Origin of the sequence: Cellulomonas humilata, from assembly GCF_030814415.1 — a bacterium.
Classification (GTDB): Bacteria; Actinomycetota; Actinomycetes; order Actinomycetales; family Cellulomonadaceae; genus Cellulomonas; species Cellulomonas humilata_A.
Map to the genome: position 1 here is coordinate 57,117 of NZ_JAUSVB010000004.1, position 112,833 is coordinate 169,949.

113 protein-coding genes and 1 tRNA gene (1 of these 114 cut by a window edge) are annotated in these 112,833 nt (G+C 72.0%); 50 read left to right on the top strand and 64 right to left on the bottom strand.

The annotated features are described in order from the left end of the window. Positions 1-234: 234 nt before the first annotated feature. The 5 genes from J2X26_RS14265 to J2X26_RS14285 form a co-directional block, all read right to left on the bottom strand. Complete coding sequence (locus tag J2X26_RS14265; RefSeq protein WP_307493275.1) at positions 235-1,236, bottom strand: tyrosine-type recombinase/integrase; 1,002 nt, start codon at positions 1,234-1,236, stop codon at positions 235-237. A 306-nt stretch (positions 1,237-1,542) separates the two neighbouring features. Continuing rightward, complete coding sequence (locus J2X26_RS14270; protein ID WP_307493277.1) at positions 1,543-2,106, bottom strand: GNAT family N-acetyltransferase; 564 nt, start codon at positions 2,104-2,106, stop codon at positions 1,543-1,545. A gap of 109 nt (positions 2,107-2,215) precedes the next feature. Next, positions 2,216-2,716 (bottom strand): GNAT family N-acetyltransferase, encoded by a 501-nt coding sequence (locus J2X26_RS14275; protein WP_307493279.1) that lies wholly within the window; start codon positions 2,714-2,716, stop codon positions 2,216-2,218. Between the two features lie 35 nt (positions 2,717-2,751). Beyond that, positions 2,752-2,916, bottom strand: coding sequence for a hypothetical protein (locus J2X26_RS14280; RefSeq protein WP_307493280.1), 165 nt, complete (start codon positions 2,914-2,916; stop codon positions 2,752-2,754). Positions 2,917-2,980: 64 nt separating this feature from the next. After that, positions 2,981-3,628: an MBL fold metallo-hydrolase gene (locus tag J2X26_RS14285; protein WP_307493281.1), complete on the bottom strand. Its 648-nt coding sequence runs from the start codon at positions 3,626-3,628 to the stop codon at positions 2,981-2,983. Positions 3,629-3,705: 77 nt separating this feature from the next. Here J2X26_RS14285 and J2X26_RS14290 point away from each other — a divergent pair, with 77 nt between their 5' ends. After that, positions 3,706-4,470, top strand: a complete 765-nt coding sequence (locus J2X26_RS14290) for a ParA family protein (protein WP_307493282.1) — start codon at positions 3,706-3,708, stop codon at positions 4,468-4,470. Positions 4,471-4,536: 66 nt separating this feature from the next. Here J2X26_RS14290 and J2X26_RS14295 read toward each other — a convergent pair whose 3' ends face one another. From J2X26_RS14295 to J2X26_RS14330, 8 genes are all read right to left on the bottom strand, one after another. Beyond that, the gene (locus J2X26_RS14295) at positions 4,537-5,130 is read right to left on the bottom strand and encodes a MerR family transcriptional regulator (RefSeq protein WP_055914562.1); all 594 of its coding nucleotides are present in this window, start codon (positions 5,128-5,130) and stop codon (positions 4,537-4,539) included. A 180-nt stretch (positions 5,131-5,310) separates the two neighbouring features. After that, positions 5,311-5,835 carry a bifunctional nuclease family protein gene (locus tag J2X26_RS14300; protein WP_307493284.1) on the bottom strand — a complete coding sequence of 175 codons (525 nt, stop codon included), beginning with the start codon at positions 5,833-5,835 and terminating at the stop codon, positions 5,311-5,313. A 69-nt stretch (positions 5,836-5,904) separates the two neighbouring features. Next, positions 5,905-6,675, bottom strand: coding sequence for a transcriptional regulator FtsR (ftsR, locus tag J2X26_RS14305; RefSeq protein WP_307493286.1), 771 nt, complete (start codon positions 6,673-6,675; stop codon positions 5,905-5,907). Between the two features lie 40 nt (positions 6,676-6,715). Beyond that, complete coding sequence (locus tag J2X26_RS14310; RefSeq protein WP_307493287.1) at positions 6,716-7,180, bottom strand: FHA domain-containing protein; 465 nt, start codon at positions 7,178-7,180, stop codon at positions 6,716-6,718. Between the two features lie 141 nt (positions 7,181-7,321). Next, the gene (locus J2X26_RS14315) at positions 7,322-8,491 is read right to left on the bottom strand and encodes a DUF881 domain-containing protein (RefSeq protein WP_307493289.1); all 1,170 of its coding nucleotides are present in this window, start codon (positions 8,489-8,491) and stop codon (positions 7,322-7,324) included. A gap of 2 nt (positions 8,492-8,493) precedes the next feature. Beyond that, positions 8,494-8,826 (bottom strand): small basic family protein, encoded by a 333-nt coding sequence (locus J2X26_RS14320; protein WP_307493290.1) that lies wholly within the window; start codon positions 8,824-8,826, stop codon positions 8,494-8,496. Further along, positions 8,823-9,776 (bottom strand): DUF881 domain-containing protein, encoded by a 954-nt coding sequence (locus J2X26_RS14325; protein ID WP_307493292.1) that lies wholly within the window; start codon positions 9,774-9,776, stop codon positions 8,823-8,825. The genes J2X26_RS14320 and J2X26_RS14325 overlap by 4 nt, the downstream gene beginning before the upstream one ends. Further along, positions 9,773-10,372 carry a CDP-alcohol phosphatidyltransferase family protein gene (locus tag J2X26_RS14330; RefSeq protein WP_307493293.1) on the bottom strand — a complete coding sequence of 200 codons (600 nt, stop codon included), beginning with the start codon at positions 10,370-10,372 and terminating at the stop codon, positions 9,773-9,775. The genes J2X26_RS14325 and J2X26_RS14330 overlap by 4 nt, the downstream gene beginning before the upstream one ends. Positions 10,373-10,475: 103 nt before the next feature. Here J2X26_RS14330 and J2X26_RS14335 point away from each other — a divergent pair, with 103 nt between their 5' ends. Together J2X26_RS14335 and J2X26_RS14340 are read left to right on the top strand one after the other, a co-directional pair. Continuing rightward, positions 10,476-10,889: a CoA-binding protein gene (locus J2X26_RS14335; RefSeq protein WP_307493294.1), complete on the top strand. Its 414-nt coding sequence runs from the start codon at positions 10,476-10,478 to the stop codon at positions 10,887-10,889. Between the two features lie 259 nt (positions 10,890-11,148). Next, positions 11,149-12,927 carry a DEAD/DEAH box helicase gene (locus J2X26_RS14340; protein ID WP_307493296.1) on the top strand — a complete coding sequence of 593 codons (1,779 nt, stop codon included), beginning with the start codon at positions 11,149-11,151 and terminating at the stop codon, positions 12,925-12,927. A gap of 56 nt (positions 12,928-12,983) precedes the next feature. Here the strand turns inward: J2X26_RS14340 and J2X26_RS14345 are convergent, their stop codons facing one another. Then, a complete protein-coding gene (locus tag J2X26_RS14345; protein WP_307493298.1) occupies positions 12,984-15,674 on the bottom strand; it encodes a substrate-binding domain-containing protein in 2,691 nt (896 codons plus the stop codon). A gap of 212 nt (positions 15,675-15,886) precedes the next feature. On the opposite strand from J2X26_RS14345, the gene J2X26_RS14350 reads away from it, so the two are divergent. From J2X26_RS14350 to J2X26_RS14360, 3 genes are all read left to right on the top strand, one after another. Continuing rightward, complete coding sequence (locus J2X26_RS14350; protein WP_307493299.1) at positions 15,887-16,876, top strand: LacI family DNA-binding transcriptional regulator; 990 nt, start codon at positions 15,887-15,889, stop codon at positions 16,874-16,876. 174 nt (positions 16,877-17,050) lie between these two features. Next, positions 17,051-19,648, top strand: a complete 2,598-nt coding sequence (locus J2X26_RS14355) for a glycoside hydrolase family 6 protein (protein WP_307493300.1) — start codon at positions 17,051-17,053, stop codon at positions 19,646-19,648. 90 nt (positions 19,649-19,738) lie between these two features. Continuing rightward, positions 19,739-21,961, top strand: a complete 2,223-nt coding sequence (locus tag J2X26_RS14360; protein WP_307493301.1) for a cellulase family glycosylhydrolase — start codon at positions 19,739-19,741, stop codon at positions 21,959-21,961. Positions 21,962-22,001: 40 nt separating this feature from the next. On the opposite strand, the gene J2X26_RS14365 is transcribed toward J2X26_RS14360, so the two are convergent. Further along, positions 22,002-23,105 carry a threonine aldolase family protein gene (locus J2X26_RS14365; protein ID WP_439897860.1) on the bottom strand — a complete coding sequence of 368 codons (1,104 nt, stop codon included), beginning with the start codon at positions 23,103-23,105 and terminating at the stop codon, positions 22,002-22,004. Between the two features lie 29 nt (positions 23,106-23,134). On the opposite strand from J2X26_RS14365, the gene J2X26_RS14370 reads away from it, so the two are divergent. Beyond that, positions 23,135-23,623: a DUF6328 family protein gene (locus J2X26_RS14370; RefSeq protein ID WP_307493305.1), complete on the top strand. Its 489-nt coding sequence runs from the start codon at positions 23,135-23,137 to the stop codon at positions 23,621-23,623. A gap of 7 nt (positions 23,624-23,630) precedes the next feature. Here J2X26_RS14370 and J2X26_RS14375 read toward each other — a convergent pair whose 3' ends face one another. The 4 genes from J2X26_RS14375 to J2X26_RS14390 form a co-directional block, all read right to left on the bottom strand. Continuing rightward, complete coding sequence (locus J2X26_RS14375) at positions 23,631-24,035, bottom strand: Fur family transcriptional regulator (protein ID WP_307493306.1); 405 nt, start codon at positions 24,033-24,035, stop codon at positions 23,631-23,633. Between the two features lie 93 nt (positions 24,036-24,128). Next, complete coding sequence (locus tag J2X26_RS14380; protein WP_055914607.1) at positions 24,129-24,410, bottom strand: HU family DNA-binding protein; 282 nt, start codon at positions 24,408-24,410, stop codon at positions 24,129-24,131. A 145-nt stretch (positions 24,411-24,555) separates the two neighbouring features. Beyond that, on the bottom strand, positions 24,556-25,590 hold the full coding sequence (locus J2X26_RS14385; RefSeq protein WP_307493309.1) for a PHP domain-containing protein: 1,035 nt from the start codon (positions 25,588-25,590) through the stop codon (positions 24,556-24,558). After that, a complete protein-coding gene (locus J2X26_RS14390; protein ID WP_307493310.1) occupies positions 25,587-26,495 on the bottom strand; it encodes a non-homologous end joining protein Ku in 909 nt (302 codons plus the stop codon). Before J2X26_RS14390 ends, J2X26_RS14385 begins: the two co-directional genes overlap by 4 nt. A gap of 90 nt (positions 26,496-26,585) precedes the next feature. Between J2X26_RS14390 and ligD (J2X26_RS14395) the strand changes: the two genes are divergently transcribed. The 4 genes from ligD (J2X26_RS14395) to J2X26_RS14410 all read left to right on the top strand — a co-directional run bounded on the left by ligD (J2X26_RS14395) (position 26,586) and on the right by J2X26_RS14410 (position 30,215). Further along, positions 26,586-27,506 carry a non-homologous end-joining DNA ligase gene (gene ligD, locus J2X26_RS14395; protein ID WP_307493750.1) on the top strand — a complete coding sequence of 307 codons (921 nt, stop codon included), beginning with the start codon at positions 26,586-26,588 and terminating at the stop codon, positions 27,504-27,506. After that, positions 27,503-28,381 (top strand): non-homologous end-joining DNA ligase, encoded by an 879-nt coding sequence (ligD, locus tag J2X26_RS14400; RefSeq protein WP_307493311.1) that lies wholly within the window; start codon positions 27,503-27,505, stop codon positions 28,379-28,381. Before ligD (J2X26_RS14395) ends, ligD (J2X26_RS14400) begins: the two co-directional genes overlap by 4 nt. A gap of 86 nt (positions 28,382-28,467) precedes the next feature. Next, a complete protein-coding gene (locus J2X26_RS14405; RefSeq protein WP_307493313.1) occupies positions 28,468-29,028 on the top strand; it encodes a Dps family protein in 561 nt (186 codons plus the stop codon). After that, a complete protein-coding gene (locus tag J2X26_RS14410) occupies positions 29,025-30,215 on the top strand; it encodes an App1 family protein (protein ID WP_307493315.1) in 1,191 nt (396 codons plus the stop codon). Before J2X26_RS14405 ends, J2X26_RS14410 begins: the two co-directional genes overlap by 4 nt. Here J2X26_RS14410 and J2X26_RS14415 read toward each other — a convergent pair. After that, positions 30,212-30,418: a hypothetical protein gene (locus tag J2X26_RS14415; RefSeq protein WP_055914627.1), complete on the bottom strand. Its 207-nt coding sequence runs from the start codon at positions 30,416-30,418 to the stop codon at positions 30,212-30,214. The genes J2X26_RS14410 and J2X26_RS14415 overlap by 4 nt on opposite strands. 232 nt (positions 30,419-30,650) lie before the next feature. Between J2X26_RS14415 and J2X26_RS14420 the strand changes: the two genes are divergently transcribed. The 3 genes from J2X26_RS14420 (at position 30,651) to J2X26_RS14430 (ending at position 35,368) form a co-directional block, all read left to right on the top strand. Next, positions 30,651-33,419 carry a cellulose binding domain-containing protein gene (locus tag J2X26_RS14420; protein WP_307493318.1) on the top strand — a complete coding sequence of 923 codons (2,769 nt, stop codon included), beginning with the start codon at positions 30,651-30,653 and terminating at the stop codon, positions 33,417-33,419. A gap of 177 nt (positions 33,420-33,596) precedes the next feature. Beyond that, complete coding sequence (mqo, locus tag J2X26_RS14425) at positions 33,597-35,081, top strand: malate dehydrogenase (quinone) (protein WP_307493320.1); 1,485 nt, start codon at positions 33,597-33,599, stop codon at positions 35,079-35,081. Positions 35,082-35,104: 23 nt separating this feature from the next. Next, positions 35,105-35,368, top strand: coding sequence for a hypothetical protein (locus J2X26_RS14430; protein ID WP_307493322.1), 264 nt, complete (start codon positions 35,105-35,107; stop codon positions 35,366-35,368). On the opposite strand, the gene J2X26_RS14435 is transcribed toward J2X26_RS14430, so the two are convergent. The 3 genes from J2X26_RS14435 to J2X26_RS14445 are packed head-to-tail and all read right to left on the bottom strand — an operon-like array spanning position 35,365 to position 36,796. Next, positions 35,365-35,715, bottom strand: coding sequence for a DUF2277 domain-containing protein (locus tag J2X26_RS14435; RefSeq protein ID WP_307493324.1), 351 nt, complete (start codon positions 35,713-35,715; stop codon positions 35,365-35,367). The two genes, J2X26_RS14430 and J2X26_RS14435, sit on opposite strands and share 4 nt — an antisense overlap. 11 nt (positions 35,716-35,726) lie before the next feature. After that, complete coding sequence (locus J2X26_RS14440; protein ID WP_307493326.1) at positions 35,727-36,323, bottom strand: methylated-DNA--[protein]-cysteine S-methyltransferase; 597 nt, start codon at positions 36,321-36,323, stop codon at positions 35,727-35,729. Continuing rightward, positions 36,320-36,796, bottom strand: a complete 477-nt coding sequence (locus J2X26_RS14445) for an RNA polymerase sigma factor (protein WP_307493328.1) — start codon at positions 36,794-36,796, stop codon at positions 36,320-36,322. The genes J2X26_RS14440 and J2X26_RS14445 overlap by 4 nt, the downstream gene beginning before the upstream one ends. Before the next feature lie 62 nt (positions 36,797-36,858). On the opposite strand from J2X26_RS14445, the gene J2X26_RS14450 reads away from it, so the two are divergent. The 7 genes from J2X26_RS14450 to J2X26_RS14480 all read left to right on the top strand — a co-directional run bounded on the left by J2X26_RS14450 (position 36,859) and on the right by J2X26_RS14480 (position 44,901). Then, positions 36,859-37,839 carry a pirin family protein gene (locus tag J2X26_RS14450; RefSeq protein ID WP_307493330.1) on the top strand — a complete coding sequence of 327 codons (981 nt, stop codon included), beginning with the start codon at positions 36,859-36,861 and terminating at the stop codon, positions 37,837-37,839. A gap of 5 nt (positions 37,840-37,844) precedes the next feature. Continuing rightward, entirely contained in the window at positions 37,845-38,321 is a 477-nt protein-coding gene (locus J2X26_RS14455) for a YbaK/EbsC family protein (RefSeq protein WP_307493751.1), read from the top strand. 11 nt (positions 38,322-38,332) lie between these two features. Continuing rightward, on the top strand, positions 38,333-40,012 hold the full coding sequence (locus tag J2X26_RS14460) for an FAD-dependent oxidoreductase (RefSeq protein ID WP_307493332.1): 1,680 nt from the start codon (positions 38,333-38,335) through the stop codon (positions 40,010-40,012). Beyond that, positions 40,009-41,484 carry an ATP-binding protein gene (locus J2X26_RS14465; RefSeq protein WP_307493334.1) on the top strand — a complete coding sequence of 492 codons (1,476 nt, stop codon included), beginning with the start codon at positions 40,009-40,011 and terminating at the stop codon, positions 41,482-41,484. The genes J2X26_RS14460 and J2X26_RS14465 overlap by 4 nt, the downstream gene beginning before the upstream one ends. Next, positions 41,481-41,825: a UBP-type zinc finger domain-containing protein gene (locus J2X26_RS14470; protein ID WP_307493336.1), complete on the top strand. Its 345-nt coding sequence runs from the start codon at positions 41,481-41,483 to the stop codon at positions 41,823-41,825. The genes J2X26_RS14465 and J2X26_RS14470 overlap by 4 nt, the downstream gene beginning before the upstream one ends. A 141-nt stretch (positions 41,826-41,966) precedes the next feature. After that, positions 41,967-42,971, top strand: a complete 1,005-nt coding sequence (locus tag J2X26_RS14475; protein WP_307493337.1) for an ANTAR domain-containing protein — start codon at positions 41,967-41,969, stop codon at positions 42,969-42,971. A gap of 13 nt (positions 42,972-42,984) precedes the next feature. Next, positions 42,985-44,901, top strand: a complete 1,917-nt coding sequence (locus J2X26_RS14480; RefSeq protein ID WP_307493339.1) for a SpoIIE family protein phosphatase — start codon at positions 42,985-42,987, stop codon at positions 44,899-44,901. Between the two features lie 16 nt (positions 44,902-44,917). On the opposite strand, the gene J2X26_RS14485 is transcribed toward J2X26_RS14480, so the two are convergent. Together J2X26_RS14485 and J2X26_RS14490 are read right to left on the bottom strand one after the other, a co-directional pair. Further along, complete coding sequence (locus J2X26_RS14485; RefSeq protein WP_307493340.1) at positions 44,918-45,640, bottom strand: anti-sigma factor family protein; 723 nt, start codon at positions 45,638-45,640, stop codon at positions 44,918-44,920. Continuing rightward, positions 45,637-46,143, bottom strand: a complete 507-nt coding sequence (locus J2X26_RS14490) for a sigma-70 family RNA polymerase sigma factor (protein ID WP_307493342.1) — start codon at positions 46,141-46,143, stop codon at positions 45,637-45,639. The genes J2X26_RS14485 and J2X26_RS14490 overlap by 4 nt, the downstream gene beginning before the upstream one ends. Positions 46,144-46,296: 153 nt before the next feature. Between J2X26_RS14490 and J2X26_RS14495 the strand changes: the two genes are divergently transcribed. Beyond that, complete coding sequence (locus J2X26_RS14495) at positions 46,297-46,803, top strand: COG4315 family predicted lipoprotein (protein WP_307493344.1); 507 nt, start codon at positions 46,297-46,299, stop codon at positions 46,801-46,803. 55 nt (positions 46,804-46,858) lie between these two features. Here J2X26_RS14495 and J2X26_RS14500 read toward each other — a convergent pair whose 3' ends face one another. Continuing rightward, entirely contained in the window at positions 46,859-47,257 is a 399-nt protein-coding gene (locus J2X26_RS14500; protein ID WP_307493346.1) for a VOC family protein, read from the bottom strand. Between the two features lie 150 nt (positions 47,258-47,407). Here J2X26_RS14500 and J2X26_RS14505 point away from each other — a divergent pair, with 150 nt between their 5' ends. The 4 genes from J2X26_RS14505 (at position 47,408) to J2X26_RS14520 (ending at position 49,460) form a co-directional block, all read left to right on the top strand. Then, a complete protein-coding gene (locus J2X26_RS14505) occupies positions 47,408-47,974 on the top strand; it encodes a DUF6529 family protein (RefSeq protein ID WP_307493348.1) in 567 nt (188 codons plus the stop codon). Continuing rightward, entirely contained in the window at positions 47,974-48,432 is a 459-nt protein-coding gene (locus J2X26_RS14510; protein ID WP_307493350.1) for a Rieske (2Fe-2S) protein, read from the top strand. The genes J2X26_RS14505 and J2X26_RS14510 overlap by 1 nt, the downstream gene beginning before the upstream one ends. 238 nt (positions 48,433-48,670) lie before the next feature. Beyond that, positions 48,671-49,120, top strand: coding sequence for a DUF6325 family protein (locus J2X26_RS14515; RefSeq protein WP_307493351.1), 450 nt, complete (start codon positions 48,671-48,673; stop codon positions 49,118-49,120). A gap of 22 nt (positions 49,121-49,142) precedes the next feature. Continuing rightward, positions 49,143-49,460, top strand: coding sequence for an SHOCT domain-containing protein (locus tag J2X26_RS14520; RefSeq protein WP_307493353.1), 318 nt, complete (start codon positions 49,143-49,145; stop codon positions 49,458-49,460). 72 nt (positions 49,461-49,532) lie between these two features. Here J2X26_RS14520 and J2X26_RS14525 read toward each other — a convergent pair whose 3' ends face one another. From J2X26_RS14525 to J2X26_RS14540, 4 genes are all read right to left on the bottom strand, one after another. Then, a complete protein-coding gene (locus J2X26_RS14525) occupies positions 49,533-49,913 on the bottom strand; it encodes an SHOCT domain-containing protein (RefSeq protein WP_307493355.1) in 381 nt (126 codons plus the stop codon). 109 nt (positions 49,914-50,022) lie between these two features. Continuing rightward, positions 50,023-50,784 carry a deoxyribonuclease IV gene (locus tag J2X26_RS14530; protein ID WP_307493752.1) on the bottom strand — a complete coding sequence of 254 codons (762 nt, stop codon included), beginning with the start codon at positions 50,782-50,784 and terminating at the stop codon, positions 50,023-50,025. 66 nt (positions 50,785-50,850) lie between these two features. Continuing rightward, positions 50,851-53,133, bottom strand: a complete 2,283-nt coding sequence (locus tag J2X26_RS14535) for a beta-L-arabinofuranosidase domain-containing protein (protein WP_307493357.1) — start codon at positions 53,131-53,133, stop codon at positions 50,851-50,853. Continuing rightward, positions 53,130-53,708 carry a CGNR zinc finger domain-containing protein gene (locus tag J2X26_RS14540; protein WP_307493359.1) on the bottom strand — a complete coding sequence of 193 codons (579 nt, stop codon included), beginning with the start codon at positions 53,706-53,708 and terminating at the stop codon, positions 53,130-53,132. Before J2X26_RS14540 ends, J2X26_RS14535 begins: the two co-directional genes overlap by 4 nt. An 84-nt stretch (positions 53,709-53,792) precedes the next feature. On the opposite strand from J2X26_RS14540, the gene J2X26_RS14545 reads away from it, so the two are divergent. Further along, positions 53,793-54,761: an EamA family transporter gene (locus J2X26_RS14545; protein WP_307493361.1), complete on the top strand. Its 969-nt coding sequence runs from the start codon at positions 53,793-53,795 to the stop codon at positions 54,759-54,761. An 8-nt stretch (positions 54,762-54,769) separates the two neighbouring features. Here the strand turns inward: J2X26_RS14545 and J2X26_RS14550 are convergent, their stop codons facing one another. The 3 genes from J2X26_RS14550 to J2X26_RS14560 all read right to left on the bottom strand — a co-directional run bounded on the left by J2X26_RS14550 (position 54,770) and on the right by J2X26_RS14560 (position 57,705). Continuing rightward, positions 54,770-55,168, bottom strand: a complete 399-nt coding sequence (locus tag J2X26_RS14550) for a VOC family protein (RefSeq protein ID WP_307493363.1) — start codon at positions 55,166-55,168, stop codon at positions 54,770-54,772. A 102-nt stretch (positions 55,169-55,270) separates the two neighbouring features. Continuing rightward, positions 55,271-55,912 carry an anaerobic ribonucleoside-triphosphate reductase activating protein gene (locus J2X26_RS14555; protein ID WP_307493364.1) on the bottom strand — a complete coding sequence of 214 codons (642 nt, stop codon included), beginning with the start codon at positions 55,910-55,912 and terminating at the stop codon, positions 55,271-55,273. Then, positions 55,909-57,705 (bottom strand): ribonucleoside triphosphate reductase, encoded by a 1,797-nt coding sequence (locus J2X26_RS14560; protein ID WP_307493366.1) that lies wholly within the window; start codon positions 57,703-57,705, stop codon positions 55,909-55,911. The genes J2X26_RS14555 and J2X26_RS14560 overlap by 4 nt, the downstream gene beginning before the upstream one ends. A 206-nt stretch (positions 57,706-57,911) precedes the next feature. Here J2X26_RS14560 and J2X26_RS14565 point away from each other — a divergent pair, with 206 nt between their 5' ends. Continuing rightward, positions 57,912-58,595, top strand: a complete 684-nt coding sequence (locus J2X26_RS14565) for a DNA alkylation repair protein (RefSeq protein WP_307493368.1) — start codon at positions 57,912-57,914, stop codon at positions 58,593-58,595. 4 nt (positions 58,596-58,599) lie between these two features. On the opposite strand, the gene J2X26_RS14570 is transcribed toward J2X26_RS14565, so the two are convergent. Continuing rightward, entirely contained in the window at positions 58,600-59,454 is an 855-nt protein-coding gene (locus J2X26_RS14570) for a class I SAM-dependent methyltransferase (RefSeq protein ID WP_307493371.1), read from the bottom strand. Between the two features lie 156 nt (positions 59,455-59,610). Between J2X26_RS14570 and J2X26_RS14575 the strand changes: the two genes are divergently transcribed. From J2X26_RS14575 to J2X26_RS14595, 5 genes are all read left to right on the top strand, one after another. Next, complete coding sequence (locus J2X26_RS14575; protein WP_307493373.1) at positions 59,611-60,474, top strand: universal stress protein; 864 nt, start codon at positions 59,611-59,613, stop codon at positions 60,472-60,474. After that, entirely contained in the window at positions 60,471-60,821 is a 351-nt protein-coding gene (locus tag J2X26_RS14580; RefSeq protein ID WP_307493374.1) for a hypothetical protein, read from the top strand. The genes J2X26_RS14575 and J2X26_RS14580 overlap by 4 nt, the downstream gene beginning before the upstream one ends. A 162-nt stretch (positions 60,822-60,983) precedes the next feature. Next, positions 60,984-61,859: a universal stress protein gene (locus tag J2X26_RS14585; RefSeq protein ID WP_307493376.1), complete on the top strand. Its 876-nt coding sequence runs from the start codon at positions 60,984-60,986 to the stop codon at positions 61,857-61,859. A 235-nt stretch (positions 61,860-62,094) separates the two neighbouring features. Continuing rightward, positions 62,095-62,625, top strand: a complete 531-nt coding sequence (locus J2X26_RS14590) for a hypothetical protein (protein ID WP_307493378.1) — start codon at positions 62,095-62,097, stop codon at positions 62,623-62,625. Positions 62,626-62,652: 27 nt separating this feature from the next. Beyond that, complete coding sequence (locus J2X26_RS14595) at positions 62,653-64,788, top strand: bifunctional polysaccharide deacetylase/glycosyltransferase family 2 protein (protein ID WP_307493753.1); 2,136 nt, start codon at positions 62,653-62,655, stop codon at positions 64,786-64,788. Positions 64,789-64,797: 9 nt separating this feature from the next. Here J2X26_RS14595 and J2X26_RS14600 read toward each other — a convergent pair whose 3' ends face one another. The 5 genes from J2X26_RS14600 to J2X26_RS14620 form a co-directional block, all read right to left on the bottom strand. Then, on the bottom strand, positions 64,798-65,529 hold the full coding sequence (locus J2X26_RS14600; protein ID WP_307493379.1) for a ZIP family metal transporter: 732 nt from the start codon (positions 65,527-65,529) through the stop codon (positions 64,798-64,800). A gap of 71 nt (positions 65,530-65,600) precedes the next feature. Next, a complete protein-coding gene (locus J2X26_RS14605; RefSeq protein WP_307493381.1) occupies positions 65,601-66,029 on the bottom strand; it encodes an SRPBCC family protein in 429 nt (142 codons plus the stop codon). Positions 66,030-66,091: 62 nt separating this feature from the next. Continuing rightward, positions 66,092-66,700, bottom strand: coding sequence for a GNAT family N-acetyltransferase (locus J2X26_RS14610; RefSeq protein ID WP_307493383.1), 609 nt, complete (start codon positions 66,698-66,700; stop codon positions 66,092-66,094). Positions 66,701-66,759: 59 nt separating this feature from the next. Further along, positions 66,760-68,367 (bottom strand): S8/S53 family peptidase, encoded by a 1,608-nt coding sequence (locus J2X26_RS14615; protein ID WP_307493385.1) that lies wholly within the window; start codon positions 68,365-68,367, stop codon positions 66,760-66,762. A 208-nt stretch (positions 68,368-68,575) separates the two neighbouring features. Then, entirely contained in the window at positions 68,576-72,646 is a 4,071-nt protein-coding gene (locus J2X26_RS14620; protein WP_307493386.1) for an eCIS core domain-containing protein, read from the bottom strand. On the opposite strand from J2X26_RS14620, the gene J2X26_RS14625 reads away from it, so the two are divergent. The 5 genes from J2X26_RS14625 (at position 72,647) to J2X26_RS14645 (ending at position 77,999) form a co-directional block, all read left to right on the top strand. Next, positions 72,647-73,099, top strand: coding sequence for an ABC transporter permease (locus tag J2X26_RS14625; protein WP_307493388.1), 453 nt, complete (start codon positions 72,647-72,649; stop codon positions 73,097-73,099). Positions 73,100-73,357: 258 nt separating this feature from the next. Next, positions 73,358-74,557 carry a complex I 51 kDa subunit family protein gene (locus J2X26_RS14630; protein ID WP_307493390.1) on the top strand — a complete coding sequence of 400 codons (1,200 nt, stop codon included), beginning with the start codon at positions 73,358-73,360 and terminating at the stop codon, positions 74,555-74,557. Position 74,558: 1 nt separating this feature from the next. Continuing rightward, complete coding sequence (locus J2X26_RS14635) at positions 74,559-76,481, top strand: [FeFe] hydrogenase, group A (RefSeq protein WP_307493392.1); 1,923 nt, start codon at positions 74,559-74,561, stop codon at positions 76,479-76,481. Beyond that, entirely contained in the window at positions 76,462-77,010 is a 549-nt protein-coding gene (locus J2X26_RS14640) for an NADH-quinone oxidoreductase subunit NuoE family protein (RefSeq protein WP_307493394.1), read from the top strand. The genes J2X26_RS14635 and J2X26_RS14640 overlap by 20 nt, the downstream gene beginning before the upstream one ends. Next, a complete protein-coding gene (locus J2X26_RS14645; RefSeq protein WP_307493396.1) occupies positions 77,007-77,999 on the top strand; it encodes a solute carrier family 35 transporter in 993 nt (330 codons plus the stop codon). Before J2X26_RS14640 ends, J2X26_RS14645 begins: the two co-directional genes overlap by 4 nt. A gap of 7 nt (positions 78,000-78,006) precedes the next feature. Here J2X26_RS14645 and J2X26_RS14650 read toward each other — a convergent pair whose 3' ends face one another. The 6 genes from J2X26_RS14650 to J2X26_RS14675 form a co-directional block, all read right to left on the bottom strand. Then, a complete protein-coding gene (locus J2X26_RS14650; RefSeq protein WP_307493398.1) occupies positions 78,007-79,629 on the bottom strand; it encodes an NAD(P)-binding protein in 1,623 nt (540 codons plus the stop codon). Further along, positions 79,626-80,627 (bottom strand): thiamine pyrophosphate-dependent enzyme, encoded by a 1,002-nt coding sequence (locus J2X26_RS14655; RefSeq protein WP_307493400.1) that lies wholly within the window; start codon positions 80,625-80,627, stop codon positions 79,626-79,628. The genes J2X26_RS14650 and J2X26_RS14655 overlap by 4 nt, the downstream gene beginning before the upstream one ends. Beyond that, positions 80,624-81,829, bottom strand: coding sequence for a hypothetical protein (locus J2X26_RS14660; protein WP_307493402.1), 1,206 nt, complete (start codon positions 81,827-81,829; stop codon positions 80,624-80,626). The genes J2X26_RS14655 and J2X26_RS14660 overlap by 4 nt, the downstream gene beginning before the upstream one ends. Continuing rightward, positions 81,813-82,394 (bottom strand): 2-oxoacid:acceptor oxidoreductase family protein, encoded by a 582-nt coding sequence (locus J2X26_RS14665; protein ID WP_307493754.1) that lies wholly within the window; start codon positions 82,392-82,394, stop codon positions 81,813-81,815. Before J2X26_RS14665 ends, J2X26_RS14660 begins: the two co-directional genes overlap by 17 nt. Positions 82,395-82,475: 81 nt before the next feature. Further along, positions 82,476-83,852: a wax ester/triacylglycerol synthase domain-containing protein gene (locus J2X26_RS14670; protein WP_307493404.1), complete on the bottom strand. Its 1,377-nt coding sequence runs from the start codon at positions 83,850-83,852 to the stop codon at positions 82,476-82,478. 168 nt (positions 83,853-84,020) lie between these two features. After that, entirely contained in the window at positions 84,021-84,830 is an 810-nt protein-coding gene (locus tag J2X26_RS14675; RefSeq protein WP_307493406.1) for an S-methyl-5'-thioadenosine phosphorylase, read from the bottom strand. Between the two features lie 101 nt (positions 84,831-84,931). Here J2X26_RS14675 and J2X26_RS14680 point away from each other — a divergent pair, with 101 nt between their 5' ends. Next, positions 84,932-85,954, top strand: coding sequence for an NAD-dependent epimerase/dehydratase family protein (locus tag J2X26_RS14680; RefSeq protein ID WP_307493408.1), 1,023 nt, complete (start codon positions 84,932-84,934; stop codon positions 85,952-85,954). Between the two features lie 10 nt (positions 85,955-85,964). On the opposite strand, the gene J2X26_RS14685 is transcribed toward J2X26_RS14680, so the two are convergent. Together J2X26_RS14685 and J2X26_RS14690 are read right to left on the bottom strand one after the other, a co-directional pair. Beyond that, a complete protein-coding gene (locus tag J2X26_RS14685) occupies positions 85,965-87,113 on the bottom strand; it encodes a sensor histidine kinase (protein ID WP_307493410.1) in 1,149 nt (382 codons plus the stop codon). Further along, on the bottom strand, positions 87,110-87,829 hold the full coding sequence (locus tag J2X26_RS14690) for a response regulator transcription factor (protein ID WP_307493412.1): 720 nt from the start codon (positions 87,827-87,829) through the stop codon (positions 87,110-87,112). The genes J2X26_RS14685 and J2X26_RS14690 overlap by 4 nt, the downstream gene beginning before the upstream one ends. Before the next feature lie 134 nt (positions 87,830-87,963). Here J2X26_RS14690 and J2X26_RS14695 point away from each other — a divergent pair, with 134 nt between their 5' ends. From J2X26_RS14695 to J2X26_RS14705, 3 genes are read left to right on the top strand one after another with little or no spacing between them, the layout of a single operon-like run. Beyond that, the gene (locus tag J2X26_RS14695; RefSeq protein ID WP_307493414.1) at positions 87,964-88,626 is read left to right on the top strand and encodes a glycosyltransferase family 2 protein; all 663 of its coding nucleotides are present in this window, start codon (positions 87,964-87,966) and stop codon (positions 88,624-88,626) included. Beyond that, positions 88,623-89,279 (top strand): TIGR04282 family arsenosugar biosynthesis glycosyltransferase, encoded by a 657-nt coding sequence (locus tag J2X26_RS14700; protein WP_307493416.1) that lies wholly within the window; start codon positions 88,623-88,625, stop codon positions 89,277-89,279. Before J2X26_RS14695 ends, J2X26_RS14700 begins: the two co-directional genes overlap by 4 nt. Then, entirely contained in the window at positions 89,279-89,908 is a 630-nt protein-coding gene (locus J2X26_RS14705) for a class I SAM-dependent methyltransferase (RefSeq protein ID WP_307493417.1), read from the top strand. Before J2X26_RS14700 ends, J2X26_RS14705 begins: the two co-directional genes overlap by 1 nt. A gap of 8 nt (positions 89,909-89,916) precedes the next feature. On the opposite strand, the gene J2X26_RS14710 is transcribed toward J2X26_RS14705, so the two are convergent. From J2X26_RS14710 to J2X26_RS14735, 6 genes are all read right to left on the bottom strand, one after another. Beyond that, a complete protein-coding gene (locus tag J2X26_RS14710; RefSeq protein WP_307493419.1) occupies positions 89,917-90,387 on the bottom strand; it encodes a hypothetical protein in 471 nt (156 codons plus the stop codon). Continuing rightward, positions 90,384-91,547: a molybdopterin-dependent oxidoreductase gene (locus tag J2X26_RS14715; protein WP_307493421.1), complete on the bottom strand. Its 1,164-nt coding sequence runs from the start codon at positions 91,545-91,547 to the stop codon at positions 90,384-90,386. The genes J2X26_RS14710 and J2X26_RS14715 overlap by 4 nt, the downstream gene beginning before the upstream one ends. A 69-nt stretch (positions 91,548-91,616) precedes the next feature. Beyond that, positions 91,617-92,951: a hypothetical protein gene (locus tag J2X26_RS14720; RefSeq protein ID WP_307493423.1), complete on the bottom strand. Its 1,335-nt coding sequence runs from the start codon at positions 92,949-92,951 to the stop codon at positions 91,617-91,619. A 126-nt stretch (positions 92,952-93,077) separates the two neighbouring features. Further along, positions 93,078-94,751, bottom strand: coding sequence for an ABC transporter permease (locus tag J2X26_RS14725; RefSeq protein WP_307493425.1), 1,674 nt, complete (start codon positions 94,749-94,751; stop codon positions 93,078-93,080). Then, positions 94,751-95,719 (bottom strand): ABC transporter ATP-binding protein, encoded by a 969-nt coding sequence (locus tag J2X26_RS14730; protein ID WP_307493428.1) that lies wholly within the window; start codon positions 95,717-95,719, stop codon positions 94,751-94,753. The genes J2X26_RS14725 and J2X26_RS14730 overlap by 1 nt, the downstream gene beginning before the upstream one ends. A gap of 48 nt (positions 95,720-95,767) precedes the next feature. Then, on the bottom strand, positions 95,768-95,941 hold the full coding sequence (locus tag J2X26_RS14735; RefSeq protein ID WP_307493430.1) for a hypothetical protein: 174 nt from the start codon (positions 95,939-95,941) through the stop codon (positions 95,768-95,770). 275 nt (positions 95,942-96,216) lie between these two features. Between J2X26_RS14735 and J2X26_RS14740 the strand changes: the two genes are divergently transcribed. The 3 genes from J2X26_RS14740 to J2X26_RS14750 are packed head-to-tail and all read left to right on the top strand — an operon-like array spanning position 96,217 to position 98,332. Beyond that, a complete protein-coding gene (locus J2X26_RS14740) occupies positions 96,217-96,807 on the top strand; it encodes a TetR/AcrR family transcriptional regulator (protein ID WP_307493432.1) in 591 nt (196 codons plus the stop codon). Continuing rightward, entirely contained in the window at positions 96,804-97,562 is a 759-nt protein-coding gene (locus J2X26_RS14745) for an ABC transporter ATP-binding protein (RefSeq protein WP_307493434.1), read from the top strand. The genes J2X26_RS14740 and J2X26_RS14745 overlap by 4 nt, the downstream gene beginning before the upstream one ends. Continuing rightward, complete coding sequence (locus tag J2X26_RS14750) at positions 97,559-98,332, top strand: ABC transporter permease (RefSeq protein WP_307493436.1); 774 nt, start codon at positions 97,559-97,561, stop codon at positions 98,330-98,332. Before J2X26_RS14745 ends, J2X26_RS14750 begins: the two co-directional genes overlap by 4 nt. A gap of 93 nt (positions 98,333-98,425) precedes the next feature. Here the strand turns inward: J2X26_RS14750 and nhaA are convergent, their stop codons facing one another. Together nhaA and J2X26_RS14760 are read right to left on the bottom strand one after the other, a co-directional pair. Beyond that, positions 98,426-99,736, bottom strand: a complete 1,311-nt coding sequence (gene nhaA, locus J2X26_RS14755) for a Na+/H+ antiporter NhaA (protein WP_307493438.1) — start codon at positions 99,734-99,736, stop codon at positions 98,426-98,428. A gap of 233 nt (positions 99,737-99,969) precedes the next feature. Then, entirely contained in the window at positions 99,970-100,839 is an 870-nt protein-coding gene (locus J2X26_RS14760) for an alpha/beta fold hydrolase (protein WP_307493440.1), read from the bottom strand. Between the two features lie 211 nt (positions 100,840-101,050). Here J2X26_RS14760 and J2X26_RS14765 point away from each other — a divergent pair, with 211 nt between their 5' ends. From J2X26_RS14765 to J2X26_RS14785, 5 genes are all read left to right on the top strand, one after another. After that, positions 101,051-102,760, top strand: coding sequence for an FAD-dependent oxidoreductase (locus J2X26_RS14765; RefSeq protein ID WP_307493442.1), 1,710 nt, complete (start codon positions 101,051-101,053; stop codon positions 102,758-102,760). A gap of 17 nt (positions 102,761-102,777) precedes the next feature. Continuing rightward, entirely contained in the window at positions 102,778-103,140 is a 363-nt protein-coding gene (locus tag J2X26_RS14770) for a rhodanese-like domain-containing protein (protein WP_307493444.1), read from the top strand. 169 nt (positions 103,141-103,309) lie between these two features. Continuing rightward, positions 103,310-103,690, top strand: coding sequence for a thioredoxin (gene trxA, locus J2X26_RS14775; protein WP_307493446.1), 381 nt, complete (start codon positions 103,310-103,312; stop codon positions 103,688-103,690). Further along, positions 103,687-104,082 carry a DUF302 domain-containing protein gene (locus J2X26_RS14780; RefSeq protein WP_307493448.1) on the top strand — a complete coding sequence of 132 codons (396 nt, stop codon included), beginning with the start codon at positions 103,687-103,689 and terminating at the stop codon, positions 104,080-104,082. The genes trxA and J2X26_RS14780 overlap by 4 nt, the downstream gene beginning before the upstream one ends. Before the next feature lie 68 nt (positions 104,083-104,150). Further along, on the top strand, positions 104,151-104,423 hold the full coding sequence (locus J2X26_RS14785; RefSeq protein ID WP_307493450.1) for a metal-sensitive transcriptional regulator: 273 nt from the start codon (positions 104,151-104,153) through the stop codon (positions 104,421-104,423). Between the two features lie 64 nt (positions 104,424-104,487). Here J2X26_RS14785 and J2X26_RS14790 read toward each other — a convergent pair whose 3' ends face one another. The 9 genes from J2X26_RS14790 to J2X26_RS14830 all read right to left on the bottom strand — a co-directional run. After that, positions 104,488-105,288, bottom strand: coding sequence for an isocitrate lyase/PEP mutase family protein (locus J2X26_RS14790; protein ID WP_307493451.1), 801 nt, complete (start codon positions 105,286-105,288; stop codon positions 104,488-104,490). 453 nt (positions 105,289-105,741) lie between these two features. Continuing rightward, positions 105,742-105,815 (bottom strand) — tRNA-Pro (locus J2X26_RS14795). Between the two features lie 27 nt (positions 105,816-105,842). Further along, positions 105,843-106,886: a hypothetical protein gene (locus J2X26_RS14800; protein WP_307493452.1), complete on the bottom strand. Its 1,044-nt coding sequence runs from the start codon at positions 106,884-106,886 to the stop codon at positions 105,843-105,845. Continuing rightward, entirely contained in the window at positions 106,883-108,358 is a 1,476-nt protein-coding gene (der, locus tag J2X26_RS14805) for a ribosome biogenesis GTPase Der (protein ID WP_055914772.1), read from the bottom strand. Before der ends, J2X26_RS14800 begins: the two co-directional genes overlap by 4 nt. Before the next feature lie 56 nt (positions 108,359-108,414). Next, entirely contained in the window at positions 108,415-109,230 is an 816-nt protein-coding gene (locus J2X26_RS14810; RefSeq protein WP_307493455.1) for a class I SAM-dependent methyltransferase, read from the bottom strand. Then, entirely contained in the window at positions 109,230-109,916 is a 687-nt protein-coding gene (locus tag J2X26_RS14815) for a lysophospholipid acyltransferase family protein (protein ID WP_307493457.1), read from the bottom strand. The genes J2X26_RS14810 and J2X26_RS14815 overlap by 1 nt, the downstream gene beginning before the upstream one ends. Continuing rightward, positions 109,913-110,623: a (d)CMP kinase gene (gene cmk, locus J2X26_RS14820; protein WP_307493459.1), complete on the bottom strand. Its 711-nt coding sequence runs from the start codon at positions 110,621-110,623 to the stop codon at positions 109,913-109,915. Before cmk ends, J2X26_RS14815 begins: the two co-directional genes overlap by 4 nt. Then, on the bottom strand, positions 110,605-111,714 hold the full coding sequence (locus J2X26_RS14825) for a prephenate dehydrogenase (RefSeq protein WP_307493461.1): 1,110 nt from the start codon (positions 111,712-111,714) through the stop codon (positions 110,605-110,607). Before J2X26_RS14825 ends, cmk begins: the two co-directional genes overlap by 19 nt. After that, positions 111,711-112,833: the 3' portion of a pseudouridine synthase gene (locus J2X26_RS14830; RefSeq protein WP_307493463.1), read on the bottom strand. It continues 335 nt past the right edge of the window; 1,123 of the gene's 1,458 nt are visible here — the last part of the coding sequence; the start codon falls outside the window, past its right edge; the stop codon is at positions 111,711-111,713. Before J2X26_RS14830 ends, J2X26_RS14825 begins: the two co-directional genes overlap by 4 nt.

Here is a 112,833-nt window from a genome sequence, read left to right on the forward strand (position 1 = left end):
CTCAGCGAGGGTCGACAGCGGTGCCAGCTCGTCGTCGAGCGGGTAGTCCGGGTGCCAGAGATCAGTGCAGGCGGGTGACCGGGCGACGATCCGTCGCGCCTCGCTCGGCGTGAGCAGGTGCAGCACCAACCGAGCGCTGTCGACGTCCACGCTCCGACGGTTCCATGCGTCGCGAGCCACGGGCGAGCAGATACTGCTGTCGCACGTCGCGGGGTGGACGAGCAGCACAGACGCCTACTGGCTACGAGCTCGCAGAACCTGCCGGGCGGGGGAGAGGAGGGCTGCGTCGCGGACGTCGGCCGCTGTGGCCTTCACGTAGATGCCGGTGGTCTTGAGGTCCTCGTGGCCCAGCAGCGCCTGCACCGCGGGCGCCGGCACGCCGGAGCGGATCAGTCCTTTGGCGTAGGTGTGCCGAAAGCCGTGCGCGGATTCACCTTCCTGCTTCGGAACCCCGGAGCGTGCGATCCAGCCGTCGACCAGGTGCCGCAGGGCGCCACGCGTGAGCGGCACGCCGTCGGCGCGACGGAGCAAGGGCGAGGTGGCGGGCATCGTGCCGAACCGTGCCGTGCGCTCCTGGAGATACGCCTCGACGAACGTGATCGCCTCCGGTGGCACGGGGACGATGCGCTGCCGGTTGCCCTTCCCGATGACCGACATGACGACCTCGCCGCCGGAGTCGCGCCGGAGGGACTGCTCGGTGATGGCGCACAGCTCGGCCGCGCGGACGCCGGTGGTGGACAGGAGGGCGAACGTCGCGTGCTCCAGCGCCGGCCAGCGGCGGGCGTGAGCCTTGCGCTCCTCCCACACCGACTCGGCGAGCCGCTCGAGCTCGTCGTCGTTCCAGCCGGCGGGCAACCGCACGGGCCGCTCGGGCGCCTCGATGCGCAGCGTCGGGTCGACGCCCAGGTGCCCTTCGAGCTGGAGCCAGTGGCACAGCAGGCGCAGGGTGCCGACCCGGCGCTGCGTGGTGCTGACGGCTTCCTGGAGACGGATGACGCGGTACGCGTTCTTGATCTGCGTCTCGGTCAGGTCGTCGACCAGCACGACGGTCAGCGGGGCAGGGTCGTCCGGAGTGGGCTTGTCGCCGAGCCGTCCGGTCTGGCGGGCGATGACGGTGGCCCACACGACGATGTCGCGGCGGTAGTTCTCCCGCGAGCTCTCGGTCAGGCCGCGGCGCGTGAGGGTCGCGCGGTCGATGAGGAACTGGTCGACGACCTCGCTCAGCGGAACACCCATGCAGCGCACGGTAGGTCGGCTCAGCCGGGGCCTGGCGGAGCCGCGCCGCAGTTCTCGCACATAGTCGCGGCCGCCTGACCGTCATCGTGCTGGCAGCTGCGACAGGAGCCGACGACCTGGGCCGGGACGACGACGCCTGCAACCTCTCGTCGCCACCGCCCGCTGGACGCCGACAACCACAACGTCGCTGGTGGACCAGCGGGACGAGGGTGGTGCAGCGCCGGGGCGGCGCCAGAGGCGTGAACGCGAGGGTTCCATGTTTCTCGCATAGTGCCGCCTATGTGCGCAAAGCCAGGGTTTCCGCGCTCAGAAGGGGTCACCGTCCACGGACGGGCGCCACGGGTCGCCGTACTCCACCGGAGCATCCGCCCGGAGCAGCAGGCCGACACCGCCGCGAAACCGGACGGTGTGGAACTTCTCGGCCCGGACGACCTCGACGAAGCCCCAGGCCCGGTGCAGGTCGATCGACGCGAGGTTCTGAGCGTTCACCACGTACCAGGCGCACGGCGCGCGACGGAAGATCCAGCTCATCCGGACGCCCGTCAGCGTCGACGCGATCCCGCGGCGACGCCACCGTGGGTCGACGGTGAGACCGCCGAGGTACTGACCGGCCTCGGCGGGCCCGAAGCTCCAGTCCCACCAGTGGGTCTTGGCCCAGCCGACCACCTCGTCGCCGGCGACGGCCACGACGACGAGGCGTTGCGGATCGGCGATCGCGGCGGCCATCGCGTCCGGCGAGCTCGTGGTGTGCCGCACCGTCGACTCCAGGTCGGCGAGCGTCGCAGCATCGTCGTCGGACGCCGCCCGGATCACGACCTGGGCATCGGCCCGTCCGTGGTCGTGCGGTCGGTACGGGGCGAAGTCGGCCACAACCCATTGTGGAGCAGTCCCTCGCGCCCCAGGCCGGCCGCTGCGCTGGTCGCACGTTATGACAGTGGCGCTGCCGTGGTGCCGTGCCCGTGCGAGATGGCTCAGCCGATCAGGCTGACGCGGCGTCGCGCAGGGTGAGCACGTACCGCTCCTCGGTCTGCGACTGGTCGCGCGGGACCACCTGCCGCTCGCCGGTCCGCGTGAAGCCGGCCCGGACGAACAGGTCGCCCGCGGCGTTGTTGCCGTCCAGGAGCCACAACGACACCGTCCGGGCGTCCTGCGCGACGGCAGCCTGACGCACGGCGTCCAGCAGCGCCCAGCCCACACCGTGGCGCCGCGACTCGGGCGCCACCCAGAGGGCGACGATGTGCCGGTCGTCCACCGGCGAACCGGGCTCCTGCATCATCGTGACGAGACCCCGGCCGACGCCGTCGTCGTCCAACGCGACCCAGGTCGTCGACGTCCGCAGGCGCATCCGCCAGTGCGACTCGACGAACCGTTCCTCGCGGCTCAGCGACGCACCGAAGACGTTCGGGTCCTCGCGCAGGGCGCGCAGCCGGACATCCTGGACAAGTCGCCAGTCGTTCTCCACCACCTGTTGGACAAGCACGGTCACAGGATGCCTCACGTCGGACGAAAGGGCGCTCAGGGCACGTCGCGTGCCGTCGACTCGCCCGCCGCCGGTGCGCCGCCGTGACCGGCGGGATCAGGCACGGCGCGGGCGGCGTCGGCGATCTCCTCCTCCGGTCGGGGCGGCACGGTCTCGTCGTACTCGAGCTCGGGCACCTCGTGCCCCACGGACTCCGTCACAGCGGTCTCCTTCCGACGCCAACAACCGTACGGGCGGTGCGAGTGGTGCGACAGCCCAGCGGCCTCAGAGGTCGATGCCCTCGCCCGGGTCGAGCGCGACGGGCTCCCCCGCGCCGCCCAGCCGGCCGAGCAGTGCGATCGCCATCCCCTGGCCGATCGCACTGAGCAGGGCGTCGTGGACGACCACGATCCGGCCCGGTCCCACGCTGCGCACGTAGTCGACGACCTCGCCCAGCTTCAGCCACGGTGCTCCGAGCGGCGTGCACAGCACGTCGACCTGGGAGCCTGCGGGATCGATGAAGGCGTCTCCCGGATGGAGCACGCCCTCGACGAGGTAGCCGACGTTGTGGATGCGCGGCACGTCCTGGTGGACAAGGGCGTGCCACTCCCCCAGCGCCGCCACGTCGAACCCCCCTGCGGAGAACGTCTCTCCCGCGCTGACCGGGTGCACGCGGTCCGCGGGCGCACCGGCCTCGACGAGCGCATCGACGACCGACTGCGGCGCCCACACCTGCACCCCGCCGCCCTGCGCGGCCTCCGCGAGTGGCTCCGTCGCGACGTGGTCGGGGTGCTCGTGGGTGACGAGGACCGCCTGTACCCCGTCGAGCGCAGCGGGAAGGTCGGAGAAGACCCCGGGATCGATGACCAGGCGATCACCGCCACGGTCGAGTCGGATGCAGGCGTGTCCCCAGCGCGTCAGGCGGATGCTCATCCGATCAGTCTGTCCTGACCAGCGCGAACGCGCGCGGCGTTTCGCTCCCGACGCGTCGCCCGGATACGGTTGCGCACGTGCTGGTGCTCGGGGTGTGCAGTCTCAAGGGTGGCGTGGGCAAGACGTCGATCACCCTCGGTCTGGCGTCGGCGGCCCTCGAGCGCGGGCTGCGCACGCTGGTCATCGACCTCGACCCGCAGGGCGACAGCACCATGGCGCTCGGGGCGCGGCCGCTGGACGGCGACGTCGCGTCGCTCCTCGACCAGCCGGGTGAGTCGACGATGTCGGCGGCGACCGTCCTGTCCTCGTGGGCCGACGACGGCCTCGACGTCCTCGCCGGCTCGGAGCGGTCGGCCGTGCACGACCGGATGGACGGCACCGACGTCGACCGCCTGCGCTACGCGTTGTCCTGGGTGCACGGCTACGACCTCGTGATCATCGACTGCCCGCCATCCCTGGGCGGACTCACCCGCACGGGTCTGGCGGCCTGCGACCGGGCACTCGTCGTCACCGAACCGGGTCTGTTCGCCGTCATGGCGGTCGGCCGAGCGATGCGCACCATCGACGAGCTCCGTCGCGGTCCCGCGCCCGCGCTCCAGCCGCTCGGCATCGTCGTGAACCGGGTCCGCTCCCGCTCGATCGAGCAGGCGTTCCGGCTCGAGGAGCTGCAGACCCTCTACGGGCCGCTGGTCCTCACTCCCCCGGTCCCGGAGCGCGCGGCGCTCCAGCAGGCCCAGGGCGCTGCCCAGCCCGTGCACGCGTGGCCCGGAGCCGCGGCCGCCGAGCTGGCGCGCACGTTCGACGCCCTGCTGGACCGTGCGCTGCGCGCGCCCCGACACTGAGCCGAAACGCCCCGGAGATGACGAGAGCGGCCGCCCGACGGGCGGCCGCTCTCCGAGGTGTGCAGGTCAGCCGGCGGTCCGAGCCTGACGACGCAGCGCGAGCTCGTCGTGCGCCGACGGCTGGATGACGAGCTCGTCCTCCTCGTCCGCACGCTCGGTCGGCAGGGCAGCGAGGGTGCCCTCGACCTCTCGCCAGACCCGGCCGACCGCGATGCCGAAGACACCCTGGCCGCCCTGCACGAGGTCGATGACCTCGTCCGCGGACGTGCACTCGTAGACGCTGGCACCGTCGGACATCAGGGTGATCTGGGCGAGGTCGTCGACCCCGCGCTCACGCAGGTGGCTGACCGCGGTGCGGATCTGCTGCAGCGAGACGCCCGTGTCGAGCAGCCGCTTGACCACCTTCAGGACGAGGATGTCCCGGAAGCTGTACAGGCGCTGCGTGCCTGAGCCGGTGGCCGGTCGGATCGACGGCTCCACCAGTCCGGTGCGTGCCCAGTAGTCGAGCTGGCGGTAGGTGATCCCAGCGGCCCGGCACGCCGTCGGTCCGCGGTAGCCGGTCGCAGTGTCGAGGTCAGGGAGGTCGTCGTCGAACAGCATGCCCTGAGCGCGCTGAGGCACTGCCCCGCTGACGCTCTCGGCGCTCTCGTTGCTGGTCACGAATCCTCCACTCGTCGCACGCCGGTCGGCGGACATCTCCCCCGGCTGCTTGTCAGACTAGGCCCGTGGGGGTGCAGACGCCATGACGCCCATGGGCGTGTCGCGACGGGCGAGTCTCACCTTCGACCTGAACGCGAAGGTTCACCCCTCAGTACCCGCGAGCAACCGTCGGTCGACGCCTCAACGACCCTCTCCGCCCCCCTGGTCGTCCGGTTCCACCCCCGTCGTGAAGTCCTCGGGCGTGACGACGTCCAAGAACCGTCGGAACCGCTCCAGATCCTGCTCCGACGTCGTGGTCCGCACCTCCACGCCCGCCACCGCGACGACCTCGGCGGAGCACAGCACAGGACACCCGAACCGCAGCGCCATCGCGATGGCGTCCGACGCGCGCGAGTCCACGCGTGGCCCGGTGCGCAGCACAAGCTCGGCGTGGAACACCCCGTCCTCGAGCCGGGTGATCTCGACCCTGGTCAGCCCGGAACCCGTGGCGATGAGCACGTCACGCAGGAGGTCGTGCGTCATGGGCCGTGGCGGCACGATCCCCGCCTGGGCGGACGCGATGGCACTCGCCTCGGTGGGCCCGATGAGGATCGGGACGAGGAGCTCGGAGTCGGGATCGAGCAGCAGCACGACGATCTCCTCGTCGGCAAGGTGCTGGCGCACGCCGACGACCTCGACCGGAACAAGCTCGGCGTCCTCTCCCATGCAGCCCACGCTACGACGCGGACGCCGATCCGGCTCCCCCCGCGGGCAGACGAACTGTGACGGGCTCCGCTACGGGGTCAGGTCGGCGACCGCGGCGCGCACGAGTGCGGTGTGCATCTGCGTGCACAGCTCGCCCACCTCGGCCGCCAGCGTGCTCGCACGCGCACGCGACGAGGCGCTGCGCTGACCACGCCACGGAGTGACGACCTGCTCGACCAGATCCGCCTGCCGGTCCGCTGACGTGCGGAACTGCCGCAGGTGACGCGCGTCGATGCCGTGCTCGGCGAGGGCCGCGGCGGCGACCACGATCTCCCTGGCCCACAGGTCGAACGACCCTGAGCGGTCCACCCGGAGCACGCCCGCGGTGACGAGCTCGTCGACGAAGCCCACCTCGACGCCGGACTCGCGGGCGAGGGCGTCGATCGTCCAACGCGTCCCAGGGACCTCCCGGACTCCGTCACGCGTCGCGAGGCGTGCGCGGGGGGCCGGCTCGTCCTCCTCGCCGGCGTCGAGAGCCGCCAGGCGGTCACCGATGACCTTCAACGGCATGTACCGGTCCCGCTGCTGACGCAGCACGAAGCGCAGACGCTCGATGTCGGCGGGTGAGTACTGCCGATAGCCGGCCGCGGTCCGCACCGGCTCGACGAGCCCCTGCTCCTCGAGGAAGCGGAGCTTGGACGTGGTGACAGCCGGGAACTCGATCTGCAGCGACGCCAGCACGTCGGAGATCCGCATCGATGCGCGACGGGAGATGCCACGGGGCCACGGCTCGTGCTCGCCGGCGAGCGCGACGACGTCCTGCGCCTCGGCCTGGACGCGCTGCGCGCGAGCGCTCGTCACGAGGCAGCTCCCCTCGGGCCGAGCGTCTGGGACCGGGCGGTCACGCGCCGGCCGCGTCGCGGTGCGGGCTGGGGTGGAACGTCATGCGGTACTTGCCGATCTGCACCTCGTCGCCGGACCGCAGCACCGACTGGTCGATGCGTGACCGGTTGACGTAGGTGCCGTTGAGCGACCCGATGTCGCGCACCGCGAACGTCGTGCCCTCACGGACGAACTCCGCGTGCTTGCGCGACACCGTGACGTCGTCGAGGAAGATGTCGGCCCCCGTGGACCGACCCGCGACGGTCCGCTCGGCATCGAGGAGGAACCGTGCGCCGGCGCTCGGTCCGCGCTGCATGACCAGGAGGGCCGACGTCGGCGGGAGCGCGTGCACGGCTGCGACCTCGTCCGGAGTCAGTCCGACAGGCGCCGACGCCTCGATCTCGACCGGTTCGATCGCTCCGAAGCTCATCGTCGTGTCGGGTCCGTGGGCTGGACGCCCGACCTGCGGGTCCTCGCCGCTCATGCCACCTCCCGGGCCCGTTCATCACGTCGACCACCGGTGTCTCTCGGGGTCACGCACACCCTATGCGGAGCGAGCGGGTCGGCGCAGCACGTCCGGCGCTCGTTGCGACGCGATCGCGCTGGTCGGCGGCGCAGATCCGGACTAATCGGCCTGCGGCGGGACAGGGGTCGCGTACACCGGGTCGGGCACCGCGCGCACCGCGTCGACCTCGACCAGGTCCAGCCGGTCCACGGTTCCCTTGCCGCCGTCGTTGCGCACCTGCGCCATCGCGCCGCCGGGGATCTGCAGCGCTGGCGCGATGATGTCCGGGTCCCCGATGGCGAGCCACCGGTACGGCGCGCTCAGCTCGACGCCGTCGAGCACCACCGCGCCACGGGCGCCGGTGAACGCGCTGCTCGCCGTGACACGCTGGTCGTTGAGCTGGATCGCCTCCGCCCCGGCGTTGCGCATCTCCTCGAGCATGTTGAGCATCGTGATCGGCTTGATGAACCGGTCGGTCTCCGTGAGCGTGACGATCACCCCCGGCCCTTCGGCCGGCAGCCGTCCCGCGAGGATCCCCTGCGTCTCGGCGCTGCGCCGCAGGGCGTCGAGCGCCGCTTGGCGGCGGTCCGAGCCCGAGAGCAGGTCATCACGCTCTCGGGCGAGGTCGGCCGCCTCCCGGGCGAGCGCGTCCCCCCGGTTCGTGGTCTCGTCGAGGATGCGGACCAGGTCACCCTGCCGCATCCCGGCGAGGTCCGTCTCGCCCGACTGCCGGACCTGCGCGACCAGGGCGAAGCCGAGGACAGCACACAGGACGCCGGCGAGGAGCTGCGCACGGTTGGCCCGCGGCTTCAGCGCCTGGCCGAGCACCGCCCAGCTGCTCGGCGCCGGAGGAGCGGTCTCGACGACGGTCTCGTCGCTCTCCGTCGCGCCGGGCAGAGCCTCGGGTGCCTCGGGTGCGTCTGGTTCGGCCGGCGTGAAGTCCGGCGCGACGAACACCCGGACATCGTGCGGAACGGGCTCAGTCTGGGGTTCCCGCACGTCGGACGGCGAGCTGATGTCGTCGGGCTCGTCCTCCGGCACGACGGGGGGCAACGAGTTCGCGTCGTCGGGCTCGTCCTCGGGCACCACGGGGGGCAACGAGTTCACGTCATCAGGCTCGTCCTCCGGCACGACCGGCGGCAGCGAGTTCACCTCGTCGGGCTCGTCGTCCGGCACGACCGGGGGCAGCGAGTTGGGCTCGTCCTCCGGCACGACGGGGGGCAGCGAGTTGGGCTCGTCGGCAGGCAGCCGATCGTCCTGCTGCTGCGGGCCGTCCAGGGGCTCGTTCACCGTCACGCCTTGAACAGGTGTCGACGGATCGACGCGGCGTTGGAGAAGATCCGGATCCCGAGCACGACCACGACGGCGGTCGACAGCTGGGTGCCGACGCCGAGCTGGTCGCCGAGGAACACGATCAACGCGGCGACCACGACGTTGGACAGGAAGGAGATGAGGAAGACCCGGTCGTCGAAGATCCCGTCGAGCATCGCGCGGAACCCGCCGAACAGGGCGTCGAGGGCTGCCACGACCGCGATCGGGAGGTAGGGCTGGAGCTCCAGAGGCACGGTGGGCTGCAGGAGCAGGCCTCCGACGACCCCGATGATCAGGCCGATGACTGCGATCACGTGTCGTCCTTCCCTGTCGGACCAGCAGACCCTGCCATACCGTCCTCGTCCGGCGCATCCTCGACTGCCCCCGGCGACGGCACAGGAGCGGCAGTCGACTCGGGCACGCGCGCCGAGTACATCGTGACCAGACCGGTGCCGGGCAGCTCGAGCTTGCTCTGCGAGGACAGCTGGACGCCGATGCCGTAGGTCGTGCGCAGCGTCGCCAGGTGCTGTCCGGCGCTGGCGCGGGCGAGCTCGGTCTGCATGTGGACGGCGTCGCCGACAGCCTCGACGGTGTACGGGCTGCTGAGGGCGACGAGGTCGACCAGCACCGCGTCCCCCGCGCTCCGGATCGCGGTCATGGCGGAGATCCGCTGCCCGTTCACCGCGATGGCCTCGGCACCGGCGGCCCACAGCCCGTTCACGACGACCTGCAGGTCGACGTCCTGCACCCGCAGGGACTGGTCGACGACGTCCGGGTCGTCGGAGGGCGCATCGGTGAGGACGAGACGCAGGCCGGGCCCCGTGACCGGCATGACGCCGGCCTGGACCGCGTCGGCCTCGATCTGGTCACGGACGGGCTGGGCCTCGTCGCCCAGGACCTCCTCCTGCAAGGTCGCGATCTCCTCCGTCATCGTGGTGATGTCGGCCTGGATCGCGTCCGCCTCCGTGCTGCGCTGCTCGATCTGCGACTCGAGCAGGTCACGTGCTTCCTGCACCGAGCTGGTGGGCTGCCGCAGCGCGACCGTGGCCGCCGTCGCACCGAGACCCAGTGCGATCGCCAGCGCCACGAGGCCGGCGGTCGACCGTCGCGTCCGTCGCGGCTCCGACCCCGCGGCCCGGCGGGCTGCGGCGTCGGCGTAGCCGGGGTCGAGCGGGCGTCGGTAGACCTCGGTCAGGAGCGTCATCGAGGCGTCCGGGCTGCGCTGGGTCTCCTCGGTCGCCTCGGACCCGTGCCGCGGGCTCATCCGGCGTCCGCCGACTCGCGCAGGAGGTGGCGCGCCTGGGTGAGGTAGACGGCGGCCGAGAACCAGTACAGCGCGACGCCCCAGAGGGCGCAGGCCCATCCCACGACGCCGGCGGCCGTGCCGATCCACGAGTCCCACTGCGCGAGCAGGAGCAGCGGGAACGCGTAGAGCAGCGCGAACGTCCCGGCCTTGCCCGCCAGGTGCACCTGGAGCGGGGCGTACCCCGCCCTGGCCAGCACGACGAGCATCACCGCAAGGACCACGTCACGCAGGACCAGGACCCCGAGCAGCCACCACGGCACGACACCGCTCCATGCGAGGGCGACGAGCGTCACGATGATGAAGAGCCGGTCCGCTGCCGGGTCCAGCAGCTGGCCCAGCCGGGAGACCTGACCGAGCCGGCGCGCCAGCACGCCGTCCAACCAGTCGCTCGCCCCGGAGAGCGCGAGCACGGCGACCGCCCACCCGTCCTGGCCGCGCACGATCAGCAGCGCGAACACGGGGACGAGAAGGAGTCGCACGAGGCTGATGATGTTCGGGACGGTCAGCACGCGTGTGGAGACGACGTCGTTGCTCGCCACTGCCTCCCCCGTCACCGTCTCGTCCTGGCGGCGTCGATCCTATGCGGCCTCGGGACCGGCTCCGGACGACTGCACGCCTTCGGCTGCAGCACCCGGTGGGTGGTGCGACAGTTCTGAGATGGTCCACCGCAACGATCCCGATGTCATCACCCGACTCCTGACCGTCCCCGGACGGTGGGCGGTCGTCGGCCTGTCGACCAACACGTCGCGCGCGGCGTACGGCGTCGCCTCGTACGTCCAGTCGCTCGGCCACGAGATCGTGCCCGTCCACCCGCAGGCACCGACCGTGCACGGCGCCGCCGGCGTGCGCTCGCTCGCCGACCTGGACGGACCGGTGGACGTGGTGGACGTCTTCGTGAACAGCTCGCTGTGCGGCGACGTCGTCGACCAGGCCGTCTCCGTGGGTGCCCGCGCCGTCTGGCTGCAGCTCGGGGTCGTCGACGAGGCAGCGGCCGAGCGCGCCCGCGCCGCCGGGCTCGACGTCGTGATGGACGCGTGCCCTGCGATCGAGGGTTCGCGCCGCGGTCTGTGACGTTGTGCGCGACGTCACCTGCGGCAACACTGCCGAGACGGACGCGCGACCGGTAGACTCCTCCACGAATCTGGAGTTCGTCGCGTCCCCCTTCGAGGCGTCGCCACCGCCGCTGAGCCGGTCGGGGCCCGCCTCGCGTCGTGTGGTCTAGGCATCGCGTGAGCGGTTGCCACTGGGTGGTCCGGGGCTGCGACCCGCTGTTCGCCGACCCGGTGCACGGTTCAGGGCTCCGCCCCGCGATGATCGGTTCCCCCACTTCATGAGCTCTGCCCTGTCCTCTGCGCCCTCTGACTCTGCTCAGATCCCCGCTGACGCCACCTTCTCCGACCTCGGCCTGCCGCCGGCCCTCGAGGCCGCGATCTCCGACCTCGGCTTCACCGTCCCGTCCGCCATCCAGTCCCAGGCGGTCCCCGCGCTGCTGAGCGGCCGCGACATCGTCGGCGTCGCCCAGACCGGCACCGGCAAGACCGCCGCGTTCGGCCTGCCGCTGCTCGCCGCCATCGACTACGACCTGCCGGCCGTCCAGGCCGTCGTCCTGACCCCGACGCGTGAGCTGGCGATGCAGGTGGCGGACGCCATCCAGTCGTTCGCGACGCACCTTCCCGGCCTGAACGTCCTCGCCGTGTACGGCGGTTCGCCGTTCCTGCCGCAGCAGCGCGCGCTGGCCCGCGGCGCTCAGGTCGTCGTCGGCACCCCCGGCCGCGTCCTGGACCACCTCGACCGCCGCACGCTGAAGATGGACAACGTCCGCTTCCTGGTGCTGGACGAGGCCGACGAGATGCTGCGCATGGGCTTCGCCGAGGACGTCGACAAGGTCCTCTCCGCCGCCCCCCGCGAGCGACAGGTCGCCCTGTTCTCCGCCACGATGCCGCCGCAGATCCGCCGCGTCGCCGAGCAGCACCTGAACCGCCCCGTCGAGATCACGGTCTCGCGCCAGGCGTCGACGGTGACCAGCGTCCGGCAGACCTACGCCGTCGTCCCGCACCGTCACAAGACCGGTGCGCTCGCCCGCGTCCTGGCCGTGTCGCCTGCGGACGCGGCGATCGTGTTCGTCCGCACCCGTGGTGCGGCCGAGGAGGTCGGCAGCGCGCTGATCGAGCGCGGCATCTCCGCGGCGTACATCTCCGGTGACGTCGCCCAGACCGAGCGGGAGAAGATCGTCGACCGGCTGCGCACCGGGGCGCTCGACGTCCTCGTCGCCACCGACGTGGCCGCGCGCGGTCTCGACGTCGACCGCATCGGGCTCGTCGTCAACTTCGACGTGCCGCGCGAGCCGGAGACGTACGTGCACCGCATCGGCCGCACCGGTCGCGCGGGACGCGAGGGCGAAGCCCTGTCGTTCGTCACGCCGTCCGAGCAGTCGCGCCTGCGCCAGATCGAGCGCACGACGCGCCAGTCGCTCCAGCAGGTCGAGATCCCCTCGCCCGCCGAGGTCTCCGCCCACCGGGTGCAGACCCTGCTGGCCCGTACGGCTGCCCGTGCCGAGCTGGACCGCCTGGACCTCTACCGCGAGGCCATCGCGGTGCACCTCGCCCAGAACCCGGACGTCGACCCGTTCGAGCTGCTCGCCGTGGTCACCGCGCTCGCCGTCGGCGACGAGGGCCCCGTGGCGGTCCAGCACGGCGACGACCTCGACGACGCCCTCTCGCGCGCCCACCTCACCGGTGGCAGCGACCGTGGCAACGACCGCTCCGACCGGCCCGAGCGCGGCGAGCGTCGCCGTTCCGACACGCACGTCGCCGGTGGCTCGCCGCGGTGGCGCGTCGCCGTCGGCCACCGTGACGGCCTCCAGCCGGGTGCCCTCGTGGGTGCGCTCACCGGCGAGGGCGGCCTGACCGGCAAGGACGTCGGCAAGATCGACATCTTCGGCAGCTTCGCGCTCGTCGACATCCCGGCCGGCCTCTCCGCCGACGTGATCGACCGCCTCGCCCGCACGCGGGTCGCCGGTCGGCCGCTGCGCATCCGCCTCGACCAGGGTCCCCGCCCGGGTCACGGCGCCTCGCGCCCGACGCACGGCCCGGCTCGCGGCCGCAGCTGACAAGCACGACGACGCCCTGTCTCCCGGTACCGGGAGGCAGGGGCGTCGTGCTGTCGCTATCGCAGGACCGACCCCGACCGGCCCTGTCGGGACGCGCCGCGCAGCAGGGTGATGTCCGCCTCGCGGAGCACCTCGCCCACGTCCCGGAACCCGCGGATGCTTCCGAGGACGCCGATGGCCAGGCGCGAGCCGAGCTCCTGACGCAGCTGGTCGAGCAGGAGCGAGAGCCGGGCGGGCACGCCTCCGGGGCCGACGTCGTCCAGCAGCACCACGAAGTCGTCCTCCGCGATGCGCGCGGGAGTGTCCCCCTCACGCAGGGGGCGCCGCAAGCGCCGGACCAGCTCGCGATGCAGGTCCAGGCGTGCGTCCCCGTCGGACTCGAGCCGTCCCTGCGTGGGGATCGGGGGGACGTCGAGCACCCGGACGAGGGCCAGCGCGCAGTCGTAGCCGGGTGACCGTCGGGTGCGCAGCACGGCGGCACCGAGCCGGTCGAGGAACAGCAGCCGGTTGACCAGGCCCGTCTCGGGGTCGCGCAGGGCGTCGCGCTGGAGGGCGATCTCCTGCTCCTTGCGCTCCGTGACGTCCACCAGCGCACCGACCAGGCGAGCCGGACAGCCCGCGTCGTCCAGCACCGTGACGGCGCGGCACAGCATCCAGCGGTAGTCGCCCGACGACGTACGGACGCGGTGCTCGAGCTCGAGCGGCGAACCGGCACCCGCGAGCTGGGAGGCGATCGACGCCGAGAGCTCGTCGCGGTCGGCCGGGTGCACGCGTTCGAGCCACTCGCCCGGCGAGTCGCCGATGACGTCGTCGTCGTAGCCCAACGTCTGCTTCCAGCGCGGCGAGTAGTAGACCGTGCCCGCCGAGACGTCCCAGTCCCACGTGCCGTCGTGCGCGGCCATGGACGCCAGCGCGTAGCGCTCCTCGCTCGCCCGCACCGTGTCCGCCAGGGACCGCTCACGAGCGGCTGCCTGTTCGAGCGCCCGGCGCTGCTCCCGCAGGTTGGCCAGCAGACGCTCCTGGTCGAGCGCCACCGCGAGCAGCGCAGCCCAGTGGTTGAACCGGTCCCGGGCGCTCGTCGCCCGCGTCTCCACGGTGCCGTCGATGGCGAGCAGGCCCCAGTCGCTGCCGCCGAAGGTCACGGGGACCACGAAGGTCAGCTCGTTGGACCCGACCGTGCCCGCGCGCGTCAGAGCGGCCGGCGGGAACTGGCTGGCCGTCGTCCGCACGCCGACCAGGCGCGACAGGGTGCCCGACGTGTCGTGCACGCCGACGATCTCCATCTCGCGGTCCCCCGGGCCTCGGTCCGCCCCGAGCCACAGCCCGAGACAGGCGTGGCCGCGGACGCCCCGCGGAAGCCATCCCAGGGCGCGCGGGCTCGCGCCGTCGCCCCGCAGGAGATCCATGTCGACCTCGTACTGGTCGACGATCGTGCGCTCGAGCTGACCGCTGCGCGCCAGCATGGCGCGCGTGCAGCCCTTCGTCAGCGCGAGGAGCACCTCCGTGACGGCGCGTCGGACAGCCGTCTCGTGCTCCGGACGCGAGAGCGCTTCCACCACGTCTGCCTCCACGCCGCGCAGGCAGATGACCAACTGCTCGAGCGCTTCGGGGTGCGGTTGCATCGCCGAGGTGACATCCGCGAGCCGGGCCAGCGTCGCGGTACCGGGGACCGACCCGCGCTCCGCGGCCGTCTCGATCGGCTCCACGACGGCGTGCCACCACGTCTCGCGTGGCGCCACGCCCGTGCGACGCGCACCGCCCACCCCCGTCGGACCGACGAAGGCCGTTCCTGCGAGGGCCCGCAGGACCTGGTAGCCGCTCCGGCTGCCTGCGCCGGCCCCCGCGGCCGGTGCCGACCGGGCGGACTCGGTGCACCCGCAGGACTCGCGCAGCACGAGGGTGGACGGGGCGCGGTACTCGCCGCCGGGGACCTCCTCGCCGCGCATCCGGGACAGCAGCAGGGACACCGCCGTCTCACCGACGCGGTCGTAGTGCGCGTCGACCGTGGACAACCGGGGCGTCACGCGCGCGCCGGAGTCGGCATGGTCGAACCCGATCACCGCCTGGTCCCGCGGCAGCACCAGGCCGGCGGCCCGCAGCGCGCGCTGGAAGCCGATCGCGTTCCGGTCCGTCGCCGCGATCGCCGCGGTCGTCGGGGATCCGGCCGCCAGCATGCGGGCCGCGGCGTCGGCCCCGCCCTGCTCGTGGTTGTCCGACGACTCGTAGATCCAGCTGTCCGGGGGCTCGATGCCGTGGTCGGCGAGGGTCGCGCGGTAGGCGGCGAACCGCTCGCGCATGTCCCGCTGCGTCAGGCAGCCGACGAAGCCGATCGCCGTGTGGCCGTGCCCGAGCAGGTGCTCGACGGCGGCGCGCACCCCGCCGAGGTTGTCGGGCAGGACGACGGCGTCGTCGCCGGACTGCGGCTCCTCGCTCACGAGCACGAGGGGCAGACCCCACTGCTGCACGGAGGCGAGCCGGTCGCTGCGCAGCGCCTTGCCGACGACGACCAGGCCGTCGACGGCGCCGAGGGCCACGGGCGCGTCGAGGATCGACTCGTCCGGGTACCTCTCCCTGTCGAGCCCTGCCGGGTACGTCTGCACCGCGACCACGCGATGTCCGGCCGCCCGCGCCGCTCGTGCCACCCCAGCGATCAGGGCACCGAAGTAGAACCCGCCGACCACCGGCGAGAGCACACCGATCGTCCGCCTCGCCGTCGGTGAGACCGGTCCGCGCCGCACTGTTCCCATGACCCCACATCCCTCGCCCACGTCGTCGGAGCCGAGATGATGCAATTCACCCGCATCGGGCGACACACTAGGTGATCGTGGTCACACCTGCATATGACTCCGGAGTACCCGGCTCTTCCGCGTCGCCTTCGACGCCGTCGTCCGGGCCGTCCTCCCCCAGCTCCTCCCATGCCCCGGCACCGGCGCCGGCGCGCCGTCCGACGATCACCGACGTGGCACGCGCCGCGGGTGTCTCGATCGCCGTCGTGTCCTACGCGCTCAACGGTCGACCGGGGGTCTCGGCTGCGACCCGCGAACGCGTCCTGCGCGTCGCGGACGAGTTCGGCTGGCGACCCAGCGCGGCCGCGAGGTCGATGCGCACGGGACCGCGCGCGATCGGTCTCGTGTTCGATCGCGGTGCCGCCGGACCGGTGGCACAGGCCACCGGGGTGCTCGAGTTCGTCATCTCGCTGCAGGAGGTGCTGGCGACCCGCAACCTCGCTCTCGTGCTCCAGCTCGTCGACGGCCCGGAGGCCGCCGTCACCCTGTACGGCGAGTGGTGGGCCGAGCGCCGGTTCGACGTCATGGTCGTCACCGACGTGCTCGCCGAGGATCCGCGGATCGACGCGCTCCGACGCCTCCGCGCCCCAGCGGTCATCGTCAGTGCAGGTCAGAGCGATGTCGACCTGGCCGCCGTGACGCTCGACGATGCCGAGGCGTTCGTCCGCGTCGGTCGATACCTGCTTGAGCTGGGGCACCGGCACGTCGCTCTCGTCAGCGGCCCCAAGGAGCTCGTGCGCACCCGGGAACGCTTCGCCGCCCTCACGGGGGTGCTCGACGCGGCCAGCGGCGTGCTCGTCCACGAGGCCACGGGAGGGACCGCCGAGGAGGCCGCGGTGGCGACCCGGCGGCTGCTGACCGGCGGCCGCGCGCCGACCGCGATCGTGTACGACTCGGACCAGATGGCGGTCGCGGCGCTCGACGTCGCGCGCCGTACGGGGCTCGCGGTGCCGTGGGACCTGTCGGTGATCGCGGGCTCGGACTCGGCGCTCTGCCGGCTCGCCACGCCGTCGATCACGACGCTCCCCTCGGCCCAGCGGGAGCTCGGGACGGCCACCGGCGAGGCGGTCCTCGCGGTGCTCGACGGAGACCTGCGCGCGCGACGCGAGCTCCAGATCGGTGGCCTCGCCGTGCGCGGGAGCACCGGTCCCCGATCAAGATGAGAACGCTCTCATGCGTGTTTCATTTTGGTAACGGCGAGAACCTAAACGATTCGCCCCGTGCCGCCCGGAAAGTCCGCATGGTGATCTACGTCCAGTCGCCGTGGACTTTCCCGGCCGACATGCGCCCGGACGGGACGGCCGACCGGGCACGCCGAACGACACCCGGAGGACTACGTGTCCACACACGGCAAGAGAGCGGTGAGGCAGCGCCTGCGCGCGGCCACGACCGCAGCGGCAGCGATGGCGCTGCTCGCAGCCCCCCTGTGCATCACGACCAGCGCGAGCGCGGCCGAGGCGCACGTCGACAATCCCTTCGCCGGCGCGACGCAGTACGTGAATCCCACGTATGCGGCAGCCGTTGAGAGCGCTGCCACACGTGCCGGCGACGCCACGCTGGCTGCGAAGATGCGGACGGTGGCCAAGCAGCCGACCGCCGTCTGGATGGACCGGATCAGTGCGATCACCGGCAACGCCGACGGCAACGGCCTGAAGTTCCACCTGGACAACGCGGTCGCCCAGAAGGGCTCCGGCCCGATCGTCTTCAACCTGGTCATCTACGACCTGCCCGGCCGCGACTGCTTCGCCCTCGCGTCGAACGGTGAGCTCCCCGCCACCGACGCCGGGCTTGCGCGGTACAAGACCGAGTACATCGACGCCATCGCCGCGCTCCTGGCCGACCCGAAGTACCAGGACCTGCGGATCGTGGCGACGATCGAGCCCGACTCGCTGCCGAACCTGGTGACGAACATCTCAGAGGCCGCCTGCCAGCAGGCCGCGCCGTACTACAAGGCCGGCGTGAAGTACGCGCTGGACAAGCTGCACGCCATCCCGAACGTCTACAACTACATCGACATCGGCCACTCGGGCTGGCTCGGGTGGGACAGCAACGCGGGCCCCTCCGCCACGCTGTTCGCCGACGTGGCCAAGACCACGACCGCCGGCTTCGCGTCGATCGACGGATTCGTCAGCGACGTGGCCAACACGACGCCGCTCGTCGAGCCGTACCTGCCGGACTCCACGATCTCGGTCGGTGGCACGCCGATCCGGTCGAGCTCGTTCTACGAGTGGAACTTCGACTTCGACGAGGTCGACTACACGGCGCACATGTACCGCCTGCTCACCGCGGCCGGGTTCCCGTCGTCGATCGGCATGCTCGTCGACACGTCGCGCAACGGCTGGGGCGGCTCCGCTCGTCCGACCGCCACGTCGACCAGCACCAACCACAACACCTACGTCAACGAGTCCAAGGTGGACAAGCGCGTCCACCGTGGCGCGTGGTGCAACCCGCTCGGTGCCGGTATCGGCGAGCTTCCCCAGGCGTCGCCGTCGGGCTACACCGCCTCGCACCTCGACGCGTTCGTCTGGATCAAGCCCCCGGGTGAGTCCGACGGTGCGTCCACCGAGATCGAGAACGACCAGGGCAAGCGGTTCGACCGCATGTGCGACCCGACCTTCGTGTCGCCCAAGCTGAGCAACCAGCTCACCGGCGCCACGCCGGGCGCCCCGCTGGCCGGTCAGTGGTTCGAGGCGCAGTTCAAGACCCTCGTCGCCAACGCCTACCCGGCCATCCCCGGCGGCACCACGCCCACCGACACGACGGCGCCGTCGGTGCCGACGGGTCTGACGGCCGGTACCACCACCCAGACGTCGGTCCCGCTGTCCTGGACCGCGTCGACCGACAACGTGGCCGTCACCGGTTACGACGTCTACCGCGGCACCACCCTGGTGGGCACCTCCACCTCGACGAGCTACACCGTGACCGGCCTGTCGGCCGCGACCGCGTACTCGTTCACGGTCCGCGCCAAGGACGCCGCCGGCAACGTGTCCGCCGCGTCCTCCGCGGTCTCGGCCACCACCCAGACCGGCACGGTCACCGACACGACGGCGCCCTCGGTGCCGACGGGTCTGACCGCAGGCACCACCACCCAGACGTCGGTCCCGCTGTCCTGGACCGCGTCCACGGACAACACCGGTGGTTCTGGTCTGGCCGGCTACGAGGTCTACCGCGGCACCACCCTGGTGGGCACCACGACCTCGACGAGCTACACCGTGACCGGACTGACGGCCGCGACCGCGTACTCGTTCACGGTCAAGGCCAAGGACCTGGCGGGCAACCTCTCCGCTGCGTCCGCCGTGGTCTCGGCCACCACCCAGACCGGCACCATCACCGACACGACGGCGCCCTCGGTGCCGACGGGTCTGACCGCCGGTACCACCACCACGACGTCGGTCCCGCTGTCCTGGACCGCGTCCACCGACAACGTGGCCGTCACCGGCTACGACGTCTACCGCGGCACCACCCTGGTGGGCACCACCACCTCGACGAGCTACACCGTGACCGGCCTGACGGCCGCGACCGCGTACTCGTTCACCGTCAAGGCCAAGGACGCCGCCGGCAACGTGTCCTCCGCCTCCAGCTCGGTCTCGGCCACCACCCAGACCGGGACCTCGACGGGTGCGTGCTCGGTCAAGTACACGGCGAGCAGCTGGAACACCGGCTTCACCGCCTCGGTGAAGGTCACCAACACCGGGACCTCGGCCCTGTCCTCCTGGTCGCTCGGCTTCTCCTTCGCCAACGGCCAGAAGGTCACCCAGGGCTGGAGCGCCGACTGGACCCAGTCCGGCACCGCGGTCACGGCGAAGAACGCCGCCTGGAACGGCACCCTCGGTGCCGGACAGAGCGTCGACATCGGGTTCAACGGCTCCCACACCGGGACCAACAACAACCCGACGGCGTTCACCCTGAACGGCGCCACCTGCACCATCGCGTGATCTAGCGCATGACGAGCGGGGGTCCTCCAGCGGAGGGCCCCCGCTCTGCATGCCGGGCCATCCCGAAACCATTCAGCACCGAGGAGAACCGTGTCCCCCACCCACCGCCTACGCATACTGGCGACGAGCGTCGCCGCGACAGCCGCCCTGGCCGCGCCCCTGGTGATCGGAGCCGTCCCGGCCAACGCCGCTGCGGGTGACGACTGGCTGCACGTGTCCGGCAACAAGATCGTCGACGAGTCCGGGAAGGAGGTCTGGCTGACGGGGACCAACTGGTTCGGGTTCAACGCGAGCGAGCGCGTCTTCCACGGCCTCTGGTCCGCCAACATCACGACGCTGACCAAGAGCATGGCCGACCGCGGCATCAACACCGTCCGCGTGCCGATCTCCACGCAGCTGCTGCTCGAGTGGAAGGCGGGGACGTTCCTGAAGCCGAACGTCAACACGTACGCCAACCCCGAGCTCGAGGGGAAGAACAGCCTCCAGATCTTCGACTACTGGCTGACCCTCTGCGAGAAGTACGGCATCAAGGTCTTCCTCGACGTGCACAGCGCGGAGGCCGACAACGCGGGCCACGTGTACCCCGTGTGGTGGAAAGGCTCCATCACCACGGATGACGTCTACGCCGGCTGGGAGTGGGTGGCCGAGCGGTACAAGAACAACGACACGATCGTCGGCGCGGACGTCAAGAACGAGCCGCACGGGACGCAGGGCTCCACCGAGCGCGCCAAGTGGGACGGGTCGACGGACAAGGACAACTTCAAGCACTTCGCCGAGACGGCCGGCCGCAAGATCCTGGCCATCAACCCGAACTGGCTGATCTTCGTCGAGGGCATCGAGGTCTACCCGAAGCCGGGAGTCCCGTGGACGTCGACCGGCCTGACGGACTACTACGGCACCTGGTGGGGCGGGAACCTGCGAGGCGTGCGGGACTTCCCGATCAACCTGGGGTCGAACCAGGACCAGCTCGTCTACTCCCCGCACGACTACGGACCGCTCGTGTTCGAGCAGAAGTGGTTCCAGGGCACCTGGGACCGGACGACGCTCGAGCGCGACGTGTGGGACCCGAACTGGCTGTACCTGCACAAGGAGAACATCTCGCCGCTGCTCATCGGCGAGTGGGGCGGCTTCATGGACGGCGGCCGCAACGAGAAGTGGATGGTCGCCATCCGCGACCTCATCGTCGACCGCCGCCTGAGCCACACGTTCTGGGTGCTGAACCCGAACTCCGGGGACACCGGCGGCCTGCTCAACTACGACTGGACCACGTGGGACGAGCCCAAGTACGCCCTGCTCAAGCCGTCGCTGTGGCAGGACGGCGGCAAGTTCGTCGGCCTCGACCACCAGGTGCCCCTGGGCGGCACCGGCAGCACCACGGGCAAGTCCGTGTCGGACGTCGGCGGGCAGACCGGTGACACCACAGCCCCGACGACGCCGGCCAACCTCTCCGCCGGGACGCCGTCGACCACGAGCATCCCGCTCAGCTGGTCGGCGTCGACCGACAGCGGTTCCGGCGTCGCCGGCTACCAGGTGTACCAGGGCACGACGCTCGTCGGGAACACGACGTCGACGAGCCTGACCGTGACCGGGCTGTCGCCCGACACCGCGTACTCGTTCTCGGTGCGCGCCAAGGACGTGGCCGGCAACGTGTCGGCAGCATCCACGGCCGTCACCGCTCGGACGGCCGTCGTCACCGGGAGCGACACCGTCGCACCGAGCGTCCCGACAGGACTCGAGGCCGGTACAGGGACGACGACGTCGATCCCGCTGCGCTGGAACGCGTCGACCGACAGCTCGGGCGGCTCGGGCGTGGCCGGCTACGACGTGTACCGCGCCGGCACGCTGGTCGGGAGCAGCACGACGCCCAGCTACACGGCCACGGGTCTGGCCGCAGGGACGTCGTACGTGTTCACGGTCGTCGCCAAGGACGTCGCCGGCAACCGGTCCGCAGCGTCGACGGCGCTGACCGCGTACACCGCTCCGGAGGTGTCCACCGGCTCGTGCGCGGTCACCTACACCGCGAACAGCTGGAGCACGGGCTTCACGGGCTCCGTGAAGATCACCAACACGGGAACCAGCCCGTTAGCGGGATGGACGCTGGCCTTCACGTACGCGAACGGTCAGAAGGTGACGCAGGGCTGGAGCGCCACCTGGTCGCAGACGGGATCCGCAGTCACCGCGACGGGCGTGGCGTGGAACTCGACCCTGGCACCCGGTGCCAGCACCGAGATCGGGTTCAACGGCACGCACATCGGCACCAACACGGCGCCGACCTCGTTCACGATCAACGGCGCGGCCTGCACGGTGAAGTGACGGCGTGGCGCGCGGGGGTCCGCAGCAGGACCCCCGCGCGTCAGCTCACGGCGTCCGTGACCGCGGCGACGAGCTCGTCGATGTCGTCGTCCGTGGTGTCGAACGAGCACATCAGCCGGACCTCACCGGTCTCCACGATCCAGTCGTAGAACCGCCACCGTCGGCGCAGGACGTCCGCGACGCCCGGCGGAAAGATCACGAAGATGCCGTTGGCCTGCGTCGGCCGCGTCACCTGGACGCCCGGCAGGTCCTCGATGCCGGCTCGCAGCCGGGCGGCCATCGCGTTGGCGTGCCGCGCGGACCGCAGCCACAGGTCCCCCTCGTACAGCGCGACGAGCTGCGCGGAGACGAAGCGCATCTTCGAGGCGAGCTGCATGTCCATCTTGCGCAGGTAGGTCAGACCGCCGTCCGCCGTGGGGTCGAGCACGACGACGGCCTCCCCGTACAGCAGGCCGTTCTTGGTGCCGCCGAGCGAGAGGAGGTCGACGCCGGCGTCGGTGGTGAAGTCGCGCAGCGGCACGCCGAGGCTCGCGGCCGCGTTGGAGATCCGCGCGCCGTCGAGGTGGAGCCGGAGGCCGTGCTCGTGCGCCTGGTCGGCCAGCGCGCGCACCTCGTCGGGCGTGTACAGCGTGCCCAGCTCGGTCGACTGGGTGATCGACACGACGCCCGGCTGGGCGCGGTGCTCGTCGCCGAACCCCCACGCCTGCGTCGCGACGAGCTCCGGGGTCAGCTTGCCGTCGGGCGTCGGCACGGTCAGCAGCTTGATGCCGCCCATCCGCTCCGGGGCCCCGTTCTCGTCCGTGTGGATGTGCGCGGTCTCCGCACAGACGACTGCGCCCCACCGCGGCAGGACGGACTGCAGCGACAGCACGTTGGCGCCGGTGCCGTTGAACACCGGGAACACCGTGGCCTGGTCACCGAAGTGCTGGACGACCACCTCGTGCAGCCGGGACGTGTAGACGTCCTCGCCGTACGCGGTCTGGTGGCCACCGTTGGCCTCGGCGATCGCGGCGAGCACCTCGGGGTGCACCCCCGCGTAGTTGTCGGAAGCGAAGTCGCGGCGGTCGGCATCGTGCAGTCGGGTCACAGGACCAGTCTCCCCGACGAGCACCGTCCCTCTGCACACGACGGGCGGGTGCGGCATGATCCGTGCAGACCACGAGGAGGACCACCGTGCACAAGCACGACGCCAACCCGGACGACGGCCGGGACGAGACCCACAACGAGCGCGCCGACCGCAACTGGAACGAGCTGCTGCAGGAGCTGCGCGTCACGCAGACCGGCACCCAGATCCTCACCGGCTTCCTGCTCACCATCCCGTTCCAGCAGCGGTTCGCGGACCTCGACGCCTTCCAGAAGGACCTCTACCTGGTGCTCGTGGTCCTCGCGGTGCTGGCGACCGCGCTGTTCGTCGCGCCCGTGAGCCTGCACCGCATCCTCTTCGGCCAGCGGCTCAAGCCCGAGCTGGTCACCGCCGGTGGCAGGTTCGCGCGCGCTGGTCTCGTGGTGCTCGCCCTCGTCATGGCCGGCAGCGCGATGCTGATCTTCGACGTGGTCCTGTCGCGCGACGCGGGCCGCGCCGTGGGGATCGCGTCGCTGGTGCTGCTGTTCGTGTCGTGGTGGCTGGTCCCCCGGCTCATCGCCCGACGCGCGCGCGACTGACGCTCCGTCAGGACGCGGCGACCGCCCGGCAGGTGGCGCAGGTGCCGACGAGCTCGATGGTGTGGTCGACGTCGTCGAAGCCGTGCGCGGCGCCGACCTGTGCAGCCCACGCCTCGGCCTGGCCGGCCTCGATCTCGACCGTCCGGCCGCACGACCGGCAGACCAGGTGGTGGTGGTGGCTGCGCTGCTCGCAGCGGCGGTACACCGACTCGCCGTCCTCCGTGCGCAGGACGTCGACATCACCGTGCTCGGACAGGCTCTGCACCGCGCGGTACACGGTGGCCAGACCGACGCTCGACCCGCGGGCCCGGAGCATCTCGTGGAGCTGCTGGGCGCTGCGAAACTCGTCGACGTCCTCGAGGAGGTCGAGGATCTCGGCGCGCTGCCGCGTCTGACGTGGGACCACGACCATCGCGCCGACCGTCCTTCCTGAGACTGGTTCCCACTATAACGCGACCGGGCCCCCGATCCCGGAGGATCGAGGGCCCGGTCGAGGGTGCTGAGGTCAGCCCTGGACGGCGCGCTTGAGGGCGCTGCCGGCGGTGAGCTTCACGCGGTAGCCCGCGGGGATCTCCAGCTTCTCGCCCGTCTGGGGGTTGATGCCGGTGCGAGCACCACGCTCGGCGCGGGCCACGGCCAGGAAGCCGGGGATCGTGACGGCCTCGCCGGCGGCGAGGTTCTCGACGAGGACCTCCTGGAAGGCCTTGAGGGCCTTGTCCGCGTCGGTGTTGGTGAGGCCGGTCTTGGCCGCGACGGCCTGGACGAGCTCGGTGCGGTTCACGCTCACTGGATGTGCTCCTCTGTGTTCACTCGGACATGCAGGCCCACTACCGGGCCGTTCCCCGGGGCGCGCAGCAGTACCGCGAGCAACGGGGACGATCGGCTGACACTAACCCGACAACCGCAGGAATCCGTGCATCGGGCGTGTCGCGTCACCTGTGCGTTCGCGCCAGGAGGTCCTCCACCGGCCACGTCGTGATCACGCGCGCGGGGTCCAGGTCGTGCTGCACGGCCCGGGCGCAACCTGCTCCGAGCCAGTCCAGCTGGCCGGGTGCGTGGGCGTCGGTGTCGATGGAGAAGTCGCAGCCGGCGTCGATGGCGATCGCGAGCAGCTCGTGCGGCGGGTCGAGGCGGTCCGGGCGGCAGTTGATCTCCACGGCGACACCGTGCTCCGCGCAGGCGTCGAACACCGCACGCGCGTCGAACTCGCTCTGGGGGCGGCTCTTGCCCTTGATCTGCCGGCCCGTGCAGTGCCCGAGGACGTCCGTGCGGGGATTGCTCACCGCGGCGATCATCCGGCGGGTCATCGGCCCCGACTCCATGCGGAGCTTCGAGTGGACAGACGCGACCACGACGTCGAGCTGGTCCAGCAGGTCGGGGTCCTGGTCGAGCCCACCGTCGTCGAGGATGTCGACCTCGATCCCGGTGAGCACCCGGAACGGGCCGACGGCGCTGTTCAGCGCCCTGACCTGGTCCAGCTGGGCGCGCAGCCGCGACGCGGACAGGCCGTTGGCCACCGTGAGCCGCGGCGAGTGGTCCGTGATCGCGAGGTACTCGTGCCCCAGCTCCAGAGCCGCGAGGACCATCTCCTGGATCGGCGTCTTCCCGTCGGACGCCTCGGTGTGCGAGTGCAGGTCACCGCGGAGCCGCTCCCGCAGCGCGGCGGCCTTCGGGTCGAGCGAGGTCGTGTGCTCGCGCTCAAGCTCGTCGAGGTACTCGACGGGCTTGCCCCGCAGCACGTGGGCGACCACGTCCGCCGTGCGCGCCCCGACTGCCGGCAGGTCGGCCAGCGACCCCGAGGCGGCCAACGCGGCCAGACGGTCCGGAGCCTGCCGCTCGATGCTGCGCGCCGCACCGCGGAACGCCTCGCTCCGGTACGGGCTCGCCTGGGCGCGCTCCAGCAGGAAGGCGATGCGGCGCAGGGCCGCGACAGCCTCGGCCTGCCGGTCGGCGGACGAGCCGCTCACGACGCCTTACGACGCGTCTTGCGCGGGGTCGGCTCGTCCTCGTCGGCCTTCTTCTTCGGCTTCGCCTTGGCCTTCGGCTTCTCCTCCGCGTCGGGCTCGGGTGCCTCACCGCGGGCACCACGCGCCTTCTCGACGCTGCGCTGCAGGGCCGCCAGCAGGTCGACCACGTCTCCCCCGCCGTCGCCGGCACCCTCCTCGCCGACCGGCACCGGGACCGCGCGGGTGCTGCCCGACGACACCTTGGCCTCGATGAGCTGCTCCAGGGCGCCCGCGTACCGGTCCTCGTACTGCGACGGGTCGAAGTCCGCCGCCAGCGAGTCCACCAGCGACGCGGCCATCGCGAGCTCCTGCGGGCGCACCGAGACGTCCTCGTCGAGCACCGGGAAGTCCGCCGCGCGCACCTCGTCGGGCCAGAGCAGCGTCTGCATGACGATGACGTTGTCCCGCACGCGCAGGATCGCCATCGACTCGCGCTGGCGCAGCGCGACCTTCACGACGGCCACCCGGTCCGCCTGCTCGAGCGCCCCCCTCAGCAGCGCATACGGCTTCGCGGCGGTCTTCTCGGGCTCCAGGTAGTACGTCTTCTGCAGCAGGATCGGGTCCACCTGGTCCACCGGCACGAACTCGAGCACCTCGATCTCGCGCTCGGTGGACAGCGGCAGCGACCGGAAGTCCTCGTCGGTGAGCACCACGAGCTCGCCGTCGTCCGTCTCGTAGCCCTTGGCGATGTCCGACATCTCGACCGGCTCGCCGTCGATGCTGCAGAACTTGCGGTACCGGATGCGCCCGCCGTCCTCCTTGTGCACCTGGTGCAGCGTGACCTCGTGCTCCCCGGTCGCCGAGTACAACCGCACCGGGACGTTGACCAGCCCGAAGGCGACCGCGCCCTTCCAGATCGCTCGCATGGCCGTGTCCTCCAGTGATGGCTGCTGGGCGTGTTGATACCAAGCCGCGCCTGCGCGGCCTCCTATGGGCAGGATGGACCCGTGGAGCCCATGCTCGCCACCCCTGCGACCGGTCCGACGGAGCTTCCGCGCGGGCCGGAGTGGGCGTACGAGGTCAAGTGGGACGGTGTGCGCGCGCTCGCGGACACCACCTCGGGCCGGCTGCGACTGTGGAGCCGCAACGAGCGGGAGATCACCGCGGCGTACCCCGAGCTGCGCGGGCTGGAGGCGGTCCAGGGCGCGGTGCTCGACGGGGAGATCGTGCTGATGGCGGACGGGATCCCGTCGTTCACCGCCCTCGCGGAGCGCATGCACGTGCGTGATCCTCGCCGTGCCGAGGCACTCGCGGCCCAGCGCCCGGTGACGTTCCTGGTGTTCGACGTGCTCCGGTTGTACGGCGTCGACCTCATGCGCAGCACCTACGACGAGCGCCGCGACACGCTGAGCCGGCTCGAGCTCCCCGACCGGGTCGAGCTCTCCCCCGTGTACCCGGACGGGCAGGAGCTGTGGGAGGTCACCAAGCAGCTCGGGCTCGAGGGCGTCGTCGCCAAGCGCCGGTCGTCGCCGTACGTCGCCGGCCGACGTTCACCCGACTGGGTCAAGGCCCCGCACCGCCGCACGCGTGCGGCGCTCGTCGGCGGGTGGCGCGAGGAGACGAACGGCTCGGGCCGGATGGGTGCGGTCCTGTTCGGCGCGCGCGACGCCGACGGCGCCCTGCGCTACCTCGGCCGGGCCGGCAGCGGGCTGACCGGACGACGCGCCACCGACCTGCTGAAGCTGCTGGTACCGCGAACCGACTCCCCCTTCGACGACGAGGTCCCGGCCGTCGACGCCCGCGGTACCCGCTGGTGCGAGCCGACCGTCGTCGTCGACACGCTGTACCTCGCCCGCAACCCGACCGGTCGGCTGCGCCAGCCGGTGGTGCGTGCCGTCCGCACCGACACCGACGCCGACCCGTGGGAGCAGCCGTGACACCAGAACGCCAGATGGTCGACGTCGAGGGGCGTCAGGTCCGGGTCAGCCACCTGGAGAAGGTCATGTACCCGTCGACCGGGATGACCAAGGCCGAGGTCATGAACTATCTCGTGCAGGTGGCCCCCGCGCTGCTCCCCCAGCTGCGCGACAGGCCCGTGACCCGGATCCGATGGCCCGACGGCGTGGCAGGCGAGAAGTTCTTCGAGAAGAACACGCCGCGCGGCGCCCCGGACTGGGTCCGGCGGCAGGAGCTGCGCGCGGCGCCCGGCGCGGAGGACGAGGGCGCCGAGCTGGAGCTGCCGTTCCTCGACGACCTCGCCGGGCTCGTGTGGGCGGCGAACCAGGGGGCGCTCGAGCTGCACACCCCGCAGTGGCGCGTCGGTCCGCGCGGCAAGATCCACACGCCCGACCGGCTGGTGGTGGACCTGGACCCGGGCGCACCGGCCGGGCTGAAGGAGTGCGCGGCCGTGGCCCACCTCGTCGCGGACCGGCTGCGCGAGGACGGCCTCGACACCACCGTGCCCGTCACCTCCGGGAGCAAGGGCATGCAGCTGTACGCGCCGCTCCCCGGGAACCAGACGGTGATGGAGATCCGGCAGTACGCCCGGGACGTGGCCTACGAGATCGCCGCGTCGCACCCCGGCCAGGTGGTCGCGATCATGAAGAAGGACCTCCGCGGCGGGAAGGTCCTCATCGACTGGTCGCAGAACCACCCCGCCAAGACGACCATCACGCCGTACTCGCTCCGGGGTCGGGACGTCCCGCACGTCGCCGCACCGCGATGGTGGGACGAGGTCGGGCCGGGGTTGCAGCAGCTGACCCCCGACGAGGTGGCGGCACGCCTGGCGGACCGCGGCGACCCGTTCGCCTGACGCGTTCCGATGGCGGCACCGCCGCTGGTGGGGCAGCGTGGTGACCAGCCGGGATCCACCCGCACGAACACGAGAAGGAGCCTTCCATGGTGCTGCCGAAGTACACCGTCCCGTCCCTCACCCTCCAGCAGGGTGCCGACGTCGCCACCGTGCTCCAGCAGCGGCTGGACGCGCTGAACGACCTGGCGCTGACGCTCAAGCACATCCACTGGAACGTCGTCGGGCCGCACTTCATCGCCGTCCACGAGATGCTCGACCCGCAGGTCGATGCGGTGCGCCTCATGGTCGACGCGATTGCCGAGCGCATCGCGACGCTCGGCGTCGCCCCCGTCGGGACCCCCGGCGAGCTGGTGAAGAACCGCACGTGGGAGGACTACTCCATCGGACGGGACAGCGCGATCGCCCACCTGGGCGCGCTCGACGTCGTCTACATCGGCGTGATCGAGGATCACCGCCAGGCTGCGAAGGACGTCGAGGAGATCGACGACGTCACCAACGACCTGCTGGTCGGGCACCTGCACGAGCTCGAGCTGTTCCACTGGTTCGTCCGCGCTCACCTGGAGTCCGCCGGCGGCGTGCTCACCACCGGCAACGCCCAGACCGAGAAGGCCGCCGCGCGGAAGGCGTCCGCGAAGGACAACGCGTGACGGCATCCCCCAGCGCCCGGCCCGTCGTCGGCTCGTCCGGCGGCGGACCGGTGCTTCGTACGGCCCGCCCCGGCGGGCCGTCGGCTGCGTCCGCCAACCCCGCGTCGTCCGTCCCGCGCACGCATCTCGCTGCGCGCCTCGAGAACGGGTTCGACCGTGCGGTGGCGCACCAGCTGCGTCGCCGTGGGTGGACCGTGCGGATCGAGCCGTACGCCGGGTACGGCGGGACGGGATGGGTCCGGGTGCTCGCCCGGACGCTGCTGGCCGCGCCACAGGTGCGCGACGACGAGCTGCCCGGCGCGGGCAGCAGCGCGCAGGCCGGCGCACGATCGGCGTCCGCCGTCCGTGGCTGGCGCAGCTTCGCGACGGCCCAGGTGTCGGGTGCGGAGCTCGAGGTCCAGGTCGGCGACCGGACGCACACCGTCGTCACCGACCGCGGCGGGTACGTCGACACGATCCTCGAGTCCGACCTGGCACCCGGGTGGCACGACGTCCGGCTCACGACGAGCGACGGGTTCACCGCCACCGCCCCGGTGCACGTGATCGGACCGGACGTCCGGTACGGGATCGTCAGCGACATCGACGACACCGTGATGGTTACCCGCCTGCCCCGCCCGTTCGTCGCCGCGTGGAACGTGTTCATGCGCCACGAGAACGCACGAGAGGCGGTGCCGGGGATGGCGCGGCTGTACGCCGAGCTCCGCTCGCGCGACCAGGACGTGCCGGTGGTCTACCTGTCGACGGGAGCCTGGAACGCCGCTCCGACGATCGCCCGGTTCCTGCGCCGACACCGGTACCCGGCGGGGCCCTTGCTGCTCACGGACTGGGGTCCCACCAACAGCGGCTGGTTCCGCAGCGGTCGGACCCACAAGGTGACGCAGCTGCGCAGGCTCTTCCACGAGCTGCCGGACGTCCAGTGGATCCTCGTCGGCGACGACGGGCAGCGCGACCCGCAGATCTACGCCGGCGCCGCGCAGCGGTTCGGCGACCACGTCCGGGCGATCCTCATCCGGCAGCTGACCTTCGGCGAGCACGTGCTCGCGCACGGCGTGCCCGTACCGACGGTCGACTCGGTGCGGGCCGAGCAGCAGGCCGCCCAGCGGCGGGACGGCATCCCCGTCCTGCAGGGAGCCGACGGCCAGGAGCTGCTGCGCGACGTCCGCGCAGAGGGCCTCAACCTCTCCTAGAGACGCTCGGGGTCGTCCCAGTCGTCGCTGCTGGCGATGGCCTCGTCGTCGGCCTCCAGCTCGACGGCGTGCAGCGAACGCGGGGCGTGGTCGGGGTTGCCCCCGGACCGCGCGTCGGCGGCGTCGAGCTCGGCCTGTGCACGCTCGGGGTCGGCGAGGTGCTCGGCGGACGGGTCGGACGTCAGGTCGCGGTCGCGGCTCATGGTCCGGTTCTACCGCTCGCGGTGCCCCGGTGCACGCGCAGACCACCCCCTGGTCGGTGGCGTCCCGTCCTGGACCTCTGCGGGGTCACTCGGCGGGCTAAACGATTAGTGCCCTGCTGCACCTTCGAAGCGCTTCGATACGGTCGCGGCGGTCGTCGCTGAGCGTCGATCCCTCGGGAATCCCGACATCGCCGCCGGGAGCCCTCACCGCCATCACGAAGGAGTGCCGCGGATGTCCGCCCCCTCGCTCGTTCTCCGCGCACCAGCCCGGCTCGCGGCGCTCGCCGCCGCCGGAGCCCTGGTCGCCGGTGCACTCGTCGCCATCGCCGGCCAGGAGCCCGCCCACGCCGCCGACTCCCCCTACTCGTGGGGCAACGTCGAGATCGTCGGCGGCGGGTTCGTCCCCGGCATCATCTACAACCAGTCGGAGAAGGGCCTTGTCTACGCCCGCACCGACATCGGCGGCGCGTACCGCCTCGACCAGACCACCAAGCGCTGGATCCCTCTTCTCGACCACGTCGGCTGGGACGACTGGAGCCACAGCGGCGTCCTGTCCCTGGCCACCGACCCGGTGAACCCGAACAAGGTGTTCGCCGCCGTCGGCACCTACACGAACAGCTGGGACCCGAACAACGGCGCGATCCTGCGCTCGTCCGACCGCGGTGCCACGTGGTCGAAGACGAACCTGCCGTTCAAGGTCGGCGGCAACATGCCCGGCCGCGGCATGGGTGAACGCCTGCAGGTGGACCCCAACGACAACCGCGTCCTGTACTTCGGCACCGAGGGCGGCAACGGCCTGTGGCGGAGCACCGACTCCGGCGTCACCTGGGGCAAGGTCTCGAGCTTCACCAACGTGGGCAACTACGCGCAGGACCCCAGCGACCCTAACGGGTACCTCACCACCAACCAGGGCGTCGTGTGGGTCACGTTCGACCCGACCAGCGGCACCAAGGGCTCGCCGACCAAGACGATCTACGTCGGCGTGGCCGACAAGGAGAACACGGTCTACAGGTCGACCGACGCGGGCGTCACGTGGACGCGGATCGCCGGTCAGCCCACCGGGTACATCGCCCACAAGGGCGTGTTCGACGCCGTCGGCAAGCAGCTCTACATCGCGACGAGCGACACGGGCGGCCCGTACGACGGCGGTCACGGCGACCTCTGGCGGCTCGACGCGGCGACGGGTGTCTGGACGCAGATCAGTCCCGTCCCGTCGTCCAGCACCGACAACTACTTCGGGTACAGCGGGCTGACCATCGACCGCTCGGACCCCGACACGATCATGGCGGTCACCCAGATCTCCTGGTTCCCGGACATCCAGGTCTTCCGGTCCACCGACCGCGGTGCCACGTGGTCGCGGATCTGGGACTGGAACGGCTACCCCGACCGCACGCTGCGGTACACGCTCGACATCTCCGGCTCCGGCTGGCTGACGTTCGGCAAGCAGCCGGCCCCGCCGGAGCCCAGCCCGAAGCTCGGCTGGATGACGGAGTCCTTCGAGATCGACCCGTTCGACTCCAGCTCCTTCCTGTACGGCACGGGCGCCACGATCTACGGCGGCTCCAACCTCACCGCGTGGGACACCGGCGGCAAGGTGGCCATCGGCGTCAAGGCGCAGGGCCTCGAGGAGACGGCCGTGCTCGACCTGGCCGCTCCCCCGGGATCGGTCCAGCTGGTCTCCGGGCTCGGTGACATCGGCGGCTTCGTGCACACCGACATCACCAAGGCGCCGTCCGCGTACTCGGCCACCGCCCCGTTCATGGGCTCGGTCAACGGCACCGACTTCGCGGAGAAGACCCCGGCCACGATGGTCCGCGTCGGCTCCGGCGACGCCGGCACCTCGCACATCAGCGTCTCCACCTCGAGCGGCAGCTCCTGGTGGGCCGGCCAGGAGCCGTCCGGCGTGACCGGCGGCGGCACCGTGGCCATGAGCGCCGACGGCAGCAGGATCGTCTGGAGCGCGGACGGCGCCGGCGTGCACACGTCGTCGACGCTCGGCTCGAGCTGGACGAAGTCCACCGGAGCGGCCACCGGCGCACGCGTCGAGGCGGACCGGGTCAACCCGCTGAAGTTCTACGCGTTCTCCGGCGGCACGTTCTCCACCTCGACCGATGGCGGCGCCACGTTCACGGCCTCGTCGGCCACGGGTCTGCCCACGACCGGGAACGTGCGGTTCGCCGCGGTGCCCGGCCGTGAGGGCGACATCTGGCTCACCGGAGGGACGACGAACGCGACCTACGGCATGTGGCACTCGACGAACTCGGGCGCGACGTTCACCAAGATCGCCGCGGTCGACCAGGGTGACGCGATCGGCTTCGGCAAGGCGGCACCGGGCGCGACCTACCCGGCCATCTACACGTCGTCGAAGATCAACGGGGTCCGCGGCATCTTCCGGTCGATCGACGCCGGGGCCACCTGGGTCCGGCTCAACGACGACGAGCACCAGTGGGGCTGGACGGGTTCGGTCGTGATCGGCGACCCCGACGTCTACGGACGGGTCTATGTCGGCACCAACGGACGCGGCGTGATCGTCGGCAACCTCACGGGGACCGACCCCACGACCTCGCCGACCCCGACGCCGACGGTCACCACGACGCCGACGCCCACGCCCACCCCGACGGTCACCACCACGCCGACGCCCACACCCACCCCGACCCCGACCCCGACCCCGACGGTCCAGCCGGGGGCGTGCACGGTGAAGTACACGACGTCGGACTGGAACACGGGCTTCACCGCGTGGCTGAAGATCACCAACGGGAGCTCGTCGACGATCAACGGCTGGTCGCTCGGCTTCACGTTCCCCGCGGGCCAGCAGGTGACCAACTTCTGGTCGGGTGCGTTCACGCAGACGGGCTCGGCGGTCACCGTGACCAACGCCGCGTGGAACGGGACCATCGCGGCCGGTGGCAGCGTGGAGCTCGGCTTCAACGGGTCCCACACCGGGACCAACACCAAGCCGACGGCCTTCACGCTGAACGGCACGACCTGCACCAACGGATGAGCTGCGGGGTGGGCGGCGTGTGACACGGACCCGCCGCCCTCCCCGCTCCGGCCCGACCTGCCACACCGACCCCGCGGCAGGTCGGGCCTTTCTACCCTGGTGCGAGACCGGTGAGCGTGCGCAACGTCACACGTCCCAGGACTGGAGGTATCTCGACGTCAACATACGATCGATCTCGTGCCAGAACGCGAAGAGACTGTCGACGTCGTCCTCGTCGGGGGCGGGATCATGAGCGCGACCCTCGCCGCGCTGATCACCACTCTCGAGCCCACGTGGACCGTCGAGATCCACGAGCGCCGCGCCGAGCTGGCGCAGGAGAGCTCGAACGCCTGGAACAACGCAGGCACCGGTCACGCGGCCCTCTGCGAGCTGAACTACACCCCGCAGCGGCCCGACGGCTCGATCGACATCGCCAAGGCCGTCACGATCAACGAGCAGTTCGAGCTGTCGCGCGAGCTCTGGCACCACCTGGCCACGCACGACCGCCTCCCGGGGGGCGACGGCTTCCTGTCGACCACCCCGCACATGACGTTCGTGCGCGGCGCGGAGAACGCCGACTACCTGCGCCGCCGCTACGAGACGCTGCGCAAGCACCCCCTGTTCTCCGACCTGGAGTTCAGCACCGACCCCGCGCAGATCGCGCAGTGGGCTCCCCTGCTCGTCGACGACCGCGACCCCGACGAGGTGGTCGCCGCGACGCGCGCCGCCGCCGGCACGGACGTCGACTTCGGCCGCCTGACCCGCGCGATGATCGGCGACGCCGTCGACCGCGGAGCGCGGCTGCACCTCGAGAGCGAGATCACGAAGCTCCGCCAGAAGAGGGACGGCACCTGGTCGCTGCGGGTGGCCGACCGCCGCTGGAACGGGCACGTGCGCAGCCGCACGGTCCGTGCGCGCTTCGTGTTCGTCGGCGCCGGCGGTGGCGCCCTCCCGCTGCTGCAGAGCTCCGGCATCCCCGAGGCCAAGGGCTTCGGCGGGTTCCCGATCAGCGGCCAGTTCCTCAAGACCACGAACCCGCAGATCGTCGCCCAGCACCAGGCCAAGGTCTACGGGAAGGCCGACATCGGCGCTCCCCCGATGTCCGTGCCGCACCTCGACACCCGCGTCGTCGACGGTGGCACCGCACTGCTGTTCGGCCCGTACGCGGGCTGGAGCATGAAGTTCCTCAAGCACGGCTCCTGGACCGACCTGATCCGGTCGATCCGCCCCGGCAACCTCGTCCCGATGCTCGCCGTCGGCGTGCGGAACCTGGACCTGGTCAAGTACCTCGTCGGGGAGGTCACCGCGACGGACACCGACCGACTGCGCACGCTGCGGGCATTCATGCCCGCCGCGCACCCGCGCGACTGGGAGCTCGTCACCGCCGGCCAGCGCGTCCAGGTGATCAAGAAGGACAAGGCCCAGGGCGGCGTGCTGGAGTTCGGCACCGAGCTGGTGACCGCGGCGGACGGCACCATCGCCGGTCTGCTGGGCGCCTCGCCGGGTGCCTCGACGGCCGTCGCGACGATGCTCGACCTGCTGGAGCGCTGCTTCCCCGACCGCATCGACGGCTGGCAGCCGCGGCTGCGCGCGATGATGCCGAGCCTCGGCGGCGCCGAGTGGGACGAGTCGTTCGAGCTCGAGCACCTGGTGGACGACGAGCAGGTCGGGTCCGAACGCTGATCATGGTGCGGCACGATGGGGGCATGAGCGACCCCGTCGAAGCCGTCAGCGCGGAGATGCGCCACGCCAAGGTCCGCGCGGCGACCGAGCACACGACCGTCGGTCAGGTGACGACGACCGCCGACGGTCGCGTCAGCATCGCGTGCGCGTGCGGCATGGACCTGACGAACGGACCCACGTGGTCCCTCGACGAGCACATCCGGCTGCACCGTGCGGAAGCCCGCTTCCTCGCGCTCGCTGCTGTCGCGCCCGAGGGCATCCCCCGGCTGGTGCGCTGGCCGCTCTAGACCCTCGCGGGCTCATGCTCGTGCTCGTGGTCGTCCTCGTGCTCGTGGGGCAGACCGAGCTCGTGCGCCCGCTCGTGCGCCTCGCGGGCCGCGATCCGGGCCTGGACGTCCGCGCGACGCAGCGGCGGGACGGTCGTCGGCGGCTGCCGGCGCGCGGGGAGGTCGTCGAGGAGGCGCGCGGTGATCTCCGCGATCTGCCGGACGGCGTCCTCGAACGGCTCACGCGTGGCGTCGCTGAGGGACTGCACCCCCGTCACCTTGCGGACGTACTGCCGCGCGGCGGCCTCGATCTCCTCCGAGGTGGCGGGCGGCTCGAGCCCTCGGAGCGTGGTGATGTTCCGGCACATGCTGCCCGACGTTACGCCGCCACCCCGACACGCGTCTCGAGGTCCAGGAGGGTCAGCTTGGCCGACGCGCCGCCCGCGTACTGCCCCGGCGTGCCGTCCGAGCGCACCACGCGGTGGCACGGCAGCACGACGGGCAAGGGGTTGAGCGCGCACGCGGTACCGACCGCCCGGACCGCACGCGGGCTGCCCGCGAGCTCGGCCATCTGTGCGTAGCTGGCCGTGTGCCCGTACGCGATGTCGGGCAGGTGCAGGACGACGTCACGGCGGAAGCCGCGCAGCAGCTGCAGGTCGAGCGGCAGGTCGAAGGTGGTCCGTCGGCCGGTGAAGTACTCGTCGAGCTCGCGGGCGACGTCGTCCAGCTGCCCGGGCGCCTCCAGCACCCGCGGGCTGACCTGCTGGGCGAGCGCGGTCAGCACGGCGTCGTGGTCCTGCACACCGAACGCCACCCGGACCAGACCGGCCGGGGTGCGTGCCAGGAGCAGCGGGCCGACGGGGCTGTCGACCGTCCGGTAGGCGACGTCGAGCAGGTCCTCGGCGGCAGCGCGGACGGCGAGCTGTCGGTGCAGGCGCGCCACGTCATCGTCGGCGATGTCCGGTGCGAACGTCATGACTCCTCCTGGTCGAGCGTGGGATAGGTCCGCCGCAGGGTGGCGACGCCGTCCGAGGCGGCGCGGCGGGCCGCGGCAGCGGTTCCGCCGACGAGGGCGGCGACGTCGTCGTAGGGCAGCCCGCCGAGGTGGTGGTAGGCGACCACCTGCCGCTGCTTGGTGGGCAGCGCGGCGAGCGCCGCCCACAGGTCGAGGTCGCGCCCCTGCGGCGGGAGCACCCGGTCGGGGACGTCGGCGACGGGCACGGCGTGCCGGGCGGCACGGCGCACGACGTCGATCGCCTTGCGGTGCGCGATGGTCACGAGCCACGCCTCGACGTTCGCGTCGGCCGGCAGGTCCGGGTACGCGCGCAGGGCTGCGAGGAACGTCTCCGACCAGGCGTCGTCGGCGTCGACCGGCCCGACCACCGCCCGGCACACGCGCAGGACGGTGGCGCCGTGCTGGACGACCACACGCTCGAAGGGTTCCTTCACCATCACAGTGTGCAGACGCACCAGCCCTGCGGGGTGTGAGGTCCGGCTCTTACAGTGGCCCGATGACGAACCTCGAGGTGCGGCCGGTGCCGGAGCTGTGCGACCTCGTCCCGTCCCACGGCCCCGTGGTCGACCTGCACGAGGCCCGGGACGTGCCGCTGGGCGGTGTGCGGGCGATGCGTGTGCGCCGGACGCTCCCCCAGCGCGCGCTGCCGCTGGTCGGTGCCTGGTGCTTCCTCGACGAGTTCGGACCGCAGCACGTGGACATGCGCGTCCTGCCCCACCCCCACACGGGTCTGCAGACGGTGACCTGGCCGGTCGCCGGCGAGATCCTGCACCGGGACAGCGTCGGCTCCGAGGCGGTCGTGCGTCCCGGGCAGCTCAACCTCATGACCGCCGGGCACGGCGTCTCCCACTCGGAGTTCTCGCTCGGCGCCGAGCCGCTGCTGCACGCGGTCCAGCTGTGGGTGGCGCTGCCGGACGGGGTGGCCGCGAGTGCTCCCGGGTTCGAGCAGGTCAGCGATCTGCCGGTCTGGGAGGCGCCGCGGGCACGGGCGACGGTGTTCATCGGCGACCTCGACGGCACCTGGTCGCCGGCGCACGTGCACACGCCGATGCTCGGCGCGGAGGTCGTGCTGGACGCGCACGCCGACATCGAGATCCCGATGGTCCGCGGCTTCGAGCACGCCGTGCTGCTCCTCGGCGGGACGGCGGAGGTCGCCGGCACGCAGCACACGACGAGCGGGCTGCTCTACCTCGGTGACGGACGTGACTTCGTCCGGGTCCGGTCCCTCGACGGTGCGCGGCTCCTCCTGCTCGGCGGAGCGCCGTTCGCGCACGACCTCGTGATGTGGTGGAACTTCGTCGGCCGCACGCACGCCGACATCGCCCAGGCACGTGCCGACTGGGAGTCCGACGCCCGGGCGGACCGCTTCGGGGTCGTCGCCGGGCACGACGGAGCCCGCATCCCCGCACCCGAGCTGCCCAACATCCGCCTCCAGCCACGCCGCCGCCTCCCCCGCACCCCGAAGGAGCCCTCGTGACCGACCTGTCCCACCTGCCTGCCCGCTCCCGGGTGGTCGCGGCCGCGCTCACGGACGCCGGCGTGCTCGGCGAGGTGGTCGAGCTGCCGGACTTCGCGCGGACGGCGGCGGAGGCCGCGGCCGCGCTCGGCACGGAGGTCGGTGCGATCGCGAACAGCCTGATCTTCTGGGCCGACGACCGACCGCTCCTGGTGCTGACCAGCGGGCGGCACCGCGTGGACACCGTGGCGCTGGCACGGCAGCTGGGGCGGACTCATGTCGGACGCGCGACGCCCGAGCAGGTCAGGGCCGCCACGGGCCAGGCGATCGGCGGCGTGGCACCCCTCGGGCACCCCGAGCGGGTCGAGACCGTGGTGGACGTGGCGCTCGCCGACTATCCGCAGGTCTGGGCGGCCGGCGGGACCCCGCACACGATCTTCCCGACGACGTTCGACGAGCTCGTCCGGGTCACCGGTGGGTCTGCACTCGTCGTGGGCGACTGAGAGGGGACGACGTGGACGACGCCTCCACCCGCAAGCCGGTCCTGCTGACGGTCGACGACGACCCCGCGGTGTCCCGGTCGGTGGCCCGGGACCTGCGCCGACGCTACGGCGACGCGTACCGCGTGGTCCGTGCCGACTCGGGTCCGCTCGCCCTGGACGCGCTGCGTGAGCTCCGGCTGCGCGGCGACCAGGTGGCCGTGCTGCTGGCCGACCACCGGATGCCGGAGATGACCGGCATCGAGTTCCTCGAGCAGGCGATGGACATCTACCCGCAGGCCCGTCGCGTGCTGCTCACCGCGTACGCCGACACGGACGTCGCGATCGACGCCGTGAACGTGGTCGACCTCGACCACTACCTGCTCAAGCCGTGGGACCCCCCGGAGGAGAAGTTCTACCCGGTGCTGGACGCGCAGCTGGAGGCGTGGACGGCGCACCCCCCGAAGGCGGTCCACGAGACGAAGGTCGTCGGCCACCGGTGGTCGGCGCGGTCGTCGGAGGTGCGGGAGTTCCTGGCCCGCAACCAGGTGCCCTATCGCTGGTATGCCAGCGACAGCCCGGAGGGCCGCGTCCTGCTCGACGTCGCCGGTGCCGACGCCGACGACACGACCCTGCCCGTCGTGGTCACCACGCAGGGCGAGGTGCTCGTCGCACCCAGCGACGGTGAGCTGGCGGAGCAGGTCGGCCTGTCGGTGAGCCCGTCGGAACGCTTCTACGACCTGGTCGTCATCGGCGGCGGTCCGGCGGGGCTCAGTGCTGCGCTGTACGGCGCCTCGGAGGGTCTGCGTACGGCGCTGGTCGAGCGGACCGCCACGGGCGGGCAGGCCGGGCAGAGCTCGCGCATCGAGAACTACCTCGGCTTCCCCGACGGGGTCTCCGGCGCGCAGCTGACCGAACGGGCTCGTCGGCAGGCGCTGAAGTTCGGCGCCGAGATCGTCATGACCCGCGACGCCGTGGCGCTGGAGGTGCGCGGCGCCGCGCGGTCGGTGCGGTTCGACGACGGCAGCACGGTCGACGCCCACACCGTGATCGTCGCCAGCGGAGTCGCGTACCGCGAGCTGTCCGGACCGGGGATCGGTGCACTGACCGGACGCGGGGTGTACTACGGCTCCGCGCTCACCGAGGCGAGCGCGTGCGAGGACCAGGACATCTACGTCGTCGGGGGCGCCAACTCCGCCGGGCAGGCCGCGATGTACCTGTCCAGGCACGCCAAGAGCGTGACCCTGGTCGTGCGCGCCGCGTCGCTCGACCAGTCGATGTCTCGATACCTCATCGCGCAGGTCGAGCAGAACGACCGCATCCGCGTCCGTACCCACAGCGAGGTGGTCGAGGCCGTCGGGGACGACCACCTCGAACGGATCGTGCTGCAGGACACCGTCACGGGCGAGCAGGAATCTGTGGACACCGGCTGGTTGTTCGTGTTCATCGGGGCCGCACCCCTGACCACGTGGCTGGACGGCACCGTGACCCGCGACGACCACGGGTTCGTGTGTGCCGGTCACGACCTGCTGGTCGAGGGCAAGGTGCCCGACTCGTGGCCGCTCGACCGACCTCCGTACCACCTGGAGACGAGCGTCCCCGGGGTGTTCGCGGCCGGCGACGTGCGCGCCGAGTCCGCCAAGCGTGTGGCGTCCGCCGTGGGCGAGGGCGCCATGGCCGTGATGCTCGTCCACCGTTACCTGGAGCAGCTGTGACCACCACCGAAGAACCGCTCGCCACCACCCGCACGCACCTCGCGTGCGACATCCACGAGCTGCGGAGCCTGTTCCTGTTCGAGCACCTCAGCGACGAGCAGCTGCTCTGGCTGTGCGGGCACGGGCACGTCGAGCACGTCGAGCCCGGGGTGCTGTACCGCGAGGGCGACCCGGCGACGGACTTCTACGTGATGCTCGCGGGCTCGCTGGCCATGTACCGCCGCGTCGGCGCCGACGACGTCGAGATCGCCCGCACGGGCCAGGTCGGCGTGTACGCCGGCGCCTGGGGCGCCTACCTGGGCGACCGGGTGCCGCAGACGTACGCGCAGACGCTGCGCGTCCTGGAGCCGTCCCGGTACTACGTGCTCGCCGCCGCCGACTTCGCGTCGTTCATGACCGACTGGTTCCCCATGGCCGTGCACCTGCTGGAAGGGCTGTTCTTCGGCCAGCAGAGCTCGCAGGCCGCGACCGGTCAGCGCGAGCGGCTGCTCGCGCTGGGATCGCTGTCGGCCGGCCTCACGCACGAGCTCAACAACCCGGCGGCCGCTGCGACGCGAGCCACGGCGACCCTGCGCGAACGCGTCGCGGGGATGCGGCACAAGCTCGCGATCATCGCCTCCGGGCCGTACGACCGCGAGCAGCTCGCGCAGATCATCCACCTGCAGGAGAAGGCCGTCGCCGCACTCGCACGCACGCGAGCGTCCGACGTGGTCCCGACGGCGCTGGAGGTCTCCGACCTGGAGGACTCTCTCGGTGAGTGGATGGACGACCACGACATCGCCGGCGGCTGGGAGCTCGCACCCAGCTTCGTCGCCGCCGGGCTGGGGACGCAGTGGCTCGACATGGTCGCGTCGTGCGTGGGCCCGGAGATCCTCGAGGGCGCCGTCCGGTGGCTCTCCTACACGCTCGAGACCGAGTCCCTGATGAACGAGGTCGAGGACGCGACCGGCCGGATCTCGGCGCTCGTCGGGGCCGCGAAGCAGTACTCGCAGATCGGGCGAGCACCGGACCAGACCGTCGACATCCACGAGCTCCTGGACAGCACCGTCACGATGCTCGAGCGGCAGCTGGGCGACGGGATCACCGTGGTCAAGGACTACGACCGCACCCTGCCCCCCATCCACGTGTTCGGCGCCGAGCTCAACCAGGTGTGGACCAACCTCATCGACAACGCGGCCCAGGCGATGGACGGCGACGGGATCCTGACTCTCACCACCCGGCGCGTCGACGACTGGCTCGAGGTCGAGGTCGCCGACACCGGCCCCGGTATCCCGGACGGCGTCGTCGACCGGATCTTCGAGCCGTTCTTCACCACCAAGCCCGTCGGCTCCGGGACCGGCCTCGGGCTCGACATCTCGTGGCGGATCGTCGTCGGCAAGCACCACGGCGACCTGACCGTCACCTCCGTGCCGGGCGACACGCGCTTCCTCGTCCGGCTGCCCTACTCCCCGACGGAAGGACCCACCCCATGACGCAGACCACCATCGACCCGACCGTTCCGCCGAGCGGGACCGGGTGTCTCGAGTGCGACGCCACCGACGGCTGGTGGTTCCACCTGCGCCGCTGCGCCACCTGCGGTCACGTGGGCTGCTGCGACACCTCACCGTCGCAGCACGCGACTGCGCACTTCCGGGCGACGGGCCACCCCGTGGTGCGGACGTTCGAGCCCGGCGAGGACTGGTTCTGGGACTACGCGGCCGACGACTACACGCAGGGCCCGGCGCTCGCGGACCCGGAGCACCGGCCCTTCGACCAGACGGTGCCGGGCCCGGCCGGTCGCGTCCCCGACGACTGGCGCCGGCGCCTGCACTGACGCCCTCGACAGGCCCTGAACCGGATCCTGACATACGCTGCGGGTCCCATCAGGCCGGGTATTCACGCCCGGCGGTACCGGGTTCAGCCACGAGCCCACGGAGAGCTCCCGCCCCGACCCCGGGGCGCTGCGGAGGACGTCGTGCCCACCCCCACCACTCCCAGACCCGCCCAGGTCGGCCGCTTCCAGTACACGGCGTCCACGGGCCGCTGGCGATGGTCCGACGGGATGTTCCAGATCCACGGCATGGCCCCGGGCGAGGTCGTGCCGACCCTGGCGATCATGTCGCGGCACATCCACCCCGAGGACCGGGGCCGGGTGCTGGACACCCTCGGGCAGTGCGGCGTCGACGGCCGGCCGTTCGGGTGCCAGTACCGCCTGGTCGACCTGCTCGGCGCGGAACGGTCCGTGACGCTCACCGGCGCGGGCGACGCGGGCGACGACACGCTCCGCACCGTGTCCGGCTTCCTCGTGGACATCACGGCCGCCCAGCGGGACGCCGTCGCGCACCAGGTCAACGAGGAGCTGACGCAGGCGCTGCGCTCGCACGCCGTGATCGACCAGGCCAAGGGTGCCTTCATGCTCGGCTACGGGATCGACGGCGACGCGGCGTTCGAGCTGCTGCGGTGGGGATCGCAGCAGCGCAACGTCCGACTCCTGACCCTCGCAGAGCGGCTCGTCGCCGCGGTCGAGTCCGGCGGCGGGCTCGGCTCGGACACGCGGCAGCGCCTCGACGACTTCTACTTCGCGAGCCTCACGGACGGCGCGCCGGAGCCACCCGCCGGGCGGACGGGCCCGGGTCTCGACGTCACCTTCGACACGACGGGCGACGTGCCCATCGTCCGGGTCGAGGGACCGGTCGACCTCGCGACCGCGCACGACCTCACCGCGGCGGTCACCCAGCTCATGATCAAGGCGCGTGAGGTGGGCGCGATGGTCGTCGACCTGCGGCAGGTGACGCACCTCGGCTCGGTCGGCGTCTCGGCCCTGAGCGCCGCCCACCGGCGGAGCGGGGCTGCAGGTGTGAAGATGCGTATCGTGCTCTCCCCCGGGACCAGCCTCGGGCTGGCCGGAGCGCACGGCCTGGACGTCATCATCGCCCCCGCGGGTGCGTCGGCGCTGGACCAGACCGTCCCGACCAGCTGAGGAGGCGCCCAGGATGGCGAGCGACGGGTTCGTCGACGAGGCCGCCGTCCTGCGGGCGTTCGACGACTCCCCCGGCATCCAGATCGTCGTGCGCGCCCCCGAGCTGCGCATCGTCGCGGCCAACCGGGGCGCCCGCGAGGTCCTGCAACGTGGCCACCTGGTCGGCGTGCAGCTGCAGGACCTACGCGATCCCGGGATCCAGACCATCGTGACGGCCCTGTCCGAGGTGGTCCGCACGGGCACGCGGTTCCACGAGGACGCGATCCCCGTGGTGGCCGACTGGTCCGACCCCTCGTCCGGTCTGTGGGTCGACCTGCAGGTCACCCCGTGGCGGGACGAGTCGGGAGCGCTGCTCGGTGCGATCGCCGCCGGCGTCGACGTCACCGCGCGGGTGCGTGCTGCGAACCTCGAGCGCACAGGCGCAGCCACCGCCGACGAGCGGCTGGCCCGTGCCCGCGAGGTCGTGCTGCGCCTGCAGGGTGCGCTGCTCCCGTCGACCGTCCCCCTGCTGCCGCGCGTGGACGTCGCGGCGTCGTACCTGGTGGCCGGGCTGGAGCAGGCGGCGGGCGGGGACTGGTTCGACTCGGCGACCCTCCCGGACGGGCGTGTGTCCCTGACCGTGGGCGACGTCGTGGGGCACGGCGTCGAGGCGTCCGCGATCATGAGCCAGCTGCGCGCCGTCCTGGCTGCCCGCCTGCTCGAGGGCGCCGGCATCCTGGACGCGCTCGACGCCGTGGAGGCCTTCGCGGGCCGGGTCTCCGGCGCCTTCGCGGCCACCCTCTGCGTCGCGCTCCTCGACCCGCACTCCGGCGACCTCGAGTACGCCACCCGCGGGCACCCGGCGCCCCTCGTCGTCGGTCCGGACGGTGCCCGGATCCTGCCCACCACGGGCGACGGGCCGCTCGGCTCGCGGACCGAGGGCCGCATCTCGACCACCCGCCTGCGGGACGGGGACGCGATCGTCCTGTTCACCGACGGTCTGGTCGAGAACCCGCACCGACCGCTGCGCGAGGGCGTGGCGGTGCTCGAGGCCACCGCCGTCGACGCCTACCGGGGGACGTCGGGCGCGCTGAGCTCCAACCCCTCGGTGGCGAGCCGGATCTGCCAGCACGTGCCTGCGGTCCTCACCGACGGGGGCTTCACCGACGACGTGACCGTCCTGGCCGCCCACCGCCGCGCCGCTCCCGCGCCCCTGAGCCTCGCCGTGCCCGCCCAGCCGGGTCAGCTCGCCGACGTCCGCGGGGCGGTCGACGGCTGGTGCCGCGGTGTCGGCCTCGGTACGCGCGACCGTGCCGCGCTCGTCCTGGGCGTCAGCGAGGTCATGGCCAACGCGGTCGAGCACGCGTACCGGGACGCACCGGAGGGCGAGAGCGGCGTCGTCGAGATCGATGCGAGGATCCGCGACGACGCGATCATCGAGGTCGTCGTCCGGGACCACGGACGCTGGCGGGAGCCGGACGTGGACCCCGGTGAGCGGGGACGCGGCTTCAGCATGATGGCGTCCGCGGGGCTGCAGGTGGGGGTCCAGACGGCGTCCGACGGCACGACCGTGACCTTGGAGTGCCCCGCCCGTCGCCCCGCTCCCGTCGACCAGGCCGATGTCGTCGTCGGCGGCGGCGCCCGCGACAGGGCACCCCTGGCGGTCCGCACCGACCGGACCGACTCCCACGTCGTGCACGTCGGTGGGGCCGTCGACCACCGCGCCGCGGCGGCGCAGGTGCAGGCGGAGATCCTCCGGCTCTCCCGCAACGGGCTGGTGCCTGTCACGATCGACCTGCGCGACGTCGTGCACCTCGGCAGCGCCGGCGTCCGGGTCCTCGAGTCGCTCCTGCTGACGATCGACCGCCTCCAGGTCATCGCGCCCGCCGGCACGCCCGCGGCGCAGACCCTGGAGGTGGCGGGCACGCCATTCGTCTCGTCGAACGGCTGATCCGGCGCGAACCGGGTCAGGTCTGCGCGGCAGCCAGGGCGGCGTCGGAACCCTGCACCCGGATCTCCACACGCCGGATCGTGTCCGTGACGATGCTCGACGACGCACCGAGCCCCCGTGCGCCGGTCGCACCCCCGGTCCAGGTCGCGACGACCGTGCTCGTACCCTCGTCGTCGACGAGCACGAGCTCGTACGTCGGCAGCGTGGCGTAGGGCCCCGACTCCGACGGGTACCGGCACTCCCAGTCGATCCGGGTGCCCCAGCGCTTCTCCTGCAGCGTGAGGTCCGCACTGACCGCGGCAGCGCCGACCGGCTCCAGCTGCAGCTCCGTGACCTGCGAGGACGACGACGGGGCGGCCACCGGGGTCCCGGTCGGACGTCCGAGCAGCACACCGGCGACCCCGCCGAGCACCAGCAGCGCCGCCGCCGCGCTCGCCAGCAGGGCGGTGCGTCGCCGGCGGTCCCGCTGCACGGCGCGGGCCACGGAGGCCAGCTCGACCACCTCGGCGGTCGGGGCGCCACCCAGGGCGGTCGCCTCGTCGGCCGGCACCATCCGCAGCAGCCCGGGCATCCCCGCCAGCTCGGCGACGGCCGCACGGCACGCGGCGCAGGTGCGCATGTGGTCCTCGAACTCGCGGCGGTCCGCGGGATCCAGCGACCCGAGGACGTAGGCCGCGTCCCACTCGCGGAACGGGTCCACGCCCGCCGCCCGCTGGTCGTCCGTGTCGCGGCCGGTCATGCCGAGACTCCTCTCTCCTGGAGCGCGAGCCGCAGCGCGCGCAGCGCGTAGTGCATCCGGGACTTCACGGTCCCCTCCGGTATCTGGTGCTCGCGAGCCAGCTCGGCGACGGACCGTCCGCCGTAGTAGGCGCCGACCACCACCGCCCGGTGCTCGGGCGTCAGCTCCTCCAGCGCGTCCGCGACCAACCAGCTGTCGAGGACCGCCTGGGAGGCGTCGGGCTGCGGCGTGTCGGGAGTCGTGTCCGTGGTGCGCTCACGCGCGTGGCGTGCGCTGCGGCGGTCGTCGATCACGAGGTTGCGGACCACCGTGTACAGCCACGCCCGCGTCGCCCCCTCCTCGCGCGCGAGCACCTCCGGATGCTTCCACGCCCGTACCATCGCCTCCTGCACCACGTCCTCGGCGAGCGCATGGTCACCGGTGAGGCGCACGACGTAGCTCTGCAGGGGACGCGCGTAAGCCTGGTGGAGAGCGCGCAGGAGCGCGTCGGGTTCCTGGGCCACGCCGCCTCCTCGCCCGTCGTCCGTGGGTCCTACCTCGTCAACGATGCACCCCGGCATCAGGTTCACCTCGCGGTGAACCCGGGAGTCGGCGGCCTCGTAGTCCCTCGTAGCAGGTCCCGGGGGCGGGACCGGCACCCACCAGAGGAGATCATCGTGCGACGGACAATCCTGTACTCGATCACCGCGCTCGTGGCTGCGGCCACCCTCACCGCCTGCGGAGGCGGTTCCGACGACGACACGCCGGAAGCCGCGGGCGACGCGACCAGCGCCGAGGAGTCCCCGGCGGAGTCGCCGGCGGAGGAGATGTCGACCGACCTCGCGACGGCCGAGACCTCGCTGGGCACGATCGTGGTCGACGGCAACGGCATGACCGCCTACTACTTCCTCAAGGACGTCAAGGACTCCGGCACCAGCGCCTGCTCGGGCGACTGCCTGACGGCCTGGCCGCCGATCACCTCGGAGTCCGACACCCCGACCGTCGAGGGCGTCACCGGCGAGGTCGGCACGATCACCGGCACCGACGGATCGACGCAGATCACCATCGACGGGCGCCCGATCTACACGTTCGCCCAGGACACGGCGCCCGGAGACGTCAACGGCCAGGGTGTCAACGACGTCTGGTACGTCATCGCGCCCGACGGCACCGAGATCGACGACTGACGCGCCGACCCGGACGGCGGTCGCGTCGGCCGTCGTCCGGGTCGTGCGCCGTCCGTCAGCCGAGGCCGTTGCGCGGGTCCGTCTCCACGTTGAGGACGTTCCCGTCGGGGTCGGCGAACCAGGCTGCGCTCATCGTGCCGTCGGTCAGGACACCGTCGGTCCAGGTCGCGTCGCCCGGCAGGTCGAACGTCTGGAACTGGATGCCGGCCGCTCGCAGCGCGGCAACCTCGGTGTCGAACGCGTCGGCGGACAGCTGGAAGGAGATCCCCGTCGCCTTGTTCGTGCCGGCGTAGGCGGACGGGTACACCAGGAAGCCGCCGTTGGACGTTCGATAGATGACGCCATCGGGGACCTCGGGGCCGCTGGTGAACCCCAGCGTCCCCTCGTAGAACTCCCGCGCCCGGTCCAGGTCGGTGACGGCGAGGACGGGGATGGCGGCGTGGTCGGCGAGCATGGTGCCTCCCGTGCGGGCCAGCCGTCCGTCGGCGGGCCGGCACCTCGACGCTAGAACCGTGGCGGACAACCGTCCAGGGCTGCTGCACATGTGTGCAGCACCTCACCCGCAGGGGTTCCGCGCCCGTCCACCTCACGCCACCATCGACCTGTGAGCACCGACGCGCGTGCGCCCGACCGGCCGTCGCAGTGGGGGCTGGCCGTGCTGGGTGCGGTCGGCCTCGCCGTCGCGGCTGCGCTCGCCGCCTACGCCGAGGCGCACCCCGGCGACGGAGCCGCCCTCACGACCCTGGGTTTCAGCAGCCTGCTCCAGATGAAGGCGTGGCTGACCACCGCCGCCGCGGCCCTCGTCGTCGTCCAGGTGCTGTCGGCCCTGGCGATGTGGGGTCGGCTCCCCGGGGTGCGCGACGCGCCCGCCTGGGTGTCCGGCCTGCACCGCTGGACCGGCACGGTCGCGTTCCTGCTGACGCTGCCGGTCGCCTTCCACTGCGTCTGGTCGCTCGGCTTCGAGGACTCGTCCACGCGGGTGCTGGTGCACTCGGTCGCCGGCTGCGTGCTGTACGGCGTGTTCGCCGCGAAGATGCTGGCCCTGCGCCTGCGCGGCCTGCCGTCCGGGACCGTGCCGGTGCTCGGCGGCCTCCTCGCCGGGGTCATCGTGGTCCTGTGGTTCAGCTCGGCGCTGTGGTTCTTCGGCCAGTCCGGGACGGTGAGCTACTGATGGGCATGTCGGAGGTCGACCGCCGCGCGGTGCTCGAGGGTGCGGGCGTCGCGCTCGCGGCCGGGACGCTCGGGTTCGTCGGCTTCGTGGCGCTCGGCCCGGCACCCGAGACGGACGACGACGGCGACGACGACTCCTCGGGGACGGGATCCGGCGGCGACGGTGAGGACTCGCACCTGCTCGCGGCGGTCGACGACATCCCCGACGGCGGCGGGATCGTGCTGACCGACGACAAGCTGGTGCTCACGCGCGACGGAGACGACGTCCGGTGCTTCACGGCGGTGTGCACCCACCAGGGATGTCTGGTCGCCGCCGTGCAGGACGGCGAGATCCGGTGCCCCTGCCACGGCAGCGCGTTCGACGCCGCGACGGGCGCCGTGGTGCACGGTCCGGCGACGGAGCCGCTGGAGGCGGAGGAGATCGAGGTCACCGACCAGGGCGAGGTGCTGCGCGCATGAGGTCCTTCCGAGAGCGCCTGCCCACGCTCCTCTGGGTCGCCGGAGCGGCCGCGACCGTCGGCGCGATGCTGGCCGCACTACGCGTCTGAGACGTCGCCGCCCGTTCGCCTGGACACGCCTGACCTGGGTGGTACGTTCCAGACGAAGGGCACGAAAGCCGACGTCGGGGAAGCCCTAGGTCCCCCTCGTCAGTGATGTCGAAGTGATGTCGACCGGCAACAGCGAGAGGACGGCCCGCATGACGCAGGACCTGGAGGGGCTCGAAGAGACGGGCCCCATCGACTACCTGGTAGTCGCCTTCCCGAAAGCGCACTTCACCGGTGAGGCGTTCCCTCTCCTGGTCGACCTGGTAGAGCGCGGCATCATCCGCATCCTCGACCTGACCTTCGTCCAGAAGGCCGAGGACGGCTCCGTCTCCGGGCTGGAGCTGAGCGAGCTGGCCGACGGTGGCGTCGATCTCACGATCTTCGAGGGCGCCTCGTCCGGCCTGCTGGGCGACGACGACATCTCGGAGGCGGCGAACGCACTGACCCCGGGCGACGCGGCCGCGGTGCTCGTGTACGAGAACGTGTGGGCAGCCCCGTTCGCCGTCGCCCTGCGGCGTGCCGGTGGCCAGCTCGTCGCCAGCGGACGCATCCCGGTGCAGGCGGTCATCGCTGCGCTGGACGCCATCGAACCCGTCGCCTGAAACCCCTGAGGAGGAGCTACCGATGCCAGGACTGATCCGCGGGGTCGCCAGGACCGCCGTCATCGCCGGAACCGCCACGAGTGTCTCGAACCGGGTCTCCCGGCGACAGGCCGGACGCTGGGCCTCGCAGGACCAGCAGCAGCAGGCCGCCGCCGCACCGCCGCCGCCCCCGCAGTACGCCGCTCCGGAGCCGGTCTACGCGCCGCCGCCGCCCGCGGCCGCCGCGCCGGACATGGACGCCAAGCTCGCCCAGCTCGCCCAGCTCGGCGCGCTGCGCGACGCCGGCGTGCTCAGCGACATCGAGTTCGAGGTGCAGAAGAACCGCATCCTCACCAGCTGACGCAGCTCGGACGCACACGACGACCCCGGCCCGGCACGAGACTCGTGCCGGGCCGGGGTCGTCATTGCTGCGTCAGGCGAGCGCCTTCGCCTTGAGCGTCGCGAACTCGCCCGCGTCGATGGCCCCGGAGTCGAGCAGGGCCTTCGCGTCGGCGATCTGGTCCGCCGGGGACTTGCCCGCCGCGACCGAACGGATGTACTGGTCCTGAGCCGTCTTGGCCTCCACGAACGCACCCTGCTGCCGCTCGGCCATGCCCTTGCCCCGCGCGATGAGGTAGATCAGCGCAACGAGGTACGGCATGAAGACGAGACCGATGACCCAGACGGCCTTCCACCAGCCGCTGAGGGCGTGGTCCCGGAAGAGGTCACCGATGATCTGGAACAGGATGACGAGGTAGACGAAGAACAAGAAGAACCAGACCAACATCCAGATCCACTGCCCGAGCGTGTTCATGGAACCGTCCTTGGTGCTGACCCCGCCTCTGCTGGGGGGCTCGTGGTCCGAGGCTAACCACTGCGGCGCGCGAAACACCCCGAATCGGTCGCGACACGACCGCCCGTCCTCAGCCGGCCAGGGCCGCCCGCAGGAACGCGATGTCCTGCGCCTGGCTCTCCGCCGGCGTCTCGACGACCGCGTCGGAGCCGGCTTCCCGGACCACGTGCGCGATCAGCTCGGGCGGGATGGTGCCCGACGCGAAGCCCGCGTGCCGGTCGCGTGCGGAGCCCTGCGCGTCGCGCGAGCTGTTGGCGTGCACCAGGTCGACCCGCCCCGTGATGGCGCGCACGCGCTCGACGACCGTCTCGAGGTCCTCCCCGGCCGCCCACGCGTGGCACGTGTCGAGGCACAGCCCGACGTCGTAGCCGCCGATCGCGTCCCAGAGCATCGCGAGACCGTCGAGGGTCCGCGCGCACGCGTTCTCACCGCCGGCCGTGTTCTCCACGAGGATCTTCACCGGGAACGTCGCGCGCTCGAACGTCTTGCGCCAGTTCTCGATGCCGACCGCGATGTCGTCACCGTCGCCGACGTGCCCTCCGTGCACGATGAGCGCCCGCGCGCCGAGGCCCGCTGCGGCGGCCGCGTGCTGGGCGATCATGTTCCGGCTCGGGATCCGGATGCGGTTGTTGGTCGACGCGACGTTGACCAGGTACGGCGCGTGCGCGTAGATGCCGAGGCCCGAGGCCACCAGGGCGTCGGCGTCGGCGCGCGGCACCGGCTTCTTCCAGCCCTGCGGGTCCGCCAGGAACAGCTGGACACATCCCGCGTCGAGCTCGGCGGCGGTTGCCACCGGGTCGTCGTCACGCACATGGGCGCCGATGAGCACCACGTCGGTCTCCCTCCGGTCGGGCACGCGCCAGGCTAGACCGGACCGGTGACAGGCGCACAGGCGTGGTCAGTCCCCCGCGGCAGCCAGGAGCCGCATCCCGAGCAGACGAGGGGTCGGCAGGCCGGAGCCGGCGTGGATCTCGACCGGGATCTCGACGTCGCGCAGCCCCGGCGGAAGGCCGACCTCGCGGACGCTCCGGTGCGTGGGGTCCGCCGGCGCGAGCTCGTCGTCGAGGACGACCTGTCCCGCGACCAGCACCCGGACCGCCGTCGGGCCTGTGTCCCCGAGCCACTCGAGCTGGATCGACGACGCGGTGCTGCGCCAGTTGAACAGGGTCAGGCGGAGGTCCTGGGTGGTCGAGCGCCACCGTGCGTCGCCTGCTCGCCCTGTCGTCGAGCCGACGCCGGTCACGCCGTGGTCGACCTCGGGCTGCTGCTCGCCGAACGCGACCTCGTCGAGGGTGCGGGCCGCGAGGCTGAGCGACGCCTCGTCGACGGCGGCCAGACCAGCGCGGAGCGCGGGGCCATCCCCGTCCCACGCGTACGGCCACGCGGCGACGTACCGGGCGTCGTGGAGCGTCGCGAACGGTTCGAGGGCGACCGGTATGCCGTCGACGTCCTGCACGGTGAACCCGGAGGAGGTCCGGGCGACCGAGCCGGCGGACTGCGGACCCAGGACGGGAGCACCGAGCAGCGGTCGCAGGGGTCCGCCGGCGATGTGGCCCATCCGGGTAGGCGCTGCCACGTAGTCGACGGAGTCGTCCGGCACGCGGTGCGCGAGGACGAGCGGACCCCACAGGACCTGCGCCCACGGCCCGCCGTCCGGGCTCGGCTCCAGCCACGTGTGCGCGGGCAGCTCCAGGTCGATCGTCGTGACGCCCACCCACTGACGGTCGAGGCGCAGCCGTCCCCCGGCCGGCACCGAGGTCTGCTGCTCGCCATCCACGGTCGCGCTCGCCGCGCCGTCCACCCACGTGGGGATGCGGACGGCGAGCGTGAACCGGGCCGGTGCGGTGGTCTCGACCTCGATCGTGGCGCGCTCGCTGAGCGGATAGCCGGAGCTGACGCGGACAGTGGTGCCGCGGTCGCGCCACCGCGCGGTGGCGTCGATCAGCAGGTTCACGCCGAGCTCGTCGTCCGCCGTCGAGAACGCCAGCGCGCCGTGCCGGGTGTGCGTCTCGAGGCCGGTGCCGACGCAGCACCAGAACCCCTCCTCGCGGGCCGAGTAGGTCCGGTAGTGGCCGGGTCGCATGGAGGTGAAGTAGACGACGCCGCCGTGCTCGGGGTGCTGCGTCGAGAGCAGGTGGTTGGCCAGCGCGCGCTCGGCGTACGCCAGGTAGGCGTCGTCGCCCGTGGTGCGGAACAGCTCGGCCGACAGCTTGACCATGTTGTAGGTGAGGCAGCTCTCCGGGCCTTCGCGGCTGGTGAACATGGTCGCGAAGTCGTCGGCACGGTGGAAGTTCTCGCGCACGCTGGCTGCCCCGATCGCGACGGATCGGCGCAGCGCGACCGAGGTCCAGAACGTCTGGGCTGCGGACCGGCAGCGGTGGTCACCCGACTCGGCGGCCAGGGCGCGCTCCACGCGGTCGACGGCGGCGAGTCCCACGGCGATGGGTGCCTGCGTGTTGGCGTGCAGGCCGTCGAGGACGTCCCGGCCGTCGGCCAGCGGCTCGACCAGATCCCTGGGCAGGAGCCGGCGGGCCGTCACCAGGTGTCGAGGGTCGCCCGTCAGCTCGGCGACCTGCGCGAACGTCTCGCTCAGGCCGCCCGACTCGGTGACGAGGATGCGGGCGACGTCCTCGTCATCGAGGTCAGCGAACATCTCGTCCCACCACCGGACGAGGTCGTCGAGCACGTCCCGAGCACCGACGACCCGTGCGCGCGACGCATCGACGAGGCCGGCGAACGTCTTGTGCAGGTTGTAGAGCGGGACCCAGCGGCCGTTGAGGTGGAACGTCGCCTCCCGGATGTCGCCGCGTCGGAGCTCGTCCCACAGGCTCGCCCCGGCGGGGATCCCGCCGACGTACCCGGTCCCGCCCGCCACCTGGCACGCGCGCAGGCCCGCCACGAGCTGCTCGGCGCGAGCCCCCACCTGCGCGTCGCCGGTCGACTCCGCCAGCGTGGCCAGCGCGGACAGGACGTGCCCGGCCGTGTGCCCGTCGAGCCCGGTCGACTCCCAGCCGCCGTACGGCTCCGCCCTCGGCGGTAGCCCGGCCTCGCGTCGGAACGGAGCCAGCAGCCGGTCCGCGGACAGTCCGAGCAGGGTCTCGCGGACCCGGTCCTGCGCGGTCAGGAACGCGCCCGGCCGCAGGTCGACGTCGCGCAGCGGGAGGAAGTCGATGCTCGTCACGAGACGACGTCGCCGTGCCGGACGGTCCGCCCACCTGCCTGACGGGCCCGGTAGGCGGCCACGTGCGCGCGGTTCGCGCAGCCGTTGACGTCGCAGAACCGGCGCGAGCGGTTCCGGGACAGGTCGACGAGGACCGCGTCGCAGTCGTCGGCCTCGCACCGCTGGAGCCGGTCGTACTCGGCGCTGCGCACCACGTCGGACATGGCCATCGCCGTCTCGACGAGCAGCACGGTCGCCAGCGGGGCGTCCGGCGCGGTGCCGTGCAGGTGCCAGTCCAGGTCGTCGTGCCGGGTCAGGTAGGGCACCGCTCCCCCGCGCGCCAGCATCTCGTTGAGCACCCCGGCCGCCGTGTCGCGGTCGACGTCCCACAGCGCGGCGATCTGGTCCCGGGCGTCGCGGACCGCGGCCAGCTCGGCGTCGTCGCCGTCGTGCCGCGCCGTGTAGCCCCAGCGCGTGTAGAACTCGGCGACGTCGTCGACGGTCGCCATCGCGTCGTGGCCGTCGCGGCGACGGGCGGTGTTCACCATCTCCACGGCCGCGGCGATGCTCATCTCGGTGTCAGGTGCGAAAACCACTTTGACTCCTGTCGACATCCTGAGTAGCGTCATGAGTGTAAACGGCATTCACTCATTACAGACTTTTCTGACGGGAGCACGGCGATGTCCCAGACCGCCACGTCGAACCGCTCCGTCGGCATCGTCGCAGGTCTCGTCGCCGCCGTAGCCTTCGCCACCAGCGGCCCGGTGGTCAAGCCGCTCCTCGTCGCCGGGTGGTCCCCCGGTGCCGCGATCCTCGTGCGCCTCTCGGTTGCCGCCGTGCTGCTCGCCGGACCTGCGGCATGGGCCGTGCGCGGACGCTGGCACGTGGTGCGCGACGAGTGGCGGACCGTCCTCGGCTTCGGCGTCCTCGGCGTGGCCACCGCCTCGACCATGTACTACCTCGCCGTCGACCGGCTCCCGGTCGCCGTCGCCCTGCTCATCGAGTACACCGGACCGCTCCTCCTGGTCGCCTGGCGGTGGGCCCGTGACCGGCAGGCACCGACCCGCGCCACGCTCGTCGGGGCCGCGCTCGCGACCGGCGGGCTCGTCTTCGTGCTCGACCTCACCGGCTCGCTGGAGCTCGACCCGGTCGGTCTCGCCTTCGCGCTCGTCTCGGCCATCGGGAACGCCGGCTACTTCGCGTTCACCGGCCGACCGTCCGCGCTCCCCCCAATCAGCCTGGCCGGCGCCGGGATGGCGGTCGGCGCGCTCACGGTCGCCGTCGTCGCCGCCGTCGGGGTGCTGCCGTTGGCGGCCCCGGACGTGCGCGTGGACCTGCTCGGGGCGCAGGTGCACTGGATCGTGCCGCTGCTGATCGTCGCCACCGTCCCGACCGCCTTCGCGTACGGCGTCAGCGCACTGTCCGTGCGGCTGCTCGGGGAACGCCTCGCGTCGTTCCTGGCCCTGTCCGAGGTGCTCGTCGCCGTCCTGCTCGCGTGGGCGCTCGTCGGCGAGGCTCCCCTGCCCGTGCAGGCGGTCGGGATGGTGCTCGTGGTCGCCGGCATCGCCCTGGTGCGCCGCGGGACCGACACGGTCGAGGTCGTCGAGGTGCTCGAACCGGCCCGCGCGGTCGCCGACGCTCGCGTGTAGGGCGGTCCTCAGCCGACGAAGATGCAGAACGGGTGCCCGGCCGGGTCGGCGTACACGCGGAGCGGCTCCTCGAGGTCGTCGGAGCGGTCGTGCAGCAGACGAGCCCCCAGCGCGAGCGCCCGCTCGTGCTGGACGTCCAGCTCCGCGACGTCCGGCACGGTCGTGTCCAGGTGCAGCTGCTGCGGGACCGGACCTTCGGGCCACGTCGCCGACGGCAGAGCGTCGACCTGCTGGAACGCGAGCGGGACGCCGCCGGGCGACCGCAGCACCAACCAGTCCCGCTCACCGTTCGCCGGCTCGTCGCCGGGCCGGTACTCGAGACCGAACAGCTCGCGGTAGAACTCCGCGAGCGCCCGGACGTCCGTCGCGTCGAGCACGACCTGGACGATCGTGGGGTACGTCGTCATCAGCCAGCACCTCGCAGTCCCGCATCGTCGTCGGCGTCCGCCATGATCTCGCCAGGGGACGCCGACCGCATCCGGGCGCGGGGGCACCCGGATGCGGTCCGGTCAGCAGGCGGCCAGCGCCGCCCGGTACTCGTCCGTCGTCCCGTCCGGTCGGGCCCGCTGGAGCACGTGCCGCCGGACGCCGAGGCCGGCGAGCACGTCGGTCAGCTCCGCCACGTCGTCGGGACCCATCACGGTCGGGTCGACGGTGGTCCGCACCTCGACGTCGACGCCGGAGTCGAGCACCAGCCGCAGCGACGCGAAGGTCGCGTCGGCGCTCGTCGTCGGGCCGCCCACGCGCGTGACCGCACGGTAGAGCCGCACCGGTGCCTTCACGTCGAACCCCACCCAGTCGACCAGCGGGAGCAACGCCGGCAACCGGCTCGGGTACGCGCCGGACGTGTGCAGACCGACCCCGAACCCGGCCGCGCGCACCTCCCGAGCCGCCGCCACCAGCGCACCCTGCCGGGTGGGCTCCCCTCCCGAGAACACGAGCCCGTCCAGCAGCCCGTGCCGGCGAGCGAGGAGGGCCAGCACGTCCCGCCACGGGACCTGGCCCGGTGCGCGCGGGTCGAGGATCGCCGCGTTGTGGCAGTACGTGCACCGCCACGGGCAGCCTTGCAGGAAGGCCGTCGCGACGAGCTTCCCCGGCCAGTCGCACGACGACAGCGGGGTCAGACCTGCGATGGCGAGCTCGGCCGTCACGCGAGCGCCACCGCCGCCTCACGGAACGGCGTGCGCTCCATGTGCTCGCCCTTCTTGCCGATGTTGAACGAGCTGACCGGGCGGTGGTAGCCCATCACGCGCGTCCACACCTCGCACTCGTCGTTGCACTCGGGACAGGTGGCGTGCTCCCCCGCCAGGTACCCGTGCCGGGGACAGATGGAGAACGTCGGCGTGACGGTCAGGTAGGGCAGCCGGAACGTCGACAGCGCACGTCGGACCAGCTCGCGGGCGGCGTCGGGCGTCGACAGCCGCTCGGCCATGTACAGGTGCAGCACCGTGCCGCCCGTGTACCTGGTCTGCAGCTCGTCCTGGCGCTCGAGGGCCTCGAACGGGTCGTCGGTGAAGCCCACCGGCAGCTGCGAGGAGTTGGTGTAGTACGGGTTGTCGTCGGTCCCGGCCTGCAGGATCCCCGGGAACCGGCGGCGGTCCTCCTTCGCGAAGCGGTACGTCGTCCCCTCCGCAGGCGTGGCCTCGAGGTTGTACAGGTGCCCGGTCTCCTCCTGGAACTCCACCATCCGCGCGCGCACGTGGTCGAGCAGCCGGATGACCATGGCGTGCCCCTCCGGGTCGGTCAGGTCCTGGCGGTCACCCGTGAAGTTGCGCACCATCTCGTTCAGGCCGTTCACACCGATCGTCGAGAAGTGGTTGTCGAGCGTGCCCAGGTAGCGCCGGGTGTACGGGAACAGCCCTTCGTCCAGGTACCGCGCGATGACGGTCCGCTTGAGCTCGAGCGACGTCCGCGCCAGGTCCAGCAGCCGGTCGAGCGCGTGGATCAAGCCGGCCTCGTCCCCGGCGTGCAGGAACCCGAGCCGGCCGCAGTTGACCGTGACCACGCCGAGCGACCCGGTCTGCTCGGCCGACCCGAACAGGCCGTTGCCCCGCTTGAGCAGCTCGCGCAGGTCCAGCTGCAGGCGGCAGCACATCGAGCGCACGTCGCCGGGGTTCATCTCGGAGTTGAGGAAGTTCTGGAAGTACGGCAGCCCGTACCGGGCCGTCATCGCGAAGAGGCGGTCGGCGTTCTCGCTGTGCCAGTCGAAGTCGTGCGTGATGTTGTACGTCGGGATCGGGAACGTGAAGACCCGGCCCGACGCGTCTCCGTCGGTCATGACCTCGATGTACGCGCGGTTGATCAGGTCCATCTCGGCCTGCAGGTCGCCGTAGGTGAAGTCGCAGGGCTCCCCCGCGACGAACGGCACCTCCTCGCGCAGGTCGTCGGGGCAGGTCCAGTCGAACGTGAGGTTGGTGAACGGCGTCTGCGTTCCCCACCGGGACGGCACGTTGAGGTTGTAGACGAGCTCCTGGATCCCCTGGCGGACCTCCTCGTAGGACAGGCCGTCGCGACGCACGAACGGCGCCATGTACGTGTCGAACGAGCTGAACGCCTGCGCGCCCGCCCACTCGTTCTGCATCGTCCCGAGGAAGTTCACGATCTGCCCCACGGCCGAGCCGAAGTGCCGCGGCGGGCGGGCGTCCACCTTCCCCGGAACCCCGTTGAGGCCCTCCGCCAGGAACGACCGCAACGACCAGCCCGCGCAGTAGCCGGACAGCATGTCGAGGTCGTGGATGTGGAGGTCGCCCTCCCGGTGGGCAGCGCCCACGTCCGCCGGATAGACGTGGCTCAGCCAGTAGTTGGCCACGACCTTGCCTGCCGTCTGCAGGATCAGGCCGCCCAGCGAGTACCCCTGGTTCGCGTTGGCGTTCACCCGCCAGTCCGTGCGCTCCAGGTACTCGTCGATCGACGAACCGACCTCCACGACAACGTTGTCCGACATGTCCCACCCCGGCTTCTGCTTCACGTGCCTCAGGCGCCGACCACAACATGCTGTGGTCGATCGGTCCCTGAGGGACTAGATGTAGACGTTAGGCGTGGAGCGTCGCTCGCCGGACGGGCCTTTGGTCCCTAGTCCGCGCACCCCGCGACCGAGGGTGGCGACGTACGATCCAGAGCGAGGACGAACGACGACGCGAAGGAGGTCGTGTGGCCACCGGTGTGCTCCCGCAGGCGACCGTCGAGGACGTGCTGGCGCAGCTGGCGGCGTTGGAGGACCCGAGGATCCGGGCGGTCAACGAACGCCACGGCGACGACCACGCCGTCAACCTCACCCAGCTCCGGGCGGTGGCCAAGAGCCTCAAGACCGACCACGAGCTCGCCGGCCGGCTCTGGGCGACCGGCGACACCGCCGCGCGGCTCGTCGCGATCCTGATCTGCCGGCCCAAGGCGTACTCAGCGGCGGAGCTGGACGCCATGCTCCACGACACGCGTGTCCCCAAGGTGCAGGACTGGGTGGTCAGCTACGTCGTCAAGAAGAGCCCCCACGTCGAGGAGCTCCGCGTCGCGTGGTTCGCGGACCCCGACCCCGTCGTCGCCAGCGCCGGCTGGGCGCTGACCAGCGACCGAGTCGCGAAGGCCCCCGACGGGCTCGACCTGGAGGGGCTGCTCGACCTCGTCGAGGCCCAGATGAAGGACGCACCGGACCGCCTGCAGTGGGCCATGAACGAGTGCCTCGCCACCGTCGGCATCCATCATCCCGAGCTCCGTGCGCGCGCGATCGAGATCGGTGAGCGGCTCGAGGTCCTCAAGGACTACCCGACCCCGCCGGGCTGCACGTCCCCGTTCGCGCCGATCTGGATCACCGAGCTCGTCCGACGACAGCTCGGGTAGCTGGTCAGGGGTGGGCGCCGGCGGTGCCGGACGTCCACCAGCTCCGCAGCACACCCTCACCCCGACGCGCGCTGACGATCCACGCACGTGAGCCGAACCAGACGCCGTCGTCGCGCAGGTGTGCCGACAGCGTCTCCCGCAGTCGAGCGAGCCCCTGTTCCGCGCCGTCCGGATCGAGCCGCTCCAGCAGCTCGCCGGTGCTGGTGAAGCTGCGGACCCACGCCTCGGCTGCCACGACGTCGGGTCCGTAGTAGACGGGCTCCTCGACGTCGGTGAAGGAGATGTCGACGAACCCCGCAGCCTCGAGGATCTCGGTCGTCCGAGCCGGGTCGGCGAGCGAGAACGCCCGTGATGGGGCGATCGGCTGCGCTCCCTCTGCGAGAGCCCGGTGGATGGCGACGTCCCACTCGTTGCGGTCGCCAGCCTGCCAGACCAGCATCACGAGGCGCCCGGCCGGGCGCAGCGCCCGCGCGAGGTTGGTGAACGCCGCGCCGGCGTCGTGGAAGAACATCGTCCCGAACCGGCTGATCGCCAGGTCGAAGGTCTCACCCGGGAAGGGATGGACCTGCGCGTCACCGCGCTCGAACGCGATGTTGCCGAGGCCCGCCGCGTCTGCGAGCCCGCGCGCGCGCTCGACGGCCGGTGCGGAGGAGTCGACGCCCAGGGCACTGCCGTCGTGGGCTGCGAGGGCGGCCGCACGGGTGGACTGACCCGTGCCGCAGCCGACGTCGAGGACCCGGTCGCGCGTCTGCACGTCGCAGGCCTGCCGGAACACGACGTCGAGCCGCTGCAGCTCGGAGTCATAGCCCGACGCGTGCTGAGGATGACCCGCGTCCACCGCCCCGTCGCTCCGGCTCACCAGGCCAGTTGACTCGTCGAGCACCCGGTCCGCAAACGCGCACACCGCCGGGATCGCCCCTTTCAGGACTTCGGACTCTACGTCGGGCGCGCGCTGCGCCGGACGATCGACGTACGGAAGGAACGGGTTCGACGACGAGCTCGCCGGAGGTGTGAGATGAACCGAGAGATCGTGGTGGGCTACGACGGCTCCACCCACGCGGACGAGGCACTGGCCTGGGCTGCGCGAGCGGCCCGACGGGAGCACGCTCCCCTGCGGATCGTGCACGTCGCACGAACGTTCATCGACGGCTACGTCATCGCCGACCGACCGTCGGACCTGACCGTCCAGCTCGGTGGCCAGGTGCTCGCAGAGGGCGTCGAACGGCTGCGAGCCATGTTCCCCGACATCGAGGTGACGACGCAGCTCAAGCCCCTGGACAGCGTGGCAGCCGTCCTCACCGAGGCGTCGACGGACGCCCGGCTGCTCGTGGTGGGATCGCGCGGGCGCGGAGGGTTCGCAGGTCTGCTCCTGGGCTCGGTCAGCATCACCGTCGCGGCGCACGCCCACTGCCCTGTCGTCGTCGTCCGGGCACAGCCGGCCGCCGCCGGACCGGCCGTCCGACCGGTCGTGGTGGGCGTCGACGGCTCCCCGACCAGCACCAGCGCCGTCGACTACGCCTTCGACCAGGCGTCGCGGCTGGGCCTCCCGCTCCTCGCAGTGCACGCCTGGGAGCTCCCGACGTTGTTCGGACCCGTGCCGCCGTGGCTGCCGGAGGAGGTCGAGGAGATCCGCATGGCGGAGAAGGCCGTGCTGTCCGAGAGCCTCGCGGGACACATGGAGCGCTATCCCGACGTGCACGTCACCTCCATGGTCCACCGCGGCGGGCCCGCCCACGTCATCCTGGCCGCGGCGGAGGACGCAGCGCTCCTGGTGGTCGGTTCGCGTGGCCTGGGGGGCTTCCGCGGACTCCTGCTGGGGTCGGTGAGCCAGGCGGTCCTGCACCATGCGACCTGTCCGGTCGCGGTCGTGCACCCGTGATCGGCGTCGCGTTCGAGAGGCTGCGCTCCACGTCGGAGCTGCGCGCCGGAGACGCCACGGTGGAGACACGGTGCGACGACGACTCCGTGTGCCGTGTCGAGGTGCGCACCGACGACGGGATGGTCGCCGCCCTCTCCGCCGCACACCTCGTCCGCCAGGCGGTCCTCCACGCCGTCAGGAGAGGCCGGCGGGCCGTCGCGATGACGCTCGACGTCTCGTCACCTGCCTGCGGAGCTGTTCTCGCGGAGCTGCGGGACCTCGCCGGCCACGGGATCGGCACGCTCCAGGTACGACGCGCGGGCGAGACCGTGCTGGTGGACGTGGACCTGCGCGCTGCGTCTGCGTGACGCGCGCATGCCGTGACGCCCCCGACGGCAACCGACGCGCGTCTCACATCAGGGACTCAGGTCCCGGGACGCCACCCGTCACGGAGGCGGAGGCTGGAGGGAGCGCGGCGGTGTGGCCGGCAGACGGCCGGCGACGTCCGACGCGGACTCAGGAGGCTGCTCATGCGCGTCGACGGACCGGTGGTCGTCGCTCTCGACGGGACACCGCACAGTGCACTGACGCTCCGATGGGGAGTCGACGAGGCCGTCCGGCGGCGGGCTCCCCTCCTGCTGGTCCGAGCGGTCGACGACTCGTGGCAGGTGACGGCGTGGAGCTGGTACCCGATCGTCGGGACCGGCGACCTCGACACCGAGGCGAAGGAGTACCTGGCCGACCAGGTGCGCCTGCTCGAGGAGCACCACCCCGGGGTGCGCGTCGACACCCGGGTGCTGCACGGACAGGTGGTGCCGTGCCTGCGTGAGCTGAGCGTCGGCGCCCAGCTGCTCGTGCTCGGCGCGCACGCCCGCACCGGGCGCGCACGCACGGGCTCGACCGGCGTGCACGTCGCGGCGCACGCCCGCTGTCCCGTGGCAGTCGTCCGCTCGGACCCGGATCATCCCCCGGCTGCGGACGCCGCCGTCCTCGTCGGCGTCGACGGCTCGTCGGCGTCCTTGTGGGCAGCCCATGTGGCGGCCCGGGAGGCGTGGATGCGGGGTCGGCCCCTGCGCGTCGTGCACGCCCGACCGACGATCCCCGACCCCTACGGGCCGGGTGGCGTCCCCCCGCTGGAGACCACCGACGAGAACGATCCGACGCACCGGGCAGCGCACAGCGTGGCCGAGAGGCTGCGCGCGGAGAACGAGGGACTCACCGTCGAGCTCGCGCTCGTCGACGACGATCCCGCCGACGCCCTCGCCGGCCTCGCTGTCGGTGCCGCGCTGCTCGTGGTGGGCTCGCGAGGACTGGGCAGCTTCCGCGGCATGCTGCTCGGCTCGGTCAGCCACGCCGTCCTGCGCGAGGCGACCGTCCCGGTGATCGTCGTGCACGACAACGGCTGACCCACGGTTTGGGGGCAGGGCGCCACCGGTGCGATGCAGGTGGACATCCCGCCCCGCGCGGCGATCACGGACCCGGAGCGATCGGCAGGGTCGGCGGTCGCCGGCGCTGGAGGGCCCGGCTCCCCCACGGAGCCGGGCCCTTCCTTCGCGCGTCACCTGGACGCCTGACCTGCACGTTTCCTCCCATCGAGCGTGTCGATGGCAGAATTGCGCACTTTCCCACGAGAGGCGGAGCGTGAGCAGTCAGCCGGGCGCGTCCAGCGCGGTCTTCGTCGACCCGTCCGGACGCCGTGGACGGACCGTCCGGCGGATCACCTGGGCGCTCGGGGCGCTCGTCGCGACGTACGCCGTGCTGGTCGTCGTCGCGCTCGTGATCCCCGTCGGGATGAACCGCCTCGCCATCCCCGGCCTGGGTCCGCTGCTGCCGGGTCCGATGGCGCCCGCACTCGCCGACCCGGCGGGCGACGCCGCCCCGCTCGCGCCGGCGCCACCGTCGCCGACGGCCACGGCGACCCCGTCGCCCTCCGCGTCGTCGGCCGGAGCGACCAGGGCCGCCGCCGCGACCTCGACTCCCGCTCCCACCGCGGTCCCGGCTGCCGACCCGGCGCCGGCTGCCACCGCCATACCGACCCAGGCCGCAGCACCGGGCTCGTCGGGCACCGCGCCGGGGCAGACCGACGAGCAGCCCGGCAACGCACCGACCGCGAAGCCCGAGCCCGCGTCGACCCACGCCGCGACGCCGACCCCTCGACCGAACAAGGGCTGACCGCGCGTGCTGGACCAGAGCGTGAGCATGTCCTCGACGCCCGCACGCCCTCGCCGGCGCCGGGCCCACGTCCAGTACGTGACCCGCCGCCCGGCCCTCGCGCACTGGGTGCTGCTGGTGGCGGTGCTCGCCGCGCTGCTGCTCGCGCTCGGCCTTCAGACGATCTCCTCGAGCGTGTGGCGGGCGGGCACGGCGACGCCCGGAGAGCGTGTCGCCGTCGCGACGCCGTCCGGCGGGCCGGTCCTCGTCGCCGACGACGGCGGTCTCGCCGGGGTGTCGCTCCCGGAACGGACCGTCGCGCTGACGTTCGACGACGGCCCGGACCCGCGCTGGACCCCGCAGATCCTCGACATCCTCGCCCGCGAGAACGTCCCGGCCACGTTCTTCGTCGTCGGCTCGCACGCGGTCGAGGAGCCCGAGCTGCTCCGCGAGGTGGTCGCCGCCGGACACGAGCTGGGCGAGCACACGTGGTCGCACGCCGACCTGTCGACGGTGCCCGCGTGGCGGGCCAACCTCGAGCTCTCCCTCGGGCAGCTGGGCCTCGCGGGCGGAGCGGGGATCAGCACCTCGCTCCTGCGGCCGCCGTACTCGTCGTCACCCCAGGACCTCGACGCCGCCGAGCTGACGGCCGTCCAGCGCGCGGCCGACGCCGGCTACCTCGTCGTCCTCGCCGACCGGGACACCAAGGACTGGAGCCGGCCCGGCGTCGAGCAGATCGTCGCCGCCGGCTCCCCTACCGGGACCGAGGGTCAGGTCGTCCTGCTGCACGACGGCGGCGGCGACCGGTCCGAGACGATCGCGGCACTCCCCGCCCTGATCGAGCGGTACCGCGACGCCGGCTACCGCTTCACGACGATCTCGGAGGGGATCGGCCTGACGGCCGGGGCGACCCGTCCCGCCGAGGCGATCCCTGCCCTGCAGGGGCAGGTGCTCGACGTGGCGGTGCGCGCGTCCGGCTGGCTGGTGACGGCGGTGAGCTGGGCGGTGCTCGGGTTCGGCATCCTGTCCCTCCTGCGGACCGTCCTGGTCGTCGGCCTCGCGCCGCGGCACGTCCGGGTGTCCGCCCGTCGGGTCGCGGGCGAGCAGTGGCTGCCGCCCGTGACGGTGCTGGTCCCCGCCTACAACGAGGCCGTCGGGATCGAGCGGGCGGTGCGCTCGCTGGTCGCGTCCGACTATCCCGAGCTCGAGGTCGTGGTCATCGACGACGGGTCCACCGACGGCACCGGCGACGTCGTCGAGCGGCTCGGGCTCCCGGGCGTCCGACTGGTCCGGCAGCCGAACGCCGGCAAGGCCGCCGCCCTGCGGACCGGCACCCGAGAGGCGTCGCACGACGTCCTGGTCATGCTGGACGGCGACACCGTGTTCGAGCCGGACACCATCCGCCTGCTGGTCCAGCCGTTGCGCGACCCCGCGGTCGGTGCGGTGAGCGGCAACACCAAGGTGGGCAACCGGACCGGTCTGCTCGGACGCTGGCAGCACCTCGAGTACGTCAGCGGCTTCAACCTCGACCGCCGCCTGCAGGACCTGCTCGGCTGCATCACCACCGTGCCCGGCGCGGCGGGTGCGTTCCGTCGTCAGGCCGTCGAGTCGGCGGGCGGGCTCAGCTCCGAGACCCTCGCCGAGGACACCGACATCACGATGGGCATCCTGCGGGCCGGCTACCGCGTGGTCCACGAGGAGCGCGCCCGTGCCTGGACCGAGGCGCCGAGCAGCGTGAACGACCTGTGGCGCCAGCGGTACCGCTGGAGCTACGGGACCATGCAGTGCATCTGGAAGCACCGCCACGCCGTGCGCGACTCGACCAGCGGCGGGCGCCGGCTCGGCCTGGTCGGGATCCCCTACATGCTGCTCTTCCAGGTGCTCCTGCCGTTGCTGGCCCCCGCGATCGACCTGTTCGCCCTCTACGGGCTCCTCACCGGCAACGCCCGGTCGGTGCTGACGGTGTGGGTGGTCTTCGCCCTGCTCCAGCTGGCCACCACCGCGTACGCGCTCCGGCTCGACCGCGAGAGCCTCAAGCCACTGTGGAGCCTGCCGCTCCAGCAGGTGTTCTACCGCCAGCTGATCTACCTGGTCGTCATCCAGTCCATCGCCAGCGCCGTCGCCGGGGCGCGTCTGCCCTGGCACAAGCTGCACCGTTCCGGCGACGTGGTCGTGCCCGCCTGACCCTGCGTCTCACTCGAGAAGGTGGACGGTGTAGGCGACCGCGAAGCCCAGCGTGGTGGCGACCCCGACCCACCGACCGCCCTCCTCGAACGCCTCGGGCATCATCGTGTCGGCCAGCATCGTCAGGATCGCTCCGGCGGCGAAGGTGAGCACGAACGCGACCGCTCCGGGCGACGACGTCTGGAAGATGGAGTACCCCGCCGCCGACGCGAGCCCGGACACGACGGCGATCGCGACCCACATCCATACGATGCGCGACCGGCGCCAACCCGCCGACACCAGGCCGGTCGTCGAGCCGATCGCCTCGGGCAGGTTCGAGATGAACACCGCGATCAGGTAGGCCAGACCCACCTCGCCGCCGTGGAAGATCGTCAGGCCGATGACCATGGACTCCGGGATCCCGTCCAGCACCGTCCCGAGCACGATCGCCAGCGGCGAGCCGCTCTGCTGGGCTCCGCCGGCGTCCTTGCGGGCTCCTCCGCCGAACCTGTCGATCAGCAGGTCGCCGCCGAAGAAGACGAGGCAGCCGGCGAACAGTCCACCGATGAGCGCAGCCTGGCCGCCTCCCTGGTTGCTCGCCTCTTCGACGAGATCGAATGCCACCGCGCTGATCAGGACACCGGCACCGAACCCCATGACGAGGCCGATGAGGCGCCGGCTGGTGCGGAACACCAGCGCGAGGACGCCGCCGATCACCAGCGAGCTCGCCGCCAGAAGCCCCCACGCGAATGCACCGGCCACCCTGAGACCACCTCCCGAGACGGTCAGCGTGGCACGGTCGGCTCAGCAGCTCCTGGCCGACCCGCCGCGAGCTACGTGGTCGGGGTCTCCGCTGCGCGCTTGATCGAGGCGGCCTCGGTCTCGACGTACCGCCTGGTCAGTGACCGCGTCATCAGCCAGCCGATCCCCGACATCGGACCGGAGACCGTCAGTGCAAGGGTCAGCCGGCTCCCGTCGGGATGCGGCTCGACGACGTGCGAGGCGGTGACCGTGACGCCGGGCGAGCTCGACTCCCAGGTGTACGACGACCCGTCACTCAGCTCGGTCACCGTCCACACCGCTGGGGACAGCCGCGGCTGCTGCAACCGGGTTCGGGAGCCCACAGCCAGCGGTCCGGCGTCCAGACGCTCCACGGTGTCGACCGTCGGGATGCGCTCGGGCCAGCGCTCGACGTCGACGACCACCGCCCAGACACGCTCGGGCGGCGCCGCGATGGTGACGGCGTGCTGCAGGCCGGGCATGGAGGGAGTCTAGTGACCGCGCTGATCTGCTCGAGCTGCCCCGCGAAGCAGGGTCCGACCGGTCAGGGCTGGCGGGCGGGCACCTCGGTGGTCATGACGCAGTTGCCCTGGCCCTTGGGCCGCTGGTAGTCGAACCCGAGCTGCTCGTACATGGTCCGCGTCGCGTTGTAGAGGAAGGACGCGGAGGTCTTCTTGCCGGGCGGCAGGTCGTGCGGGTACGACTCCACCAGACCACCCCCCGCGTCGGCGATCAGCGCGAGCGCGCCCCGCACAGCGACCGACGCCATCCCCTGACGACGGTAGCGACGGTCCACGAACAGGCAGGTGATCCGGAAGTCCGGCCGGCGCTGGACACACTTCTCCCACTCCTTGCGGTGCTGGATGTTCGGCAGCTCCTCGACCGGACCGAACTGCGCCCAGGCGACTGCGACGTCGTCGTCGAACACGACCGCCGCGTGGGTGCGACCGGCCAGGACGAGCTGCCGCTTGAACTCGCGGTTGCCGATCTCCCGGCGCTCGTCGACGGGGTCGGGGTAGAGGTGGAAGTGGGTGCACCAGCACCCGCCCCAGACACCGTTGTGCCGCTCCGCCAGATCCGCATACGCGTCCCAGGTCTGCGGACCGAGCGGTTCGATCCGGTAACCGTCGACCGTGAGCCCTGCGTCGCCCATCCTCGTGACAGTAGTCGTCGGGTCACGGCGGTGCAGCCGTCCGCTGACGGGCTGTCCCGCTACGCGAGAGAGCGTTGAAGACTCGCGGACCCCTTCGCGTCGAGGATCGGCTTGAGCGACTCCGCCAAGAAGCCGGCGAGCTCGCTGCGACCGCCTCCCCCTCCGCTGGCGTGTGCCCGCGCCCCGTCGATGTGCAGCTGGGTCGCGTCCCGTCGGATGGCGCTCAGCGTGTCCGCGGGGAGGCTGAACAGGATGTCGACGGTCTCGGCTGCGCTGACAGGACGCTGGGCGTGCGGCAGGGTCGTCGCCTGGTCGAGCGTCAGCGCGGCGACCTCCGGACTCACCCCGAGCGTGTGCCCGAGCGCGGCGAGATCGTGTTGCTGCGGGGAGATCGGCGGGGCCGGGCGTCGAGGAACAGGAGCGGGCAGCGGTGCACTGAGGAGCGCCGCCATGTCGACGATGCCCGCGCCGTACCGATCCGTGCGCCACGACGTGGGTGCGACCAAAGGGTCGGCGTCGCCGTGCGTGGTTGCTCTCAGCTCCTCAGGAGCGCGCGCGGTCTTCTGGAGGAGCTCCCTGAACACGAGCTGCAACGGCTGCGCATCCCGGTACCTGTCGAGGAGCGTCGAACGACCCCACCTGGCGATCCACAGCGCGGCGGCCGCCGCGACAGCCGGCGCAGCGTACGACGTCCCCGACCCGGCTTTCGTGATCTCGGTGATCCCGGGGGGCGCAAAATCGGCCACGGCCACCAGGTGGCCCGGAGCGCTGATGTCGATGGAGCGAGACGCCGTGGTCGGCCCCCACGGGCGATCATCGGGCGCCGATGCGGCGACCGCGATGCATTCGGTGTAGGCCGCCGGGTAGGGCACGACGGGGAACCTCTGCCCGCCAGCGGCGACGACGACGACGTTGCGCTCCACCGCCCGACGCAGTGCGGCATGCAGAGCCGGCGACGGGAGCCCGCCCAGGCTGATGGAGATGACGTCGACGCCGAGGGACGTCAGGTAGTTGATGGACCACACAAGCGCGACCGTGGAGAACTGGACCACGTTGGTCGCGCACCTCACCGGCACCACGGAGTCGGAGCCGCCGTACCCGAGGACGGGATCCCGTGTCCGCGGGCGAATCAGGTCGTGGTCGTCCGGGCTGCTGACCAGGAGCGATGCCGTGCCCGTGCCGTGACCGTCGAAAGGGTCGATCGACTCCACCGGGTCTTCCGCGTCGATCCCACCGGTGAAGGCGTTCCGAGCGCGCGCCAGGTCCAGCGAACCCGTGGGGAGCTGGCGATGCCGCGCCCATCCCGTATCCGGATGCCCGATGACGACCCGATCGGGCCGGGCTGGAAGAAGTGTGAGCGCCTCCGGCTGCCGCATGCGCTCGCGCGCCCACGCCGGGTCCCGCGGGGACGGAGTCACGCCGACGGCCTGCTCGGCAAGAGGGTGCCCCGGTGACACGATTCCCTCGACGCCGGCCCACGACACCTGGTCCTGGCTGATCAGCTCGTACGCGGCGTCCCATGCTTCTCGACGGCTTGCACCGTCCACGTCCGCGGCGAGGTAGGACGTGTCGGAGGGGCCGCTCACCGCGATCTCGTCCCACCCGCCGCTCGCACCGAGCTGAGGCGACGGCGTGTCACCGAGCGCGCACGCTGCCAGCAGCTTCATGGCCGGCCCCTCAGGCGTTCGCACGATCGCGTCGGACCAGGCATCTGTTCGGCGCCCATGCGACCGTCCCCGTCTGCCGTGTGGAAGACCGTTGCAGGGAGTGCCAAGGACTCAGCCTGCGTTCGTCGAATCTACTCCCGCCGAGCCACAGCCCCGCGGACGAACCCAGACCGGGAACCTGCGGCTCGTGAGCGTCGCCCGATCGACGTCAGGGCGCGGTTCCTGGCGGCGCGGCCTGCTGTGCATGCCAGGCGCTGTTCACACCGGCCAACGCGCGGTCGAGGTCGCCGACGATCTCGCGCAGCACCGGCCAGACCCTGTTCGGGTCGTTCATCTGCTCTGTGGTGCCCTCGAAGCCGGCCATCTGGTCGTACAGCGATTCCCAGATGCTTCCCGTGATCGACTGCCGAAGCCGAGCAGCGGACCACCCGATCTTCTGCATCGCCTTGTCGACGACGAGGTCCTGGATCAGGTGCGTGGTCGCGCCGTGCTCCGAGGCCCCTGGCACGTTGACGATCGCCACATCCAGGAACGGCCATCCATGGGTCGCCACCTCCTGGAAGAACTCCTTGGTGTTGAAGTTGATGATCCGCTTGCCCTTCTTCCGGGTGAGGAGCACCTTGACCAAGGCCTTCTCGTTCCCGGTATCGCGGCGCTCACGGTCTTGGTTCATCCTCAGCAGCGCGGCCAGGAACCGCTCTTCCGGGCTGCCACCAAGGGCGAGCTTGATCGTCCCGTTCGGACCCGGCCCGGTACCCGGCACGACGATCTCCAGCTCGATCGGTTCCAGCGGCGAACCGTCGGGAGCAGCGGACTCCTGCTCGATCTCGACCAGCACGTCGGCGATGGCTACCGGGTTGGTGATCGCGTCGTAGGCGACACGCACCGCATCGACCAGGCCCGTCGTGCCGGCAGCCTCCATCTGGGCGAGGGTGTCTCGCAGTACCGGCTCGACGATCGTGGCGTGCAGGTCGGTCAGCAGCGCCATCGCCTTGGCAAAGAGCGCTTCGCCGGACAGCGGGGCGACGAGCGCCTGACGTGCGGCGATGCCCTTGATCTCTTCCTTCGCCGCGGCAACGGTTGCAGCGTGCTGCTGCAGCTGGGTGGCCTGCTCGGACGAAGGCGGTGAACCGGCGAGCGCCTGGAGGATCGTCCGGTGCGCGAGATAGGCGGTCTTCAGACGTTGACCCGCGGCACGCAGAGCCTGCTCCTGCACGTGCACCTCGTCCAGCGGAGTGATCGGGTCGCTGTGCACCATCAGGTCGCCGGAGCTCTCGTCGTCCACCGTGAGGCGATGTCCCGCTGTGGCGCCGGTCAGTGTCTCGTTGACGACGAGCGGATCGACGGCGGCACCTTGGCCGCCCTCTCCGACCAGGGCGTCGAGCGCCGCCTGGCCCAGCGCCATCGCCTGGTCGAACAGCCACTCCAGCGCCTGGTCGATGAGCTCCCGCAGGCCGACGATGATCTCGCGGATCTTGTCCGGCACGTCGTCCAGGTGCAGCAGGTTCGCGATGAACCCCAGCGCCACGGGAATCGCTGAGGCCAGACCACTCTCGATCATCGCGGCACCGGGGCCGATGTTGCCCTTGGCGACCGCGGCGATGGTGGCGACGTAGCGGTCGACGATGGCCAGGATCTCGTTGATGTACTCCATCACCGTCCGGATGGTGTCGAACAGCACGACCGCGGAGTTCACCGCGGCCATCACTCCCGTCGGGTCGAGCATCGTCGCCAGCCGGGTGGTGGCCTTCGTGACGACCTCCTTCACGATCCAGTCCTTGGCGGTGTTCAGGATCGTGTCCCAGAGGTTCGACAGCTGCCCCTGGATGAACTCCCATACCGCCTCGATCCCACGTCCCTGGACGTCCTTGATGAATGCCCATGCCTGTCCGAGCATCTCGATCGCCCGGCGGATCTTGTCGACCTTCTCCTGGCCGATCCGCTTGGCCAGCTTCGCCCAGAGCGCCTCCTCGGTGACGCCGGCCACCTGGATGACGAGGGTGATGATCGACTTCAGCGAGACGTCCTGCGGTGGTTCGATCCCCAGCTCGCGGATGCCGCGGAACAGCCAGTTCGTCAGGCCCTGCAGCAGGTAGGTGCCGATGTTGTCGAAGAACCCGATGAAGCCCTGCTTCAGCGCGAGCACGACGTTCTGCAGGAACTGGATCGGATCGCGTTTGATGTCGTCGATGGCCGCCATGGCATTGGCGACGATGTTCCCGATCAGCTCGCTCGGGAAGTTCATCAGCTTGAGGATCAGCTCCACGACGACCTGGAGGACGGTCGTCGCGAACTCGATGATCCGGCCCAGCGGTTCGCCGAACTGCGCCACGATCCGGTCGAACGCGGTGGTCGGCGCGACCAGGTCCTCGAGCTTCAGCCCGTCCCAGATCGCTCTGAACGTGCCGGTGATCAGGTCCCAGGTGATGTTCAGCCGGCCCATCGCGCCCTCGATCTTGCCGGCCGCGCTCGCGATGGTGCCCGACTCGGCGAGCTGGTCGAAGACCGTCTCGCCGTTCGGGAGCAGAGTGATGAAGCCCTTGATCAGGTTGGTGGCGTTGCGGTCGACCTTCTCGTCGGTGAACGGGTTACGCTCCAGCATCACGGTGAGCAGATGGAAGCCGGGCAGCTTGTGCGCGTGCTCGGACAGCCAGCCGAGCAACGCCTTCTTGACCAGCTCGAGGATCTTGCCGATGACCGTCTCGGCGAAGGCCTTGAACTCCAGCAGCAGGTTGTAGGCGCGGTCGGCCAACGACGTCAGGTTGTCGATCAGACTGCCGATGTTGTCCGGCGAGATCGCGTCGATGACATCGCGAATCAGCTGCTCGGCCTGGCTCTGCAGACCGCGGAACGTGGCGAACTGCTCGTCGAGCCACTTGGCGGTCTCCGCCAGGGTGCCGCGCTCGTCCATCTGCTGCATGACCTGCTCCTTGCCGAGCAGGCGCAGCAGGTCGCGCAGGATGTCCACCGTCGGCGCGTTGACGCTCTCACCGGTGAGCGGGTTGTAGTGGAAGACCTTGACGCCGAGGTCCCAGTACGGCTGGATCGGCGGCTTCTCGACCAGCGGCTGGGCGAACTTCTTCGCCGCGGCCTTGACCGCCTCGATGACGTCGTTCACGATCGCCGCGACGAACGCCGTGACGTCGGACAGCAACCGGGCGATGTAGCGCTCGGCGATCGCGACGTTGGTGCTGGGCAGGCTGGTGAAGTCCATCTCCGCCCAGGCGGCCGCCATGTCGCCGAGGATCCGGTCCAGCGACAGGTTGTGCTCGGCGAGCCGGCTGCTGATCAGGTCGAAGATCTGGTCGAGCGCATCCAGCGACTTCAGGATCGGTCCGACGGCGCCGGCGAACGGCCCGTTCGACAGCAACGCGCCGACGAACTCCGCGCGGCTGGTCTGCACCGCGCGCCCGGTGATCAGATCCTGACCGGCAACCTGGGAGAGCAGGTCGTACCCGGGGATCTCCTGGGCCAGGTCGGCTACCGCCTCCTTGGCGGCGTCGCCGACGAAGTCGAACAGGCGGTACACCTCGACCGCGCCCTGCTGCACCACATGCGTCGACTCGTGCGCCATCAACGCGAGGTCGGCCGGCGACTCCCCCGGCCCCACGAAGATGTCCTTGCCGTAGGTGAACGCGCGCGCGTGGATCTGGGCCGCGGCAGCTGCCGAGGCGTCGTCCGTGTGCACCCGGACGTTCGACAGGTCGGCGCCGAGCACCGGCTCGATCCGCTCCCGCAGCGCCTCGGCAAGCGGTTCACCTCCGCTGATCCCGGTGATGAACGACTCGAGCGACGCGGACATCTCCGGGCCGGCACCGACCGACTCGAGCCCCGGGCCGGCGCCACCAGCCGACTCGGGGCCGCCCGGCCTGTCCTCCCGCGCAACAGGCCGCGTCGCGGTGGCGACCGGATGCGCCGACCGGGCGGGGGCGACGTTCGCCCGTCGCGCCGCCCCCCGCGTGCCCTCGGCGGTGGCCGCCGCTGATCGAACAAACCCGCCCAGCGCTGCGCCACGGGAGATCGCCCCGCCGGCGACGACTCTCGCGGCGAACCTCTCCGCTTCGCGTTCCTGCGGGTCGTCGACGTGGCTGACGGCGAGGCGTGCCTGCACCTCGGTGGTCGCGAGTGCGCGGGCCATCGCGGCGTTGCTGATCGGGGCCCGGACCTGAGCGCTCTCACGTTGCGGCGGGACGGTGTGCAGGGCGCGGGCCATCCGGGCGGCGACCGGCGGACCGGTTGCGGGGTCGCCGGCCTCGCGCAGACGGGCATGCTGCCCCATGTGGCCACGCTTCCGGCGCGCGCCGCCACAGACAACGACCTGCCCCCAGATCGGCGCGATGAGGCAGCCGCCAGGGTCCCGGAGGGGCGGCGGCTCGTCGTGCTGCTCCCGCTGGCGTTCTTCTCCGACGTCTTCGTCGGCGACGTGCCGGCGTGGATGGAGCGCGTGGGTGACCTGTTCCCGCTCAAGCACCTGCAGAACAGCCTCGCCGAGGCGTGGGCGCCGACCGGCGCGGCGCTCGGGTGGGACCACGTGGGGATGCTGCTGCTCTGGACGATCGGGGCAAGTCTGTTCGCGCTTCGCCGCTTCCGGTGGGACGCCGGGTCCGATCCGCCCGCGAGTCCCCGGTCCCACCGTCGGGCCAGGCGGATCACCATGGCGGACGGTGACGAGTCCCACGACGGACTGTCGGACGGGTCGGTCGAGTCCGCCCGCGCGGAACCCCCGGGGTGATGACCGGTCATGGTCGTGCGGGTGGTCCCGGTGCTCAGCGCAGGCGTCCCCGCGGAGCGCCGAACCCGGGTCCTGCGCGTGCAGTCGCTCCTTCTCGCGCTGACGGTGGTCGTCGTGACCATGGCGGGCCCATGTCGAACCCAGAAGCGGGCCAGGTCGGGTCCAAAGACCCGGGCGGTCGACGGGACGGCGTCCATAGGATCGAGACAGCACTCGGTCAGAGACAGGGAGATGGCTCCCATGAGTGTGCGTACGCCGATGACACTGGCCTCCATCGAGACCGGGACGGGCCTGCAGCGCGCACTCGCGCAGTCTCCGACCGACGTCGTGGACGTCGTGGACCGGTCGGGCATCCGGGGGCGCGGTGGCGCCGGCTTCCCCACCGGTCGCAAGTGGCGCCTGGCCGCTGACTCCCCGGCACCGGACGGACGCCGCTACGTCGTGTGCAACGCCGACGAGGGCGAGCCGGGGACGTTCAAGGACAGGGTTCTCCTCGCGGACCTTCCCGACCTGGTCCTGGAGGGAATGACCATCGCCGGCTACGCGATCGGCGCGACGGAGGGGGTCGTCTACCTGCGCGGTGAGTACTGCTACCTGCGCGACGGGCTCGTCGAGCGCATCGGTGCCCGCCGCGCCGCCGGCCTGCTCGGGAACGGCGTCCGACCGGGGTTCGACTTCGAGATCCGGCTGCAGCTGGGGTCCGGCGCCTACGTGTGCGGCGAGGAGACGGCCCTCCTGGAGAGCCTCGAGGGGCGCCGGGGCCAGCCGCGCAGCCGCCCGCCGTACCCCGTGACGTCCGGTCTGCACGGCGCTCCGACCGTCGTCGACAACGTCGAGACCTTCGCGTGGGTGACCGCGATCCTCGCCAAGGGTGCCGACTGGTTCTCAGCCGTCGGTACCGATCGGTCCACCGGGCCCAAGCTGCTCAGCGTCTCCGGTGACGTCGCCCGACCCGGCGTGTACGAGTTCCCTCTCGGTGTCCCGATCGCGGACGTGCTCGCCGCGGCGGGGGGTACGGACGCGCGCGCCGTCGTCGTCGGCGGAGCGGCGGGGCAGTGCGTCCCGGCCAGCCTCTTCGGCCGGACGATCTCGTTCGAGGACGTCAGCACCGGTGGGGCGTTCATCGTCATCGGGCCGGACCGGGTCCTTCTCGACGTCGCCGAGAACATCATGGAGTTCTTCGCCGACGAGTCCTGCGGGCAGTGCGCCCCTTGCCGGATCGGCACCGTGACGATCCTCGACGGCATCCGCCGGCTGCGGGAGGGGCGGTGCACCCCGGAGCACCTCGAGCGCCTGGTGCGGCTCGCCGGGACCATGCAGGTCACCTCCCTGTGCGGGCTGGGTCAGTCGAGTCCCGACGTCTTCCTGTCCCTGCTCGAGCACTTCCCGCAGGACATGCGCGTGCCCGCCTCCCCCGGGCTCCCGGCCCAGCTCGTGCCGGCCGGAGGGGGTGAGTGACGTGCCCGTCCCGGCTCGGAACGCCCCCTCGCCTGGGGCGGGGACGAGCACGACGGTCTCGGTCACCGTGGACGGGACGAGGATCGACGTGCCCGCCGGTGTCACGATCCTGGACGCCGCGGACAGCGCGGGAATCCGTATCCCGACCCTCTGCCACCACCCGGACCTGCGCGACGCGGGCGTGTGCCGTGTGTGCGTCGTCGAGGTGGCCGGGCAGCGCGGCCTGCAGGCAGCGTGCACGTACCCCGTGACCGACGGGGTCGCGGTCAGGACCGGCAGCCTGCGCGTGACACAGGCGCGTCGCGACGTCGTCGACCTCTTGCTCGCCGAGCAGGCCGGTGACTGCCCCGCGTGCCTGCGCTACGGCCGGTGCGAGCTGCACGACCTGGCCGCCGAGGTGGGGGCCGGCGGACTCGACTGCCCCGCGCCCGAGCCCGGCCGGCTGGTCGACCTCCTCGGACCGTCCGTCGCCGTGGACCTGAACGCCTGCATCGGCTGCCTGCGGTGCGTGCGTGCCTGTGCCGAGGTGCAGGGCATCGGCGTGCTGGGGGTCGTGGGCCGCGGACCGTCGACCCAGGTGTCCACCTACGGGGGGCTGCCGCTGTCGCAGGTGAGCTGCATCGACTGCGGGCAGTGCGTGAGCCACTGCCCCACCGGCGCACTGCAGGCGGTGGACGGCACCGCCGACGTGCTCGCCGCGCTCGCGGACCCCACCAAGCACGTCGTCATCCAGACCGCGCCGGCACCGCGCGCCGCGATCGGGGAGGAGTTCGGCCTGCCCGCCGGGACGGCGGTCACCTGGCAGCTCAACACCGCGCTGCGCATGCTGGGCTTCGAGCGCGTCTTCGACACGACCTTCGCCGCGGACCTCACCGTGATCGAGGAGGGCACCGAGCTCCTCCTGCGGCTGTACCGGGCGCTCGTCCAGGGCGACACCGCGGTCGCCCTGCCGCAGTTCACGTCCTGCAGCCCCGGCTGGGTGAAGGACCTCGAGCTGCGGTACCCCGAGTACCTCGCCAACCTGTCCAGCTGCCGCAGCCCGCAGCAGATGTTCGGCTCCCTCCTCAAGACCTGGTACGCCCCGGCGCACGGCCTGGACCCGGCCGACGTCGTCTCCGTCTCGCTCATGCCGTGCACCGCGAAGAAGTTCGAGGCGGCCCGGCCCGAGCTGACGCACGACGGGCGGCCGGACGTCGACGTCGCGCTGACCACCCGAGAGCTCGCCCGGATGGTCCGTGGTCGCGGGATCGCGCTGACCGACCTGGCACCCAGCGACTTCGACGACCCGTTCGGCACCGCCACGGGCTCCGGGGTGATCTTCGGCGTGACCGGTGGCGTGATGGAGTCCGCGCTGCGCACCGTCGTCGAGTGGGTGACAGGGCAGCCGGGCGAGGAGTACCTCACCCACGCCGACCTGGCGCCCGTGCGCGGGTTCGACGGTGTGCGCTACGCCGAGGTCACGTTCGATCGGGTCGGCCCGGTGCCACCGATCCTCACCGGGCTCCTGCCGGACCTCGAGTGGCTCCGGGGCGTCACCCTCCGCGTCGCCGTCGCGCACGGCACCGCCAACGCGCACCGGGTCATGGAGGACATCCGGGCCGGCGGCCTGTTCGCGAGCTGCCACTTCATCGAGTTCATGGCCTGCCCCGGCGGCTGCCTGGGTGGTGGGGGGCAACCCGTCCCGGTGACGCCTGCGGTCCGCGCGGCCCGGGCCCGCGCCTTCTACGCGGAGGACGAGCACTATGGCGCCACCGGCCGCACCCGCAAGAGCCACGAGAACCTGGCTCTGCAGAGGCTCTACCGCGACGTGCTCGTGGACGGTCCGTGCGGACCCACCAGCCGCCGCCTGCTGCACACCACGTACACCGCACGCGGGACGTACCTGCCGGTGGGAGGTGAGCCGGGTGCTGAACCTGCCCCCTGAGGCCGACCCCGCCGTCGCAGCCGAGGTTGACAGCCTCGTCGCTGAGCACGGTCGCGACCGCGGTGCGCTCCTTCCCGTGCTCCAGGAGGTCCAGCGCCGCCACGGGGAGATCAGCGACCTGGCCGTCCAGGTGGTCGCCGACCGGTTCGGCGTCCCGCCCGTCGACGTGCTCGGTGTCGTGACCTTCTACCGGTTCCTCGCAGGTCGACGAGGACGGCACGTCGTGCGCCTGTGCCGCACGCTGAGCTGCGCGATGGCGGGGGCGGACGACATCGGTGCGCGGCTCGAGCGCGAGCTGGGCGTGCCGATGGGCGGAACCACCGACGACGGCGCGGTGACGGTGGAGTGGGTGCACTGCATCGGCCAGTGCGACCGGGCGCCGGCCATGCTCGTGGACGACGACGCCGTCGGTGACCTCGACGGTGACCGTGCCGCCGAGACCGTCGCCGCGGTGCGGGCACGCGACCGGACCCTGCGCGACGAGGTCGCCGTCCGGGTCGGGCCGACGGACGACCAGCGATCACCATGACGGGCGGCCTGCTGGCCGCACTGACGACGGCCGTCTGTTTCGGCCTGGCCCCGGTCTGCGCCCGACGGGCGGTCCGACTGATCGGTCCCCTCCGGGCGAACCTCGGACGGATCGGCGTCGCGCTGGTCGTGATGGCCGTGCTCGCGTTCGCGCTGGGTCGCGGAGTCGGCGACCGGTACGCGGCGTTCGCCGCCGCTGGAGCCATCGGCTTCGGCATCGGCGGGATGGCGTTGTTCCGCGCGCTGCCGGCGCTGGGCGCACCACTGGCGTCGATGCTCGTCGAGACGATCGCTGCCGTCACTGCGGGGGCGCTGGCCTGGATCTGGCTCGACGACCGGCTGAGCGCGGCGCAGGTCGCCTTCGCAGGGCTGATCCTCGTGGGAGTCGCGCTCGGCCTGCTCCCCTACGTCCGCACGGCGACGGCGCCGTCCCGCCTGCGCTCCGGCGTCGCGCTCGCCGTGCTGGCCGCGTTCGCCCAGGCGGTGAGCGCGGTGATCAGCAGGCAGGCTCTCCTCGCCATCCAAGGGGCACAGGTCGCCGCCGGTGACACCAGGTCCGTGGCGGCGCGGCTGGACGTCGTCTCGTCGGCCTCCTTCGACCGCCTCACCGGCGGCGCGGCCGTCACGCTCGTCGCGCTGGGCATCGTGGGTCTGCTCCGGAAGCGTCGCGGCGCGTCCAGGCGGCACCCCGACGCGGTGGTGCTCGACGTGCACTCGGACCTCGGTCGGCTCGGGACGGCCCTACCCGATCGACCCTGGTTCTGGGTCAGCGCGAACGCGCTCGTCGGGCCCGTGCTCGGAGTCACTGCCCTGGTCTGGGCACTGCAGACCCTGCAGCCAGGGATCGCGCAGTCCGTCGCGGCCATGGCACCGCTGGTCGCCATCCCGTTCGCGCGCTGGCTGGACGGCACGCGGCCGCCGGCGCGGTACTACCCGGGAGTGATCCTCGCCGTCGCCGGACTGGTCGGTCTCGCGATGGCCGGTGGGTGAGCTCCCCCTACCGCGGCTCGGGAACCATCAGGATCGAGCCGGACGGGCACTCCGCCACGCAGATCCCGCAGCCCTTGCAGTAGTCGTAGTCGATCGCGAACCGCATGCCAGGGCCGAGCTTGATCACCGCGTTGTCCGGGCAGACGCCGTAGCAGTTGTCGCACTCGAAGCAGTTGCCGCAGGACATGCAACGGCGCGCCTCGTACGCGGCGGTCTCGGCGTCGAGCCCTTGGACGACCTCCTCGAACCCGGAGGTGCGCCGGGCTGCCTCCAGACGCGGGCGGACAGCGTGCGGGGCGTCGGCGTAGTACCAGGTGTTCAGGGAGGAGTACTCCGCCAGCGGGGCCTCGGTCGGCTCCACCGCCGCAGCTCTGCGCAGCCACGCATCGATCGCTCGGGCGGCGCGCGCCCCGTGCCCGACGCCGACAGTCACCGTCCGCTGGGCGGGCACCACGTCCCCGCCGGCGAAGATGCCCGGGTGGCCGGTCATGAAGGTGGAGTCCACCTGGACCGACCCGTCGCTGAGCGCGAGGTCCGCGACACCGTCGACGAGCGACAGGTCGCTCTCCTGGCCCAGTGCGAGGACCAGGGAGTCGGCCTCGAGGTCCTCGAACTCTCCTGTCGGCTGGGGGAAGCCGCTGTCGTCGAGCTCCATGCGTTCGACCCGGAGGTGCCCGGCGTCCGCGTGCGCGACGGTGGACAGCCACTTCACGACGACGCCCTCCTCGAGCGCCTCGGCCATCTCCGAGTCGTGCGCGGGCATCCGGTCGCGGGTGCGCCGGTAGACGATGATCGAGTCGGTCGCACCGAGGCGCTTCGCGGTCCGCGCGGCGTCGACCGCGGTGTTCCCGCCGCCGTAGACCACCACCCGGCGGCCGAGCATCGGCGGCTCAGCCTGCGCGACGTCGTGCAGCATCGAGACGGCGTCGACGATCCGCGCCGCCTCGCCGGCGGGCACGTACGCGCGCTTGCCGATCTGCGCGCCGACCGCGAGGAACACGGCGTCGAACCCCTCCGCCATGGCGGCCAGGACGTCGTCCACCCGCCGGCCGAGCTCGAGAGTGATGCCCAGGTCGATGATCCGGGCGATCTCCGCGTCGAGCACGTCCCGCGGCAGCCGGTACGCGGGTATGCCGTAGCGCATCATCCCGCCCGGCTTCGGCGAGGAGTCACGGACGGTGACCTCGTGACCCAGCCGGCGCAGCTGGTACGCGGCGGACAGCCCGGTCGGCCCGGCGCCGACGACGAGGACACGGCGACCGGTCGTCACCGCGGGGACGGGAAGCGTCCAGCCCTGCTCGATGGCGTGGTCGCCGAGGAACCGCTCGACCGCGTTGATGCCGACCGCCTCGTCGAGGAAGCTGCGGTTGCAGGCCGTCTCGCACGGGTGGTAGCAGACACGTCCCATGATCGCGGGGAACGGGTTGGCCTCGACGAGCGTGCGCCAGGCCTGCTCGTACGAGCCGTCCTCAGCGGCGTACAGCCACTTCTGCGGGTCCTCCATGGCGGGGCAGGCGTGCGCGCACGGCGGCGTGAGGTCCACGTAGACCGGTCGCTCCTGGCGCCAGGCTCCCGTGTGGTTGGCCAGGCTCGAACCGACGTCGAGCGTGATGGCGAACGGCTTGGTCACGAGTGCACCTCCTCCAGCAGCCCGTAACGGGCGATGTTCCGGTCGGCGATCGCCTGCAGGCGGTCGATCACGTCGTCGCGCCGCACCGGTGAGAACAGGTGCGCGTACCGGCCCTGCAGCGCGAGGTACTCCTCGACGGGGACGCGGTGCCGGATCGGCCGCACCGACGTGACCTCGCCGCGTTCGGCCTCGAAGACCGGGAAGTAGCCGCTCTCGGTGGCCAGCCGCGCGATCCGCACGGTGTCCTTGGCCGCTGACGCCCAGCCGAGCGGGCACGGGACCAGCACGTGCAGGTAGCGCGCGCCGTGCATCCCCATGGCCTTCTCGACCTTCGCCTCGAGGTCGCGCAGGTCCGCGACGGTGGCCGCCGCGACATACGGGATCTCGTGCGCCATCGCGATGCGCGGCACGTCCTTGCCCTGGCCGAAGACGTTGCCGGGGTGGTCACCGACGGCCTGCGTGGTCATGGTGCGGGCGGCGGGCGGCGTGGCACCCGAGCGCTGCACCCCGGTGTTCATGTAGCCGCCGTTGTCATAGCAGATCGCGAGCACGTCGTCGTTGCGCTCGAACATGCCCGACAGGCACGCGAACCCGATGTCGACCGTCGCCCCGTCGCCGCCCTGCGCGACGACGCGCACGTCCGTCTTCCCCAGGGCACGTAGCCCTGCCGCGACGCCGGTCGCGACCGCGGGGGCGTTGCCGAACAGCGAGTGCAACCACGCCACGCGCCAGGACGTCTCGGGGAACGGCGTCGAGAAGACCTCGAGGCATCCGGTCGCATTCACGGTGACCATCCGGCCACCCGATGCACGCATGGCAGCATCCAGCACGTAGCGCGCGCCGAGCGCCTCGCCGCACCCCTGGCAGGCGCGGTGTCCCGACGTCAGCGAGTTGGCGCGGCCCTGCTCGGACTGCGCGCTGCGCAGCTCGGGGTCGAGCAGCCGGTTCCCGACCGCGAAGCTGCCGACCTGGTAGAACTTCACCGGCGTGGCGCTCATGACCGCACCTCCCTCAGGCTCGGGCGGAGCCGGGCGAGCTCGCGGTCGACGACCGCGGTGTCGAGGTCGAGGAACGTGAGCTCCGGGAGCTCGTCGCGGACCGCACGGCCCAGCAGCTCCCGCAGCGACGTCGTCGTGACGGGTCGGCCGCCCAGCCCCGCGATCACCGTGCGCTGGCCGATCCCGGTCCCGGCCAGCGCGAGCCGGACGTCGCCGGAGACGATCCCGCCCGCCCCGACGGCGAGCGCCCGCTCGATCACGACCACGCGGCGCGCCCCCGCCAGCGCCGCCGCCATCGCGGCGTACGGGAACGGCCGGAACGAGGTGACCCCGAGCAGCCCGACGCTGACGCCCTCGTCCCGCTCGGCGTCGACCACGTCCTGCAGGGTCCCGAACACCGACCCCAGCGCGACGACGACCGTCTGGGCGCCCTCGGTCCGGTAGGGCCGGAGCAGACCGCCCGAGTCCCGCCCGAACCGGTCCGCGAAGTCGGCCGCGACGCGCGGGATCACCTCCAGAGCATCGAGCTGACGCAGGTGAGCGAGGTAGCGCACCTCGGTGAACGCGTCCGGGCCGACCATCGACCCGATCGACACCGGCTCGTCGGGATCGAGGACCTGGCGCGGCTCGAACGGTGGCAGGAACGCGTCGACGCCCGGCGCGTCGAGCACGTCGATCCCCTCCGTGGCATGGGTCAGGACGAACCCGTCCATGCACACCATGACCGGCACGGACAGCTCCTCGGCGATCGCGAACGCCTGCGGGTGCAGGTCCGCGGCCTCCTGGTTGCTCGACGCATACAGCTGGATCCAGCCGGAGTCGCGCTGGGACATCGTGTCGCCATGGTCGTTCCAGATGTTGATGGGCGCCCCGATGGCCCGGTTGGCCACGGTCATCACGATCGGCATGCCCATGCCGGACGCGTTGTACACGGCCTCGACCATGTAGAGCAGGCCCTGGCTCGAGGTCGCCGTGTAGGACCGCGCGCCGACGGCGCTGGCACCGATCGCCCCGGACATGGCGGCGAACTCCGATTCGACGTTCACGTACTCGCACCCGACCAGCTCGCCGGACTTCACCAGCCGGCTGAGCTCCTCGACGATGTGCGTCTGCGGCGAGATCGGGTAGGCGCAGATCACCTGGGGCCGGCACGCGGCGACGGCAGCCGCCACGGCTCGCGAGCCCTCAAGCTGCCGGAGCATGAGCGGCCTCCTCGACGACGCGCCGGTACGCGGCCTCGGCAGCGGCCGCGTTGGACCGCGCGAGCGGTCCGGGGAAGCGCTCCTCGAGGGCGGCGACGACACCGTCGAGGGTGATCACCCCCGTGAGCGCGGCGAACGCGCCCAGCAGCGGGACGTTGGGCACCGGGCGGCCGACGTGCTCCATCGCCAGCTCCGACGCGGGGACGGTCACCACGTGGCCGCGCGGCAGCGCCGCAGCCGCCGACCCGAGCCCGAGCTCGGCAGGCGTCCGCACGGTGTTGAGCAGCACGTAGCCGTCCTGGACCAGCCCGGCGAGCACGTCGACCCGGCCCAGCAGCGACACGTCCTGGATGATCAGCGCGTCGGGTGCGGCGACCGGGTCGTGCGACCGGATCGGCCCGTCCGCGATGCGGCAGAAGGACACGACCGGCGCGCCCGTGCGCTCCGAGCCGAAGCTGGGGAACGCCTGCGCGTGACGGCCTGCGCGGAACGCGGCCACCGAGAGGAGCTCGGCCGCCGTGACCACGCCCTGTCCGCCCCGTCCGTGGATGCGTACCTGGAACATGCTGGCCACCAGCCCTTCGCCTTCCTCCACGAAACGCCTGATCCCCCAGCCGGAGGAGGGCCGAACGTCCCGTCTCGCGGGTCACGCACCCGCCAGGTCGGCCATCGCCGTCAGCTCGGCCCCCACGCGCGACGCGAGCTCGTCGGTCTCGGGGGCGACGTCGGGATCGGTGATCACGGAGACGACGAGCCGTCCGGCGGCCGAGAGCGCGGCGAAGGCGACGCCGACGTTGCCGGCTGTCGCCGCGATCGGCACGAGCTCGAGCACGGGTGTGCCCGCGACGGCGAGCGGCCCCGTTGGACCGCGCACGTTCGAGACGAAGGTGTTGAGCAGGCGCTGCCGGTCGGTGACCCAGTGGAAGGCTCCCGCGCGCCCAGCGATCCGGAAGGCGGGGACCATCAGGGAGCTGGACGATCCCCGCGCCGCGACCTTGCGGGCCCGGGTGGACCGGGCCACCGCCGCCACCCGGTCGCGCGTCGCACCGGTGAGGGGAACCGGGATGAGCATGGCTCCGACGCTGTTTCCGGGCTCGTCGACGAGAGCTGCGGGGTGGCCGGACACCGGGACGGAGGCGACGAGGCGATCCGGGTGCTCGCCCCGCGCGGCCAGCACCTGCGCCATCGCACTCGTCGTCGCCACGAGCAGGAGGTCGTTGAACGAGCAACCCTGACGATGCGCGGCCGCCAGCAGCGGCGCCAGGGCGACGTCGACGGCGGCGATGCGGCGCCGCGGACCGGTCGGCCTGTTCAGCGAGGTCCGCGGCGCGCCTGTGCCGAACCACGGTCCCGGGCCCAGCTCGAGTCCGCCCTGCCACAGCCGTGCGAGCGCCCGAGGCAACCCGGCGATCCGGCGCCGGAGCGCGGCTCCGTTCTCGAGGAGCAGGTCCGGCGCGCGCGGCGGCAGCAGCACGTCGGCGGGCGGCAGGTCGGCGGGCCCGGCTCCGTCGAGCAGCCGCTGCAGCACCCACAGGCCGGCGACGCCGTCGGTCACCGCGTGATGTGCGACCAGCACCAGCGCGGCGGGTCGGCCGTCGGGTGTGCTGACCACATGCACCCGCCACAGCGGCCGGGTGCGTGGCAGCGGCTCCGTCAGGGCTGTCGCGGCCACGTCGAGCACCGCGGCGGTGTCGCCCGCCGCGCACACCTGGTGACGGAGATGGGCCTGCGGGTCGAACGTGTCGTCATCCACCCAGTACGGACGGCCCAGCACGACGGGCGGCGTCACCAGTCGTTGTCGCAGCCGCGGCACACGGCCGAGCCGGTCGACGAGGGCGAGCACGAGCTCGTCGCTCGTCGCGCCCGCCCCGAGGAGCACGACGACGCCGACGTTCAGCGGCGCAGGGCCGACGTCGGAGACGAGCTCGGCCAGGTCGCTATGGTCGATCCGGTCCACGGACCGGCGCCCCCAGGCTCGGTGCGACAGGCCCCCGGCCGGCGAGGTGGTACGTGTTCCGACCATGGCCCGGCCTCCCGTCCAGAGCTCCTGGTCTGAGGCAAGCAGCGCGTGCCGGACGGTTCCAGGGCCCAAGGACCCGAGATTGGTCCCGGAACGGCCCGGCATGGGAATCCTGGCTCTCGCCCGCTTCGGCTCGGCGATGTTCGCGCCGATGGGCCGGCGGCCGGCGCGTCAGGGGAGCTCGAAGGGCAGCGGCAAGCCGTCGAGCGCGTGCCGGCAGGTGCACTCGTCGTCCAGCGGCAGAGCCTCCACGAGCTGGCCGAGAAGTGTTCGCAGCCGGTCGACGCTGCGCGCGAACTCCGCCAGGACTGCCTGGTGCGACACTGCGCCTGCCGCCTCGACCCCGGCGTCCGCGTCGGTCACCACGGCGAGGCTGGTGTAGCACAGGGCGAGTTCTCGGGCGAGTGCCGCCTCGGGCATGCCGGTCATCCCGACGATGGTGCCGCCGGCCGCGGCGTTGCTCCGCGACTCGGCACGCGTGGAGAAGCGTGGGCCCTGGATCACGATCATCGTGCCGCCGTCGACCACCTGCATCGCTGGGTCGGGCAGCGCCCTGACGGCCTGGCGGCCCTGGGGGCAGTAGGGGTCCGCGAGCCCGACGTGCACGACCGCCCCGACGTCGTCATAGAACGTGGACGCCCGCCCCCAGGTGCGGTCGACCAGCTGGTCCGGGATGACCAGCGTGCCCGGTGCGAGGTCGGGACGCAGGGCGCCCACTGCGGACGGGCCCAGGACGCGCCGCACCCCGAGCGTCCGCAACGCCCACAGGTTGGCCCGGTAGTTCACGCGGTGCGGGGGGAACCGGTGGTCCGCACCGTGACGTGGGAGGAACACGACCTGCCGGCTCCCGAGGCGGCCGACGGTCGGAGGATCGCTGGGTTCGCCGAACGGCGTGCGCACCGACACCTGCTCCGCGTCGTCGAGGAGACGGTAGAGGCCGGAGCCTCCGATGATGCCGACGGGCGACGCGCTGCTTGCCATGCGATCGACGGTAGCGGGCCGCCTCGACCCGGATGCGCTCCCGTGGAATCCGTCAGCGTCCCGTCATGCTCGGAGTCAGAGAGCGCGAGCATGCTGGGCGGGTGCGCATCCTCGTCACCGGCGGAGCCGGGTTCATCGGTCGACCCACTGTCGAGCGGCTCGTGGCGTATGGACACGACGTGACCGTCCTCGACCTGGTGCGGCCGGCCCCCCGACCGGGAGAGGTCACGGCTGTGCCGGGGGCGAGCCTGGTGGTGGGCGACGTGCGGGACGAGGACACCCTCCTGCCGGCAGTCCGGGGCTCGGACGTGGTCGTGCACCTGGCAGCGAAGGTGGGCCTCGGTGTCGACGTCGACGACATCGTCGACTACGTCTCCGCCAACGACCTGGGCACGGCGACCGTCCTGCGCGTGGCGCACCGCGTCGGCGTCGGTCGCGTCGTGTTCGCCAGCTCGATGGTGGTGTACGGCGAAGGCGCGTATCACTGCCCGGAGCACGGCCGCGTCGCCCCGGGGCCCCGGCGGCTGGCGGACCTCGAGGTGGGCGTCTTCGATCCGCGTTGCCCGCGGTGCGACGCCGTGCTGGTTCCCGCCGTGGTGACCGAGGACGCACCGCTCGATCCACGCAACGTCTACGCCGCGACGAAAGTGCACGGCGAGCACCTGCTGGGAGCCTGGGCGCGGGAGACGTCCGGTGGCGCGTTCGCGCTGCGGTTCCACAACGTCTACGGACCTGGGATGCCCCGCAACACGCCGTACGCCGGGGTGGCGTCCTTGTTCCGGTCGGCGCTCGCCGCGGGACGGGCGCCGCGGGTGTTCGAGGACGGTGCCCAGCGTCGGGACTTCGTGCACGTGGACGACGTCGCCCAGGCTGTGGTCGCGGCCGCCACGGCAGACGCCGGCCCGGGGCTCGTCGTCCCTCTCAATGTCGGCTCCGGGACCGTGACCACCGTCGGCGGACTGGCGCAGGCGCTGGCGGACACTCTCGACGGGCCCGCACCGGTCGTGACCGGAGAGTTCCGGATCGGTGACGTCAGGCACGTGACCGCCTCGTCGGACCGGGCGGCGCAGGTGCTGGGCTGGACGGCGCAGATCGGGCTCCGCGCTGGTCTGGCGACCTGCTGACCAGCTGCAGTCAGTCCTGGAGCACCGTGGCGGTGGTCTCCGCCGGTGCCGGCAGCCGGACCTCGAACAGGCATCCTGCGTCGGTCGGCTCGACGTCCACCCGGCCGCCGTGTGCCGCGACGACGGTCCCGACGATGGCCAACCCGAGCCCCTTCGACCCAGTCTCCCGCTGGCGTGTGCCATGGACCCCGCCACCCTGGAACCCCTCCTCGAACACGTGCGCGCGCTCCTCGGCCGGGATCCCTCCGCAGGTATCCTCGACGGCGACACGCACCTGGCCGTCGTGCCGGTAGCCGGCAACGCGCACGGTGCCGCCACGTCCGCTGCTCCGCACGGCATTGCCGACAAGATTGTCGAGAACCCGGGCGAGCTCGTCGGGGAGGCCCACCACCTCCAGCCCAGGTTGGACGTCGACGATCAGGACGACGTCCTGGGCGACGGCCGCGGGTGCCGAGTGGGCGAGCACGTCGGTCAGGACTGCGCTCAGCTCCACCGTCTGCGGCGGCCGGGCCGGTGCCGGCCCGTCGGGGCGCGACAGGTCGGTGAGGTCATCGATCATCCGCCCCATCCGCTCCACGGCGGCCCCGATGCCGAGGTAGGCGGTGTCGGTGTCCGTGATCACCCCGTCCTTCAGCCCTTCGATCGTCGCGCCGACGCCGGACAGCGGTGACCGCAGGTCGTGCGTGACGAATGCCACGACCTGCCGGCGCGCGGACTCCAGGGCACGTTCCCGCTCCCGCGACGCCTCGAGCCGTACCCGGGTCCTGGCCAGCTCGGACGAGAGCTCCGCGAGCTCGGCCGTCACGGGTGCCGCCGCCGGGATGCCTGCCTCGGTCGCGAGGCCGCGCGCCTGCGCACCGACTGCACGGACGTCGGCGAGCACGAAGCGGCCGAGCAGGACCGCGAGCACGACCGCGGGTAGTGAGGAGAGCCCGAGGACCAGGCGAGCGACCGCCGCGTCGTGCTCCGAGAGGAACATCGCCCCGACGTTCACCCAGATCGCCAGCGCGACGACGGCGACGGGGACAAGGGCCGTCACGACCATCGCTGCGACAAGGGAAACGCGGCGCACTCGGTTGACGACGAGCGCGCCGACGACCCCGACACCGACCGCGCAGAGTGCGGTCATGCCGGCGATGAACCAGAGGTCCCGGCTCATCTCGACGCCTCAACCAGCGATGCCGTCAGCTCGTCGGCGGTGCCGAGCCGGTAGCCCGTTCCTCGCACGGTCGTGAGCAGCGTCGGCTCCGACGGGTCGGGCTCGAACTTCCGACGGAGGCGACGGACGTGCACGACGACCGTCGAGTCGTCGCCGAAGTCCCAGCCCCACACGCGACGCAGCAGCTCACGCGTGCCGAACGTCGACCCGGCGTGCTGCGCGAGGAAGAGCAGCAGGTCGAACTCGCGCGGGGCCAGCACCTGCTCGGACCCGCCCAAGGACACGGAACGGGTGGACGGTTCCAGCGTCAAGGGGCCGACAGTGACCGATCGCAAGCCGTCACCGGGATGGATGTCACCTCGCCGCAGCAAGGCGTGCACGCGCAGGACGAGCTCGCGCGGGCTGAAGGGCTTGGTCAGGTAGTCGTCGGCACCGAGCTCCAGTCCGATGATCCGGTCGTCCACGCTGCCGAGACCGGAGAGCAGGACCACCGGGGTGCGGTCGGCGTCGGACCGCATCCGGCGCAGCAGGTCGAGCCCCGAGGCGCCGGGAAGCCGCACGTCGAGCACGACGGCGTCGGGCCGGGTCTCCCGCCAGAGGCGCTCGCCCTCGCGGGCGTCGCCTGCGACTCTGGCCCGCACGCCGTCCGCCTCCAGGTACGCGGCCACGCTGCGCGCCACGAGCTCCTCGTCGTCGACCACCAGCACACTGGGCATGGTTGTCACGCTAGTCCGCGTCCCGTGGTGCGGCTGACCCGATCCGGCCCGGGGCGCCCTGTGCAGCGGATCCGTCATCGAACGGTCATCCCGGCCGAGCCCGCCGGCCGGCCGAGCCCACCTAGCGTGGACGGGTGACTGGTGGCGACCCGACGGTGGACCTGGTGCTGCCCTGCCTCGACGAGGCGGCCGCGCTCGCCTGGCTCCTGCCGCGGGTGCCGCCGAGTCTGCGGGTGATCGTCGTCGACAACGGGTCGACCGACGACACGGCCGACGTCGCACGCGAGCTCGGCGCTCGCGTCGTCCGGGAGGACCGCCGCGGGTTCGGAGCGGCCTGTCACGCCGGCCTGCTCGCCGCGACCGCGGACGTGGTGGCGTTCATGGACGCCGACGGCACCCTCGACCCCGGACAGCTCGACCGGGTGCTCGACCCACTGCGCGAGGGGGCCGATCTCGTCCTGGGTCGTCGGCGCCCCACGTCTGCGGCCGCCTGGCCGTGGCACCTGCGCGTCGCGAACAAGGTCCTGGTCCACCGGCTGGAACGCCGGACCGGGTTGCGGCTGGCGGATCTCGGACCGATGCGAGCCGCCCGCAGAGCGGCCCTGCTCGAGCTCGACCTGCACGACCGGCGCTCGGGCTACCCGCTGGAGATGGTGGTCCGCGCGGCCGACGACGGCTGGCGGATCAGCGAGGTCGACGTCGACTACGAGCTGCGGACGGGTCGCTCGAAGGTGACGGGTACCCCGTTGGGCGTGGTCCGCGCGGTGCGCGACATGTCCACGGTGCTGGCCTCATGACCGTCCCGGCCGAACCCGCACGGGCCGTCGTGCTGCTCGCCAAGGCGCCCGTCGCCGGACGCGTCAAGACCCGGCTGCACAGCGCCTTCAGTCCGCACGACGCAGCGACCCTGGCCCAGGCCGCGCTCGAGGACACCCTCGCCGCGATGTCGTCGACCTCGGCGACCCACAGGGTCGTGGCTCTGGACGGAGAGCCCGGCCCGTGGCTCCCGCCGGGCTTCGATGTCGTGGCGCAGCCGCCGGGCGGCCTTGGTGTCAGGTTGGCGGCCGCCTTCCGTGGCGTTCTCGAGCGCACCGGGCACTCCCCTGCCGTGCTGGTCGGGATGGACACCCCTCAGCTCGGGGGGCACCTCGCGACCGTCGACTTCGCCGACGCCGACGCCGTGCTCGGTCTGACCGATGACGGAGGCTACTGGGCGATCGGGTTGCGGGAGGCAGACGACCGCGTCTTCGACGGTGTACCTATGTCGACGGCCCGGACGGGTGCGACCCAGCTCCGTCGGCTCCGGGACCTCGGGCTCCGAGTGCGGCTCCTCCCCCGGCTCCGTGACGTCGACGTGCCCACCGACGCGCGCGCGGTTGCGCTCGACGCTCCCGGGACGCAGTTCGCGGCCACGTGGCGCCGCCTCACCGACGACCGGGCGCCGCGCTGATGCGCCCGCACCCCATGACGCTGTACGAGGCTGCGCTCGACGGAGAGCCCGTCGTCGCCCTGGGTTCGGGCGGCATCGTCACGCTCGCCGTGGAGCGCTGGACGGACGAGCCGGACGCCATCGACGACCTGATGCTCGCGCGGTGCGAGGCCCCGGTGCTCGACGTCGGCTGTGGCCCGGGTCGACTCGTCGGCGCCTTGAACGCTCGTGGCATCCCGGCTCTAGGCATCGACATCTCGTCCCGAGCTGTCCAGCACGCGCGCCGCCGCGGGGCGACCGTCCTGCGGCGTGCCGTCGAGCACCACATTCCCGCCGAGGGCCGGTGGGGCACGGTCCTGCTCGCCGACGGGAACATCGGCATCGGCGGCGACCCGGCCGCGCTGCTCGACCGGTGTCGCGCCCTCGTCGGGACCCGCGGCCTCGTCCTGGTGGAGACCGACGCCGACGCCGACGCCGACGACACCGCGCCACTGACCCTGCGCCGTTCCGACGGTCGAACCAGTCGCCCGATGCCGTGGGCGCGGATCGGTGTGCACGCACTCGCCCGGCTCGCCCCGCGGTGCGGGTTCGCCGTGCTGGAGCAGTGGCACCTCCAGGGTCGGACGGTCGTCGCTCTGCGGGCGCTCTGAGGCGCTGGTCAGTCGGCGTCCTCGCGCGGCAGTAGGTCCGGATCCACGGGTTCGGGTGCCCGCGGCCGATCGCGCGCCGTGCCGACGGCCGCGCCCACCAGGACGGCGAGGACCAGGACTGCCGTCGCGACGACGAGAGAAGTCGTCAGCGGCACAGGGACCACGGACGGGTCACGGCGCATGCCGGAGGCCACGACGATGACGACGGCGAAGATCGCGAGGACGGCCGCGCCCAGAGCCCCGGCCCGCAGCGCCGGACGCCAGCCCACCGGCACCCGCGGCAGGACGAGCGCGCCGAGGACCACCGCTGCCGGTGCCAGCACGGCGTCGTGCACCGCCACTCCACCGGCCAACCAGAGCAGCACGGACGGCCACTGGCCCTGCGGAACGGACGTCAGCCCGACGACGACACCGACGCCGACCAGCACGACCCCGGCGCCCAGCAGGACGAGGCGCCCGGTGGTCCAGGTCTCGGTCATGCCTCCACGACCTCGATCCGTTCGAGCCACTTGGTCTGCAGGACGCCCGGCCGGTTCGGCGCGATCAACCGCGCCGGATACCCGTGGTCGACGTGCAGCGGCTCACCGCCGAGCCGGAGCGCGACGACGCTGTCGGGATGCGTGGCGTAGGCGCCCGGCAGCACGGACTCGTTGTACGAGCCGGCCTCCTGCAGGCTCACGAACCGGACATCGGCATCGGACCGATCGCTCACCGCGGCGATGAGATCGACCACCCGTACCCCCTGCCACGAGGCGGTCGTGCTCCAGCCTTCGACGCAGGCGATCGGGAGGACGACCGTGACCTGGGGCATCGCCTCCATGTCGGTCCGGGAGAGCCGGACGGTCCCGCGAGGCCCACCGACGGTGAGCCGCCAGGCGGGGTCGGTCGCACGGTCCAGCACTCCCGCGCTCCGCGCCGTGCGGTTCACGGGCACTCCCTGGACGCCGACTCCGGACTGCCGGGGCGAGAGGACCGCGGCGTCGGACAGCGGCGTGACCGTCTGCCCCACGGTCAGTGCCGTCAGGCCGAGAACGGTCATCGCGGTGCCCGCGAGGAACCCGCGCCGCGTCGGCCCGTCGTGCTCGCCGTCCACCTCCTGACCGAGCGGGCGCCGCAAGGCGGCCGCGATGGTCGGAAGCTTCACCGCGACGTGTATGACGATCGACCCCACGAGCACCCACGCGACGGCGAAGTGCACCCGCACGAAGGAGAACGACCACGGGTACCACTGGAAGATGTTGAGGAGCCCCGTGACCAGCTGGAAGATCGCGGTGGCGACGAGGACGGCCACCGACCCTCGTTCGAGCAGGTGCAGCGGTCCGCGCAGCCGTGGACGTTGGAACAGGGCCGGGTAGGCGGTGTACAGCTTGGCCAGCAGCAGTGGCAGCGCGGCCAGCCCCGCAGCGACGTGCAGGCCCTGGCTCAGCCGGAACCCCCAGACCGGCAACGGCGAGAACGAGACCCAGGCGACGGGATGCTGGTGCAGGTGGGACAGCAACCCCGTGACGAACGCCGTGCCGATCGCCGTGGCCAGCAGGACTCCGACCCGGGCCACGACGCGCGGGTCGTGCACCGGCGACCGGAAGTCCGCCTGATCCGGCGGCTGCCGCCGGAGGTCGCTCAGCCGGGTGCGGGCCACGCCTCGACCCTAGGTCGGCCGTCGTCGGTCGGACCGTGCCCGACGATGACGGCTACCTGACGGTCCGAGTCACCAGGGCGAGACGAGCACGATCTGCAGTGCGATCGTCGCGGTCGCCTGCGCGACGAGCCACCCCCGTCGGTCCGCGAGCGTCGCCGCCGCGGGAAGCACCCAGCACGCCAGAGGCAGCCAGATGCGTTCCACCTCCCCGCGCTCCACGCCGGACAGGGCGCCGACGAGCGCCGCGCCCAGAGCGACGACCACGAGGAGCTGGACGGTCCGCGGCAGGAGACGCAGGCCCACGAGCCCACCGATGCCGGCCGGGCCGACGACAGCGCCGAGCAGGACGAGATCGGCGACCAGGAAGTACAGGTACGGCCGGTCCGCGGCACGGCCCAGCGTGGACGCCACGTGCGTAGCGGCGATGCCGTCCGGCAGCCAGAACCCGGCTGCGCCCCAGGCCGCCACGGAGGCCAGCACCGCTGCGCCGGCCACGACGGTGGGAGCCCACCGCCTCGTGACGAACCCGACGACCAGGGCGAGCGCGCCCATCGGGAGCAACCCGTAGGACAGGTACGGGCACAGCCCCAGGACCAGCCCCGCGGCGAGCGCCCACGGCCAGGACCGCCCGTCCCGGGTGGAGGCGATGGCGAGCAGGGCGACGCCCCACGCCAGGACACCGGTGAAGAGCGCGTCGGCCGACGTCGCCAGCCACAGCGCTGCCGGTGCGAGCACGACGGCCGGCAGCGCGCGACGCACCGTCTCCTCGCCGGGCGGGCCTGCGAGTGCGCGCACCGTGAGACCCACCGCCACGACCGAGCTCGTCCCCACCACCACGACCAACGCCGCCATCCACCACTCGCCGCCCAGTCCCAGGCGGTCGAGCCCACCGAGCAGCAACGGCAGACCCGGTGGATGGCCGCGCACGTGCACCGGGTAGCTCAGGGCGCGATCGGTGAAGGTGCGCAGGAACTCTCCCGGGTCCTGGGCCACGAGGGGCACGACCGCCAGGTAGTCGTTCTCGTCCGTCAGCGGCGCGGCGATCGCGTCGAGACCATCCGTCGCTGCCAGGAGCACGGCGAACGTGGTCGACGCTCCCCACCCGGCCAGGAGGACAGGACGCCAGCCTGCGGTGCGGGCGAAGCGAGGTCCCTGAAGCACGACGACCGCTGCGACGGCCACCGCGAGGCCGGTGCCGACCGCCACGCGACCGTGCAGGTACCCGATGAACGGCGGCGCGCTCCCGTAGGTGACGACCGCTCCACGGTCCGCGAGAGCGAGCCCCGCAGCCCAGAGAACGCCCAGCCCCACCAGCCACAGCGCGACCGCGAGCACGGCTCGTCGCGTGTCGACCACCGGTGCTGTCCGCTCCCCTGCGGCGGTGCCCGGCGGCCGTGGTCCCACGTGTTCACCCTGGCACGGCGGAACCTCGATCGACATGACGGGCAGATGACAGCGACGGGCGCACTCCCCGTCGTCCCCCGGCCGGCGCGGAACGGTCTCCGCGCCGGGCCGGGCGACGGATGCGCGTCAGGCCGTCCCGATGTCGCGACGTCGGAGCCCGACGAGGGCCAGGAGGAACAGCACGCCCGCCGTCGTCGTCAGGCCGACGAACGCCGGCCAGCTGAGCTCCTCGGTGAACGCGGCAGACACCCAGAAGAACGGGGAGATCCAGCTCGCGGCCTCCGGGAGGTCCTCGAAGAGACCGCCGAACATGCCGATGACGAAGCTGTACGCCAGGAGCGCCCAGCCGACGCCTGCCGCCCGGGGCATCCACCCGTACAACGCTGCCGTGAGGGCCAGATAGACCAGGACCGCAGGCAGGTAGCCGACGAACACCGCCGTGTACTCACCGGCGCCGGGGCCGCCGCCGTCCACGGCCACGGTCCCGAGCCAGACGGCGTAGACGCTCACGGCGAGGAGCGCTGCGGCCCCCAGGCCGGCGACGACGAGCTGCGCGGCGAGCCAACACGTGCGTGCGACAGGCAGGGCGAGCATGACCTCGGCGCGACCGGCGCTCTCCTCGCCCTTGACTGCATGTCCCATCACGATCGCGTAGGCCGCACAGGCAGCAGCACCGTAGAGCATGAGCACGCCGAGGAAGCCCAGTGTGAACTGGTCCGGGTTGTCGCCGAAGATCGCAGCGACCGCGGGGTTGTCCTGCACGAGGCCGCCCACCATGTCGTCGATGTCCGGCAGCATCGTGCCCGACGCGAACCACATGAGTCCTAGACCCAGGCACGACCAGCCGAGTGGGGCGCGTTGTTGCAGCCAGGCGAGCGAGATCGGGCTTCGCAGGGACGACCTGGCGTCGGCGCGACCCTTGCGGGCGGGGAGCAGACCGGCGTCGAAGTCGCGGTGCGAGGCAAGGGCCGACGCGAGCCACAGCAGCAGAGCAATTGCGGTGACACTGATCAGCAAGGGCCACCAGCGCAGGTCGACGAAGGCGCGCATCTGCTGCGCCCAGGCGATCGGCGAGAGCCAGGACAGCGCGCTGCCACCCACCTCGCGCATGTCGCCTGCGGCACGGACGACGAACGCGACAGCGAACACCGCGAGGCTCATCCCCGTGGCGGCGCGGGCGTGCGCCGTGACCTGGCACAGCACGAGAGCGACGGCACCGAACACCACCGCGCTGAGCGCCGAGCCCACGGTCATGGCGAACGAGTCGACCAGCGGCAGGTCGCCGATGGCGACCATCGTGAGTGCCGAGACGACGGCGATGACGGCGTTGACGACACCGAGGGTGATCAGGGAGGCGACGGCCGGCGCGTGCCTGCCGACGGTCGCTGCCCGCAGGAGCTCGGCTCGGCCGGACTCCTCCTCGGCGCGAGTGTGCCGGACGACGTGCAGGATGCTCATGATGGCCAGGGCGAGCACTACCCAGGTGATGCCCTCGTTCGCCATCGCGACGCCGGTGGTGTAGTCGTCCATCCCGTACCCCGGGCCGCCCATGATGATGCCCGCCGGCGTCTCCATCACAGCTGCCCTGCCCTGCTGGGCGACAGGGTCCGCGAACAGGGTGTCGAGCGCGAACGTGAAGTAGGCGTAGAAGCCCGCCACCGACACGGTCCACACGCCGAGGCGGACGCGGTCGCGGCGCACGATGAACCGGACGAGCTGCCAGGTGCCGGTGAGTGTGCTTCCGCCGCTCTCCTGACTCGACTCCGTCGATGCCAACGGTCGGATCGTCGTGGTCGTCATCATCCACGCGCCTGTGCGACCGGTCGAGCACTGTCGGCGGCATCCACGCCGTCGCCGTAATGGCGCAGGAAGAGCTCTTCCAACGACGGAGGCGCCGCGGTCATGGTGTGCACGCCCATCGTGCCGAGCGCCGTCAGGACACCGGCGATCTGCGTGTTCTCGACGTCGAACGTCACCCTGTTGCCGGACTGCGTCGGTGTGACCTGCAGGTCGTGCACGCCGGGCAGCGCGGCCAGGCTGCCCGGGTCGGTGTCGACCACTGCGCTCACCGCCGACCGTGTCAGGTGGCGCAGCTCGTCCAGGGTGCCCGACTCCACCGCGCGCCCGGCTCGGATGATCGTCACGGTGTCGCACACCTTCTCGACCTCCGAGAGGATGTGGCTGGACAGCAGTACCGACACCCCTTCAGACGTGGCCTGTCGCACGTAGTCGGTGAACACCGCCTCCATCAGCGGGTCGAGTCCGGACGTGGGCTCGTCGAGCACGAGCAGGTCGACGTCGGACGCCAGGGCCGCTACGAGGGCAACCTTCTGCCGATTGCCCTTGGAGTACGTCCCGGTCTTCTTCGTGGGGTCGAGCTCGAAGCGCTCGAGGAGCTCGGCCTTGCGCCGCCGGTCCGCCCTGCCGCGCAGCCGGGTGAGGAGGTCGATCGCTTCGCCGCCGGTGAGGTTGGGCCACAGCGAGACCTCGCCGGGCACGTAGGCCAGGCGCCGGTGCACGGCGACCGCGTCACGCCACGGGTCGCCGCCCAGCAGGCGCACTGACCCCGAGTCGGCCCGGAGCAGGCCGAGCACCACCCGGATAGCGGTGGACTTGCCGGCGCCGTTCGGCCCCAGGAACCCGGCGACCTGCCCCGCGGGGACCGTGAGGTTCAGGCCGTCGAGCGCGTGGACCGTGCCGAAGGACTTGTGGAGGTTCTCGATCTGGATCGCGGGCGCGCTCGCGCGCGCCGAGGTGAGGCTGGTCATGGCTGTTCCTTGTCGTCGAAGGGATGCTCGCGCCGAGGCGCGCGTGGCTCAGGTGAGCGACGCGCGGCCATCGACGGCGGGCGGGTCCCCGACGTAGAGGAGGTACTCGTCCAGCATGCGGCGGGTCGTCAGCACGCTCTGCGTGCCACGTTCGGGCGGGTCACCCTCGACCGTCGCGTGCCGCTCCGCGATCACGAAGTAGGCCAGCGGATCCCTGGGCACATCGCAGGTGAACCCCCAGGTCGCAGACGCGCGGACGCGAGCTCGCGTCGTGAGGTCGGACGCGGGCGCGACAACTGACGGGCCAGCCGTTGAACGCACATTCACCACGCTAGACCGGCCGATCAGCCGGCGTCGAGGCGCGTTCGGGGCCAGTCGAGCGGCCACGCCGGCATCTGGGCGAGGGGTAAGGGCGGTGAACGACGCGCACGCGGGGTAGGTCGCCGGATCAGCATCGATCTGGACAAAGATGTTAGTTACTAACTAACATTCGAAGCGTGCCTGACATCGCCATCTCCCGCTCGTCCTCGCGTGCCGCCGACACCAGGGGCGCGCTGCAAGCGCACGCCTTGCGCCTGTTCGAAGAGCGCGGCTACGAGCGGACGACGGTCGCCGAGATCGCGGCTGCAGCAGGCGTGTCGCACATGACGTTCTTCCGTCACTTCCCGACCAAGGAGGACGTCGTCCTCGACGACCCGTACGACCCGATGCTCGCGGACGCCGTCGCCGCGCAGCCGCGGAACCTGATGGCGCTGGAGCGCGTGCGGCTCGGCCTCCTGAGCACGCTCGCCGCGCTGCGGTCGGCCGAGTTCGACGACGAGTCGCGGCGACGGCTGCGACTGGCGACCGGAGTCCCCGCGTTGCGGGCGCGGATCTGGGAGAACATGACGAGGACGCAGGACGCCGTGGTCACCGTGCTGGTGGCCCAGGACGTCGAGCGGTCCGTCGCCGAGGTGTCCGTCGGGGCGGTGCTCGGCGCGATGACCTCAGGGCTGATGCACTGGGGTGCCACACCTCCCTCTCCGGACGGCCCGATGCTCGCTGACGCCCTTGCTACGGCCCTCGACGTGCTCGGCCCCCGACCATGACATCGCTCGAGGCCAGGGGCCTGGTCCGCCGGTTCGGCGATGTCACGGCTGTCGACGGGGTCGACCTGGACGTCGTCGCCGGGCAGGTGCACGCCCTCGTCGGGCTGAACGGCTCGGGGAAGACGACCTTGCTGCGCATGCTCGCCGGCGTCCTGCGTCCGGATGCCGGAGTCATCCGTCTGACCTCCGGCACCGAACCGTCCGGTGCGGTGGTCGGACACCTCATCGACGCACCGGCGGCCTACCCCGAACTCACGGTGGAGCAGAACCTGACCTCGGCGGCACTCCTGCGGGCCGTCCCGCGTGCGCTGGTCCCGCACGCCGTGACCCGGGCCGCCACCGCCCTCGGGATCGGCGACCTGCTGACCCGACGGGCGGGTGGCTTGTCGCTCGGCAACCGGCAGCGGCTCGGCCTGGCGGCCGCGCTCGTGCACGACCCGCAGCTGGTGGTGCTCGATGAGCCGACCAACGGCCTTGATCCCGCGGGTGTGCTGGCTGTCCGTCGGCTCGTCCTGGAGCGAGCCCGTACAGCTGGCTGCGCCATCCTCGTCTCGAGCCACCACCTTGACGAGCTCGCGCGCATGGCGGACCGAATCACGGTTCTCCACCGCGGGCGGGTGGTCGGTTCCCTTGAACCCCAGACGCCCGACCTGGAGGTCCAGCTGTTCGCGATGGCCGCTCGGGCGGACGGGATCGACGTCACCGAGGAACTGTCTCGGCCGACTCTCGCTCCGAAGCCCGAGGCACGCTCATGAGTCCCGCATGGACGGTCGAGCTGCTCAAGGTGCGCAAGTCGCCGGTGACCCGAACGGCGTTCGGCGCGATGGCTGCCATCGCGGCGTTCTTCTCCGTCGGCGCGGCGCTGCTCGCCGCGCGAGGGACGGCGGAGGGCTCACTGGCCGGGGCAAAGGTGGCGGCCATGGTCGATGGCGTGGGCTGGTCCGCCGTCGGCGGCGCGTTCGGACAGATCGTCTCCGTTCTGTGGCTGCTCGGAACTGGGGTCGTCGCGGCGTGGACCTGCGGCCGGGAGTACTCGGACCGGACCCTGGGGCAGCTGCTGGCCCTGCCGACGCCGTCCTCGCGGATCGCCACGGCCAAGCTCGGTTCGGTGATGCTCGCGTCATCGGTCGCAGCCGTCGCTGGGGCCCTCCTCGCCCTTGTCAGTGGGGTGGTCGCCGGCATGGGTCCACCAGCTGTGGGCGACCTTCAGACGATGGGTGCCGGGGTGCTGGCCGGCGTGGCCGGCGCGTGGCTGGCGCTGCCGTTCGCCTGGGTGGGAACCGTGGGCAGGGGGTACCTGCCGGCGGTGGGCGCTCTTCTTGGCATCGTGATGGTCAGCCAGGTCGTGGTGCTGCTCGGCGGCGGATCGTGGTTCCCGTGGGCGGTTCCCTCGCTTCTCGTCGGCGCGGGCGGGGCCGAGGCGGCCGCAGACGTGAGCGCGCTCGGCGTCGTGCTCGTCGTCGGCGTCGGGGCCGCGGCCTGGGCATCCACTGTCACGACATGGTCGCGATTGCAGCTCGTGTGATGTTTGACGCGCGAGCGCTCACCCGTCGTCACCGCACGCACAGGCCAGGTTGCTCGTCCACGAGGCTGCAGGCGGTCCCGGTCTAGACGGACATCAGGCGTCGCGTCCCTGGTAGGCGTCGGGAATGCCGTCACGATCGTTGTCAGCGAGCTCAGCAGCGCGGATCCGTCGATACGTGCGGTTGCGACCGAGCAGTACGCCGCCGGCCAGGACCGCCGCGGTCAGGGAGCCGACGAGAATCGCGACCTTGACATGGTCGTCTCGCTCAGTGCCGGCGCCGAAGGCCAGGTCGCCTATGAGTAGCGACACGGTGAACCCGATGCCCCCGAGGATCGCCAGCCCGAGCACGTCGACCCATCCGAGGTCAGCGTCGAGGTCGGCGCGGGTGAATCGAGCGACGAGCCAGGTGGCTGCCAGGATGCCGATCGGTTTGCCCAGGACGAGGCCGAGGACGATGCCGATCGCGATCGGGTCCGCGGCGGCATCCTTCGCCCCTGCCAGCCCGCCCAGGGTCACCCCGGCCGCCATGAGGGCGAAGACCGGAACCGCCACACCCGCGGACAGCGGCCGGAACCGGTGTTCGAAGTGCTCGGCCAGACCCCGCCCTGCGTCCGGTCCCCCGGCCCGGTCGCTTCGAACCACGGGCACAGCGAAGGCCAGCAGGACGCCGGCGACGGTGGCGTGGACGCCCGAGGCGTGAACGAGCGACCAGGTGGCGAACGCCAACGGGAGCAGCAGCCACCAGGACCGGACTCGTCGTTGCACGAGGACCGCGAACAAGGCGAGCGGGACGAGCGCACCCAGCAACGGCGCGACCGCGAGCTCCTCCGTGTAGAAGACGGCGATGATGACGATGGCGAGCAGGTCGTCGACGACGGCGAGTGTGAGCAGGAACGTGCGGAGCGCCGACGGGAGGTGCCGCCCGATCACGGCGAGCACCGCGAGAGCGAACGCGATGTCTGTCGCGGTAGGGATCGCCCAGCCCTCGAGGGCGCCGTCGGCTGCGCGTGCGTTCACCACCGCGTAGATCACGGCGGGGACGATCACGCCGCCGACGGCTGCGGCGATCGGCACGGCGCCGCGACGCGGGTCGCGGAGATCGCCCGCGACGAACTCCCGTTTCAGCTCGAGCCCCGCGACGAAGAAGAAGATCGCCAGCAACCCGTCTGATGCCCAGGCTTCGAGTGAGAGATCGAGGTGCAGGGCCGCGGGACCGAACGTGAAGTCCTGAAGAGACTCGTACGCGTCGACCCACGGGGAGTTGGCCCAGACCAGCGCGACGACGGCGGCGACCAGCAGGAGGGCTCCCCCGACGGTCTCTTTGCGCAGGATCTCGGCGATCCGTTGCGCCTCGGGCCACGTCCCTCGGGACAGCAGCCGGGCGGAGCGATCAGTGTTCGGCACGGAGTCGACCTTCGTCTGGAGTCGGTGAGGACGTTGCCGACCAGACTTCCCGGCGCACCTCGGCAAGAGTACTGGCCAGTCCCCGCCGAGGACGCCGCGCGGTCAGTGGTCGGCGCCCAGTCGTCCGTTGCACTACGCGCTGTCGGAGGTGAGCCCGATCATCGTGACGTTTCCTCGCCGTGCCGCCGTGGGCGAGCAGGCTCGAGATGGCCGACCGGCTTCATGGAGATGCGTCACGGAGCAGTCGCGACAAACGTCCTGATGGCACGGGCGACCTGATCGCGGGCGGGGCCGATCCAGAACAGGTGGCTCGGCGAGTCGATCTCGATGAGCGTGGCGGTCGCAATCGTCCGGGCGAGATCCTCTGCGTGCCTGAAGGCAACCCCGGCATCGCTCCGGGACGCCGTCACCAGAGCCGGGCAGAGGACCCGCGCCTCGAACTGCCGGCGATAGGCAGATCTCCCGTCGCGTCCCTGGCGGAGGTCGTTGACAAAGCCTGAACCGGAGCTCATCGAGGCGAAGAGCTCGCGTGCGCTGTCTCGATCAGCGCTCGACCAGGAGGACCACCAGCCCTCGGGAGGCCTCATCGAGAGCGTCCCCACCATGCGGCGCAGGCCGGCTTCCGAGTCGACCAGCCGCGCGATCGCCGCCCAGACAAGCCGTTGCATACCGGGCGCGAACGCGATCGGCCCCATCAGCGCCTCCCGGCGGGTGTCCGGATACGCATGGGTCGAGGGCGCGCAGCTGTGCAGGAACAGGCGTGGCACGAGATCTGGCTGGGCCACGGCGACGTGGATGGCCTGCAGACCACCGAACGAGACCCCAACGGCTCCCGAGGTCTCGTCGACCGCCAGCTGCTCGCAGCAGTCCGTCACGGCCGGCACGAACTCCTGCGCAGTGAGTGCGCCGACGTCGGTCAGCCCGTACCCGGGCCGGGAGAAGGACAGGACGCCGTAGCCGAGCGAGGCGTACAGGCTCCATCCGCAGTCGACCGCGGCGGAACAGTGCCCGCCAGGGAAGAAGAGCACGGGCGGTCTGTCACCAGGCACATGCATGACCTCCACCGGGCCTAGCGAGGTCTCGACCACCCTGGTCACGCGCACCCCGTGACCCTACGTGGGTCTTGTCGCAGACCCTCGGCACCTGCGGCATGGGGCCTTCTGCCCGCCTCGCCGATCTCGCCGAGCGAAGGCTGCGAAGAGGCGAGCCTCGCCGCAGCCCGGCTGCTGTTCGACCCCGTTTCGTCGCCGACGCGAGGAAGGACAGCCGCCTGCGATTTCGCGTCCGGATACCCCTGGGGGTATATTCGTTCCCATGAACGACGGAACCCCTCGCCCGGAACACGGCCCTCGCAGGATCGTCATCGTCGGCGGTGTTGCCGGCGGGATGAGCGCGGCGGCTCGCGCGCGGCGCCTGGACGAGCGGGCCGAGATCGTCGTCCTGGAGCAGTCGGACTACGTCTCGTTCGCCAACTGCGGGCTGCCGTACCACCTGTCCGGAGAGATCGAGCGGCGTGACGACCTGCTCCTGCACACACCGGCCTCGCTGGGTGCCGCGCTCGCGCTCGACGTGCGGACCGGCCACCGCGTGACCGCGATCGACCGGGCCGCACGGACCGTCTCCGTCACGGCCGGCGCCGACCGCTACGACCTCGCGTACGACGCCCTGCTGCTCTCCCCCGGCGCGGTCGCCGTCCGACCCCCGATCGACGGGCTGGACCACCCGGCCGTGCACGCGTTGCGGACCATCCCCGACCTCGACGGCGTGGACGAGCACGTCCGCCGGCTCGTCGACGAGCGGGCCGAGCGCCCGCGCGCAGTCGTCATCGGCGCTGGGTTCATCGGCCTGGAGGCTGTCGAGGCCCTCGTCGCCCGCGGCCTCGAGGTCGACGTGGTCGAGCTGGCCGACCACGTCCTGCCACCCCTGGACGCCGAACTGGCACCGCTGCTGGCCGACGAGCTGACGGCCCGCGTCGTCGGCCTGTACCTCGGCGTCTCGGCACAGGCCCTCAACACGGGTTCCGGCTCCGCGCTGAGCGTCGTCCTCTCCGACGGCACACAGCTCAGCGCCGACCTGGTGCTCGTCAACGTCGGGGTGCGCCCCGCGAGCGAGCTGGCACGCGACGCCGGGCTCGAGCTCGGCCGCCACGGCGCCATCCGCGTCGACGAGGACCAGCGGACCTCCGACCCGCACATCTGGGCCGTCGGCGACGCGGTCGAGGTCGTCCATGCCGTCACCGGGGCGGTCGGCCCCGTGCCGCTCGCCGGTCCCGCCAACCGCCAGGGGCGGCGGGCCGCCGACTCGATGCTCGGACGGCGCACGACCCCACAGGCAGCCGTCCTGGGCACCGCGATCATTCGGATGTTCGGGCTCACCGCGGCCGTCACCGGTGCGAGCCAGCTGACCCTCGCTCGCGCGGGCATCGCGCACGAGGTGGTCCGGATCCACCCCGGCCACCACGCCCGCTACTTCCCCGGCGCTGAGCAGATCCACCTCGTGGCCTCCTTCGCGCCCGACGGGCGGCTGCTCGGCGCTCAGGCCGTCGGTCGCGACGGGGTCGACAAGCGCATCGACGTGCTGGCCACCGCGCTGCGCGCCGGGATGACCGCGGACGACCTCGCCGAGCTGGAGCTGGCTTACGCTCCCCCGTACGGCTCGGCCAAGGACCCGGTGAACATGCTCGGCTTCGTCGCGCAGAACGTCCTCGACGGCACCACGCCGCAGTGGCACCCGAGCGACCTGGACGACGTGCTGGCCGACACCCTCGTGCTGGACGTCCGCTCACAGAGCGAGTTCGACCGGGGACACCTCAAGGGCGCGCTGCACATCCCCCACACGGAGCTGCGCGGCCGTCTCGACGAGGTGCACACAGCCGCGGACGGTCGCCCGGTCAGCGTGCACTGCGCCTCGGGCGTCCGCTCGCACATCGCCACCCGTGTCCTGCTCGCCGCAGGCGTCGACGCCCGCAACCTGTCCGGCGGTTGGCTGACGCTCACCGCCGTCCGCCCCGACCTCATCGCCTGACCCCCAAGGAGAAGTCCATGTCCATCAGCAGCACCCTTCGCCGACTCTTCGGTAGCGCTGACGGCGACGACACCCTGCGGCCCACGATCGGCGCCGCCCGGGCGCTCGAGCTCGTCCGCGACGGGGCCGCCCTGCTCGACGTGCGCGAACGGTCCGAGTGGAACACGGGCCACGCCCCCCAGGCCGTGCACGTGCCCCTCGGCGAGATCGAGAAGGCCCCCCGACGCCTCAAGCAGGACACGCCAGTCGTGGTCATGTGCGCCTCGGGCATGCGCTCGCGCAGCGCCGCCAAGCACCTGCGCAAGCTCGGCTTCGACGCCACGAGCCTGTCGGGCGGCATCGGCGCCTGGCAGTCAGCCGGCGGCGCCGTCCGGCGCTGAACCACCCCGACGAAGGAGAACCCCCATGTGCTCGCCCGCCCGTTGCTCCCGCTGCGGCAAGGTCACCTGGTCCGGCTGCGGCATGCACGTCGACGCCGTCATGGCCGACGTCCCCCGCACCCAGCAGTGCACCTGCCGCTGACCGCCCACGACTCCTGAAGGAGTGCCGTTGTCCACCATCACCCTGACCGGCGCCGCATTCGCGGACACCATCCACGAGAACGACATCGTCCTGGTCGACTTCTGGGCCGCCTGGTGCGGACCCTGCAGGATGTTCGCCCCCATCTTCGAGAACGCATCCACACAGCATCACGACGTCGTCTTCGCGAAGGTGGACACCGAGGCAGAGCGCGAGCTCGCCGGCCAAGCCGGGATCACGTCGATCCCCACCCTCATGGCATTCCGCGAGGGCATCCTGCTCTACTCCGAGCCCGGCGCCCTGCCCGCCATGGGACTCGAGGAGATCATCGGCGCGATCAAAGCCCTCGACATGGACGCCGTCCGCCAAGAGATCTCCGAGCACCAGGACGGATCGGTGACCCAGCCATGAGCTACGCCCTCACCGCGACCACCGACCTCTCCTTCCCCGACGCGCTCTCGGCAGTCCGCGAGGCGCTCGCGGCGCAGGGCTTCGGCGTTCTCACCGAGATCGACCTTGCTGCCACCCTCAAGGCGAAGCTCGACGTGGACATAGCGCCCCAGGTCATCCTCGGCGCGTGCAACCCGGTGCTCGCGAACGAGGCTCTGGCGACCGAGCCGCAGATCGGCCTGCTCCTGCCCTGCAACGTCGTCGTCCGTTCCGTCGAGGACGGTCGGACGGTCGTCGAGGCCGTCGACCCCGACGTGCTCGTCCAGCTCAGCGGCAACGACGCCCTCCAGCGTGTCGCGGCCGACGCCGGCACACGACTCCGAGCCGCCCTCGAAGCCGTGCCCACGTCATGACGTCAACCACCATCGGACCGGTACTCCCCGGGGTATCCTGGCTCGCCCGCGACGAAGGAGGTCCCGCCATGGAGCTGGACAAGGACGAGATGTCCAAGGTGTCCAACCGGCTCAAGCGCGCCCAAGGCCAGCTGGCAGCCGTCGTGCGCATGCTGGACGAGGGTCGCGACTGCGAGGACATCGTGATGCAGCTCTCGGCGGTCTCCCGCGCCCTCGACCGCGCCGGCTTCGCGATCATCGCCTCAGGCATGCGTCAGTGCCTGGTCAAGCCTGAGCAGGACGGCGAGACCGACACGCTCGACGTGCAGAAGCTCGAGAAGCTCTTCCTGTCCCTCGCCTGACGCACCGCCCCAGGTCAGGACGCCGGAGTGCCGCGTGTGGCGTCCTCGCCGGGCGTCGACCCTCTCAGTCGCCGAACAGGGCCTCGACGTCGGGTAGTCCCTGGAATCGCGAGAACGTCCCTCGCTCAGCGATCTCCCTGGCGGCCGACAAGACTCCGTCCCACGCGGTACGCGCGAGCGTGCCCCCCACGCTGATCCGGCGGACCCCGAGCTGCGCGGCCTCAGCAACCGTGGTGAACGGAGAGTTGATCAGGAGGTTCACCGGTTTCGGCGCCACCGCGGCCACGATGGCTGACACATGCTCCAGGTCGTCGATCCGCGGCGCATAGAGGCAGTCGGCGCCGACGTCCGCGTATGCACGGAGCCTCCTGATCGTCTCGTCGATGTCGGGACGGCCGCAGACGAAACCCTCGGACCGGGCGGTCAGAACGATCCCCGTGCCGCTCTCGTCGATCGCTCGGCGTGCCGCGGCCACCCGCGCCACGGCCAGCTCGAAGTCGAACAGCGGATCGGCCTCGTCTCCTGAGGAGTCCTCGATCGAGAGTCCGGCGATCCCCGTCCCCGCCGCCAGCGTCACATTCGCCGCGACGCCGGCAGGATCCACTGCGTACCCGTTCGTGAAGTCAGCGTTGACCGGCACCGACACCGCCCCGGCGATCTGCCGGAGATGCTCGAGCGTCTGATCGCGGGTGACCTGGGCGTCCGTCACGCCAAGAGACCAGGCCAAACCGGCACTCGTAGTGGCCAACGCCGTGAACCCCAGCTCTTCCAGCAGCCGTGCGCTCCCGACGTCCCACGGGTTCGGCATCACGAAGCACCCCGCACGATGCAACCGATGGAACTCGGCGACCCGATCCTCGACCATGTCCGCACCACACCCCGTCAACGAGCCAGGATTTCGCACTCTAACCCGATCCACTCGCGGTCGGGCCCGCTCCTAGTTCACCTCGGTGAGCAACCCCGTCGCGACGACGAACACGAAGCCGCGGATCGCGTCCTTGTGCGGCACGAACGGACTGGCCTTGATGCGCGCGATCGACTGCCGGACGTCCAGGTCGGTGAACGACTCGGCGGCCCCACTCCGGCTCGATCCCCGTCTCGTCCTGGATCGACAGCGTGAACGCGTCGTCGGTGAACGTGAGCATGCCGCAGTCGGCGTGGTGGATGAGACGCACGTCAGGACGCACCGCCCGCGTCCACGCGGATCCGGATCCGTCCGATGGAAGTCGGGTCCCGGACGGGGTCCCGGTTGCCCCGAAACACAGATCAGCGACCCCTCGGAATGCCTCCGAGAAGCCGCTGACCTGGACTTTCACTGTCGGGCTGACAGGATTTGAACCTGCGACCCCTTGACCCCCAGTCAAGTGCGCTACCAAGCTGCGCCACAGCCCGATGGCTCCCGCAGAAGCCTCGGAAACTCTACCCCACGGGCGACGTGGTCCTGTCATCGGCGATCACGTCGAGCTCGGCGGCGACGACGCCGAGGATCACCAGGTCCACCAGGAGCCCGATCGTCGCGTCCCAGGGCGAGAGCCGGAACAGGAAGATCTGGGTGATCAGGAGCGCGACGAGGACGGCCCGCCGGAACCAGCGGTAGCCGGACTCGCGGTCGCGGCGGACCCGGACGAGTCCGACGACGGCGAACGCGGTGGACGCGAGCCCGCTGAGCAGGATGCCGGCCACGAGCCAGACGGGCTGGTCGTCGGACGCGGTCCAGCCGTAGATGCCGCGGGCGAGCGTCACGACGGACGTGGCGACGAGCACCGCGACGGTCACCCAGGGGACCCAGCGGGCACGCACCAGCCAGCGCGACGCGGCGACGATCCACCGGGACGTGGCGCCGATCGGGTCGGGGACCTCGGCGGCGTCGTGCTCCACGGAGTCGAGCAGGGCGCGCAGCTCGTCGGCCCCCGGGACGTCGCCTGCCCGGGACAGGTACCAGCGCGCTCGCGTGCGTTCGCGGGTGCTGAAGCCGCCCGCCAGACCGGAGACGGCCTGGTCGGCGGCGGCGGCGAGGTACTCGGCGGGGTCGCGCGGGTGGCGTCGCTGCAGGACGTCGGCGAACAGTCCCAGACCGATGACCACGAGGTAGATCAGGGCAGCCGTCGGCTCCCAGAAGTAGTCGTAGTCGGAGGTCACGAACTTGCCGACCTCGTCGATGAACAGCCCGAAGCCCACGCCGGCGACGAGGACGACCACCCGCCGCGCAACCGGACCGATGAAGGTCATGACGCCGATGAACGCGAGGGCCATGAGCAGCCCACCCCACAGGACGTGGGAGATGTGCACTCCCCCGCCGCCCAGCTGCGGGAACCCGGTCAGGTCGAGCAGCAGGCGCGTCACGATGACGGTGGCGAGCGTGGTCACCAGGAACCCGGTGATGTGGCTGCTCGAGGCGGGGTCGCGCGGCAGGCCGAGCCTCAGCAGAGGCCGTCGGTGCTCCACGAACCCCTCGGGCGTCACCGCTTGCGCTTCTCCCGCACCCGCACCGAGATCGAGATGGGGGTGCCCTCGAAGCCGAACGTCTCGCGCAGGCGACGCTCGATGTAGCGGCGGTAGCCGGGGTCGAGGAAGCCGGTCGCGAAGATGACGAAGCGGGGCGGGCGGGTGGACGCCTGCGTCGCGAAGAGGATGCGGGGCTGCTTGCCGCCGCGCAGCGGGTGCGGGTGCGCCGCGACGAGCTCGCCGAGGAACGCGTTGAGGCGCCCGGTCGAGATGCGGGTGTCCCAGGACTCCAGCGCCCGCTCGAGCGCGGGGACCATGCGGTCGGTGTGCCAGCCGGTCTTCGCGGAGATGTTCACGCGGGGTGCCCACTGCACCTGCACGAGATCCTGCTCGATCTCACGCTCGAGGAACGGGCGGCGGTCCTCGTCCATGAGGTCCCACTTGTTGTACGCGATGACCAGCGCGCGGCCGGCCTCGATGACCTGCGTGATCACACGGGTGTCCTGCTCGGTGAGCTTCACCGAGGCGTCGACCAGGACGACGGCCACCTCGGCCTTCTCGATCGCGGCCTGCGTGCGCAGCGAGGCGTAGAAGTCGGCGCCGGACGTCTGGTGCACGCGGCGACGGATGCCGGCGGTGTCGACGAACACCCACGGCTTGCCCTTGAGCGCGACGAGCTCGTCCACCGGGTCGCGCGTGGTGCCGGCGACGGAGTCGACGACGACGCGCTCGGCGCCGAGCACCTTGTTCAGCAGCGAGGACTTGCCGACGTTCGGGCGGCCGACGAGCGCGACGCGACGGGGTCCGTCGGGGATCGGCGTGCCGTGGGCGGAGACTTCGGGCAGCGCGTCGATCGCGGCGTCGAGCAGGTCGCCGGTGCCGCGGCCGTGCAGGGCCGAGACGGGGAACGGCTCGCCGAGGCCGAGGGACCAGAGGTTGGCCGCGTCGGCCTCGCCGGCGGGTCCGTCGACCTTGTTGGCGCACAGCACGACCGGCTTGCCGGCCTTGCGGAGCAGGCGGACCACCTGGGTGTCGGTCTCGGTGACGCCGACGGTGGCGTCCACGACGAAGATCACGGCGTCGGCCAGCGAGATCGCGACCTCGGCCTGCTGGGCCACGCGCGCCTCGATGCCGGCGACGTCGACCTCCCAGCCGCCGGTGTCGACGAGCGTGAACCGCTTGCCGGACCAGTCGGCGGGGTAGCTCACGCGGTCGCGCGTGACCCCGGGCTTGTCCTCGACGACGGCCTCGCGCCGGCCGAGGATGCGGTTGACGAGCGTGGACTTGCCGACGTTCGGACGGCCGACGACGGCGAGCACCGGGAAGACGACGACCGGCTCCTCACCGATCTCCCCGACGTCGCCCGCGTGCAGGAGGGCAAGGTCCTCGTCCTCGAGCTCGTAGTCGGTGAGCCCCGCGCGCAGCGCCCGCTCACGGTCGGCGTCGCCGGCCTCGTCGGGCAGCGCAAAGGTCGGATCCGGCTCAGTCATGCACCCATTGTCCCCTGTGCACCGACCGCAGGACGACTACCTGCGCGAGAGTCCCGTCACGGACGCCAGATCACGACGCCGACGTCGCGCGCCCGCTCGGCGAACGTGCCGTCCGGGGACGCCGATCGCAGGAGCCGGCGCAGGTCGTCGTCGAACTCCTGCAGCCGGCTCCCGAACAGGTGCGGCGCCGAGCTGGACAGCGAGTACACGGCGGACACGACCTGCTCCGTCGAGCGCTCCACCACGTCGCCGCGCACCACCTCGAGCCGCTCCGGCCCGCGGTAGCCGACGTCGCGCATGACGTCCTCCTCGCCCCCGCGCGTCCCGGTCGGCAACGAGCCCTGGCCCGCCCGACGGACCTCCCCGAGGTACCCGGCGACCAGCGCGTCGATCGCGTCCCACGGCGGTCGGGGGTGCGGGAGCACGTCGTCGCCACCGGCACCGCGGTGCGTCGTCGCGAAGACGTGCACCCAGGCGCCATCGGGCTCGATCATCGGGCGGACCGCCCGGGCCACCTGCGGCTGATCCATCCAGTGGAACGACTGCGCGAACGTGACCAGCCGGAACGTGCCGAGGTCCGCGGGCAGCTCTTCGGCGCGCAGCTGTCGCCAGTCGATCCCGGCCGCACCCGAGCGGTGCGCCTCGGCGATCATCCCGGGGTCGGCGTCGACACCCACGGCGGACGCGACGAGAGGCGCGAGCAGGAGCGTCAGGGACCCCGGCCCGCAGCCGACGTCGAGCAGACGACCGCTGCCGTCGAGGCCGAGGGCATCACGCAGGGTGTCGGCGAGGGCCGCCGGGTAGGCCATCCGACCCACGGCGTAGTGCGGGGCGCTGCCCTCGTAGAGGCTCGGATCCCACGCCCAGTCCATCAGAGCGCGCGTTCCCTGTTCGGGTCGTCGGTCGGCAGGACCAGACCGGTGCGGGCACAGGCGCGGTCGACCAGCTCCGCCAGCGCCACGCGGATCGACTCGTTCGCCCCTTCGAGGGCCGCTCTGCCGGACATGCCCGGCCGGCGCTCGAGGACCAGCGGCTCACCGAACTCGATCGCGAGCCGACGCCGAAGACCCGGGACGTGGCCGACGGACTCCCCCGTCCGCCGCGTGCCGAGCACCGCGACCGGGACCACCGGGGCATGGCCGTTCAGGGCGAGCCACGCGATGCCGGCGCGTGCGCTCGCCGCGTCGCCCTTGCCGCGGTTCCCCTCGGGGAAGACCCCGACGACGCCACCGCGCTTGAGCACGACGAGCGCACTGTTCAGAGCGGACCGGCCCCCGTCGTGCTCGACGGCGATCTGGCCGGCCGCGCGCAGCACCGTGCCGACCGGCCCCCAGAACATCTCCGACTTCACCAGCATGTGCGACGGCCGCGGCGACACGCCGAGCAGGATCGGTCCGTCGATGATCCCGGTGTGGTTCGCCGCGAACAGGACGGGTCCGTCGGTGGGGACCAGGTGGCCGGCCGAGACCTCCGTGTTCCAGACGATGCGTGCGAGGAAGCGGCCGATCCAGCGCGCCCAGTGCGGACCGCGCTCGGAGGGGCCGGTCGGCGTGCTCACGCGCGCGGGCCGACGACCGACTCGACGACGTCGAGCACGGCCTGCACGGTCTGGTCGAAGTCCAGGTGCGAGGAGTCCACGGTGATCACCCCTTCGGCGGCGACGTGGAACTGCACGACGGTCGAGTCGTCGGCATCGCGACGCAGCACCTGGTCGCGGGTCGCCTCGACCGCCGCGGCGTCGGCGGTGCCGTGCACGTCACGCGCCCGCCGGGCGAGCCGGGCCTCCTCGCTCGCGGTCAGCAGCACGCGGACGTCAGCGTCGGGCGCGACGACCGTGGTGATGTCCCGCCCCTCGGCGACGATCCCTCGCCCCTTCACGCGCGCCGACTCGATCTCGGCCCGCTGGAGCCTGCCCAGCTCCGCGCGGACCTCGAGGTTGGTCGCGACCGCACTGACGGCTGCGGAGATCTCCGTGGTCCGGATCGCCGCGCCGACGTCGATCCCGTCGACGTGCACCGTCGGGTGCAGCGGATCGACGCCCATGACCAGCGGCAGCGTGCGGACCTGACCGGCGACCGCGTCGACATCGGTCAGCGGCACCCCCTGGTGGAGGCACCACCAGGTCGCTGCTCGGTACATCGCTCCGGTGTCGAGGAACGCCAGCCCGAGAGCGCTCGCCACCCCCCGCGACACGCTCGACTTGCCGGACCCCGAGGGGCCGTCGATCGCGACGACAATCGCCCTGCTCAACTCACCAGTCTCCATCCGCGGGCCGTCAGCTCCGCCTCGAGGTGCTCCACCCGACCGGGCAGCACCGAGATCTCCGCCATGCCGACCGGGCGACCGGCCGCGTGCTCCAGGTGCAGGTCCTCGAGGTTGACCCCCGCCTCCCCCACCTCGGTGAGCAGCCGCGCGAGCTCGCCCGGAGCGTCAGGCACCAGCACCGTGACGACGCCGTACACCCGTTGCGCGCCGCCGTGCTTGCCGGGGATGCGCGCGACGCCGGCGTTGCCGTCGGCGATCGCCTGCGCCAGCGTGGCGAGCGCGCCCAGCTCGACGGTCTCCGGCCCGTCGGCGGCGGCCGCCTGACCGAGCGCGTCGATCACGGTGTCGAGGTCGGAACGCAGGTCCTGCAGCACCTCCCGGACCGCGGCCGCGTTCGCAGCGAGGATCGAGGTCCACAGCGCGGGATCGGACGCGGCCAGCCGGGTCACGTCGCGCAGGCCCTGTCCGGCGAGCCCGAGCGCCGCGTCGTCGGCACCGCGCAGGCGGGCGGCGACGAGGCTCGCGGCCACCTGCGGCACGTGCGAGACGGCGGCGACCGCGGCGTCGTGAGCGTCGGCGTCCATCGCCACAGGCACAGCGCCGAGGTCGACGGCGAGCGACCGGACGGCCAGCACGGCATCCGGGTGCGACGACCCCGAGTCGGCGATCACCCAGGGGCGGCCGAGGAACAGGTCGGGGACCGCGGCGGACGGACCGGACCGCTCACGGCCGGCCATCGGGTGCGAGCCGACGTAGCGCGTGAGGTCTGCACCCGCGGCCCTGAGCTCCGCCAGCACGTACCCCTTGACGCTCGCCACGTCGGTGACCACGGCGTGCGGGTACGCCTCCAGCTCCGCGCGGACCACGTCGGCGGTCACGTCGGGCGGGGCGGCGACGACGATCAGGGTCGGCGCGGCGTCGTCGGGACGCGCGGGCCGGCCTGCGCCGACGTCGCGCGCCAGCGCAAGGGCGGTGCGGGACGGGTCGTGCAGGACCACGTCGACACCGTGGGTCGACAGCGCGAGGCCGACCGACGTGCCGAGCAGGCCGGTGCCGACGATGCGCACCGGCCCTCGCGTCGCCAGCGTCACATGCCCACCCGTGTCATCAGGGAGCCCACCTCGGTCTTCGACAGCACGCGCGTGCGACCCGGCTTGAGGTCACCCAGGCGGATCGGGCCGATCTGCGTGCGGACCAGCTGCGTGACCGGGTGGCCGACCTCGTCGAAGATCCGTCGCACGATGCGGTTGCGACCCTCGTGCAGCTCGATCTCCACCAGGCTCGCCTGCGGCGTCGTCTGCACGATCTGGAACTTGTCGATCTTGGCCAGTCCGTCCTCGAGCTCCACACCCTTGATGAGCCGGGTGCCCAGCGAGGGCGTCACGCGGCCCTCGAGCTGCACCAGGTACACCTTGGTGACGCCGTGCGACGGGTGCGAGAGCCGGTTGGCCAGGTCCCCGTCGTTGGTCAGCAGGATCAGGCCCTCGGTCTCGGCGTCCAGGCGTCCGACGTGGAACAGCCGCTCCTCCCGGTCGGACACGAACTGCCCGATCGACGGCCGGCCCTCGGGGTCGTGCATGGTCGAGACGACGCCCTTGGGCTTGTTCAGCGCGATGGTGACGATCGACGAGTCCAGCTGCACGCGCATGCCGTCCACGTGGATCACCGCCGTGAGCGGGTCCACACGGACGCCGAGCTCGAGCACCTTGTTGCCGTCGACCGTGACGCGGCCCGCGGAGATCAGGTCCTCGCACGCCCGGCGCGAACCCAGTCCGGCGGCCGCGAGCACCTTCTGCAGGCGCGTGCCGTCGGGGTCGTGGACGTCGATGGTCACCTCGGGGGTGCGGCTGGGCTTCGACGGCCGGCTCGACGCACCGTCGCTGCGCGGACGCCCAGCGCCACCGCTGCGCGGGTAGCCGCTCCCGGTCTTCGGACGAGGCGCGCCGCCGCGCGACCCGGCACCCGGCCCACCGCGCGAGGCTCCGCCCGTCGTGCCGCGCGAGCCGCCACCGCTGCTCGAGCCACCGCGGTAGCCTGCGCTGTCGCGGGAGTCTCCCCCGCTGCTCGAACCGCCGCGGTAGCCGCCGCTGTCACGCGAGCCACCGCTCGTGCTGCCGCGGTATCCCCCGCTGTCGCGGGAACCGCCACCGGTGCTCGAGCCGCCGCGGTACCCGCCGCCGTCACGCGAGCCACCACCGCTGTTCGACCCG

Excerpts from the sequence above, each read along its gene's own strand:
- ligD (WP_307493750.1), top strand. The coding sequence starts at position 26,586 with ATGCTCGCCACCCCTGCGACCGGTCCGACGGAGCTTCCGCGCGGGCCG.
- J2X26_RS14515 (WP_307493351.1), top strand. The coding sequence starts at position 48,671 with ATGACGCAGGACCTGGAGGGGCTCGAAGAGACGGGCCCCATCGACTAC.
- J2X26_RS14525 (WP_307493355.1), bottom strand. The coding sequence starts at position 49,913 with ATGAACACGCTCGGGCAGTGGATCTGGATGTTGGTCTGGTTCTTCTTG.
- J2X26_RS14595 (WP_307493753.1), top strand. The coding sequence starts at position 62,653 with ATGTCCTCGACGCCCGCACGCCCTCGCCGGCGCCGGGCCCACGTCCAG.
- J2X26_RS14730 (WP_307493428.1), bottom strand. The coding sequence starts at position 95,719 with ATGACCAGCCTCACCTCGGCGCGCGCGAGCGCGCCCGCGATCCAGATC.
- J2X26_RS14545 (WP_307493361.1), top strand. The coding sequence starts at position 53,793 with ATGTCCCAGACCGCCACGTCGAACCGCTCCGTCGGCATCGTCGCAGGT.
- J2X26_RS14345 (WP_307493298.1), bottom strand. The coding sequence starts at position 15,674 with ATGGGAACAGTGCGGCGCGGACCGGTCTCACCGACGGCGAGGCGGACG.
- J2X26_RS14405 (WP_307493313.1), top strand. The coding sequence starts at position 28,468 with ATGGTGCTGCCGAAGTACACCGTCCCGTCCCTCACCCTCCAGCAGGGT.
- J2X26_RS14585 (WP_307493376.1), top strand. The coding sequence starts at position 60,984 with ATGCGCGTCGACGGACCGGTGGTCGTCGCTCTCGACGGGACACCGCAC.
- J2X26_RS14440 (WP_307493326.1), bottom strand. The coding sequence starts at position 36,323 with ATGACGTTCGCACCGGACATCGCCGACGATGACGTGGCGCGCCTGCAC.
- J2X26_RS14520 (WP_307493353.1), top strand. The coding sequence starts at position 49,143 with ATGCCAGGACTGATCCGCGGGGTCGCCAGGACCGCCGTCATCGCCGGA.
- J2X26_RS14340 (WP_307493296.1), top strand. The coding sequence starts at position 11,149 with ATGAGCTCTGCCCTGTCCTCTGCGCCCTCTGACTCTGCTCAGATCCCC.
- cmk (WP_307493459.1), bottom strand. The coding sequence starts at position 110,623 with ATGGAGACTGGTGAGTTGAGCAGGGCGATTGTCGTCGCGATCGACGGC.
- J2X26_RS14725 (WP_307493425.1), bottom strand. The coding sequence starts at position 94,751 with ATGACGACCACGACGATCCGACCGTTGGCATCGACGGAGTCGAGTCAG.
- J2X26_RS14780 (WP_307493448.1), top strand. The coding sequence starts at position 103,687 with ATGAGCTACGCCCTCACCGCGACCACCGACCTCTCCTTCCCCGACGCG.
- J2X26_RS14610 (WP_307493383.1), bottom strand. The coding sequence starts at position 66,700 with ATGGGCGACGCAGGGCTCACGGTCGACGGTTACCGGATCGAACCGCTC.
- J2X26_RS14690 (WP_307493412.1), bottom strand. The coding sequence starts at position 87,829 with ATGCCCAGTGTGCTGGTGGTCGACGACGAGGAGCTCGTGGCGCGCAGC.
- J2X26_RS14790 (WP_307493451.1), bottom strand. The coding sequence starts at position 105,288 with ATGGTCGAGGATCGGGTCGCCGAGTTCCATCGGTTGCATCGTGCGGGG.
- J2X26_RS14365 (WP_439897860.1), bottom strand. The coding sequence starts at position 23,105 with ATGCCGCACCCGCCCGTCGTGTGCAGAGGGACGGTGCTCGTCGGGGAG.
- J2X26_RS14485 (WP_307493340.1), bottom strand. The coding sequence starts at position 45,640 with ATGACCGGCCGCGACACGGACGACCAGCGGGCGGCGGGCGTGGACCCG.
- J2X26_RS14265 (WP_307493275.1), bottom strand. The coding sequence starts at position 1,236 with ATGGGTGTTCCGCTGAGCGAGGTCGTCGACCAGTTCCTCATCGACCGC.
- J2X26_RS14285 (WP_307493281.1), bottom strand. The coding sequence starts at position 3,628 with ATGAGCATCCGCCTGACGCGCTGGGGACACGCCTGCATCCGACTCGAC.
- J2X26_RS14375 (WP_307493306.1), bottom strand. The coding sequence starts at position 24,035 with ATGGTCGTGGTCCCACGTCAGACGCGGCAGCGCGCCGAGATCCTCGAC.
- J2X26_RS14435 (WP_307493324.1), bottom strand. The coding sequence starts at position 35,715 with ATGTGCCGGAACATCACCACGCTCCGAGGGCTCGAGCCGCCCGCCACC.
- J2X26_RS14335 (WP_307493294.1), top strand. The coding sequence starts at position 10,476 with ATGGTCCACCGCAACGATCCCGATGTCATCACCCGACTCCTGACCGTC.
- J2X26_RS14785 (WP_307493450.1), top strand. The coding sequence starts at position 104,151 with ATGGAGCTGGACAAGGACGAGATGTCCAAGGTGTCCAACCGGCTCAAG.
- J2X26_RS14420 (WP_307493318.1), top strand. The coding sequence starts at position 30,651 with ATGTCCGCCCCCTCGCTCGTTCTCCGCGCACCAGCCCGGCTCGCGGCG.
- J2X26_RS14605 (WP_307493381.1), bottom strand. The coding sequence starts at position 66,029 with ATGCCCGGCCTGCAGCACGCCGTCACCATCGCGGCGCCGCCCGAGCGT.
- J2X26_RS14480 (WP_307493339.1), top strand. The coding sequence starts at position 42,985 with ATGGCGAGCGACGGGTTCGTCGACGAGGCCGCCGTCCTGCGGGCGTTC.
- J2X26_RS14700 (WP_307493416.1), top strand. The coding sequence starts at position 88,623 with ATGACCGTCCCGGCCGAACCCGCACGGGCCGTCGTGCTGCTCGCCAAG.
- J2X26_RS14665 (WP_307493754.1), bottom strand. The coding sequence starts at position 82,394 with ATGTTCCAGGTACGCATCCACGGACGGGGCGGACAGGGCGTGGTCACG.
- J2X26_RS14310 (WP_307493287.1), bottom strand. The coding sequence starts at position 7,180 with ATGAGCGGCGAGGACCCGCAGGTCGGGCGTCCAGCCCACGGACCCGAC.
- J2X26_RS14550 (WP_307493363.1), bottom strand. The coding sequence starts at position 55,168 with ATGACGACGTACCCCACGATCGTCCAGGTCGTGCTCGACGCGACGGAC.
- J2X26_RS14770 (WP_307493444.1), top strand. The coding sequence starts at position 102,778 with ATGTCCATCAGCAGCACCCTTCGCCGACTCTTCGGTAGCGCTGACGGC.
- J2X26_RS14675 (WP_307493406.1), bottom strand. The coding sequence starts at position 84,830 with ATGGCAAGCAGCGCGTCGCCCGTCGGCATCATCGGAGGCTCCGGCCTC.
- J2X26_RS14765 (WP_307493442.1), top strand. The coding sequence starts at position 101,051 with ATGAACGACGGAACCCCTCGCCCGGAACACGGCCCTCGCAGGATCGTC.
- J2X26_RS14710 (WP_307493419.1), bottom strand. The coding sequence starts at position 90,387 with ATGACCGAGACCTGGACCACCGGGCGCCTCGTCCTGCTGGGCGCCGGG.
- J2X26_RS14660 (WP_307493402.1), bottom strand. The coding sequence starts at position 81,829 with ATGCTCCGGCAGCTTGAGGGCTCGCGAGCCGTGGCGGCTGCCGTCGCC.
- J2X26_RS14655 (WP_307493400.1), bottom strand. The coding sequence starts at position 80,627 with ATGAGCGCCACGCCGGTGAAGTTCTACCAGGTCGGCAGCTTCGCGGTC.
- der (WP_055914772.1), bottom strand. The coding sequence starts at position 108,358 with ATGACTGAGCCGGATCCGACCTTTGCGCTGCCCGACGAGGCCGGCGAC.
- J2X26_RS14430 (WP_307493322.1), top strand. The coding sequence starts at position 35,105 with ATGAGCGACCCCGTCGAAGCCGTCAGCGCGGAGATGCGCCACGCCAAG.
- J2X26_RS14500 (WP_307493346.1), bottom strand. The coding sequence starts at position 47,257 with ATGCTCGCCGACCACGCCGCCATCCCCGTCCTCGCCGTCACCGACCTG.
- J2X26_RS14325 (WP_307493292.1), bottom strand. The coding sequence starts at position 9,776 with ATGAGCCCGCGGCACGGGTCCGAGGCGACCGAGGAGACCCAGCGCAGC.
- J2X26_RS14615 (WP_307493385.1), bottom strand. The coding sequence starts at position 68,367 with ATGAAGCTGCTGGCAGCGTGCGCGCTCGGTGACACGCCGTCGCCTCAG.
- J2X26_RS14390 (WP_307493310.1), bottom strand. The coding sequence starts at position 26,495 with ATGCGAGCGATCTGGAAGGGCGCGGTCGCCTTCGGGCTGGTCAACGTC.
- J2X26_RS14705 (WP_307493417.1), top strand. The coding sequence starts at position 89,279 with ATGCGCCCGCACCCCATGACGCTGTACGAGGCTGCGCTCGACGGAGAG.
- J2X26_RS14470 (WP_307493336.1), top strand. The coding sequence starts at position 41,481 with ATGACGCAGACCACCATCGACCCGACCGTTCCGCCGAGCGGGACCGGG.
- J2X26_RS14630 (WP_307493390.1), top strand. The coding sequence starts at position 73,358 with ATGACACTGGCCTCCATCGAGACCGGGACGGGCCTGCAGCGCGCACTC.
- J2X26_RS14750 (WP_307493436.1), top strand. The coding sequence starts at position 97,559 with ATGAGTCCCGCATGGACGGTCGAGCTGCTCAAGGTGCGCAAGTCGCCG.
- J2X26_RS14450 (WP_307493330.1), top strand. The coding sequence starts at position 36,859 with ATGACGAACCTCGAGGTGCGGCCGGTGCCGGAGCTGTGCGACCTCGTC.
- J2X26_RS14685 (WP_307493410.1), bottom strand. The coding sequence starts at position 87,113 with ATGAGCCGGGACCTCTGGTTCATCGCCGGCATGACCGCACTCTGCGCG.
- J2X26_RS14670 (WP_307493404.1), bottom strand. The coding sequence starts at position 83,852 with ATGGTCGGAACACGTACCACCTCGCCGGCCGGGGGCCTGTCGCACCGA.
- J2X26_RS14510 (WP_307493350.1), top strand. The coding sequence starts at position 47,974 with ATGGGCATGTCGGAGGTCGACCGCCGCGCGGTGCTCGAGGGTGCGGGC.
- J2X26_RS14810 (WP_307493455.1), bottom strand. The coding sequence starts at position 109,230 with ATGGACTGGGCGTGGGATCCGAGCCTCTACGAGGGCAGCGCCCCGCAC.
- J2X26_RS14560 (WP_307493366.1), bottom strand. The coding sequence starts at position 57,705 with ATGTCGGACAACGTTGTCGTGGAGGTCGGTTCGTCGATCGACGAGTAC.
- J2X26_RS14620 (WP_307493386.1), bottom strand. The coding sequence starts at position 72,646 with ATGGGGCAGCATGCCCGTCTGCGCGAGGCCGGCGACCCCGCAACCGGT.
- J2X26_RS14575 (WP_307493373.1), top strand. The coding sequence starts at position 59,611 with ATGAACCGAGAGATCGTGGTGGGCTACGACGGCTCCACCCACGCGGAC.
- J2X26_RS14300 (WP_307493284.1), bottom strand. The coding sequence starts at position 5,835 with ATGGGAGAGGACGCCGAGCTTGTTCCGGTCGAGGTCGTCGGCGTGCGC.
- J2X26_RS14415 (WP_055914627.1), bottom strand. The coding sequence starts at position 30,418 with ATGAGCCGCGACCGCGACCTGACGTCCGACCCGTCCGCCGAGCACCTC.
- J2X26_RS14745 (WP_307493434.1), top strand. The coding sequence starts at position 96,804 with ATGACATCGCTCGAGGCCAGGGGCCTGGTCCGCCGGTTCGGCGATGTC.
- J2X26_RS14645 (WP_307493396.1), top strand. The coding sequence starts at position 77,007 with ATGACGGGCGGCCTGCTGGCCGCACTGACGACGGCCGTCTGTTTCGGC.